Source organism: Amycolatopsis sp. WAC 01375 (assembly GCF_003947325.1).
Lineage (GTDB): Bacteria > Actinomycetota > Actinomycetes > Mycobacteriales > Pseudonocardiaceae > Amycolatopsis.
Window position 1 is genome coordinate 1 of record NZ_QHHW01000038.1, and the last position, 115343, is coordinate 115343.

The 115343-nt window shown below is 68.6% G+C and carries 67 protein-coding genes (1 of these 67 running past the window's edge); 29 read left to right on the plus strand and 38 right to left on the minus strand.

Annotated elements, in window-relative coordinates; all coding sequences use genetic code 11:
• Positions 1–425, minus strand: a 425-nt coding sequence (locus DL991_RS27300) for a transglycosylase family protein (protein ID WP_199754096.1), incomplete at its 3' end; no start/stop codon positions are given.
• A 270-nt stretch (positions 426–695) separates the two neighbouring features.
• Between DL991_RS27300 and DL991_RS27305 the strand changes: the two genes are divergently transcribed.
• The 3 genes from DL991_RS27305 (at position 696) to DL991_RS27315 (ending at position 3459) form a co-directional block, all read left to right on the plus strand.
• Complete coding sequence (locus DL991_RS27305; RefSeq protein WP_125787212.1) at positions 696–2096, plus strand: MFS transporter; 1401 nt, start codon at positions 696–698, stop codon at positions 2094–2096.
• Positions 2097–2126: 30 nt separating this feature from the next.
• On the plus strand, positions 2127–2885 hold the full coding sequence (locus DL991_RS27310; RefSeq protein ID WP_125787213.1) for a thymidine kinase: 759 nt from the start codon (positions 2127–2129) through the stop codon (positions 2883–2885).
• 226 nt (positions 2886–3111) lie between these two features.
• Complete coding sequence (locus DL991_RS27315) at positions 3112–3459, plus strand: RNA polymerase-binding protein RbpA (RefSeq protein WP_005151365.1); 348 nt, start codon at positions 3112–3114, stop codon at positions 3457–3459.
• Between the two features lie 124 nt (positions 3460–3583).
• Here DL991_RS27315 and dapA read toward each other — a convergent pair whose 3' ends face one another.
• The gene (gene dapA / locus DL991_RS27320; RefSeq protein ID WP_125787214.1) at positions 3584–4498 is read right to left on the minus strand and encodes a 4-hydroxy-tetrahydrodipicolinate synthase; all 915 of its coding nucleotides are present in this window, start codon (positions 4496–4498) and stop codon (positions 3584–3586) included.
• A 73-nt stretch (positions 4499–4571) separates the two neighbouring features.
• Between dapA and DL991_RS27325 the strand changes: the two genes are divergently transcribed.
• Positions 4572–5564 (plus strand): LysR family transcriptional regulator, encoded by a 993-nt coding sequence (locus DL991_RS27325; protein WP_125787215.1) that lies wholly within the window; start codon positions 4572–4574, stop codon positions 5562–5564.
• On the opposite strand, the gene DL991_RS27330 is transcribed toward DL991_RS27325, so the two are convergent.
• The 3 genes from DL991_RS27330 to DL991_RS27340 all read right to left on the minus strand — a co-directional run bounded on the left by DL991_RS27330 (position 5457) and on the right by DL991_RS27340 (position 7999).
• On the minus strand, positions 5457–6242 hold the full coding sequence (locus DL991_RS27330; RefSeq protein ID WP_125787216.1) for an SDR family NAD(P)-dependent oxidoreductase: 786 nt from the start codon (positions 6240–6242) through the stop codon (positions 5457–5459). The two genes, DL991_RS27325 and DL991_RS27330, sit on opposite strands and share 108 nt — an antisense overlap.
• Positions 6243–6311: 69 nt before the next feature.
• Positions 6312–7580, minus strand: coding sequence for an RNA polymerase subunit sigma-70 (locus tag DL991_RS27335; RefSeq protein WP_199754082.1), 1269 nt, complete (start codon positions 7578–7580; stop codon positions 6312–6314).
• 44 nt (positions 7581–7624) lie between these two features.
• Positions 7625–7999 (minus strand): DUF4406 domain-containing protein, encoded by a 375-nt coding sequence (locus DL991_RS27340; protein WP_233599020.1) that lies wholly within the window; start codon positions 7997–7999, stop codon positions 7625–7627.
• Positions 8000–8050: 51 nt separating this feature from the next.
• Here DL991_RS27340 and DL991_RS27345 point away from each other — a divergent pair, with 51 nt between their 5' ends.
• Positions 8051–8815, plus strand: a complete 765-nt coding sequence (locus tag DL991_RS27345; RefSeq protein WP_125787278.1) for a DeoR/GlpR family DNA-binding transcription regulator — start codon at positions 8051–8053, stop codon at positions 8813–8815.
• Here the strand turns inward: DL991_RS27345 and DL991_RS27350 are convergent.
• Genes DL991_RS27350 through DL991_RS27360 form a run of 3 tightly spaced genes read right to left on the minus strand, consistent with a single transcriptional unit; the run spans position 8802 to position 12808 of the window.
• Positions 8802–9569, minus strand: a complete 768-nt coding sequence (locus DL991_RS27350) for a polyprenol monophosphomannose synthase (RefSeq protein WP_125787217.1) — start codon at positions 9567–9569, stop codon at positions 8802–8804. The genes DL991_RS27345 and DL991_RS27350 overlap by 14 nt on opposite strands.
• Positions 9570–9595: 26 nt before the next feature.
• Positions 9596–11188, minus strand: coding sequence for an apolipoprotein N-acyltransferase (gene lnt, locus DL991_RS27355; protein ID WP_125787218.1), 1593 nt, complete (start codon positions 11186–11188; stop codon positions 9596–9598).
• Positions 11189–11197: 9 nt separating this feature from the next.
• A complete protein-coding gene (locus DL991_RS27360) occupies positions 11198–12808 on the minus strand; it encodes an amidohydrolase (RefSeq protein WP_125787219.1) in 1611 nt (536 codons plus the stop codon).
• A gap of 142 nt (positions 12809–12950) precedes the next feature.
• Between DL991_RS27360 and DL991_RS27365 the strand changes: the two genes are divergently transcribed.
• The 4 genes from DL991_RS27365 to DL991_RS27380 all read left to right on the plus strand — a co-directional run bounded on the left by DL991_RS27365 (position 12951) and on the right by DL991_RS27380 (position 19257).
• Positions 12951–14339: a KamA family radical SAM protein gene (locus tag DL991_RS27365; protein WP_125787220.1), complete on the plus strand. Its 1389-nt coding sequence runs from the start codon at positions 12951–12953 to the stop codon at positions 14337–14339.
• Positions 14340–15516: 1177 nt separating this feature from the next.
• Complete coding sequence (locus DL991_RS44035; protein ID WP_158634458.1) at positions 15517–16002, plus strand: transposase; 486 nt, start codon at positions 15517–15519, stop codon at positions 16000–16002.
• The gene (locus DL991_RS27375) at positions 15929–16432 is read left to right on the plus strand and encodes a transposase (protein ID WP_158634459.1); all 504 of its coding nucleotides are present in this window, start codon (positions 15929–15931) and stop codon (positions 16430–16432) included. The genes DL991_RS44035 and DL991_RS27375 overlap by 74 nt, the downstream gene beginning before the upstream one ends.
• 389 nt (positions 16433–16821) lie before the next feature.
• Positions 16822–19257 carry an NB-ARC domain-containing protein gene (locus DL991_RS27380; RefSeq protein ID WP_125787222.1) on the plus strand — a complete coding sequence of 812 codons (2436 nt, stop codon included), beginning with the start codon at positions 16822–16824 and terminating at the stop codon, positions 19255–19257.
• Between the two features lie 8 nt (positions 19258–19265).
• Here DL991_RS27380 and DL991_RS27385 read toward each other — a convergent pair whose 3' ends face one another.
• The 13 genes from DL991_RS27385 to eccD form a co-directional block, all read right to left on the minus strand.
• Positions 19266–19523: a hypothetical protein gene (locus DL991_RS27385; RefSeq protein WP_233599021.1), complete on the minus strand. Its 258-nt coding sequence runs from the start codon at positions 19521–19523 to the stop codon at positions 19266–19268.
• 123 nt (positions 19524–19646) lie between these two features.
• Positions 19647–20066: a hypothetical protein gene (locus DL991_RS27390; RefSeq protein ID WP_125787223.1), complete on the minus strand. Its 420-nt coding sequence runs from the start codon at positions 20064–20066 to the stop codon at positions 19647–19649.
• A gap of 94 nt (positions 20067–20160) precedes the next feature.
• Entirely contained in the window at positions 20161–54045 is a 33885-nt protein-coding gene (locus DL991_RS27395) for a hypothetical protein (RefSeq protein WP_125787224.1), read from the minus strand.
• A 488-nt stretch (positions 54046–54533) separates the two neighbouring features.
• The gene (locus DL991_RS27400; protein WP_125787225.1) at positions 54534–55637 is read right to left on the minus strand and encodes a hypothetical protein; all 1104 of its coding nucleotides are present in this window, start codon (positions 55635–55637) and stop codon (positions 54534–54536) included.
• 149 nt (positions 55638–55786) lie between these two features.
• Entirely contained in the window at positions 55787–56104 is a 318-nt protein-coding gene (locus DL991_RS27405; RefSeq protein WP_125787226.1) for a hypothetical protein, read from the minus strand.
• Positions 56105–56114: 10 nt separating this feature from the next.
• Positions 56115–58100, minus strand: coding sequence for a hypothetical protein (locus tag DL991_RS27410; protein ID WP_125787227.1), 1986 nt, complete (start codon positions 58098–58100; stop codon positions 56115–56117).
• A 6-nt stretch (positions 58101–58106) separates the two neighbouring features.
• A complete protein-coding gene (locus DL991_RS27415) occupies positions 58107–58481 on the minus strand; it encodes a YbaB/EbfC family nucleoid-associated protein (RefSeq protein WP_125787281.1) in 375 nt (124 codons plus the stop codon).
• Positions 58456–60579, minus strand: coding sequence for a hypothetical protein (locus DL991_RS42705; RefSeq protein WP_158632680.1), 2124 nt, complete (start codon positions 60577–60579; stop codon positions 58456–58458). Before DL991_RS42705 ends, DL991_RS27415 begins: the two co-directional genes overlap by 26 nt.
• Positions 60580–60584: 5 nt before the next feature.
• A complete protein-coding gene (locus DL991_RS27425) occupies positions 60585–61019 on the minus strand; it encodes a hypothetical protein (RefSeq protein ID WP_125787228.1) in 435 nt (144 codons plus the stop codon).
• Between the two features lie 33 nt (positions 61020–61052).
• Positions 61053–61352, minus strand: coding sequence for a WXG100 family type VII secretion target (locus tag DL991_RS27430; protein ID WP_125787229.1), 300 nt, complete (start codon positions 61350–61352; stop codon positions 61053–61055).
• A gap of 33 nt (positions 61353–61385) precedes the next feature.
• Positions 61386–61724, minus strand: a complete 339-nt coding sequence (locus DL991_RS27435; protein WP_125787230.1) for a WXG100 family type VII secretion target — start codon at positions 61722–61724, stop codon at positions 61386–61388.
• Between the two features lie 133 nt (positions 61725–61857).
• Positions 61858–63264 (minus strand): type VII secretion protein EccB, encoded by a 1407-nt coding sequence (gene eccB, locus DL991_RS27440; RefSeq protein WP_125787231.1) that lies wholly within the window; start codon positions 63262–63264, stop codon positions 61858–61860.
• Between the two features lie 5 nt (positions 63265–63269).
• A complete protein-coding gene (eccD, locus tag DL991_RS27445; protein WP_125787232.1) occupies positions 63270–64646 on the minus strand; it encodes a type VII secretion integral membrane protein EccD in 1377 nt (458 codons plus the stop codon).
• A gap of 122 nt (positions 64647–64768) precedes the next feature.
• On the opposite strand from eccD, the gene eccCa reads away from it, so the two are divergent.
• Entirely contained in the window at positions 64769–68743 is a 3975-nt protein-coding gene (gene eccCa / locus DL991_RS27450) for a type VII secretion protein EccCa (RefSeq protein ID WP_233599022.1), read from the plus strand.
• Positions 68744–68889: 146 nt separating this feature from the next.
• On the opposite strand, the gene DL991_RS27455 is transcribed toward eccCa, so the two are convergent.
• On the minus strand, positions 68890–69987 hold the full coding sequence (locus DL991_RS27455) for a S8 family serine peptidase (protein ID WP_233599023.1): 1098 nt from the start codon (positions 69985–69987) through the stop codon (positions 68890–68892).
• A 171-nt stretch (positions 69988–70158) separates the two neighbouring features.
• On the opposite strand from DL991_RS27455, the gene DL991_RS27460 reads away from it, so the two are divergent.
• Positions 70159–73455, plus strand: a complete 3297-nt coding sequence (locus tag DL991_RS27460) for a right-handed parallel beta-helix repeat-containing protein (protein WP_125787233.1) — start codon at positions 70159–70161, stop codon at positions 73453–73455.
• 152 nt (positions 73456–73607) lie between these two features.
• On the plus strand, positions 73608–76019 hold the full coding sequence (locus DL991_RS27465; protein WP_125787234.1) for an NB-ARC domain-containing protein: 2412 nt from the start codon (positions 73608–73610) through the stop codon (positions 76017–76019).
• Between the two features lie 11 nt (positions 76020–76030).
• On the opposite strand, the gene DL991_RS27470 is transcribed toward DL991_RS27465, so the two are convergent.
• Positions 76031–76606: a sigma-70 family RNA polymerase sigma factor gene (locus tag DL991_RS27470; RefSeq protein WP_233599024.1), complete on the minus strand. Its 576-nt coding sequence runs from the start codon at positions 76604–76606 to the stop codon at positions 76031–76033.
• Positions 76607–76716: 110 nt separating this feature from the next.
• On the minus strand, positions 76717–77217 hold the full coding sequence (locus tag DL991_RS44040) for a hypothetical protein (protein ID WP_370307841.1): 501 nt from the start codon (positions 77215–77217) through the stop codon (positions 76717–76719).
• A gap of 549 nt (positions 77218–77766) precedes the next feature.
• Here DL991_RS44040 and DL991_RS27485 point away from each other — a divergent pair.
• The 9 genes from DL991_RS27485 (at position 77767) to DL991_RS27525 (ending at position 87658) form a co-directional block, all read left to right on the plus strand.
• The gene (locus DL991_RS27485; RefSeq protein ID WP_125787235.1) at positions 77767–78345 is read left to right on the plus strand and encodes an Ltp family lipoprotein; all 579 of its coding nucleotides are present in this window, start codon (positions 77767–77769) and stop codon (positions 78343–78345) included.
• A gap of 295 nt (positions 78346–78640) precedes the next feature.
• A complete protein-coding gene (locus DL991_RS27490; protein ID WP_125787236.1) occupies positions 78641–78856 on the plus strand; it encodes a hypothetical protein in 216 nt (71 codons plus the stop codon).
• Between the two features lie 904 nt (positions 78857–79760).
• The gene (locus DL991_RS27495) at positions 79761–80159 is read left to right on the plus strand and encodes a hypothetical protein (RefSeq protein WP_125787237.1); all 399 of its coding nucleotides are present in this window, start codon (positions 79761–79763) and stop codon (positions 80157–80159) included.
• Between the two features lie 62 nt (positions 80160–80221).
• Positions 80222–81337, plus strand: coding sequence for an iron ABC transporter permease (locus DL991_RS27500; RefSeq protein WP_125787238.1), 1116 nt, complete (start codon positions 80222–80224; stop codon positions 81335–81337).
• Positions 81334–82146 (plus strand): ABC transporter ATP-binding protein, encoded by an 813-nt coding sequence (locus tag DL991_RS27505; protein ID WP_125787239.1) that lies wholly within the window; start codon positions 81334–81336, stop codon positions 82144–82146. Before DL991_RS27500 ends, DL991_RS27505 begins: the two co-directional genes overlap by 4 nt.
• Complete coding sequence (locus tag DL991_RS27510; RefSeq protein ID WP_125787240.1) at positions 82139–83137, plus strand: ABC transporter substrate-binding protein; 999 nt, start codon at positions 82139–82141, stop codon at positions 83135–83137. Before DL991_RS27505 ends, DL991_RS27510 begins: the two co-directional genes overlap by 8 nt.
• Positions 83134–84792 carry an ABC transporter ATP-binding protein/permease gene (locus DL991_RS27515; protein WP_125787241.1) on the plus strand — a complete coding sequence of 553 codons (1659 nt, stop codon included), beginning with the start codon at positions 83134–83136 and terminating at the stop codon, positions 84790–84792. The genes DL991_RS27510 and DL991_RS27515 overlap by 4 nt, the downstream gene beginning before the upstream one ends.
• On the plus strand, positions 84789–86444 hold the full coding sequence (locus tag DL991_RS27520; RefSeq protein WP_125787242.1) for an ABC transporter ATP-binding protein: 1656 nt from the start codon (positions 84789–84791) through the stop codon (positions 86442–86444). Before DL991_RS27515 ends, DL991_RS27520 begins: the two co-directional genes overlap by 4 nt.
• A gap of 740 nt (positions 86445–87184) precedes the next feature.
• On the plus strand, positions 87185–87658 hold the full coding sequence (locus DL991_RS27525) for a DUF1801 domain-containing protein (protein WP_125787243.1): 474 nt from the start codon (positions 87185–87187) through the stop codon (positions 87656–87658).
• Between the two features lie 113 nt (positions 87659–87771).
• Here the strand turns inward: DL991_RS27525 and DL991_RS27530 are convergent, their stop codons facing one another.
• From DL991_RS27530 to proB, 3 genes are read right to left on the minus strand one after another with little or no spacing between them, the layout of a single operon-like run.
• Positions 87772–88941: a pyridoxal phosphate-dependent aminotransferase gene (locus tag DL991_RS27530; protein WP_125787244.1), complete on the minus strand. Its 1170-nt coding sequence runs from the start codon at positions 88939–88941 to the stop codon at positions 87772–87774.
• Positions 88942–88954: 13 nt separating this feature from the next.
• Entirely contained in the window at positions 88955–90205 is a 1251-nt protein-coding gene (locus tag DL991_RS27535) for a glutamate-5-semialdehyde dehydrogenase (RefSeq protein ID WP_125787245.1), read from the minus strand.
• Positions 90196–91452, minus strand: coding sequence for a glutamate 5-kinase (proB, locus tag DL991_RS27540; protein ID WP_125787246.1), 1257 nt, complete (start codon positions 91450–91452; stop codon positions 90196–90198). The genes DL991_RS27535 and proB overlap by 10 nt, the downstream gene beginning before the upstream one ends.
• On the opposite strand from proB, the gene DL991_RS27545 reads away from it, so the two are divergent.
• Genes DL991_RS27545 through DL991_RS27555 form a run of 3 tightly spaced genes read left to right on the plus strand, consistent with a single transcriptional unit; the run spans position 91451 to position 96413 of the window.
• Positions 91451–94585: an amino acid adenylation domain-containing protein gene (locus DL991_RS27545; RefSeq protein ID WP_125787247.1), complete on the plus strand. Its 3135-nt coding sequence runs from the start codon at positions 91451–91453 to the stop codon at positions 94583–94585. The two genes, proB and DL991_RS27545, sit on opposite strands and share 2 nt — an antisense overlap.
• Positions 94582–95310: an alpha/beta fold hydrolase gene (locus DL991_RS27550; RefSeq protein WP_125787248.1), complete on the plus strand. Its 729-nt coding sequence runs from the start codon at positions 94582–94584 to the stop codon at positions 95308–95310. Before DL991_RS27545 ends, DL991_RS27550 begins: the two co-directional genes overlap by 4 nt.
• Positions 95307–96413 (plus strand): acyl carrier protein, encoded by a 1107-nt coding sequence (locus DL991_RS27555; RefSeq protein WP_199754084.1) that lies wholly within the window; start codon positions 95307–95309, stop codon positions 96411–96413. The genes DL991_RS27550 and DL991_RS27555 overlap by 4 nt, the downstream gene beginning before the upstream one ends.
• Positions 96414–96747: 334 nt before the next feature.
• Here the strand turns inward: DL991_RS27555 and DL991_RS27560 are convergent, their stop codons facing one another.
• The 9 genes from DL991_RS27560 to DL991_RS27600 form a co-directional block, all read right to left on the minus strand.
• Positions 96748–98286 carry an amino acid adenylation domain-containing protein gene (locus DL991_RS27560; protein ID WP_370307859.1) on the minus strand — a complete coding sequence of 513 codons (1539 nt, stop codon included), beginning with the start codon at positions 98284–98286 and terminating at the stop codon, positions 96748–96750.
• On the minus strand, positions 98283–99572 hold the full coding sequence (locus DL991_RS27565; RefSeq protein ID WP_199754086.1) for an MFS transporter: 1290 nt from the start codon (positions 99570–99572) through the stop codon (positions 98283–98285). The genes DL991_RS27560 and DL991_RS27565 overlap by 4 nt, the downstream gene beginning before the upstream one ends.
• A gap of 13 nt (positions 99573–99585) precedes the next feature.
• The gene (locus DL991_RS27570) at positions 99586–102003 is read right to left on the minus strand and encodes a condensation domain-containing protein (RefSeq protein WP_125787249.1); all 2418 of its coding nucleotides are present in this window, start codon (positions 102001–102003) and stop codon (positions 99586–99588) included.
• A 19-nt stretch (positions 102004–102022) separates the two neighbouring features.
• Complete coding sequence (locus tag DL991_RS27575; RefSeq protein WP_125787250.1) at positions 102023–103579, minus strand: amino acid adenylation domain-containing protein; 1557 nt, start codon at positions 103577–103579, stop codon at positions 102023–102025.
• A complete protein-coding gene (locus tag DL991_RS27580) occupies positions 103576–103824 on the minus strand; it encodes a phosphopantetheine-binding protein (RefSeq protein ID WP_125787251.1) in 249 nt (82 codons plus the stop codon). The genes DL991_RS27575 and DL991_RS27580 overlap by 4 nt, the downstream gene beginning before the upstream one ends.
• A 95-nt stretch (positions 103825–103919) precedes the next feature.
• On the minus strand, positions 103920–105146 hold the full coding sequence (locus DL991_RS27585; protein ID WP_125787252.1) for an amidohydrolase family protein: 1227 nt from the start codon (positions 105144–105146) through the stop codon (positions 103920–103922).
• 85 nt (positions 105147–105231) lie between these two features.
• On the minus strand, positions 105232–105678 hold the full coding sequence (locus tag DL991_RS27590) for a hypothetical protein (RefSeq protein WP_125787253.1): 447 nt from the start codon (positions 105676–105678) through the stop codon (positions 105232–105234).
• Between the two features lie 110 nt (positions 105679–105788).
• Entirely contained in the window at positions 105789–107015 is a 1227-nt protein-coding gene (locus tag DL991_RS27595) for a cytochrome P450 (protein WP_125787254.1), read from the minus strand.
• A gap of 54 nt (positions 107016–107069) precedes the next feature.
• Positions 107070–107306 (minus strand): ferredoxin, encoded by a 237-nt coding sequence (locus DL991_RS27600; RefSeq protein WP_125787255.1) that lies wholly within the window; start codon positions 107304–107306, stop codon positions 107070–107072.
• A gap of 224 nt (positions 107307–107530) precedes the next feature.
• Here DL991_RS27600 and DL991_RS27605 point away from each other — a divergent pair, with 224 nt between their 5' ends.
• Positions 107531–109861: an immune inhibitor A domain-containing protein gene (locus DL991_RS27605; RefSeq protein WP_233599025.1), complete on the plus strand. Its 2331-nt coding sequence runs from the start codon at positions 107531–107533 to the stop codon at positions 109859–109861.
• Positions 109862–110213: 352 nt separating this feature from the next.
• On the opposite strand, the gene DL991_RS44045 is transcribed toward DL991_RS27605, so the two are convergent.
• Complete coding sequence (locus DL991_RS44045) at positions 110214–110462, minus strand: DUF1272 domain-containing protein (protein ID WP_125787256.1); 249 nt, start codon at positions 110460–110462, stop codon at positions 110214–110216.
• A 114-nt stretch (positions 110463–110576) separates the two neighbouring features.
• Here DL991_RS44045 and DL991_RS27615 point away from each other — a divergent pair, with 114 nt between their 5' ends.
• From DL991_RS27615 to DL991_RS27630, 4 genes are read left to right on the plus strand one after another with little or no spacing between them, the layout of a single operon-like run.
• Positions 110577–111179 (plus strand): (2Fe-2S)-binding protein, encoded by a 603-nt coding sequence (locus tag DL991_RS27615; protein WP_125787257.1) that lies wholly within the window; start codon positions 110577–110579, stop codon positions 111177–111179.
• Positions 111179–112159, plus strand: coding sequence for a xanthine dehydrogenase family protein subunit M (locus DL991_RS27620; RefSeq protein ID WP_125787258.1), 981 nt, complete (start codon positions 111179–111181; stop codon positions 112157–112159). Before DL991_RS27615 ends, DL991_RS27620 begins: the two co-directional genes overlap by 1 nt.
• Positions 112156–114360, plus strand: coding sequence for a xanthine dehydrogenase family protein molybdopterin-binding subunit (locus DL991_RS27625; protein ID WP_125787259.1), 2205 nt, complete (start codon positions 112156–112158; stop codon positions 114358–114360). Before DL991_RS27620 ends, DL991_RS27625 begins: the two co-directional genes overlap by 4 nt.
• Before the next feature lie 27 nt (positions 114361–114387).
• Positions 114388–115083, plus strand: coding sequence for an NIPSNAP family protein (locus DL991_RS27630; protein WP_125787260.1), 696 nt, complete (start codon positions 114388–114390; stop codon positions 115081–115083).
• 3 nt (positions 115084–115086) lie between these two features.
• On the opposite strand, the gene DL991_RS27635 is transcribed toward DL991_RS27630, so the two are convergent.
• Positions 115087–115343 carry the end of an AfsR/SARP family transcriptional regulator gene (locus DL991_RS27635; RefSeq protein ID WP_125787261.1) on the minus strand. It continues 1738 nt past the right edge of the window, so only the last 257 of its 1995 coding nucleotides appear in the window; its start codon lies beyond the right edge, outside the window — the gene reads right to left on this strand; its stop codon occupies positions 115087–115089.

Sequence of the window (115343 nt, forward strand, 5' to 3'; positions counted from 1 at the left end):
GGCGGGGTCGGCTTCGGTTTGGGCGGAGGCGGCGGGGCGGGCTGTCCTCCCCCGCCGATGTAGGCGGAGTCGTCGTAGGACGGGACGCGTTTGCTGCGGCCGTCGCCGTCGTTGCGGAAGCCGAGTTTGCCGGCGCATTCCCAGGGTTGCCAGCCGCGCATGCGGTACAGGTAGAGGGCCCGGTAGTCCTGTTCGCGGGGGCTGGCCTGGTCGGGGCGTCCTTGGCCGCCGACGCTGCGCCAGGTGGGCAGGTCGAACTGGTAGGCGCCGTAGTAGCCGTTGCCGGTGTTGATGTTGTAGCGGCCGCTCGACTCACACATACGGAGCTTGGCCCAGTGGGAGCCGTGGGGGTCCGCTGCGGCGGATCCGGTGGTGGCGATCTGCAGACCCGTGACGGCGAGGGCGAGCAGGAGCGTTCTCGCCACTACGCGGTGTGCTGTGCGAAGGCGATTGGTCCTCATGAGCGGAACAGTAAGTACAGGACACATGCTTCACAAGAGTCACAGCTCGCACTCCAGCCTCACATGAAACACACAGGGATCGTGGCAGCGACACGCCGACGATGGTCGCGGAGGTTGCCGGGAAGGGTTCGTCTCGCGTCGAAACGAACACGGTCCCGCCTTGTGCCGGACAAGTGGGCTCGATGACCAGTAGTCTCCCGCTGACCTCGACGTTCTCGACTTCAGGAGCAGTGCATGACGGTGGCCGTGACCCGTGAACGCAAGCGGGTGTGGCGGGCTTGGTACCTCTACGACTGGGCCAATTCGCCGTTCTATTCGTCGGTCATCACCGTCTTCGGAGCGCTCTATTTGAGCGATATCGCGTCCGCGGATGCCAAGGCGAATTTCACCCTTAACGGGGACAGGGCGTGTACCGATTCGAGTGGTGCTTCGAGCACGCTGCAGAACTGCGACGTCTCGTTGTTCGGGCTGCACTTCCCGGCGGGCTCGCTGTGGGGCTATCTGCTGTCGATCGCGACGGTGACGCAGGTGCTGGTGCTGCCGATCGCCGGCGCGATCGCGGACCGGAGCAGGCACAAGCGGCGGATCCTCGGCGGGTTCGCGTTCCTGGGCGCGGTGGCGTCGGCGCTGATGTTCTTCATCTCGGGGACGAACTGGGAGGTCGGGGTCTGGACGTTCATCCTGGCCAACATCGGTTACGGCGGTGCGCTGGTCGTCTACTACTCGTTCCTGGTGGACATCGCGGAGCCTGATGAGCGGGACGCGGTGTCGTCGAAGGGGTGGGCGTTCGGGTATCTCGGCGGCGGCCTGGCGCTCGCGCTGCAACTGGGGTTCTTCATGGGGCACGGCTTCTTCGGGGTGAGCGAACATCTGGCGATCCAGATCTGTTTCCTGACGTCGGGGATCTGGTGGGCGGTGTTCACGGTCCCCGCGGTGCGCGCACTCCCCCGGACTCATGTGCCGAAGTCCGCGGAGCGGGGGCTGTCGGTGGTGACGGCCGGGTTCAAGGAGCTGAAGCAGACGATCAAGGAGGCGCGGGCGTATCCCCTGACGCTGGCGTTCCTCGGCAGTTACCTGGTCTTCACCGACGGGATCACGACGGTGGTTGCGGTGTCGGCGCAGTACGGCAAGGACGAGCTGAAGTACAGCACGCAGGTGCTGATCGTCACGATCCTGGTGATCCAGTTCCTCGCCTACGCCGGGGCGATGATCCACGGTGCGATCGCGGCGCGGATCGGGGCGAAGAAGACGATTCTGGGCAGTCTGGTGGCCTGGGTGGTCGTGTTGTGCTTCGCGTTCTTCATCGAGGCCGGTCAGCCGTTGCAGTTCTACGCGGTGGCGGTCGGGATCGGACTGGTGCTCGGTGGAACGAACGCGTTGTCGCGGTCGTTGTTCGGGCAGATGATCCCGGAGGGGAAGGACGCGCAGTACTTTTCGCTGTACGTGGTGGGTGAGCGCGGGACGTCGTGGCTCGGTCCCCTGTTGTTCGCCGCGGTCGGGCAGATCACCGGTTCGTTCCGGTGGGCGATCATCGCTTTGGTGATCTTCTTCGTGCTCGGTTTCGTGTTCGTGTGGCTGGTGCCGGTGCGCCGCGCGATCGAGGCGGCGGGCAACCGGCCACCGGCGGTGCTGTGACGGCGGAGCGTGCCGATAGGGTCGAGCGTCGTGACCGTACTGAAGGAGAGTGGCCCGGATCCCACGGACGCGTTGTCGTCGGTGCCGGTGGCGGGTTCACGGCGGGGTGTGCCGGTCGTCGGGAAGTTGAAGTTCTGTTACGGGCCGATGGACTGCGGGAAGTCGACGCTGGCGTTGCAGATCGACCACAACCACGCGCGGCAGGGTCGTCGCGGGATGGTGCTGGTGCGCCATGACCGGTCCGGTGAACCGCAGATCACCAGCCGGATCGGGTTGACGCGCAAGGCGATCGAGGTCGGGAACGAGACCGATCTGCGGTTGCTGGTGCGTGAGCAGTGGGCGGCAGGGCGGCATGTGGACTACTTGATCGTCGACGAGGCCCAGTTCTTGTCGCCCGATCAGGTGGATCAGCTGGCTGAACTGGCCGATGACGTCCAGATAGACGTGTACTGCTTCGGGATCGCGACCGATTTCCGGAGCATGTTGTTCCCGGGGGCCGCGCGGTTGTTCGAGCTGGCGGACGAGTTGCAGCCCGTTCAGGTCGAGGTGCTGTGCTGGTGCGGGCAGACGGGGCGGTTCAACGCGAGGGTGTCCGACGGCGAGGTGTTGCGGGCCGGGGACACCGTCGTGGTGGCGGATACCGAGCAGTTGGTCGTTGAATCTTCATCGACATCACCGTCTGAGGGCGAACCGAACACGGTCCGTTATCAGGTATTGTGCCGTCGACACTTTCGACTGGGCGACCTGGGGCCGACCTCGGCCCAACACGGTCAGTTACGGTTGACGTGACAGGCGTACTACTAGCCCATCTGGGGGATATCCGCACCAAGATGGCCGTATTGACGTCACGCCAGAGCGCGAAACCACTCCTACTAGGAGAAGCTGTTGCCACCGGGTGACACAGCTCATCGTGAGCAAGGACATGCTGTTCAGGGAATCCTCTGGCCCTCATTGTCGTTGCATAGGGTGAGCATCACCCTGGCTCCACCCGGAGCTGACTGAAAGGACCCCCATCATGGCCGACCGTGTTCTCCGTGGAAGCCGGCTGGGAGCGGTCAGCTACGAGACCGACCGCAACCACGATCTCGCGCCCCGCCGCACCGTGCGCTACGCCTGCCCCAAGAACCACGAGTTCGAGGTGCCCTTCTCCGACGACGCCGAGATCCCTTCGGTGTGGGAGTGCAGGCTGCACGGCAGCGAGTCCGAGATCGTGGACGGCGGGCAGCCGGAGCAGAAGAAGGTCAAGCCCCCGAGGACGCACTGGGACATGCTCCTGGAGCGGCGCTCGATCCCGGAGCTCGAAGATCTGCTCAACGAACGTCTCGCCGAGCTGAAGGGACGCAGGACCACCCGGTCCGCCTGACGCACGGCACAAGTAGCTAGCCCCACCACGAATCGGCGAAGCCCCCGCGACCTCCCTCCGCGGGGGCTTCGCCGCGTCTGAGGGATGTCAGCACCACGCCCTCCCAAGTACATGAAGGCCCCCTTCATGTACTCGAGAGCGGGCCCACGAGAACCCCGGTGCCGAGGGCTGTCAAGGCGTCGCGAAGCCGCCGCAGGTGCTCGGGCGGCGATTCGAGCAGCGGGAGCCGGACCGTCGCGTGCGGGATGACGCCGAGGTCGGCCAGCGCCGCCTTGGCCATGATCGCTCCCTGCGAGGTACGCATGATCGCGTCCGCCAGGGGAAGCAGCGCGTCGTTGAGCGCACGCGCGGTGTCTAGGTCTCCCCCGCGTACGGCGCCGATGAGTTCGGCGTTGCGGTCGGCGACTACGTTGCCCACGACGCTGACCAGCCCGGTGGCGCCGGCGGCGAGGTAGGGCAGGTTGAGTTCGTCGATGCCGCAGTAGTAGGCCAGCGGGCTGCGCGCCATGACCGACATCGCTTCGAACAGGTCGCCCTTGGCGTCCTTCACGGCCCGGATCCGGGGATGGCGGGCGAGTTCGATCAGGGTGGCCGCCTCCAGGGCGGTTCCGGTGCGGGCCGGGACGTCGTAGAGCATCACGGGCAGGTCGGTGGCGTCGGCCACCGCCCGGCAGTGCGCCACGATTCCGGCCTGCGTCGGTTTGGAGTAGTAGGGGCAGACGAGCAGGAGCGCGTCGGCTCCGGCCGCCTCGGCTTCCTTCGCGCGGCGGATGCAGGCGGTGGTGTCGTAGGTGCCGACGCCGGCGATCACGCGTGCCCGGTTCCCGGCGAGGGCCGCCACGGTGTGGACGAGCCGGGTCGCTTCGGTGTCGGTGAGGGTGGGTGCTTCGCCGGTGGTCCCGCCGACGACGATGCCGTCGCAGCCGGTGGCGAGCAAGTGGTCGACCAGGCCGGTGAGGCCGGGTTCGCTGAGCGCGCCGCCGGGTTCCATCGGGGTGACCATGGCGACGAGGTTGGAGCCGAAGAGCGATTCGGTCATGGAGCCGATCCTGTCGAGGCCGATATCTGCGGTCCAGCGATGCTTTTTGGCCGGTATTGCGTAGTCTGGCTTCATGATCGAGGTCGGGGCCCTGCGGGCGCTGCGGTCGGTGGCCGCTCTGGGGACGTTGGCGCGAGCGGCGGACGAACTGGGCTTCACCGCGTCGGCGGTGTCGCAGCAGATCAAGCGGCTGGAACGCCAGATCGGGATGCCCGTTCTCGCTCCGGCCGGACGCGGAGTCGTGCTCACACCGGCAGGGCAGGCTGTCGTCGACTCCTCCCTGGAGGTGTTCCAGGCGCTCGAACGCTGTGCCGAGGCCGCCCAGTCGGTGGCGGAGGGCGCGCCTCGCGGCGTCTTGCGGGTGGCCGCGTTCTCGACGGGTATCCGCGGCCTGCTCGCCCCCATCCATCCGCGGCTCTTGTCGCGGCATCCCGATCTCCGGCTGCACATCACCGAGCAGGATCCCGACCAGGCCCTGCACTCGGTCGAGGCCGGGACGGCTGATCTCGCGCTCCTCCACGACGCCGACGGCCTGCCCGTCCCCCTGTCCCCTGCCCTGTCCCGGCTGCTGGTGCACACCGACATCGGCGACGTCGTCATGGCCGAGACGCATCCGCTCGCGCGTGCCGAGCCGCCACTGGACAGCGCAGACCTGGCGGGGCACGCGTGGGTGACCAGCCCGCCCGGCACGGTCTGCCACCAGTGGTTCCGGCGCCTGTTCGCCGGTCTGGCCGAGGAGCCCGACGTGCGGCATCTGGTCGACGACTTCTCCACGCAGCAGTCGCTGGTGGCCTCGGGTGAGGTCGTCGCGCTGATCCCGCGTCTGGCGCGTCCGCCCTTGAGCGAAGGGCTCGTGGCCCGGCCGTTGCGGCGCCCGCCGACGCGCGAGGTGCACGCGGCGTGGCGCCGCAGCGCCGAGGCCAGCCCGGCGATCCGAGCTGTACTCGCGGAACTCCGGTCAGCTGGGGAACATGCTGGTCACGTTGACGAAGGTGCCGGTGATCCCCATCGCGCCGTCGGAGGCGAGGAATGCCAGGGTGGCGGCGACCTCGGCGAGAAGCGGTGATCGCTTGGTCATCCGGGCTTCGGTGAGGCCGTCGAGGACGTTCGCCATCATCTCCGGGCTCGCCGGCAGCTGGTTGTACACGGCGGAGAGCTTCTCGGGGGTGAAGGTCTCCGGGATACCCGCGACCCAGATGCCGAGCGCGCGGACGCCGTGCGGCCCGATCTCGACGGCGAGATTGCGGATGTAAGTGTCGAGCGCGGCGTCGATCGATCCGGTCGCTCCCATCATCGGGCTGCCTTGGGCGGAGCCGCTGTCGAGGGCGAGGATCACGCCGGAGCCCTGCGTGATCATGTGCCGGGCGGCCGCTCGGGCGGTGATGAAGTTGGTCGTGACGCCCGTGGTGATCGGGCGGACGAAGTCCTCGACCGACATCTCCACGAGCGGGATGCCCTGGACGTCACCGCGTGGGACGAGGTTGAGGGAGATGTCGAGACTGCCGGCCTCCGCCACGACGGACGCGGCGTGCGCGTCGACCGCGGTCTCGTCCATGGCATCGACGACGGCGACTTCGGCCACTCCCCCGGTCTCCTTGATCTCGTCGGCGACCTTCGTCAGCGCCGGTTCGTGGCGGCCGGTGAGGAAGACGCGGGCGCCGCGCGCGGCGAACTCCTTGGCGACACCGCCGCCGATCGATCCGCCGGCACCGTAGATGACCGCGTTCTTGTCCTGGAGGTTCATGAGGGTGTTCCTTCCGCTTGATCGGGTTCGACCGTTGAGACGCGGAAGGGGCGTGGATCTCATCGGTCCTCAGGTGATCGTCAGCGGCAACCCGAACGCGGGGAACAAATGCGGTTCGAAAGCGGTGATCTCCGCGACCTTCCCGTCTTCGATCCGCAGCACGTCGAGCACCTGTGCGCGGTAGATCCGGGTCCCCGGCCGCCGGACGTAGCCGGCCGCGGCGGGCAGGCTGTTGGCGACGGCCGGGAGGTGTTTCCATTCGCCGAAGTACGTCGGCGACGCGGGGTCGAGGGACTCGGCGACGAAGTCGAGAAAGACGTCGCGGCCGGAGAACCACAGCGGGTTCGGCGGCATCGTGACCAGCACGTCCTCCCTCAGCAGTTCGGCCATGACCCGGCTGTCGCCGCTGCCCGTGGCTGCGGCCATGTAGCGCCGCAGGATCGTTTGCTCCTCCTCGGTCGGCTGGACCGTTCGCGCCCAGTCGGTGCGGCGTTCCGGCAGGCGTTCGCGCAGGGTGGGACGGGCGCGCTGGAGTGCGCTGGTGACCGACGCGACAGTGGTTTCCAGCAGTTCGGCGGTCTCCGCGGCCTTCCAGCCGAGGATGTCGTTGAGGATCACCACGGCCCGCTGCTTCGGCGGGAGATGCTGGATGGCGGCGAGGAAGACCAGTTCCATCGTTTCCCTGGTCTCGGCGATCTCGGCCGAGTCGTCCGGGAACGGTTGCAACCAGGGTATGAACTGGGGCGGTTCGCCCTGCTGCTCGACGTCGGGCAGCGGATCGTACGGACGTGGGGCCCTTTTGTTGCGCCGCAGGAAATCCAGGCAGGTGTTGGTGGCGATGCGGTAGAGCCAGGCACGGAAACTCGACCGGCCTTCGAAGCCTTCGCGGCCGCGCCAGGCACGGAGGAAGGTTTCCTGGACCAGGTCTTCCGCGTCGTCGTAGGACCCGACCATGCGGTAGCAGTGCACGCGCAGTTCTCGTTGGTGCTGCTCGATTCTCCCGGCGAAGTCGACCTCGTCCACGGTTTCCGTCACCGGCGCCGGTGTGACGTTTTCTTCTTCGGTCCGGAGCGCCAGTTGCGCGATGCGCCGCAGCCTGCCCACGTCGGCGGTGAGCGAGGTGAGATCGGCGAGGAGGACTTCCGCCGGCCGGGGTGCCAGCCGGTTCGCGACGCGGCCGACCTCGGCGATGAGGGCTTCCACGTCGGGGGCGGGGTCGTGCCGTGACCGGTAGGCCCGCTGGCGGCACGCGGCCGAACAGTAGACGGCCGCGCGCCCGCGCGAACCCGCTTTCGATGGCAGCGGGCCTCCGCACATCCCGCAGACCTTCCCGGTCACGGCTCACCTTCCCCCAGAAACGTCACACGCGGTCGAGTTACGCATTATGCGGCTTGGTAGCCCGGGATGTCCTCGACACGGTGATACACCGCCAGACCGCGGGAGAGCGCGATGGCGACGTCCTGATCGGCGCCGGTGGATTCCCCCGGCAGGCGCAGGACGGCGTCGCAGTGGTGCAACAGCCTGTCGGCCGTCGGATACATGACCTCCTTGGCGATGGGGTCCGCGACGGTCCTCCCGCCCGCGCCGCGCAGCACCGGGAGCGCGACCCACTCGCCGATCATCGGCACGTGCCCGCTGCGGAAGATCGGCCACGCGGCCTCTTCGAGCCGAGCGAGGTTGCGGGCGAGGAGTTCGGGGTCGTCGCCGGTTCCGGAGCGGAACGGACCGGCGATGAGGATCATCAGAGGTTTGCTCATGAACCGGAGCCTAATGTGCAACAATCGGCAAGAACAAGGAGGAACGTGCACATGTTGGCTGCGCAACGTCGAGACCTGCTGCTTGAACGCTTGAAGACCGAAGGCCGGATCGTGGCCAAGGACCTCGCCGCAGAACTCGGCATATCAGAGGACAGTATCCGCCGTGACCTGCGGGAACTCGCCGACGCCGGGCTCTGCCAGCGGGTCTACGGCGGAGCCTTGCCGGTCTCCCCCGCCACCGCGGACTACGCGACGCGCATGGCGGTCAGCGTCGCAGGCAAGGAACGGATCGCGAAACGTGCAGCAGCGTTGATCCGACTGGGATCGACCGCCATCCTCGACGGCGGTACGACCGCGCTCGCGCTGGCGAAGGCGCTCCCCGTCGACCTCGAAGCGACGATCGTCACGCACAGTCCCACGGTCGCGGCCGCGCTCGTCACACATCCGAAGGTCGAGGTGTTCCTGATCGGCGGACGGCTCTTCAAACACTCGGCCGTCACCTGCGGAGCGACCGCGGCGGAAGCGGCGATGAACGTCAACGCCGATCTGTTCTTCCTCGGCGTCACCGGCGTGCACCCGGAGACCGGGCTCACCACCGGCGACTCGGACGAGGCCGCGATGAAACGCACCCTCGCCAAACGCGCCGCCGACACCTATGTGCTGGCCAGTTCGGAGAAGATCGGCGCGGCCTCGCCGTTCACCGTGCTTCCCCTTTCCGACGTCGCGGGCGTGATCACCGACGCGGCGCCGGACGAACCGACGGTGAAGGAGCTGGGAAAGCTCGGGGTGAGCGTGCTGGGGGTCAGCCCTTCTTGACCAGCCCGCGAACCTGCTGCCAGCGACGCTTGACCCCCCACAGGCCCACCAGGACGATCGCCTCGCGCACGACCGAACCGCTCATCTTCGACTGACCGACCTCACGTTCGGTGAAGGTGATCGGCACCTCGACCACCTCGAACCCGGCCAGCGCCGTGCGGAACGCCAGGTCGATCTGGAAGCAGTAGCCGCGCGAGGCGATCTCGTCGAGCGGGAGCTTCTCCAGCACCGTGCGGCGGTACGCGCGGAAGCCCGCGGTGATGTCGTTGATCTTCGTGCCGAGCGCGATCCTGGCGTAGAAGTTCGCCACCCAGGACAACGCCTTGCGCTGGAACGGCCAGTTCACCGTGCTGCCGCCGGGAACGTAGCGGGAGCCGATGGACAGGTCGGCGTCCTCGAGGGCCGCCAGCACCCGCGGCAGGTCCTCCGGCGCGTGCGAGCCGTCGGCGTCCATCTCGACGATGGTGGCGTAGTCGCGGGAAAGACCCCAGCGGAATCCGGCGACGTACGCGGCGCCGAGGCCGGCCTTCTCGGTCCGGTGCATGACCTGGATCCGCTCGTCGGCCTTCGCGAGCTCGTCGGCGACGTCGCCGGTCCCGTCCGGGCTGCCGTCGTCGACGACGAGGGCGTGCACGTCCGGGAGTGCTTCGAGCAGACGTTCCACGATCGGGCCGATGTTCTCCCGCTCGTTGTACGTCGGGATCACCACCAGCACCGGGTCGATTCCCTGGGCCCCCCGCGGCGCCTGCGCCATCCGCTTTTCCTCCGTGTTCCGGCGGGTCAGCCCGCCGCTTCCCTCGTTGCCTTGGCGGCGCTCGCGCGCCGGGTGCGGAAACGGAGCACGTACCCGCCGGTAACCCCGGCGATCGCCAGAGCCAGCAGCCCGTACTCCGTCGTCACACCGAGTCGATCCGACAGCGTAGTCTGCTGCCTCAACGGCACGCGCCCCACCAGGGAGTCTGCGGTGAACAGGCTGGTAGAGGCCATGATCGAACCGTCGGGAGCGACAATCGCGCTCACTCCGCTGGTGGCGGAAACGATCACCGCGCGCCCATGCTCGACCGCCCGCAGCCGCGACATCGCCAGCTGCTGGTAGCTCATCTCCCCCGGCCCGTACCAGGCGTTGTTGGTCGGCACGACAAGCAGCTCCGCGCCATCGGCGACCGACTCCCGGGCCGGGTAGTCGAACGCCGTCTCGTAACAGATGAAGACGCCGACCTTCGTGCCCGCGACGGACAGGGCGGCGTTGGCGCCGTCACCCGGTGCCATGTTCGCCACGCTGTCGACGAACGGTGTCACGAGCTTCGCGAGCTCACGGGCCGGGACGTACTCGCCGAACGGGACGAGTTGCTGTTTGGCGTAGCGCTGGCCCGGGCCGGTGGCCGGATCCCAGACGAGCGCGGAGTTCTGCGCGCTCCCGTCGGGCAGCCGGACCAGCGCGCCGATGATGGCCTGCGTGCCGTAGTCGCGGACCAGCTGATCGACGCCGGCGTCTCCGGTGCGCATGGCCATCGCGGTCTCCGGCCAGACCAGCAGATCGACCTTGGTGTTGGTCGCCTTGAGCTTTTCGAGCAGCCGGGCGCTCTCGGCGAGGTGGTTGTTCCGGAGTTCGTCGCGGCGGCCTTCCAGCGCCAAGCCGATGTCGGGGGCGTTGCCCTGCACCGTGGCGACGGTGAGTTCGCCGTCCTGCGCCTCGGTGCCGATCGTCGGCCACACCGCGAGACCCGCCACCACCGGCACCAAGGTCAGCGCCGACGTGGCCATCAGGGAACGTCGCGGATCCGCGCCCTTCAGCCGCAGGCACAGTGCCGCGAACCCGAAACCGGTCAGCACGACGGCGAGCCCGACCAGCGGGGCGCCGCCGATCGAGGCCAGCGAGACGAAAGCGCCCTCAGGCTGGCTGAACGCCACCCGGCCCCACGGGAACCCACCGAAGGGGAACCACGTCCGCGGTGTCTCCAGCGCGATGATCACCAGCGCCGCCCACAACGGCCCGAGCGGCAGCCGCCACACCACGGTGGCGAAAGCCCCGCCGAAGCCGAGATACACCGAAAGCGCCATCGCCAGCCCGAGCCACGGCCACGGCCCGAAGCCAGGACCGAGGAAATCCAGCAGCCACGTCAGCAACGGCAGGAAGAACGCCACCCCGAACACGAACGCGTAGCCGAACGCGCCCCGGAACCGACGTCCATGCACCACCAGGGCGAAACCGGTGAACGCCAGCGGCGCGAGCCACCACAGCGGACGCGGCGCGAAGCTCAGGTGCAAGGTGAAACCCGACGCCGCGGCGACGAGGAAACGCAGCAGCCAGGCGCGGGAGAACCGCTTCCGGGGCGCCGCTTCGGGGTCCGGATCGGTCACGGTCGTGGACACTCCTGAACCCTAGGCCGTCCGGGTGAACAGATCGTGGATGACCTGCCCGTCGCGGACCGTGCGCAGGCACCGGGGCAGTTTCGCGCCCTCCGCCAGGTTCGGCAACGGCGGTACACCCGCCCGCGGATCGGTCGACCAGCGCTGCACTCGCGAGTCCGGGGTCGCGACGACCAGGTCCTCGGCGTCCCAGATCGCGTAGTGCGCGGGAGCACCCGGGACCAGGCTGCCGGTGACGCCGTCATTGACCCCGGCTGCGCGGTGCCCCGCACGGGTGTGGGCGGTGAAGGACGCGCGAGCGGACAAGCCCGAGCCCGGTGTGCCGTGATAGGTGCCGGCACGGACCGTGGCCCACGGGTCGACCGGCGTGACGGGGGCATCGGAACCGAACGCGAGCAGGAGCCCTTCGGCGGCCATCGCTGCGAAGGGATTGAGCTTCTCGGCCCGTTCCGCGCCGAGACGGTCGGTGTACATGCCGTGGGTGCCGCCCCATTCGGCGTCGAACTGCGGCTGGACCGAGGCGACCACACCCCAGCCAGCGAGCGCCTTCGCCTGGTCGACGTCGATCATCTCGACGTGTTCGAGCCGGTGATGCCTGGCGGCCAGCGCTCGGCGGCCGACGGTCTTCTCCGCGAGCCGGAATCCTTCGACGACCTCTGCGACGGCGGCGTCGCCGATGACGTGGAAACCGGCCTGGAGTTCGGCTTCGGTGCAGGCGCTTATGTGTTCGGCAATGGCGGGGGCGTCGAGGTAGAGCGTCCCGGAGGTGCCGGGCGCGTCGGCGTACGGCTCGTGCAGGGCGGCGGTGCGGGAGCCGAGCGCGCCGTCGACGAACAGGTCGCCCGCGACGCCCCTGGCACCGAGTGCGCGGGCCGTGTCGACCCCGCCGCGTTCACCCCAGTAGCCGACGACCTCCGGCAGTCCCGGTCCGGAGGCGAGCGTAAGCAGGTCGGTGAGGTCTTCGGCGCCGGAGATGTCCGGGCCCGCGCATTCGTGGACGCTGACGACTCCCCGTGCGGCCGCTTCGGCGAGGAATGCGCGCTGGGCCTCACGGCGCTGCCGCGGCGTGATCGCCTCGCGCATCGCGGCACGCACGAGATGGTGGGCTTCACGGGTCAGCGGTCCGTCGGCCGACCAGCCCGGCACCTCGTGCACACCGGAGGCGAGCGCGACAAGGGCGCTGGAGACGAGCGCGGAGTGGACGTCGACCCGGCTGAGGTACACGGGAGTCCCGTTCGACGCTTCGTCGATCTCCGCGCGGCTGGGCAGCCTGCCGTCGGTCCAGCGGGATTCGTCCCACCCGTGCGCGACCAGGACCTGACCGGGCCGGACGGCGTCGCGGACCGCGGCCAGCAGTTCACCGGCACCACGGATCCCCACGAGGTCGAGCCCGGTGAGGTGCAGGCCGGTCGCGGTGGCGTGGACGTGCGCGTCGACGAAGGCCGGGGCGACGAAGGCGCCGTCGAGGTCGACCACCTCGGCGTCGGGATGCAGGGCCTTGGCCGGTCCGTCCTGTCCCACCCAGACGACGGTGCCGCCGGCGATCGCCATGGCCGTGGCGTCGGGAGCCGAAGGGCTGTAGATGCGCCCGCCGAGCAGGAGTGTGGTTCGCACGTTCGTCACCCTCCCGAGTTTGCAGCGTCCGGACGACCACGTGACCGGCGGGTCGACATGATTTCGACACACCACGCAGGACGGGAATATTTACGTCTTCCGAACGATGTGACAGGATAATTTCACGCGTTTCCGACGACGAGGAGTACAAGTGACTGCGATCCAGCAACCGACCTCGCCGGTGGCCGCCTACGATCAGCCCTACGACTACACCCGAGTCGAACTGATCGAACCCGACTGGCGCCGCTTCCCCGGCTGGCACGACGTGACCGAGGCAGAGTGGCGTGACGCGCAGTGGCAGCGGGTGCACTGCATCCGCAACGCCAAGCAACTGCGCGCCCTCATGGGAGACCTGCTCGAGGAGCGCTTCTACGAGGACATGCTCGCCGACCAGCGCGAGATGGCCACGATGTCGATGCTGCTGCCGCCGCAGATGATCAACACCATGGCGCCCAACGCGGGCACCGACCCGGCGAAGGTGACCGAGGCCTGGTACGCAGACCCGATCCGCCGCTACATGCTCCCGGTGCGCAGCGACCGCGACACCGAGTGGCCGAGCCACCCGCACTCCGAACGAGACTCACTGCACGAGGCGGAGATGTGGGTCGTGGAGGGGCTGACGCACCGTTACCCCACCAAGGTCCTCGCCGAGATGATCTCCACCTGCCCCCAGTACTGCGGGCACTGCACCCGGATGGACCTCGTCGGCAACTCCACCGAGCAGGTCGAGAAGCACAAGCTCTCGCTCAAACCGGTCGACCGCCAGGACGCGATGATCGACTACCTGAAGAAGACCCCCGGCGTGCGTGACGTCGTGGTCTCCGGCGGTGACGTCGCCAACGTCCCGTGGCCGCAGCTGGAGTCGTTCCTGATGCGGCTGATGGACATCGACACCGTCCGCGACATCCGGCTCGCCACCAAGGCACTCGCCGCCCTGCCACAGCACTGGATCCAGCCGAAGGTCGTCGAAGGCCTCGAGCGCGTCGCCGGCACCGCGCAGCGCCGCGGCGTCAACCTCGCGATCCACACCCACGTCAACCACGCCCAATCGGTGACCCCGCTGGTCACCGAAGCCGCCAGGACCGCGCTCGACGTCGGCGTCCGCGACGTGCGCAACCAGGGCGTGCTGATGAAGGGCGTCAACGCGACCCCGGCCGAACTGCTCGACCTGTGCTTCGCGCTCCAAGGCGAGGCGAACATCCTGCCGTACTACTTCTACATGTGCGACATGATCCCCAACGCCGAGCACTGGCGGGTCTCCGTGCACGAAGCACAGGAACTCCAGCACGCCATCATGGGCTACCTGCCCGGCTACGCCACCCCGCGCATCGTCTGCGACGTCCCGTACGTGGGCAAACGTTGGGTCCACCAGCTCGCCGAATATGACCGTGAGCTGGGCATTTCCTACTGGACCAAGAACTACCGGACCGGGATCGAGCACGAGGACCCCGAAGCCTTGCAGCGCCGCTACCCCTACTATGACCCGATCTCGACTCTGCCCGAAGCCGGCCAGCGCTGGTGGGCGGGCCAGCACGGCTGACTTTTACATGTAGGTAGATGAAACCGTTGGCCCCGAACGTCGTTCGGGGCCAACGGCAACGGCAAGCCGTAGACGAATCGGACAGTGCCTCGCATGGTGAAACACCGACCGGCTTTCAGCCGGAGACGCCCGGTCTGCACGTTGGCTGAGTACAACTGAGACGCATCTCATGCTGGACCATGAACTACCTGACCAGCGCAGACGTCGCCAGCATGGGTCGACATTTGACCTCCAACCTGACCCAGAGATCCTGCCTGGCCGTGCGCCGGTAGAGCCACTGAGAGACATCGGACACCTGCACCCAACTCCGGGTGGCCCGCGGGTCAGATCTTCAGTTGTGACCACCCAAGGCGGGCATGTGCCATTGCGACCGATCGTGAAACGGCCCCGGAACGGACGAGAGGATCCAGAGTGGACGCTCCAAGCCGAACGACGAAAAATTGTTTGCAGCGCGAATCGACACTTTGAAAGCCGTCCAAACTTCAATGCCTTTGTATCACTTAATCGGCGCATCCAGAACAAAGTCGTGTGCGCGAAAGTATTCAGTCTTTGCGGATCTTTCCCTGCGACCTCATGCTCCGTATACATCCTGTCTCATAATCAGGCAATACCTTGCCGCTGGTGAGCCTCATGTCATCCGCTGCGCGAAAGCACCACTGCAACAATCGCCACCTTGATCATCAGTGCGGTCGCCTGCGCGGTGTGAAGCTGCCAGTCGGCTCGAAGCCTTTCGGGCAGGTAGCTCCTCGCTCGACCTGCGGACCAGGAATCCGCGGCTCCGGCATGTCAACGCCAGTTTGCGCCGGAGCCGAGTGCTGCTGTGTGTCAGCCTGTACCGGGCTCTACGTCGGCAACAGAGCCCAATCGGAGACTACGTGCCCGGTCTATCAACCCTGGTCCAGCTCATGCTCAACAGCGGCAGGTTAACCTGCGTGCGTACAAGCCGACGGGCGACGCAGCCCCAGTGTGCGCGTTGCCCATCGTCACCTCACGCTCAGGAAGCCTGAGATATCGAAGTGTCATCTTCGCGCGGCTCCGGGTCCTTGCCGAACACTGATCGAAACTTCTCCGGCGTGTCCAGGGCCAACACGCATCTCCTGATATAGGCCGGCGTGTACAAGTAGTGGCGGTGCGGGGCACTGTAGATGCAGTATCTAGCGACGCCGGTGACGCGCATGTGCTGGCCGATTTGGTCCGCACCGACGCCCACCAGCTGCGTGAGGTCGCCGGCGACAGCGACCTCGCTGACGGGGTGCAGGGACTAACCCGCGCGCATCAAGCACTGATCTGGGACAAGACGAGGCATGTGCTGCGGTTGCAGGCCACGCTGCGGGACTATTTTCCCGCCGCGTTGGAGGCGTTCCTCGATCTGACCGGGCCCGAGGCACTGGAACTACTCAGCAAAGCTCCCGATCCCGAGCGCGCGGCCCGGCTATCCCGCAAGCAGATCAGCGCCGCGCTCACACGAGCCCGCAGACGCGATATCGACGGTAAAGCGCCGCGATCCAGGCTCCCTGCGTGCTCCGGCACTGGGCCGTGGCCTGGCCCTGACCGCGGCCGAGGCCGCGGTCACCCGCTCGCTGATCACCGTGATCCGCGCCCTCACCGGCGAGATCAGCACCCTGGAGATCGAGGTGAAAGCCTCTTTTGGCCAGCACCCTGACACCGAGATCTACCTGTCCCAACCCGGACTCGGACAGATCCTCGGCGCCAGGGTGCTCGCCGAACTCGGAGACGACCCCCACCGCTACACATCAGCGAGAGCCCGCAAAAACTATGCCGGAACCAGCCCGCTGACCATCGCCTCCGGCCGCAAAACCACCGTCCGGGCCCGGTACGTGCACAACGACCGGCTCCTCGACGCCCTCACCCGCCAAGCCCAATCAACACTGCGTGCCTCACCCGGAGCCCGCGCCTACTACGACACCCTCCGAGCCCGCGGCGTCGGTCACCAAGCCGCTCTACGCCAACTCACCAACCGGCTCGTCGGCCTCCTCCACGGATGCCTCAAAACCCGCACCCCCTACAACGAGACAACCGCCTGGGCCCACCACAACGCCGACCAAACCCCACAAAACCCCACCGCCGCTTGACAACCAAACCCAGGGATGTCTTCACGGACCTGCCAAACCGGCGACAACTTTGCCAACACTCTCACTAGGTGGTGCGAGCAAGCGACCCGCACCGTGATCCTCGTCGCAGTGGCCGGAATCGGCGACGGGCTGTCCTGTTCATCGGAGCGACCACCGCGGGGTCGAGCGGCTTCACCTCAACGGAAATCGCCGCCACGAACAGCCTGCCGAAGTCGTCGGGGCTTCTCGGACGCGCCGTCGGCAGCACCCTGAACTCGGCCGATACCACCGGCGGGCTGTCCGCGCCGCTTTGATCGCGGCGGCGGGTGACACGCCATAGTGCAACGAGCCGCGCTTCCCAGCACCAAGGTGAAGTTGAACCGGCCGGGTGGGTATGGATAATTCGGCGCATGAAGCACGCCGCCCGAGGCGAGACCGCCACGACTTTCAAGGCGCTGTTGAAGGGTTACCGCGTTCGCGCCGACCTCACGCAGGAGGAACTCGCCGAGGGGTCCGGCGTCAGCGTCCGGGCCATCAGCGACATGGAACGGGGGATCGCCAAAAGCCCCCAGCGCCGGACGATCGAATCACTCGCCGCCCCGCTGTCCTTGACCGATGAGGAGCTGACCGACCTGCAGAAGGTCGCGAAACAGAGCCGTACCCAGCCGATCGCCGCGCCGATCGCCGCACCGGCCAGGATCTACGAGTCGCCCATGATCGGCATCCTGCCGGCCGACGTCGACGACCTCACCGGACGCGAGCACGATCTCGAGGCGTTGCGCACTCTCGCGGCCGGCCTGCTCGGCGGCCGGCGCCGATCGGGCCGAATCGCCGTGCTGAGCGGACCTCCCGGCACCGGCAAAACGACTCTCGCGGTGCGAACGGCACACGACCTCGCGGCCGACTTCCCCGATGGCCGCCTTTTCTTGAAGCTCCGCGGGATGTCGTCCGAACCGAACGACCCGGCGGACGTACTGCACCTGATCCTGCGCTCGCTGGGTGTCGACGCCGTCCACATCCCGGCCGATCTGGAAGACCGGGTGAGCTTGTGCCGGTCCCTTCTGCAGGAACGCGCGACCTTGATCGTCCTCGACGACGCGGGCGACGAAGCCCAGGTCCGCCCGCTGCTGGTCGGCGGGCCCCGTTGTCTCACCCTGATCACCAGCCGTCAGATGCTGGTGGGGCTCGAAGGGGCCAGCAGGCTCAACCTCGACGTGCTCAGCGAGGACGACGCCGTCGCTCTGCTGTCGACCATCGTCGGTCCGGGGCGGGTCACGCGAGAGCGAACGGCGGCGATCGAACTGGCCGCGTTGTGCGGGCGGCTGCCACTCGCACTGCGCATCGCGGGCAACCGGCTGGCGAGCCGTCCCACGTGGCCGCTGGCGCGCCTGGTCGATCAACTCCAAGACCGCAGCAAGCGCCTGACCACACTCACCGCCGGCGACCTCAACGTGCGCAGCGTGTTCGAGTTGTCGTACCGCCAGCTCACGCCGACCGCCGCCAAGGTGTTCCGGCGGCTCGCCGTCGTCCCGGCCGCCGATTTCTCCGTGGGTGCCGCGATGACGCTCATCGAGGCGGAGGAGGACGACGCCGCCATCTTCCTGGAAGAACTCGCCGACGCGAGCCTGCTGCAGACGTCCCCGGAGAATGGCCGGTACCAGTTCCACGATCTGCTCCGGGTGTTCGCGACGGAACGGCTCACCCAGGAGGAAACCCCCGAAGCCGTCGAGGCGGCGGAAAACCGGCTCGCCGACTGGCTGGTGCGTACCGCGACGGCGGCGGCCCGGTACTTCCACCCGACCGACGGGGCGAGCCGTCCCCCGGTCGCGACGTCGTCGTTCGACGATCACTCCAGTGCGGGCCGGTGGCTCGAGGCCGAGATGAAGAACTGGCTCGCCGCGGTCAAAAGCGTCGCCGCTCGCGGCGACCACCAGCCGGTCCTCGACCTGGCCGAATCCATGCACTGGTACTCGGAGATCGGCGGGACCGCGAACACCTGGTACGAGATGTTCGAACTCGCCATGAACTCGGCCATCGCGATCGGCAGCAAACGGGACGAGGCCGTCCATCGGAACTATCTGGCCTGGGTGCAGGCCACGCTGTGCGACCAGTCGGATGAGGCCGCCAAGATGGCCCTGCGGGCCTGGGACGCGGCGGTGGAAGCGGGCGACCGCCGCGAACAGGGCTGGGCACGCGTGTACCTTTCGAGCGCCCAGCTCCGCGACGGCAACCTCGCGACGCCGCCCGAACTGTTCGACGAAGCCGTGCGCCTGTTCGAAGAGGCGGACTATCCGCCAGGGCTCCATGTGGCGCGGGCGATGCGGGCCACGTTCTGGTACCGGAGCGGCAGACTCGACGACGCCGCTGTCGAGTTCGACATCTGTGTCCGCTACTTCAAGCAGGGGCACGGCGGCTCACGCACTCCCGTGGACGACACCACCTACGCGTACCTGCTGCTGCGCTCGGCGCAGAACCTGGCCGCGCTCGACTCGGCCGAGCTGGCGCTCGCCCAATGCGAAACGGCGCTCGAACTGTTCCGCCGCCACGGTGCGGCCATGGGCCAGGGCCGTGCCCTGCAGGACACCGGAAGGTTCATGCGCCGTCAAGGCGATCACGCGAACGCTCGCCGCCGGCTGACCGAGGCCGTGGCGGTATTCGAACGCATCGGGCTGACACAGTCCCAAATCGACACGCTCTGTGACCGGGCGGCCCTGTCCGACGAGATGGGCGACCCGGTGTCGGCGCGCGACGACCGGGAACGGGCGCTGGCCCTCTGCGACCGGCTCGGCCGGACCGAAGGCACGAAGATCCGGGACAAACTGACCGAACACCTCAACGCCTCGTAATCCGCCGGTCAGGCGGAGGTACGGGTCAGGTCCTCCCAGGTGATGTGCCCGAGGAGGACGTCCTGGATGGTGTAGCGGGGGGTGGGCTCGAATTCGGCGATGGTCGTGGGCGCGTCCGTCCGCGACATCCCGGCGGCGGCGGCGATGCGGCCGCCGAGTTCACCCGCGTCCAGGTCGCGGATGTCGTTGCGGGAAACGTAGACGGCCACCATGTCCTCTTCGGACCGGGCGGCGCGGGAGTGGAGACCTTGGATTCGTAGCGACACGTCAACTCCTTGGTGTTGAGCGGTTCTGCGACTCTTGTTCCAGTAAACGCGACCCGTGTCCCGGTCACCATGAACAACCACCAGCAGAAGGACCGGAAGGAAAGTCCCGCCGGGGAACGTGGGTCAGCCCGCGCTCCACACCGGCGCGCGGTCCGCCACCGGCGGCTCCAGCACGAATTTGACCGCGCGCCCGACGACGTCCGCCGCCACCGGACCCGCCGTCCGCCCCCGGATGTGGCCGAGCAAGCCCGGTTCCGGCGCCAAACCGTGGTTCTCCAGGTAGTAGGTGACGGTGTCGGTCCAGATCCACACCCCATCGGTGACGAAGTTCGTCGGCACGACCGCGGTCCGGTCCGGATCGAGGACGTCGTCCAGCAGGGACGGGGTGACCAGGATCGGGGTGCCGCCGGCCAGATACGCGACGAGCGACCGCAGTTCCTCCGGATCCTCGACCCGGGGATGATCGGGCGCGAAACCCGGACCCGTTTCGGGGTCGACGACGTCGAACACCCTGGCCAGGATGAACTCTTCCGCTGTGGTCACCGGGGTACCTCCTGCTGACGGGCATGGATTCGCCGCCACAGCACACCGCGCCGCACCGCCGGGCACCAGGCAGAACGGGCGGCAGAACCGCCGCTTACCCCGGATCCCGGGCCAGCCAGGCGAGCCATTCCGCGAGAACCCGGTCCAGTCGCTCCGGGCGGTTTCCCCAGTCACGAAGATCGGCCTCGGCCTGCTCGGTCCTGGCCTCCGCCTCGGACAGCGAGGTCTTCGCCAGCGCCAGGTTCTCGCTGTCCCGGGAGTTCCCCACCCCTCTTTCGACACGAGCGGCCAACGACCGGCGAGCATCCAGGGCCTGGCTCAGGTCACGGCGTGCCCAGAGCAGGTTCGCCACCGCCTCCCGCCTCATCCAGGGAAGTCCGGGCCGTCCGGCACCCGGTACGAAACCGCCGGCGTCGTCCTCGAACATCCGCAGGAGCACGTCGACGTCTTCATGCCTCGCGAAGCGCGTCGTGACCAGTCCGTCCAGGTACTCCTCGAGCCTGTCGCCCTGGGGTGCCGATGGCTCCGGTTCGACCGCCGCGGGCACCAACGCCTCGAAGATGCTGGTGGAGTCCGACGTTTCGGCTTCCTCCTGTTCCATCCCGAGGTTCTGGGCGACGGTCTGCGACGAGTTCTTGATCTCGTTCCACGTCGCGTGCTGCTCGGCCACCACCGCGGTCAGTCTCTCCGCTTGCAGCCGCTCGTCCAGGAACGGAGCGGAGTTGATCTGGAACACCCGCCAGTCACGCCGCTCGTAGTCTTCGCGCTGCGCGGGATCCAGCAGGCTTCCGCCGAACAACTCCTCCTCCTGCTCGACCGGCACGCCCCCACTCCGATACTCGCCGAGTAACGAAACCAGCCGGTCGGCCAGCACCGCCCGAGGATAGGACCGATGGGCGGCGAAACTGTGCGCGAGGCTGTACCGCCCGAAATAACTCTGGTGAATGATCGCGCGGTCACCCCGTAGCTCCAGGTAGAACGCGTGCGTCGTCCGCGTCGTCACCAGTACACCGACGTCCTCGCCACCGTTGATCACCTCTGCCAGGTCGGACACGGTCGCCTTCACCGGATCGGTGGGCTCGTGCGCCATCCTGAACAGGAGGTTGGCCGTCTCACCGCACACCCCGGTGAGACCGCCGTCCGCGAACGAACGGTAAATGTCGGCGACCGGGGTGTTCGGATCCCGCTCGTAAGCCGAGAACAACACCCCGAGCGGATACATCGTCCGCATTTCGAGTTCGAACAGATTCACGCCGAGGTCGCGCGCCACTCCGTCGAAGACCCGAGCCGTCACCGAAGGGACGGCATCGGCTCCTTGTGCCACGACCGCCGTCCCGGCGAGCCGCTCGGGCTCGTCGGCGACAGCTTGCTCGAACACCTTGGCCAGTTCCAGATACATCTCTTCGTACGTCGGCTTCCGGCCGGCACGCTTCTCCTCTGAATAGGCGAACCGGTGCTCGCCGCCGACCAGCACGTGCTCACCGTTCACGACGGCCACCCCGGTCAGCTTGTCGTAGCCTTCCTGCACCTGCCCGTCGGTGTCGTTGACGAACTTCGCCTGCGCGCTGTAGGAGGAGAAATCCGCCTGGTAGTACTGGTGGAATTCACGGAACAGGTTCTGGACGTCGGTCGCGGTCGGCGCCTTGCCGTCGGGCCGTCCCATACGTACGGCGAGTCTGTGCACGAAGTCGTACACGCCCTGCGCGGTCATTCCTCCCATACCGCGGAAGTAGTAGCCGAACGGATCCGAATCGACAAAGGCGCGCGCCAGTTCGAAGTCACGCCGGCTGGCCCACAGACCTTCGTTGCGGTTCATGTACTCGATCGCACCGCGATGCTCGGGTTCCAGATCATGACTGACCTGGGCGTCGCCGTACTGGTGCTTGGAATTCACCTTGTCCATGTCGTGGAACAGGATCGCCTTGACGATCGCTTCACGGCGGACGAACCGGTCGGCGTCCTCATGGCCGGAGGTGAGCTTCAAGTACCGGTTGAGCACCATCTGGGCGTGCTCGCTGAAGGTGTTCGGCCGCAGCTCCCCCGGTGCGCGATCGGGCCGTCCCGGCTGGTCCTGCTGACCGGGCTGGGGTTTGATCGTCTCGTCGAATTTGCGGGCCAGCTTGGCGTGGTCGTCGGTGACACCCTCGTCCAGCCCCGCCAGCAGCTCGTCGAGGATCACCCGGCCGGACTGGACGTCCGGGTTCTCGAGCTGCGTGCTGATCGTCTCCGAAAGCTCACCACCGATCCGCCGGTGCTTGCGGAACACGGCCGGATCGTGCTTGCGTGTGTAGCCGAGAATGTAGTTGTCGCGCCAGGTCGCGTATTCGTTCTCATAGGGCGCGCCCTCGATCGCACCGTTGACGAGGATGCTCTTCCGGGTGTCGAAGTCGAGTTTGATCCGTCGCTCGTCGGTGGCGATGGCGGACCCGATCTCCGCCTGCGTGGCGTATTCCGGCAACTGTTTCATGAACGTGTCGGCGGTGCCGCGGCTCACCGGCGTGAAGGTCACCTTGTCCAGCAGTTTCTTGTCCTGCAGCAGGGTCGTGGCCCGCCCGGCGAGCCTGCGGCGCGAGTCGGGGCTCCCGAACCTCGCCGAGTTCTTGTTCGTCAGTTCCTTGGTCAGCGCGTCGGCCACCTCCTTCATTTTGGTGAGAAGGTGATCGCCGAGTTGCTTTTCCCCGAGGCCGACGAGGTCGCTCTTAACGACCGGCTCGATCGCTTTGGACAGGATCCGGGCCTTGAACTGCGCGGCGAAGGAATCGGGACCGATCGTCACGTTCGTCTCGCGCAGAAGCCTCTTGAAGGCTTCGTCCTTGACGAGGTCCGCGGCGATGGTCTGGGTGAACTCCTCGGCACGGAAACCGGTGAGGAAGTTCTTCGCGCGCTTCTCTTTGCCCTCGCCCTTGCCCTCCGCCTTCTTATCCGGCTTCGGCCCGTTCTTCTCTTCGTCTTTCTTCTTTTTCTCTTCTTCCTTCGTTCGTCCGTTCTTCTCGATCTCCGCGGCCCACGGGCCTGCCAGCCCCTGGAACCGGTCCTGGACGACACGCAGGACGACCTTCCGAAGTTCTCGTCCGAATTCCCCGCTTCGGGCCTCCTGCCCGAATCCCGCTTCCAGCGCGTCCAGTACGGCGTCGGCGACGACGCCCGCCGCCCTCGCCGGAATCTCCGGATCCGCTTTGATGGCCGCTTCGATGTTCTCGGCGGTGTCGACCTTGCGCGTTTCCGCTTGCCCGTTCGTCTTCGTCGCCTCGACGAGAACCGGATGCGGGACGTTCAAGGACCTGTTGAGCTGGCTCGTCACGGTGGCCCGGAGGTCCTCCGCGCTGACCTGGACACCGGCTCCGACCTGGTCGCGGACAGCGGAGTCGAGCGACGTCCAGAGCTTTTCGCCGAGCTGGACGACGATCTCCTTGCCGGGACCCTGCGTGTTGAGGAAGGTGTTCATCTCCTCACGCCGTCGCACCGGGGTGTTGGGCGCCGCCCCCTTGCCGGTTCCCTTGCCGGGCTCGGGAATGACGTCGGCGGGCGGGCTGAAGAAGGCCTCGGGTGAGCCCATCCAGGTGTGGTAGTGGTTGCTCAGCGTCCTCGCTAGGCTTCGCAAGGCTTTCGGGTCGTTGCGGAAGGACTTCTGACCGGCGGCGGACCAGGTGAACCACGGGTCGTTCTCCCTGCCGAGCGCCGCGGAGTCGAAGTTCGGGCGCAGGCCGAGCCGGACGTAGAGGTCGTCGAGTGCCTCCTGACGGCCCGCGACCTCCGGCATGACGGTGACCTGCCCGCCGATGGTGTAGGTGACGAGCGAACCGGGGAGCACCACTTGCTGCACGTCCGCGAAATGGGTACCCCGCAGACCGAACTGATTGGTGTCGCCGTTCTGGTCGACGTTCATCGAAAGCTCGTTGCCCGAGGCCGCGGCCTCGACCACGGACTGGCTCGTGACCTTCGAAAACGTGTCGAGCGGCACGAGGAACGACCGCAGCATCGGCTGCATATGCTCTTCACGGTTCGGGTCGGTCTCGTACTTCGCGGTCCATTGCACGGCCCGCAGGGGCCGCCCGCCGCCGACCCAGAAAACCTTCGGTCCGGTATCGGTCTTCCGCTGGCCGCTGAACGGCGTGACCACACCATCCTTCTTGTCCTGGTGCACGTCCTTGTTCACCGACTCGCGATCGGCCGGATTGAGGATCGCGGTGTAAAGCCGGACGTAGTGCTCGCCCCTGATCGTCTCGATCTCGAACTCGCCGCGGTGCAGCACCTTGCGGCCGTGTTCGGTCAGCAGCACCGTCGAACCGGGGTAGCGCACGTTCGGACGTCCGATGTGGACGTTTTCTCTCGTGCCGAGGTAGGTGTGGGCGTTCACGGCGTCGGCGCGCAGGATGTGCACCGGTCGCCCGGTCGCCGGGCCGTGACCGTCCCAGGTGCCGTCCTGCTTGATCACATGGACCCGCACCCCTGCGGCGTCGGCGATCTTGTCGAGGCTGACGTTGTCCGGGTTGGCCAGTGCGAATCCGTCGAGCTGCTTGATGATACGCGCGTTCTCTAGCAGCGCCCCGTGCGGCAAGCTGGCCACGAGCGCCTCACGGAACGCGTCGTGCGGCGTGCCCCCTTCCACCAGAACCGGTTCCAGGCCGTGCACGGTCAGCACTTCGCGCTGGCCGGAGTACACGACATTACGGTTCAGCACCTTGCCCGGATACGGATAGGTGATCTCGATGGAGTTGATGCTGATCGACGACTGCGAGGACAACTGCGACAGGTTTCGATTGACCGGAGCCGGCCTCAGCAGCGAAGCCGTCCCCACCCCAGCGGCATCCACAGTGGACGCTACCGGTTCGGGCTCTTCCTCGATTTCGTCCACTGTGGACAGGCGTTTCCAGGTGGTGGCGTCCATGGTGACGGTGATACTGCGTCGTCTGCGGGCCGTGCCGTCGTCGACCGTGAGGTCGAGCAGGCTCCGGCGACCGGAATCGGCCGCCCGCTCGGTCACGATCTCGAAATCGTCCGCTGAAAGCCGCGAATCCGGCTGCGCCGAGAGTCGGTCGGTGATCAGCTCGAGCAGTGCCGCCTCCACCGCCTCACCGCGTCGCCTGCCCATGACCACCGCACGGCTGAACGGGTTGTTCCCGTCACGGACCCCCACCCTCAGCACGGGCGGCGCGAACCCTTCGGCGGCTCGCCAGCGCGCGAGCGCGACGGTACGGTCGACGAGGGATTCGAGCTGTCCCCTCGCGGCGACCACATTGCCCGGCCGGTCGATCGCGTCCGCCCGGTCGTCGTCCTCATCCAGGCTGTTCAACAGCTTCGCGTAGTAGTCGGGATCTGTCAGCCGCGTCACGTCCACCGGCTCGCCATCGATCTCGATCGACCGGAGCACGTCGTTCCCGGTCGTCACCTCCCCCAGTACCGACGACTTCTGATCGAACTCGATCTCGAACCGGCCGGTCACCTCGTGTCCGGTCGCCACCATCGTCAGGGCGTCGCCGAAGAGCGCGTCGGCACCGGACGTGTAGGTCTCGTGGAAACTCTCGCCCTCACCGTCCCCGAGCAACCGCAGCCGCAGGACTCCTCGCCGGGTGGGGTCGACCTCCACGACCAGCCTGCCTCGACCGTCGGCGCTTTCCGCCACGACCGGACCGAAATACTGGTTGAGGTTGACCCCGGCCGGGGAGTTCCGGTCCCCGACCGGTGCCAGCACGTAGGTCTCGCCGACGCGCGCGACGGCGTGTTTGCCCACCCCCAGCCGTTTCGCCGCCTGGTCCATCCCCGCCGCGACAGCCGGAACGGCCAGTCCTTCGCCGTATTCGGCGAGCGGCTCGTCACTCGTCAGCTCGGCCTGGGTGATCCGGGCGGCGACCTTCGACGGCGAAAGCTCCTCGGCGCCGCCCTCCTTCGCCGCGGTCACCAGAACCTTCGCGAGCGCGCGGCTCCCGTCCACCCGTTCCGAGACATAGCCCGGCATCGTCGCGAAACCACCGTCGGCGCCACGCAACACCGTTTGCCGCGGCTGGCCCCCGATGACGGCCTTCGCGACGTCCGCGGGACCCACCACGCCCCGGGACAACGAGGTCTCGTCGGTGCGGACCACCCGGACCCGCTGCCGCTCGTCCGGTCCCACCGGGCCTGCCACCAGCTGGATGGCGCTGCCCACCAGCGCCAGCCGCGCGTTCGCCGCGGCCACCACCGCCGGAGACGCCAGGAACTCCAGTTCCCCGGCCGTCCCCGCACCGGTGTCCAGCACCAGCGACCCGTCCGAGGAGGAAGTCATGTCCGCCGTGACGGTCACCATCGGACCCGACACCAGGTCCTCGTCGTGAACGACCTCGTGAACGACCGGCGCCGCCTGGCCGGTCCGCGGCTCACGAGGGTCCAGGTCGAGCGTGATGACGGCGCGACGGCGGGCTTCCTCCGGGCTCGTCCTGTCGTCGAGCGGACCGATTTCACTGCCACCCGACTCGCTCACGATCTCGAGGTAGTCCGCGTCGACGACCGGGCTTCCGCCCTGCAGCTTGGCCAGCTGTTCCGCGAGGGCCTCGCGCAGTGCCTGCTTGGTGGAGTCCGCGCGTGCCTGGCCGGTCCTGATCGCCTGCTTGATGCCGAAGGTTGAACCGTTGCCGTAGCCGGTGATCGTGACGGCGGACATCGGCAGGCCGTTCTCGAAGCGCCAGATGGCCGTCTTGGCGATCCGCCTGGCGAGCGAGTTCAGCTTGAGCTTCTCGCCGTCCGGGAACACCTTGGAGCCCGCTGGGAAGGTGATGCTCTGCGGCCCGGCGTCGCCCTGCCCGCCCGCGACGACGAAAGCCAGGGGATTCGACATCGACCAGGTGACCTCCGGCGCGTAGTACCGGGCCTGCTGCTCGTGGAAAGTTTCACCGGGACGCTTCGAATACATCTTGAAGTGCCATTTGTCGGAGCTGCGCGGGATGGCCCCGGTGTGCACCCCGAGTTTGAGCATGGCGCCGCCCGCGGCCTGTTTGGCGGCCTCGACCTCGGGTGCCGCCGCTTCGTCGTTCGCGAGGTGCTCGGCCGCACGCAGTTTCGTGGCGAGGTCGAGGTGCATCCCGATGGTCGTCGCGGTGCCGTCGTTCGTGCTCCGCGCGTCCTCCAGCCTCGCGGACAGACTGGAAACGAGATCGTCGAACCGGCCGACGTACTGGGTGAGGTTCCGTTCGACCGCCAGCGCGATCTTGGGACCGAAATCCGGGCGGCGCGTGTAGTTCTCCAGCGTGATCTGTGTCGTGCCATCGGCACTCTCGGCGACGACGGCCGCGAAGTGATACCCCCATGCGCCACCACGGCCACCACCGACGGCGAAGTTGACTTCGAAGACCGGCTTTCCATCGGCTCCTTCCGAGGGAACCGAGACCCCGGTATAGCCTTCGCCCGGCTTGGCCCACGCGTGTTCGTTGATGCCCAGCCGCCGGGCCATCGCGTCGGCTTTGCTGCGTCTCGGCTCGTTGTCCGGAGCATGGTCGAGCAGCGAGCCGTAACGCTCACCCGGCATGACGGGGTTGAGACCGCCTGCCGTCCTGGTGTCCTTGGCGACCTGCTCCGCCGCCCACTCCGGGCCGAGTTCTCCCACGTCCTCGTTGCTCGCGACCCTGTTCGCGATGCTGTCGGCGAGGGCGTACGTGCCGGTGACCTCGGTGCCGTGGTCGGCGGAGATCTCACTCGTCGCGCTCGGGCCGAACGGGCTCTTGAAGATCGCGGTGTCGGGGTTCCCGCCGAGCACCATGTTGGCGACATCGCGGCAGACGTCACCGGGTTGCTCGACGAACGACGCGGTGACCTTGTACAAGGTCACCGGGGTCCCGTTCCGGTCGACGGTCAGCGCGGTGTCCGTCACGACCACCAGTTCGGCCTTGCTGCCCACCTTGCGCAGTGCTTCCCGGGCGTTCTCGATGATCTCCGTGGTCGCGTAGAACTCTTTCGACTCGGTCATGGGGGTGAGCGAGCTGAACGGGACCGAGCCGTTGATCGCGAGGGTGGCGTCACCGGACACGTGCAGCGGCGGGTGTTCGAAGGTTTCCTTCGACGCGGTCGCCATGAACGGGAACTCCTCGCCCGCCACGCTGTACACGGACTGGTACGCCTCGAACGGCCTCGCGGCGGCTCCCGCCGGGGTGGTCACCTCGTAGTCCGTCGTGATCAACGGGTCGGGCCGTGGCGCGGTGTCCGCTTCTTGACCGACGGACGCGCTCTGGGCGGAAACCCCGGCGTCGAAGTCGAAGTCGTGCTCGCCAACGGGATCCCAACCGATCACCGGTGTCTCCGGCGCAGCCCACGCTGGAGCGAGATCGACGGTGATCACGGCAAGCCGCCCGCTCACCTCCTCGGCTTGGACGGCCCGGATATTGCCCGCGGGCAGCACTCCCGGATCGGCTCGGAGTCTCCGCAGCTCACGATCGACGGCGGTGCGCAAGGCGGTCACCGTCGCTTCGGCTCGCGCGTTCCCCGACCGGACGGCTTGCCCGATCCCCAGCACGGCTCCGTTACCCGCCCCCGCGACGGTCACCACGGGAACCGGCAACCCGCGATCCCGCCGCCGCACCGCGGACTCCGCTATCTGTCCCGCGAGTTGTCTCACCTTTCGCAGAGCGCCCGAGGAAAGTGTCTTGCTCCCTTCCTCGAAGGAGATCTCCTCGCGAGTCCGGCCCTCTTCGGCGAGCCGCACCGCACCGTCCAAACCGGACACCGAAGCTCCGGTGGCGTAGCCGGGGGGAGCCTGTTCCGTGCGCCAGTCCGCCGTTTCCTCCACCACGATATGCGCGCCGATCGGGAGCGCCTCGCCCCGGGATCCGGTGAGATGCATCCAGTTCCCGTTCGGCGCGACGACCGGATGACCGGCCTCGTCCACCCCCACGTGCCCGGTCACCACGAGGTGACCGGCTCCGGCCGCGCCGGGTACGAAATACACCGGACCGTCCGGAGCGACGGCCTCCACGTCGATACCGTGTGCCCGCAACTCGGCCAGCACCCGGGCCGCGAACGACTTGCGGCCACCGCCACCGGCCGCGCACGACGCGAACATCAGTGGTTTCTCGCCGTCCCAGATCCCGTCGTCCTTGGCACGGAGCAACAACGTGGCCACCTCGGACGGGCTCAGCGGCGTGCTCCCGGTTCCGGAGCCGTCCCGCACCGGAGCACCGTTCGCGTCACCATGTGCGAGGAAAGTGAAGAACCGGTCGTCCGTCGGATAGCCGCCGACGACTCCGGCCAGCCTCGGGTCGTCCAGCCTGATCCCGCGGTTTCCGTCGAGCGGAACCGTGCTCGCGGGCGCCGGGCTCACCGTCGGCACCAGCGCGTCGAAAACGGAGCCGGCCACCGGTGTGTCCACTGTAGACCTACGCAGCGCATCGGCCGTCACGGGCCAGCCGGCCGTCTCGATATGGGCGAGCACTTCCGTGAGACCGCCGGACCAGCCGAGCCGGTCCGCGGTGAGGTCGAGGTGATCCACGGTGATCGTGGCCTGTTCGGACAACCGCAGATCGGCGCGCGTCACGGCAGTCAACGCGGCGATCGCGGCGAGCCGTATCCTGGTGAACTCGCCCCCTGCCTCGGCGAGCAACCCCGCGACCTGCCACGCCTCCATACCTGTCTCGGCTTCGAAGTTGCCGAGCGATCGGCCTTCACTGGGGTGCAGGCCGATCTCGACGCCCAGCCAGAACAGATCCGACGGGGTTTCCAGTGGGCCGTAGCCGAGCTCGGCCAAACGATCGAGCAGATGCGCTTCACCGGTGCTCGGCACCCCGGACTCCCAGAATCCGGTCGGCTGATCGTTCGTCTCCACCGCCGCGCCGGACTTGTGTTCAGGCCGCGCCGCGGCGGACAGCGGACTCGTCCGGCGCTTTCCGTTGTCCGCTGTCATCGCCGCGCGCACGTCCCGCCGGGCGATCCGGGCGTCCGGTACGCCAGGCGGCGTCGCGCGACCGTGCGAGATCGGCTCGACCGGGATGCGACCCGCCGTCAGCCGCTTTTCTCCCGCGGGCCACATCCGCTGTTTCTCGTCGAGCAGCCGTTTCAGCTCACGCTGGAAGAAGGCCTTGGCGAGCAGAGCACGCCGCATCCCCGTCCGCGTGCCGTGAAGCCGCGAGTTGCCATAGCCCTCGAGAGTGACCTCCGGCATCGGCAACCTGTTGCGGTGACGCCACAGCGCGGTTTTGACGACCTCTTTCGCCAGCAAGGTGAGACGTCCGGCGGCGATCGAATCCAGCTCCTGTGTGCCGTCGGCGATCAAGGCGGGTTCAAGGCCCCGCGCCTCCGCCACCGGAGCCTGATAAGCCGTGGCGGAGACTACCGAAGTAGCGACCATGACCAGTGGATTCGCGAGTACCAGACGTTGGTCGTGCCGATCGACCCGGCCCCAGGCGTCGAAGAACGTACGACCGCCACGGTCGTACTTACGAACCTGCCAGGTTCTTCCCAAGGCGGGTAGCCGATCATGGGCCAGCCCGGCAAGGGCCTGTCGCGCGACCGCCCTCGCGTCACGCCACTGCCTGTTCTCTTCTCGGCGATGAGGTTCGATTCCGGCCTCGATGTCACGCATCGTCTGCAAGGCGTCGCAATAGCGCCACTGCAACGTGCCGGGCTCATACCGCTCGATTTCGGTGTCCAGCTCCGCACCACGAGTGTTCAGGTTCGCCCGGACGGCCCGGTCGAGGAGGTCCGCGCGGGCCCTCGCTCCACGCGTGATCTCGATGTTGAGCTGCTCTTGGTCATCGTCGGAGTTGAGGACGACCGCGCTGAGATGGTAGCCCCAGGTCGTACTGTTCGACGTCGGCACCTGAGTCGAGTAGATCATGCTGTAGTCGGGCCCGTCCTTGCCGGGAACGGCGATCGACTGGGCGACATACGCCTCACCAGGAGCGGCCCACGCGTATTGGTTCACCCCCAGAACCGCGGCCGCCCGATCGAGACGGGCACGCGTGTCCGTGCCGGTCCGCAGGGCCTTTCCGTATTCCTTGCCCGGTTGCGGGCTGTTGATACCCGCGGACGTCATCGCCGCGGCGACCTGATGGGAGTCGATGACCGAATCGGCGCCGGGGTCTCCGGCGAATTTCGCCAGCGCGTCCGCGATCTCGTGAGTACCGTGATAGAGCAGCGCTCCACCATCACGCATCGGGCCGAGCACAGGCGGGCCCTCGGCAGGCCGTAGTACCGCTTGCCGGGGCGGCGCCCCCATGATCGCGCCGGCGAACTCACTGCACACCGCGGAGGGCGAGTCCCGGAAATAGGGTTTGACCATTACCAGTGTCCGCCCACCGGCTCGCACCTTGTTACCGGGATTGGTTTCGAGAGTGACCTTGCTACCGATCTCGGCGAGCCGCATATTGGCGGCATCGACTCGCTCCTGCGTCGCGTAGAACTCCATGAAATGCCCCCGATGCGACACTTCGGGCATCCCGAACGTGTTGTCCCCGGAGAATTCGATCAGCGGGTGCTCGACGACCTCACGGCGAATTTCCGGTACGACAAAGGGAAACTCCTCGATCTCCGTCACGCTGCCGTAATGCTCGAACCGGGTGAACGGCGGCTCGGATCCGTCCGACTCGATCTCGTACTCGAGCGTACTTCCCGTCGATACCGGGGCGGACGAGGCAACGGGCACCGCGGCGGCGGCCTCGGTGTCGCCGTTCTCCGCGCCGTCCTCCAGGATTTCTTGCAACGCGTCCCAGTACCCGTCCGAAGGCCGCTCCATGGCGAGTTCGCGCAGCTCGTCGAACCTCGTCTCCGGAGAGTCCACACGGGACACTTCGGGGTCATCGTCCTCAAAGGACACTGGTCGCGGCGGCGTCCCGGGCGCGAACCGGATCAGCGGTTCGCCCGCCTCGTCGACGTCGACACCGGCGGGAATACCGGCACGGCCCAGCGGTGTCGTGTGGACGGCGGAACCGAGCAGCGGCGCGTCCTGCTCGGTGTCGTCGGTCAGCATCGAGCTGTCGCCGTCCGGAAGGCGAATGTGCCGCGAGCCGGTTCCGATCAACGACACCCAGCCGTCCGGAGTCTTCGTCTGGACGACACCGCCGAAGACGCGGTGGCCTGCCGGGAGGGTGTCCGCTTGGCTGGTGTACTCCTCCCAGCGCTGATAGTAACGGCGAGTGACCCTGACTCGGACCTCGGGCGAAAGCTCGGCCAGGTTCGGGCGCTGCGGCGCGAACCTGGCGGCCAGGCCGATGGCCTCCGCCGGCATGCCGAGGTGGACGTCCCAGGTGGTGACCGTCCTGGCGGCCAGCCCGGCGGGCGCGGGCCGGGCGCCCTGGAGCGCGTGACGGAGCGCGTCCGGGTTCACCGGCCGTACGTCGAACGTAGTTCCGGCGGAATCCGCCGTCTTCTGGAAACGGCGCTGCGACGCCGTGTCGAGTCCGTAGTCCCGCTCGATCTCCGTCGGGGTCGGCATCCGTTCGGCACCGATCTCCACGCTGAACGAGACTTCGCCCCACTCAACCGTGCTCAACGTGTCGCCGAACAGCGAGTGCTCCAACCCTGCGTCGGGCCGTCCCCGCCGTCGCTGTTCCAGCACGATGGACAACCGCTCGGCGAACTCGGCCCTCGGCAGGCGCACCGGCTCACCCTCGCCCCGGCGCACGGTGACCTGATCACCGATGTCCAGCCGCCAGGCCCGCTCCGGGCCGGTACTGATCCGGAGGGTCCGGTTCCCTGGTGCGGCAACGTGTTCGAGAAGTTCGTCGGAGGTGACCCCGGCCGGTTCGCCGAACGTCGTGCCGTCACCGGAGTCCGCCGCCGGAATGATCGTGGACACGAGGACGCCGGGCTCCGTGCCGGAGGCGATCACCCGCAGCCGGACATCGTTCCCGGAGAAGAACGACCGCAGCTTCCTGACGATCGCCGCCAGTCGCGAATCCCCGCGCCTGCCCCGCACCTCCACCGGCGGCGGCGACGGCCGCGCGGTGATCAGCCGGGCGAACTCGCCGAGCTTCGCCTGCACGGTTTCCGGCAGGCCGACGCCGTTCTCCCGCCCCGTCCCGAACGGTATCGAATCGGGGATGGAGAGGTCGACCAGATGGCCCTCGGCCGTCGGGACGACGTCGAAACCACCGGGCGCCTTCCGGAACAGCGGCGGATCGTCGTCCCCGACGACGAGATAGGAATCGTGCTCGGTCACCTCGATCTCGGTACGCCCGCCCTCGGCGAACCGGAACCGCAGCCACCGGCCGTCGCCGACGACGGCGGGCAAACCGTTCTCCTGGAAACCGATCCGGCTCGCCACCACCAGTTCGTTCCCGTCCCGGCCGGGAGTGGACCAGACGGCCGTATCCCCCGCGTACGCGTCCGCGACGATGCCCTTGTCCGCGAGACCGTGCAGCACGGTGGACACATAGCCTTCGATGTCCGGTGAACCCAGTCCGCACGCGACGAACCGCAAGGGCTTGCCGGCCCAGACCCGCTCGCGGGAAAGACGCGCCAGTAGCTCGACCATCACCTCCGGTGTGATCGGCTGTCCCTGGAATTCCGGCATCCCGCTGGGACCGGTATGCGCGACCACCGTGTAGAACCGCTCGTCCTCGCGGAGGCTTTCGACCGCCCTCCGCTGCTGTTCGCGTGCGGCCGGATCGGTCGCCGGGTCATCGAGCCAGATCCCGGTGTCGTCGCCGAACCGGGTCGCGCCGTCCAGTACGGCGTCGGCCGACAGCGTGACCGGATCGGCGGGAGCGGGCTCGGGCTCGGGCTCGGGCTCATTGATCACCGCCTCCACCGGACCGGACGGGCTGGGCACCGTGACGGCACGGTCCTCCTGCACGTCCTTTCCGGCCATGAGGCCGTTGTGCTTCGCGAACCGGACGAACTGGTCGATGGTCAGGTAGTCGAACTGGGCTTTCTTCGGGTCACTGACCACGAACATCCGCTCGCCGCGGTCGTCGACGGCTTTGAGGACCATTTCGTGCCCGGTCGTGAAGATCCGGACACCGGTGCCCGACCGGATCCGGTCCCAGAATGTCTCGGCGGACGTCGCGAGGTAGGGCGACACCGGCTCCGGGGGCTCCGTCCACTGCTGGCCGCGATAACGCTCTCGCGGCGTGGACGCGACGGGCTGGAACGCGGTCTCGCGGAACGGGACGTCCTCCAACCCGGCCGTGCGCCGGTCCGGCCGGTCCAAGGCGACCGGCAGCAACAAGGGAACGCTCAGCTCCCACGCGCCGGGCACGATCTTCCTGGTCAGTACCGGAACGGAGGAACCATCGCCGCGGTTGAGCCAGATCACCGCGGCGAGCTTCTGCATGGTGCGGCTCCACTTCGAGGTGAAGTCCGCCCATTCCGCGCGCTGAGCGGGGCCGCTGGTCTCCTGCGCCGCCAGCTGTTTCGCACGGTTCTCGATGGCCTCGAAACGGGTGACGGCCTCGGCGACACGTTTGCGCGCCAGGTCACCGATCGACCTGCCCAGCGGGCGATCGCGGCGGGCCAGTCGTTCCGGCGACGTCACGTCCAGCTGGTTCCGGACCCGTTCGACGACGCCACGGCCGACCATCAGCAGCCCCGCGATGGTCGGGACCACGGTGCGCACGTCGGTGTTCGTGGCCGCGGCACCGCAGGTGTTCATGAAGTGCTGTTCGTCGTGCCCGGTGGCCGCGAACAGGCTTTCCGTCAACGCGACGGGATTCTCCAGCAGTACCTGGAACAGCGAGTCTTCCTGGAGGGTGGTGCGGCCTTCGAAGGTGAGGTTCGTCAGTCCCAGCCGTGCCAACCGCTGCGGCAGCCCTTCATCCGGCCGGTAGTCGATCCCCTGCACGGTCGACCTGTCGGTGGTGAACGGATCGCGGCCGGCCTCGACGTTCACGGCGATGTCGCCGAGCACCTGCTGGAGCCGGTCGATCGACAGCGGCTGCAGGACGCGGCGGTCGCGCACGGTCGACAGGCGGAACCGGGAATTGTCCGGGACGTCCTGCTCCCGCGACGGCACCAGCGACGCCGCCAGGACCGCGTCGTTCACCAGCGACCGCACCTTCGCCCGGGTGCCCGCGTCGGCGAGATTCTCCAGGTTCTGGTCGATCCGGCTCAACGCGGCCGAAATCCCGTCCGACTCCAGTACCGCGTCGGTGTAGTTCTCCAGACGGCCGCCCTCGGCCAGCCGGGACAGCTGGTCCAAGCGGGCACCGAGGTCGTCGGTCGCGAGATTCGGCAACCCGTCGAAGACGGTGTCGTACCGGTCCTCGAAATCGTCCGCGCCGGGAAGTCGGGTGAGCGAACCGAACGGCAAGGCTCCGGGCATCAGCCTGTCGATCGACTGGCTGTCGTCCACGATCCCGTAGCCAGGGAGGTCCGGCGTGGTCAGCCTGCCGTCCGGCCCGGCCACCAGATGAGCGCCATGCTCGACGGGGAAGACCTCACCGTCCTCGTCGAGGACGTATTGCACCCAAAGTCCGTCATCGGTGAAGACCGGCCTGCCCGAAGCGTCGAACCCGACCTGGCCCGCGACCACGAGATCGTAGGCGTTGCCGCCCTGGCCGCTCAGGTTCGGCACCCCCCACACCCTGGTGGTCGCCGCGTAGGCCGAGGTCACCTCCACTTCGAGGTCGCGCAGCACGGCGGGGACGTACTCCCGCGATTCCGCGCCGAGGCCGCAGGAAACGAAGCGCAGTTCACGGTCCGAGGACCACACGTTCCCGGCGTGCAGGTGACTCAGCAGATCGGCCATGACGTCCGGGGTGATGGGCGTGCCGAGGAATTCCGGCATCCCGGAGGGGCCGACATGCGCGACCACGGTGAAGAAATGGTCGTCGGCGGGCAGGCCTTGGACGATCTTTTCCTGCAGCTCCAACGTGGTCACGTCGGTGGCGGGGTCGGCGAGCCAGATCCCCGAATTCCCGGGAAGCCGGACCGAGACCTCCAGGATCGACGAGATCAGCGCGCGTTTCTGCTCGGCGGACAGTTCTTGTTCTCCGGTAACGGTTTCTTCCGCAACCGGGGAATCGGACGGGTCGAGGGAATCCTGTACCGCGGCGTATCCGCGCGCTGTCCGCTCGATCTTCCAGAGATCGCGCGGCGGGACGACGACGCCGGGCTCGTCCTCCTGCTCGGCGTAGAGACCGCGGTCGTCCTTGACCTGGTTGAGCAGGGCGACGGTTTCCCGCACTTTGGCTTGCCCTTGCTCCGCCGGGCGTACCACCGTGTGGGGCCGGGTCGCGGAATCCCGATCCTGGTGGGCATAAGCGTCTGTTTCGTGGACCATCCGGTACTGGTCCACCATCCCCAGGAAGTGACCGACCTCGTGGGCGAGAATGTGCAGCTCGTTGTCCGCCGACCAGTGGGTCTGACCCGCCCGGCCCGACGCCGCCACCTTGACGACGGCATGAGCGTCCGAGGCCGTGTCGCGGAATTCCAGCCGCACGTGCAACTGATCCCCGCTGGGCAGCCGGTACCGGTTGTTGAACAGGGCGGCCACCCCGAGGCGGACCCGATGCTCGAGCGCGGCGAGCGCTTCGTCGTCGACCGACTCGCTCGCCAGGTGCAGCCGGATCGTGTACTCCTGCACCCAGTCACCGTCGACCTTGAACCGGCGAAGGTCATAGGCGATCAGGCCGTCGACAGGCTGAGGGGGTCCGCCGGGATCGGAGTGGTCCTGGACGCGCGTGATCGGGACGGCGTCCACCTGCTCCACCGTCACGAAATGCGCGTTGGCGCGCAGGTTCTGCCATTGCCACGGCCGCGCCGGCGTGGTCAGCCTCGTCCACTCGGCTTCCTCGTCCGCATGCGTGGCCGAGCTGTGCGCCCAGGTCCGCTCGTCGTCCAGCACTCGCACGCGGTCGTCGTGCGCGAGTGTCGCCGGGGCCTCCTCGTGGTTCTCGTCCGGGCGGCCGGGCGGGGTCCGCTCGATCGGTGCCGCCGGACCGTCCGGTGCCCAGTCGACGAAGAACCGGACTTGGCCGTCCGAGGGGACGTCCGTGGCGGCGGGTTCGGCGAAGGTCAGCGGCGCGGTGATGCCGGTGTCCGCCAGCTTTCGTCGCACCTCCGTCAGCAGCAGTTCCCGCAGGGCGTCGCGATCGCCGTCCATCACGAGCGTGACGACGGGCATCGCCCGGTTCTTCCCGTGCCGCCACCGCGCGTGGTGTGCCAGCTCCGCCGCGAGTCCGGCGAGTGCTTGTTCACCGGTGTCCCGCGCCGGGTCGAGCACGAGTTCGGGCCGGGGCTCGGTGCGGCGCGGTCCCCCGGAGAAGAACGCCGGCGACACGGACTTCACCGGTGCGTTCAGCACACCGTCGAGCTGATCACACAGTCCGGCGTCGAGCCGAGCGACCGTCTCGTCCGCTGTCACCCCGAGCAGGCCGAGCAGTCGTCCGGCGATCTCCTGGTCCGTCGCTTCGGTGGTGAGGTGCCGGTCCGCCTCCCACTCGGTCACGACATCGCCGACGGTGAAGGTGAACTCCGGGGACTCGTTCTCGACGACCCGGATGCGGAACTGCGACCGGTTCCGCAGCAGGTAACCGGCGTTGAGGAGGATCTGGGCGTCGCGGAGCCTGGCCCGGAGCGTGTCGACCTCGGTCTTCGACGCGGTGGGCAGCGGCACCAGTCCGATCCCGACGGTCACCTCGGTGATCCACTGCCTGCCGACCTGCACCCGCTGCTGAAGCCCGTCGTCACCGGTGACCCACTGGGTGAGCGGCGCGCGCATCCGCCGCACGTCGGCCTTCGGGCCCAGGACGTCGACGCGTCCGGCCGTTGCCTCCGTCATCGTGCGCCGGTGGACTTCGGTGGCGTGGCGGGACGCGTCGTCGTGCGAGAATCCCTGTGCGGTCAGTTCGTCATAGGTGGCCTGCCAGCGCTTGGCCGCCAGCGATCGAGGCGAGTCCAGCCCGACGGCCACGTGCACGGTCTCCACCCGCGCGACGGCCCGGAGCCGGGGATCCGGGACGGCGGGCGCCATCCCGGGTCTGGTGCGCGAAAGCGGCTCGTGCCAGGTGTCCGAGCCGTCCTTCGCGCGGCCGAGTACCTCCGAGAGTTCGGCCCGCAGGGCGTCGAGCCTGCCGCTCAGCCGCACGAACTCGGCGGCCAGTTCCCCGTCCTCTGCCGACCCGATCGCCGGTGTCACGTCGTCGATCCCCGCGCTGGCCGGGGGCCGGTACACCTGTTCCAACGCCGCCGCGGCGGCCCGGCGAGCGTCGGCTTCGAGCGCGGCCGACGTCGTCCGCAGCTCGATCCGGCGGCGGATCAGGACATCGAGTTCCGTCTCCAGTTCGGCGACGTCTTCGGCCACCTCGGCGTGTTCGCGGACGGCGTTCTCGCGGTCTTCTTCGCTCGTCTCCCGGAATCGGGCCGGGGTGTCTTCGTCGATCCGCTCGGCCTCGACGGCCGCGAGTTCGGTGTGTTCGGCCCGGACCATGGCGCGTTTGAGGACGGCCAGCTCGGCGTTACGGGAGTCGAGATACGCCCGGTGATCAGTGATTTCTTCGGTGACCTGGGCGATCTCGTCGGCATGGGCACGGCTCGGCCGGGACGACGCCTGCGTGTCCGGGATCGAGAACACCCGGCCGGTCAGCCTCCGCGTCACCCGGTCCAGCCGTGCCGCGGTGTCGGTGACGGCCACCTTCAGGTCGGCCTCGGTCAGGTGCCGGCCGTCGCCACCGGACACCGCCGCCGCGCGGAACGACGTCGCGACCGGCTCTTCAGCCTGCTCGTCTTCGAGTTCGGTTTCGGCCTGACCGCCGCCGTCCGTGTCGCCGAGCCCGTGGTTCCGGGGACCGTCGACAGCGCCACCGAGCAACCGGGGCCGCTCCTTGAGCGAAACCTCGCGCCACTCCTGATAGGCCCGGTCCAGCCGGTGAGGATCGTTGCCCCAGGCACGGAGATCGGCCGTCGCCAGGCCGAGCCGGTCCCGCGCCACGTCGAGTGCGGCTTCGGAGTCCGAGACGCGCTCGGCGTCCCGGGAACCTCCCGCGCCACCCGGCGCGAGACGGGCCGACAGTTCCGCGTGCGCCGCTTCCACCCGGCTCAACGCTTGGCGCGCACCGAGCAGGTTCGCCCACGCCTCGCCCCGCGTGGCCGGGAATCCATCCGTGTCCCTTCGCGCGGGATCCGGTGCGGCCTGACCGTTCGCGTCCTCGTCGAGGAGCTCGCTCCAGCGCACGGCGTCCCGCTGCCAGGCTTCGGTGATGAGGGCGCCCGCCGTCGGAGGCGGCACGATCCGGACGGGTTCGGTGATCTCGTCACCGGACTGCTCCAGCGAGTCGCCCGGCACCGCCAGCAGATCCCATACCGAGTCCGGCAAGGTGACCGACCGGACGGCGCCGCCTTCCCGCCGCTGGTAGGTGATCGTCCGGACCCGCTGCGCGAGATCCGGATCGCCGACGACGGCCTTCAGCGCCGCGTGCCATACCCGGCCGGGATCCGGGTGCTGCTCGACGAGGGCTTCGACGGCGGTCAGGTGGAGGTCGCCGTCCCGTTCGCGCAAGCCGCGGCGGAGGACGTCGACGACCTTCCCTGCCTGCTCGTCCACGGTCCGGACCCGCGCGACCGGACTTGGCTGATCGACCACCTCGACCGGGTCGAGGTGACGCAGGTGGATCACCGTCGGCTTGTCCCATTCGGCAGCCCTGGAGACCTCGACGACCTCGAACGCCGACCCCGGCGGCAGGATGCTGCCGTCCTCCCGCGGCACGGCACGGGCGTCGTCGATGACGAACGTGACGTTGCCCGGCCCGTCCCCGGCGATCAGCACGGTCGGTTCGGTGACGAACCGGCCCTTCCGGAACGCGTCCAGCTCGGCGGCCGAGCGCCACGTGGTCACCTTGATCCGGCTGGGCGGCCCGGCCTCGCGCAGGGCCCGCCGCCGGGCACGCACGATCTTGTCGCGGTGCGCCCGGGTGTCGCGGCTCGCCAGATCCGGCGCCAGCTCGTCCGCCTCGCTGACCACCTTGCCCAAGGCGAGCCGGTCCTCGATGCCGTTCGCGGCCGGGCCGTCGCCAGGGGAACCGGTGAACGGCGTGCCGATCCGGGTGGGCGTGGCTTCGCTCTGCCGCACCTTCACGTGCAGCTCGTCGCCGACCTCCGCGACCTTGAGGACGTCGAATTCGGTCCCCGGCGGAAGCAGGACCTCGCGTTCGCTGGGCCGGTTGGACGCCGAGGCGATGCAGGCGCCGTCGTGGACCAGGGCGGTGACGATCACCTTTTTGCCCTGGTACAACCGGCCCTCGCCCCGCATGCCGCGGAAGAAGCCGTGGTCGGTGTACCGCCCGTTCTCGACGAACAGTTCCTTGGCGGCCGCTATCGGCAAACCCATGACCCGGGTCACGACTCCGGTGTGACGGGCCGGGAAACGGGTCACCGCCGAGGCCAGCAGCCGGGTCAGTGGCGCCGCGTGGTCCGGGCTTTCCTTCCCCGCCAGGTAATTGTCGATGACCCCGGACTGCGTATGCGTGTACGCGCGGATGGCGGCCAGTTCCGCCGCACCCGTCGACGCCAGATGCGGGCTGTCCTTCAGCACCTGGGTGACCTGCTTCAGGTAGCCGGCCATCTTCTCCTGAGCGAGGAACTCCTGCGCTTCCTCCTCGGTGGCGAGGAAGCCGGGCTCCCGTTCGCCGCGCCGAAGTTGCCGTACCGGTTGAGGATCGTCTCCGACGAGCGCGCGGGCCCGGTCCGAGATCAGCTGGAGGTTGCGTGGTTCGAGGACGACGTCGCCGGTGATGGCGGCCGCGGTCATCAGGCCCGGCCCGGTGGCGACCCGGCCCGCGCCCACGGCGTGCTGGAAGACCGGAACCTCGGCGACCACGCGTTCGTCGAGGAAGTACTCGTCGTACAGGCCGAGGTAATGCCCGACCTCGTGCGCGAACTGGACCCCGGTCCCGTCCGATGGCCAGTGCCGTTGGTCGACCGGTGTGCCGGGGCCGGTCACGAAGACCGTGCCGTGCGCGTCCTCGCGATCGGTGAACTCGACCTCGGCGAGCAGCTGCTCGCCGTCGGGCAGCCGGTAGCCCCGGTTGTACTGGTCGTTCACCGCCGCTTCGACCCGGGTCTTGAAGTTCGTGGTGTCCACTTCGGACTGTCCGCTGACGTCCAGCCGAAGACGGACCGTGTGCAGCCGGACCCGCACGGGTTCGTGGCCGTCGCGTTCGACCTCGAACCGGCGCAGGTCGTAGCCGATCGTCGCCCGCCAAGGTCGTCCCGACCGGTTCAACCCGCCGTCCTCGGACCGGACGGTCACCGCGGGCGTCTCCCGGTGCGAAGCGCCGATGTCCTGGCGAGTCACCGGATTCGCGATCCGGTGGTCGACGGACACCGCCGGATCCGCCGACTGCCACCACTGCCTCGTCGCGTCTTCACGCGTCCACGGCTTGCCAGCCTGACGGGTCACCGAACGCGGCGTCCCGCCGACCACGAGGCGCACCTCCGGATCGGCGGGTACCGGCGCGGCGAACAGCACCGCGACGGCGTTCAGGCCGTTCTCGAAGCCGTTGAGCGCCGTCAGGTCTTCGATCAGCTCGGACGGCACGTTCCGTCGGAGCTGATCGCGCACCCGGTCCAGGGTGACCGACGGCGGGACCCCATCCTGGTCCAGCTCGGCGGCCGCGAACGCCGACTCGAAACCGCCGGAAGCGGCGAACAGCGCGTCGGCCAGCGCCTCCGGATTCCGCATCAGGTCTTGGAACAGCGGGTCTTCACGCAGGGTTTGGACCACGACCGGCGGCGTGTCCACCAGTATGAGTTCGGCCAGCCTGCGCGGCAGCGGCGCGGTCCGGTCGTAGTCGAGGCCGCGCCACGGCGAGTCCTCGGCGGCGAACGGGTCCTGTCCACTGTGGATGATCGTCGCGACTTCGGCCAGCATGCTCCGCACCCGCTGCTGCGCAAGAAGTTCCAGGACCGTGTCGCGGGTCGGCGCCAAGGCGGACAGCAGCAGGGCGTCGTTGGCCAGCGCCCGCACCTGCCGGGAAAGCAGCCGGAGCCGTGACTGCTCCTCGGGGATTGTCGCGGCCTCCGCCCGCTCTTCCAGCTCTCCGAGCGCGTTGTCCAACTGCTCCAGGGGAAGGTCGAGATCGGGCCCCTGCCGGAGATCGCCGGTGCCCGCCAGCCGGGAGAACTCGGCGAGAGCGATGTCGAAATCCTTGTCGGACAAGCGGAAATGCGGCAGATCCGCAGTGATCTCGCGATAGCCCGCCACGATGTCCGCGGCAAGAGCCGGTTCGGCGCGACGCGGCGGGGCGGCCGGGACGGGACCCGTCGGGAAGGCCGCGTCGGACGGCCGGACCGTGATGTGGGACGCGCCGCGCCGGAGCGTGCGCTCGAGGTCGGTCGGCCCCTGGACCCAGCGGCCCGCGCCGGGGGCGGGTGCCCCCCGGACCGCCGAATACACGTCCTGCACGAAGGTCGTGCAGTTGTGGCTCGTCAACCGGTACGGCCGTCCCGAGAGGGCGAGCACCCGCCCCAGCCCCCGGATGACGTCGTTCGCGCTCACCAGGTATTCCGCGCTGTAGGTGGTGGGCTTGTCCCTCACCGGCAGCACGGAGACCGTGCCCGGCACGGTCGCCCACTGCGGTGAAGGAGGATCCTCCGGCGCGAAGTCGATGAGCGTCCCGTTGCCGAAGGGGTCGTGGATCTCGACCCAGGCATGGCCGGTGTACTGGGCGGCCACGTCCCGGTGCCGGGTCTTCACCTGGAACCGGAACACCGGCCGGTCCGCGTTCAAGACCCGTATCCGGTCGAGGGCGTCCGGGAGCCCGGAGCGCATGAGGTACTGAGCGACCGTGCGTTGCTGGACCACCTGGGTAGCCACGACCTGCTCGTTCAGCCAGTTCTGGACCGACTGCCCCGGCGGGATGCCGTCACCCGGCTCCGTCCGGGCATAACCGATCGTCGCCGACTCGGCCTTCGTGTCGTCCTGCAGGTAGGTGACCCGGATCGGTAGGTGGTCGAGCGCGAGGCCGTGGTCGACCGCGGCGGATTCCAGGGCGGTGCGCAGCGCGGCTTCCAGGTTCGTCCCCCGCTGGACCGCCAGATCGCCGTCCTGCCCACGCTTCACGACCATCGCGATCAGCCGTCCGGCGGGCGGCCGCGTCCGCAGTTCCTCCGCCAGGGAACGGACGAACCTCGACAGAGCGCTGAGGGCGACCGGGTCGACGACGTCCGAGCCGGGCCGGAAGAGCGCGTCCACGTTCGGGTCGAGCAGGTCGGCGTCGGCCTGCTCTTCGACGCCTCCGATCATCTCCCGCAGCCGACGGTCGAGATCTTCGGGCCCGGTCGTCAGCCAACCCGCCGACGGAGCGGGCGTACCGGTGGCGCGTTCGAACAACCCGCTCGCGAACCGCAGGGAGTTGAACGACAGCGCCTGATACGGGGTTCGCAGGTGCCGCAGCGAATGATCCAGGGCGCGCAACGCGTCTTCGGGCGAGACCCACACCTCGTAGCTCGCGGACGCGGTGTGCCCGGTGTCGCCGAGCCGCACCGCCGGGTTTTCGCCGTCGGGCCGGTAAAACCCGATCGATTCCTTGGCGCCGCTCGGCAGCACGAACTCCGCCCACGCGTGACCACGGGCGCCGACGAGCTGGGACAGCCGCGGCGCGGGGCCACCGGGATCGACCGACAACCGCATCATGATCGTCTTGACGTTCGACGTGTCCAGCGGCAGGTGCTGGTCGAGATAGGCGACCAGCGGCGAGGTGGCCCAGAGTCGCGGATCCTCACCGAGCCGCGTCGCCGTACGGGACAACCAGGACGTCACCGTCTCCTCCGGCAGGAGACCGAGTTCCGAGCGGAGGTCGCCGTCGGTTCGGACGAGCGCCAGTGTCACCGAGCGCCGCCGTTCCGCGGGGTCGGCCGAAGTCAGCGGCGGCAGGCTGTTCCGGTTCGCGGCCGCCGGCCTGATCGCCAAGGGCGCCTTGCCCTCCGGCGGAGCGGGCAGCAGTGGCCGCAAGGCCGCCGCCACCGCGTTCGCCCTGGCGAGCGCGGTTTCCGTCCGGCCGATCGTCGCGTTGCCGTAGCCCGTGACCTGGATCCATGGCGGCGGCTGCGAAGGATCGCTTGTCATCGCGTCGGCCGCCGCCGGTACCCACGCGGCGAAGCGACCTGCCGTGGCGAGGGAATCCTCGTTCAGGACACGCGAACCCTTGGCGAAGGTAACCACCGTGTCGACAGTCTCCGTGACCGCTTCGACCACCTCGTCGGGGTGCTCGGCGATCTCGACGAATTCGCCTTCCTTGTCCACGTTGACACCGGCGAGCACCTGGACGAGGTTGATCGTCTCGGTCGGCGCGTAGACCGTCCTGCCGTGGCCGCGTGTCTTCAGCTCCCGGCGGAAGTCGTAACCGCCGCCACCCGGCTCGTTGAGCTTGCCGGATTCGCAGGCAAGCAACACGATCGGTGCGTCCGGGCGCGACGCGAGTGCCTGCTGGAACCCCACGTCGTCGAGGACGAACGCGGCGAATTCGGCACCGGTGACTCGCTTCGGGAGGAAACGCCCGACCACCTTGATCCGGAACATGTTCGGGCCGGAATGGAGGAAAAGGAAGATCGGCTGTTTGGCGGCATCCGGGGAAACCCAAGGGGCGGGCCGTTTCACCGACGGAGCCGCCGTCGGCTGCGTCGAAGCCAGCTGTTCTTCCGTCTTCGGCAGCAGGACGTTGTATTCGACGACCGGCCGCCGGGCACTCATCGTCGCCCAGGTGGTGGCGATCTGGTCGTCGTTCTTCTTGGTGGGGAACGCGGTTCCGACGACCCTGTCGCCGGCGCCGACCATGGCCGCGGTGACGACCTGGACGGCGGAGGTGCTTTCGGTTGCCGGGGCGGGTCTGGACGGCGTCCTCGCGTCGAGGTCGCGGGTCGCCAGGAACTCCCCGTCCGCCGTCCGGACGATCCGGACCGGCCGCCGCCCGGCGGGACCGTATCCGAGGTCGTCCCCGTCCTCGGTCACCACGTGCAGCCGGACCCCGAAGGCCTCGGCGATCTTCGCCGCCGTCGTGTCCCGCAGCGTCGCACCCAGCTCCCGCAGTTCCGCCTGCCGTGCCGACGATCCGGGCGCGACCGCGGCGGCGAGCGCGTCCACCAGCTTCCCGGTCACCGGCTTTCCGTCGACCGGCACCACCGTCTTGCCCAGCCTGGACAGGGTCGCCCGCTGCGCGACGGTGAGGCCCGGACGCGCCTCCACCGGCCCGGCGGCCGCGGCGGGCGGTGTACCCGGCAGCTCGTCTTGGCCCGGGTCGGTCAGGCGGTAGCCCGGTCCCAGCTGGCTCTGCAGTACCTGCTGGATCATCCAGGTGTGGCGGGGCAGCAGCCGCGGCGTCACGCCGGGTTCCACCACGCCCTTGCCCATGATGCTTTCGTCGCCGGTGACGACACCGGTCGTGCCGTCGTCCTCGCGACTGAGGAACACCCGGTCCTTGTCGTGCTCTTCGTCGCCCGCGCCGAGGTAGTGGAGCAGCTCGTGGGCCAGTTCCTCCGGGGTGGCATCCGTTCGCCAGGTGGTCTGGGTGGTGCGTTCGCCGTCACCGGCGACGACGTCGTACGCGCGGTACCGGGGGTCGCCGTCCCGGTCGGTCAGCCGGTCGCCGGTGAACTCGACGCGGACGTGCAGCTGGTCGCCGTTCGGGAGGCCGTGACGGTTGTTGATCAGCTTCTCGATACCGGCGGCGGCCCGCTCACGCAGCTGCGCGAGCTGTTCGTCGGAGACACCGTGGCCGGGGACGAGATTGATCGGCACGGTGAACTCCGTGACCCCGCGCCCGTCGACCTCGAACCGGCTGACGCCGTACCGGATCACGCCGTCGTATCGTTTGTCCTTTTCGGACAGCAGCGTGGTCAGCACGTCGGCGGTCTCGGTGGCCACCGCCCGCCTCGGCGTGGTCGCCCGCAGCGGCTCCCACTGAGCCGGGTCGAGCGGGTTCGCCACCGAGAACCAGGGCGCGTCGGTGGCCCGGCTGTGCCGCCACTTCTCGTCGTCGGGAGAACCCGGAGCCTCGGTGAGCCGGGTGAATTCGGCGTCGAGCGCGCCTTTCGCCAGCCACCAGGAATCTTGTTTGGTGTCCACGAAATCCAGCCATGCGGCCTGCAGCGAGGCCTGGGTGCGGACCAGCTGACCGGTCGCGGCGATGCGCTGTTCCCGCGCCTCCTCGGCCTCGGTATGGGCGACGGCCAGCGCCTCCCACTGTTCGTCCAGCACCTCACGGAACAGGTTGCGGCGAAGCTTTGCTTCAGCCCGTTCCTGAGTCAGCCGCCGCACGTCGTCCGGCGCCTGCGCGTTGGCCAGTTCGGAGGAAAGGTTCCGGAAGGTCAGCGCGGCTTCCGCGGCTCCGTCGGCAAGATCGTCGAGGTCGCCGGTCTCGCCCGCCAAAGCGGCCAGCCGCGTCTCGGCGACGTCGGCGGCCGAGGACACCCGGCCGAACTCGAGTCGCGCGGCGACGGCGACGGTTTCCGCCTCCCGCAAGGCTTTCTCGGTCTCGCGGGCGAACTGGTGGTGCCGCTCTTCCAGCGTGCCGGGGCGTCGTACTCGTGCCGCGTCGACGGTGGCACTCCAGTCGACGCCGACACCGAGCTTCTCGACCAGCTGCTCGGCCCGGCGGCGATGGCCCTCCGCCCCGACCTCGGCGTCGCGCCACGCCTTGGCGGTCCGCGCGACCCTTCCCTGACGTGCCTTCAGAACACGCGGCACCTTCTGGCCGGTGACGTCCGACAGCTTGTCGATCGGCATCCGCACGTCCGCCGACGCGGGCAGCGAAACGTCCACGACCTCCGTCCGGCCGTCGACCTTGACCACGATCCGGTAGTCCACGTCGAACCGCACCAGCGCGGTCCGCCCGACCGGTTTGAGATTCGCGACGGCGGACACCGTCGTACCGTCGACCGTGGCGTCCGCGGGCTCACTGGTCCAGCGCGCGTCGACGCCGGTGATCAGCCCGCCGATATTGCCCGACTCGTCGACCGGTGTGACCGTCGGCCCGGTGACGCCCATTTCCCCGACCTCGACGACCTTCCGCTCCGCCGAGCGGGCCACCGTCGAATTCGTCGGGTTCTCCAGGTTGACGCCGTCGCTCAGCGCGACCGTCCGCGGCGCGGCGAGCCGGGCGTGCACCTCGACGTCCGCCTTCTTGCCCCGTAGGACCGCCGCCTCGCGCAAGGTCGGCACGGGCAGGCTTCCCGTCGTCATGGCGGGCAGGAACGCCTGCAGCAGCTGAGGACTCAGACTCGACCAGAGCGCGTTGATCGAACCCGTGCCGTAGCCGGTGATCCCACCGTCCGCCCCGGCCTCGGTGAGCGCCTCCCGCACGACCTTCCGCAGCCGCGCGGCGGCACGCACGGATTCGACCGACGCCATTTCCGGCAACCGGGTGACGGTGCCCTTCCGCCACCGCTCCAGCGCGGCGGGGGTGGCGTCCTCCGGCGACAACCCGACCGGCTCGGAATCCTCGCCGGTGGCCGGCCGTTTCCCGTTGTCAACGGTCAGGTTGTCGGCCAGCAGCCGGATTCCGAGCATCCGCTCGCCGGTGGCGGCGGCGGCGACGGTCTCACCGTCACGGCGCACTTCGAGGACGAACTCGACCGGGACGTCGAACAGCGCGGCCGGGCCGGTTCCGGTCCGCAGCTGCGTTTCCTGTTCGGTGAGGACCTCGGTAGTGGTGGTCGTCTTGACGGCGCCGATGCCCTTGGTGGCCGCGCCCCCGACCGACGTCGTCGTGTCACCGTCCTGGTATTTCTTCTGGCCGCCCGCTCGCAGCGCGGCCGACCACGACGTGGCCGTGCCCTCGGCCCGGATGGTCCGGACCGCACGGACGGTGCTGTGCTCGACGGTCCGGCCGTCGTTGACCACCTTCCGGAAAGCCGGGTCACCCACCGTTTTCGCGGTCAGCAGGAGCTGGTATCCGCTGTCGGTGAACAGTTTCGGCAGATGCGTGTGCAGCGGGATGCCGCCGTCGAGCGCGCTGTCCACCAGCCCCTGCACGCTGTCCGGCGAGACGAGGTCGGTCAGCCTCGCCCAGTTGTTCATCGCGTCGTCCAAGGACACGCCCGGCAGCAACGGCACGTTCGCGTCGGCCAGCTTCGCGGACAGTTTCGGCACGAGATCGGACAGGTCGGGCAGCTGCTCGACGGCACCCAGCCCCAGCGCTCCCGGTTTCTCCGTCGGCAGCGTCACGGGTGCCGCGAGCCGCTCGTCCCGCTCACGCGGACCCGCCGGTTTGGCCGGCAGGAGACCGTATTCGCGAGCCTGGTCTTCGGTGAGCCACACCAGTGCCGCGCCAGGAAGGTCGACGAACCGGGCGGCTCCCCGCGCGTCCGGGCGCAGCAAAGCGGTCTGCTGCCGCGCTTCGGCGAGCACGGTGAAGGCGATGTCGAACCGGGCCAGCACCCGCTGCGTGCCTGCCGCCGTGGTGACGTTGCGGTCGACGGTCGCGGAGATGTCGAGAGCGTCGGCCTTGGTGGTCGCCTTCGCCCAGGGTTTGGCGGTCAGGCCGCCGGTGGCGGAAGCGGCAGGATCGCCGGTGACCGAGCCGGTCACCGCCACACCGACGGTGATCGCGGGCCCCTTGGTCTTGCTCTTGCCGCCGTCGAACCGGTAGCCACCCGAAGTGGACCGTTCCGCGGCCGCGTCGTCGGCCGTCTGGACGAAGGTCGGGTTGGCCAGCCGGGCGACGACACCGATCCGGCCGACCCGGTCGGCGAGGCGACGGCTGTGGACGAGGTCGGTGCTCACCACACCGTGGGTGAACGACCGCAGTGCCGCCTTGATGTTGTCGGTGCTCAGCATCGCCTGGACGCTGGTCCACGCGTCACCGCCGGGCAGCGCGAGCGCGCGGTCGCCGTCCGATGCTTCGACCAGCGCGTCCAGCGCCGCCGAACTGACATTTCCGGTGTGGGCGATGCTCTCCACGCCGACCCAATCACCGACGGTGGGCGGCGCGAGCGCCTCGAAATGGCCGGTGATCGACCGCGGCGGGTCGAGCTCGCGTACCCGGGGAGCACCCAGCGCGAACTTCGCCGGATCGGCGGGCAGCGTCAGGCTGTCCGACATCCACACCGTGAAGTTCGCCGGGAGCAGGACGGGACCGTCGCCCGATTCCTCGGGCGTCGCCCAGATCTGCCGGACGGCAGGCACCTGCGTCCCCGGCAGCCCGGGCAGCGTCTGCCGGACCATCGCGTGCGAACGCGAGAAACCGGTGATGGAGACGACGAACCGGCCCTCGTGCGCGAAACCTTCCGAATCGGCGCTGCCGATGGTGAGATACGTCGATTCGGCGACCGGTCCCGCGCCGGTCCGGGTGCCGCTACTACTGCCGTACTTCCCCGAAGCCGTCACCGTGGCCCCGAAGGTCACCTTGCCCTCGGGCCCGGCCGTCCAGCCCTTGTTCGTCGCCGACGACGCGCCCAGCGCCGGACCGGTGGTCGTGGCGTTGCGGACCACGCGTCCCGTCGCCCGCCCGACATGCTCGACGCGCTTCGACTCCAGCCGGACCGTGATGGTGACGTGGTCCTGCCGGAAAGCACCCTCGCGCTTGAGGGTCACCGACACCCCGGCACCCAGCAACGCGTCCATGCGGTTGCGCAGGGCCAGCGGGGAAAGCGCCGTCTGCAACCGGTGCTCGTTGGCGAGCATCTCCAGCGTCCGCGCCGCGCCTTTGGCCTTGGCGCCCTCTTTCCGGTCCCAACCGGGCAGCAGATCGCTGTACCGGCCGCTCTCCCGGAACTTGCCGCGGATCTCCGTAAGCACGGCCTCGGCGCCGTCGAACTCGCCGACCCGCACATTGCCCGCCGCGAGCCCCGCGGCCAGATGCACGGACGGGAACTTCTTCGTCGTCGCCGGTGTCAGGCCGTCGCCGGTACCGTCCGGGACCGGCAGTCCCTGTGCCGCGGCTTCGGCCATCCCCACCCTGGCGAACACCGTCGCCGTACTGGTGGTTTCCTTGCCGTCGAGTGCCTGCACCACGATCGTGGCTTCGAACCGGTAGAGGCCGATGTCTCCCTTGAGCTGGAGACCCGATTTCGCCGTCGAAGTCCGGCCGGACACGGCAGTGTCCACCGTCCGCGCGGAGTAGCCGACGCCGACTCCGGCCGCGACACGCACGCCCTTGACACCACCTCCGCCACCGAACGCGAGGGAGGCGTCGAACCCGCGCTTCGTGAAAGCCGAAACGGTGGAACTGGTGGTCGCGGACTCGTGCAACCGCAGCTGCGTCTCTTTCGTCGGGCCGACCAGTTCGGCCTTGGTCAGCACGGCCTTCATCCGCACCGCCGCCACCTTGCCGCCGTCCGCGCTGAGCAGGGCGGGCGAGCTGACCCAGTCTTGCAGCATGGCGCCCAGGTTCTCCCGGATACCGGCGTTCCCGAGGAACGCGCGCAACGCGTCCCGGCCGGGGGCGCCGAACGCGGTGACCGACCGGTGCAGCAGCCCGGCCGTTCCGGTGAACACCTCGCCAAGGTCGGTGACCGCCTCGGGCACCGGGTTCTGGAGCTTGCGCCCGACTTCGGCGGTCAGATCCTTCGCGGCCAGCCCGGCCGGCGAAGTGAGCCGGAGCAGGTCGTCGGGGACGCGCAGGGTGACCTGTCCGGGCACCGCATCGCCCCGCGCGACCGCGTTGCCGGTGTGATCGTGGACGCTGACGGTGAACTCGACGTTCAGGCCCACCCGCCGGGATCCTTCACCGGAACGGATCGCCCGTTGGTCCGAAGTGGACACCGACACGGTCTGCGTCGCGCCGGGCGCCGCCAGCGCGGCCTTGCCGCCGACGGTGAGATACGGTCCGGTCGGCGCCTGGACGGTCACCGCCGCCCCGATGTCACCGGCACGGAGGACGGCGAGGTTCTCCGAGTTCGAAGTACCGCCCTGGACGGTGAGATCCGCCTTGGTCTTCTCCCTCGGCTCACTCACCACGTCGCCGCCGACGGTGGCCCGGATCCGGACCTCCCGCCAGCCCCTGTCCGTGCGGAGCGGGAAATACAGACCGCTGAGCGCGGATTCGAAATCGTCGTCGACGGCTTTCCCGATCGCGTCGAGCTGAGCAGGTTTGGCACCAGGCAGCAAACGGGCCAGTTCGTCGCGGAGGGCGTCGATCCCTTCGACGGACAGGACCGGCGCCGAGCCGAGAGCCTGACCGGCGGCGAGGAACGGCGGCAGATCCGCGAGCGTCAGGTCCTGCTCGTCCTTGCCGGGCTTAGTGGTTTCGGTGGTCTCGGTGATTTCGACGGTGGTCTGGACGTGCGCCGGCAGCGGGTCAGCGAAAACGAGCCGAGGCGGCTGGCCGGGATCGAAGCGGATCAACGGTTCCGCGTCCTGCGCGCCTTCCTGATGGCGCTCGACGATGTCGTTGAAGATCTTTTCCTGGAACTCACCTTGGGGCGACCAGTACATATGCGCGCCGTGCTGTACGCCCATATTCCGTTTGGTCAGCAGCTCGACGACGTCGTTGTAATCGGACGTCGTCAACGACGCACCGTCGTCGACGCACCGGATGTGGTAGACGTCGTGATCGCCGGTGATCGGGCGGAATTCACCGCTTTCGGTCTTGGCCTGGACGATTTTGTCCACCACCAGATAGCGGCCCTGCTCCGCCAGCTGGTCCATCTCCTCCGCGAGCGCGGTGAATTCCGTACTCCGGTTGGCGAACCTGGCCTTGATCTTCTTCTGCGTGTCCGGCGGCAGGTCGGACAGATCATCCGGCAACCGCGGCTCGAAATAGCCGACCAGGCCGATGGCATCCGGCGAAGCACCCAACAGCGTGTCGAGTTCGCTGACCGTCTTGGCCTTGATGTCCTTCGGCTTCGGCACCGCGCCCTGTTCGAGCCAGCGCACCGAATCCGGATTCGTCGGCCGGACGTCGAACACCACGTTCGACCAGTTCGCCAGCCACTGGAACCGCTGCTGATTCACCAGCGGGAAACCGAACTCGTCGATCAGCCGCGTCGGAGTCAACGGCTCGCCACCGTCCGGATGCGGCGACGTCCACTCCTGTTCCCGCAGCGCCATCGGCCGCGGCGCGGGAGTCAGGTTCAGCTCCAAGCCGTCGAAAAGGTCCTCCACGAACGGCTTGCCGAGATCAAGCTCGATCGCGGGCGCCGGTTCTTCCCGGTCCTCGGTCTCCTCGACGACCTCGACGGATCCGGTGTCGGCGTCTTCGGTCACGGTCGGCTCGGTCACAGGCGGCTCGGCCTGAACGGGCGCCGCGGCCGCGGCCGAAGTCGAGCCACCGTCCTGCTCTTCCGAAGTGGTGCGCAGCGGGGAGGGACGGGTCTGCGGCCGCTCCTCGTCCTCTGGCTGTTCCTCGTACGTTGACACTTCTTCGTACACCGGCGACGAGTCCTGGACCGCCCCGCCGTCGGACGAGGTCCGCACGGCGGTGGGTGCGGACCCCGCCTCCGAACTCGTCTTGACGTCCGAAGCGGACTTGGTCGCCGGTGCGGACTTGCCGTCCGAGACGGTCTTCGTATCCGAAGCGGACTTGGCAGCCGGAGTCGCCTTGGCATCCGAGGTCTTGGTGTCAGAAGGCGTATTCGTCTTGCTGTCAGCCGGAGCACGGGTGTCCGAAGTGGACTTCACGTCGGAGGCGGATGTCGTGCTCGGCGCCGCGGAACCGGCGCTCGTGGTGTTCGGCACGAACACCGGGCCTGAGCCCGTCGCGTCCGATCCACTTTTGCCGTCAAGCGGCAGACCCGCCGAGAGGCCACCGGTCAGGCCGCTGAACTGCTCCTTGATCGACGTGACCGCCGAGTCGAGGGCCCGCTCCCCGATCCCTTCGAGTTTGTGGCTGACGGCGCCGCCGACCACGCCGCCGGCGAAACCCATCCCGTACTCGGCCGCGGACACCGATTCGCCGTTGATGGCGGCCATCGCCGCCTGGCCCATCACCCCGGAGACGCCCTCGAAGAGGAAGATCGTGCTGAACTCGGTGGCCCTGGCCACCATGTTTCCGCCGAGCCGGTCGGTCGCGTTCCGGGACAGCACGTCCGGCACCTTATCGGTGAGCAGATCGACGGAGTCCTTGCCGATTTTGTCGGAATGCGGTGCGAGCACGTTGCGCAGGCTGTCGTTGAAGGCCCCGCTGCCGTCCAGGCCGTGCTTGCTCCAGTTGTCCACGAAGCTGTTCGCGTAGTCCCGGCCGAGCTTCCGGGCCGCGTCGTCACCGAGGGTTTTACCGAAGGCGGTGACGAACCGGTCGCCGACCTCGTCGCCGAAGCCCTCGACCGCCCGTTTGGTGAACGCGGTGGCCGGGCCGGTGAGTTGTTTGCCCGCCCGGTCGGTCAGTGTCCGGCCGATGTCGCGCACCCAGTTGTCGGCGAGTTCGCCGCCACCCGGCAGCTTGAGATCCTTGACCAGCTTCAGCAGATCATCGGTGGCGATCTTGCTGAAGTCCTTGCCGAGCAGGCCGCCGATCTTGCGGCCCAGCTTCTCCCCGAGTTCGCCGACGGCGCCGCCGAGCACGCCGCCGACCGCACCCCCGATCGCCGTCTGCTTGGTGGAATCGCTGTCCCATTCGGTTCGTTCATGCTGCAGCCGTTGCACGGCGACATCGATGAGCAGCCCGCCGGTGACACCGATGAACACCTCGAACACGATCGCCCGTACGAGCATTTTGAACAGGGCGGTCAGGTAGCCGCGGGTGAGGGCGTAATGCCAGGTGATGTTCGCGAGAGACGCGCCCGCGGTGACGGAGGCGAGAGCGTACTCCATCGCGATCTCGTAGGCGAGCAGGAAAAGCTGGCCGATCGCGGAAAACTTGGTGTACTCGACGTCCAGCGCGACCTTGCGGCAGCCGTCGGCGATCCCCTTCGTACCGGTGGCCAGTTCGTCCAGCAAGTTCGGCGCCCCGTTGGTGAGCGGGGCCATACTCTTGTCGAACGCGTCACCCGCCTCGGGCATCGACAGCTTCTCGTCGATCGCCCGTTTGACCCTGGCGATATCGTCCGGAAGCTCTTTCAGCAGTTCCGTGACCGTGTCGTATTCCTGGGCCGCCCGCCGGAACTTGTGCTGGTTGGCGGCAGGCCAGGAGACACCGAGGACCTCGAGAAGCGTCCGCGCCCACTCCGGCACATCGCCGAAGTCGCTGCGATCGACCTTGATGGGCACGAACTACCTCCTGACCGGTTCACCTGAGACAACGCGGCCCGATAGCCGAACGGTTCACCAGCACGCGGTGGGTGTCGTGTCGGGCGGGCAGTCCGTGAAGGCCTCCTTGGGGCACCGCATTTGCTTACCCACTACTCGGGGCTCGCGCTCTGAGATCCCCTTGGTCGTCGTGTGGCCTTAGGCGTGACACGCGTGATTGGACGCGTAACTCGCGTGATTGGAAGCGGAACTCACGGCGGACCCGGTCACGGGCGAGATCGGCCTCCAATCACGCGAGTTCCGCCTCCAAACACGCGAGTTCCGGCTTCAATCACGCGCGACGTCCATCGACCTGGTGGTGACATCACCTCACGACCCACCCACCAACCCGCAGGTCAGACGTAGGCACACAAATGAAGGCCTCCTTGAGGGACCCAGAGTCCCTCAAGGAGGCCTTCACGGACTTGAGAACACGAGCGAACCGACTCGCGGCCGAGGGTAGGACGCCCTCAGGCCAGGCACTTGGCCTTGATCATCGCCGCGGCGTGGTGTGCGTAGGTTTTGCTGGAACCCGACCAGTCGCGGCCCCGGTTGAGCAGCTGCACGGCCAGTTTCGCGCCGTTGATCCGGAACGTGCCGACGCTGACCCACCGGCCGTGGTTGGCGTTCTGGTTGATCTGGAAAGACCCCACCGGTGTGCCCTTGTCCACTGCGAACCGGTCGAACACGCGGTACACCGACGGGCTCCCGCCTGCCACGGTCGCGTCGCCGTTCGGGACGAAGACCGAGACCGCGCACGAACCGGCGGTCACCGGGCCGGTGTTGAACGTCCACAGCCCGTAGGCGCTGGGGTCGTCCTTGTTCGCGTCGCCGGACATGGGGATGGACACGAACGCCGAGCCGCAGCCGCCACCGCCGTGATTCACCCAGCCCGCTTTGCCGTCGCTGTAGGCGCCGACGCCGGTGAAACCGGTGCCGCCACCGCATCCCTTGCCCGCCATGCCGTCGTAGGAGACCGTCTTGGCGGCCGGGGCGGGCGGCCCCTGCCGCTGCTGCTGGGGCGGCGGGGCCTGGTGCTGAGGCGCCGGAGCCGGGCCTCCTCCCGGGGGCGGAGGCGGCCCACCGGGGAGACCGGCGGTTCCGGGATCGGCGGCCGCGCCCGCCTGGCCTGCCGGAACGCCGTCGGCCACCTGGCCAGGCAAGGCGGCACCGGGCGGACCGACGGGCATGCCGCCGAGGTCGGTGGGCGGAGCGGCCAGCCCCGGCACGAACCCGCCGTCCGGCGGGAGATCCTTCGCGTAGCCCGCCGCGTTGGGCCCCTCACCGGACTGGTCGCCGGTGAGCAGTCCGCTGAGTGCCAGTGGAAGGGCGACCAGCACGACACCGGCGACGGCCGCCGCCACGATCACCGGTTTGGACATCCGGCCCGCCGGTGGCGAGGACGAGACGTCGGTGCCCGTGTCCACGACCGGTGGTACGGCACCGGCCGCGGCGGTCCCGGCTTCCGAAGACGACGTGGTTTCCCTGTCCGCCTTCACTTCTGGGACGGCGGGCGCCGCCGCCTCCGCCGTGGCGACCGCGACGCCGGTGGACTCTTCTGCGACCGAGGGCATGGTGTTCCCGCTTCCTTTACTGGCTCAGGTTGGCCGACGGCATCCACACGACCGCCGGGAGATCATCAAGGCTTCGCGTACGGGGTCGTGAGTGGCGATTCGGGTTCTAACCCGAATCGCCACTCACGACCCCGCGACCCGATACGCCACTAGCGTTTGAGCCCACCGTGGACGTTCGCGATGTTTTCGTTCTCCGCCAAGGTGAGCTTCGCCGCCATCCCGTTGGTCACGTTGGTCTGGTTCTCGACGACTTCGCCGATCGAGAGGAAGGCGTCTTCGATCTTCGTCACCGGGTCGCCGAGATTGGACTTGATCTCCTCGCCCATTTCGTCGTCTCCACTGGCTTCGAAGACCAAGTCCCTCCGGTCCGTGCCGAGTTCACTGATCTTGCGCATCTTGGCCGAGATATCCCGATACGCCTCGGAAAGGGTTTGCATGGCCTTCGGGTCCGCCCGGAAATCAGTCATGGTCTCGTCCTCATCCCGTGGTATTGCCGGTGCCTTGACCGGTGGCGGAGTTGCCGTCACCGAGTCCGAGCGTGTAGTCGTGTTGCGGATTCGAACTCAGCTGAGTACTACCCGGGCCGCGGGTCCGGCGCCTACGCCTGCCGAGCACGCCCGGCGCGACCGTCGGGTCGGTGCCCCAGGTCTTTTCGTCCTCGGCGATCCAGGTATCCCGGTCGCGTTCGCCCTTGCCCCCTCCGGCGCCGCCCGCCCCGCCCGCCGAAGGCGGATAGAACGGCACCCCGCTCCCGCTGCCGGTTCCCGCCGCCCCTTTGGGACCACCGAGCGTCGGCGGCCCCGTGGCAGGCGTACTCGCCGGCTTCCCGCCCTGCGTTGGGGCGAGCGAAGACACGTCCGACGACACCCCGATCCGGCCGCCACCGAGCGAGCCCGGTCCACTGTGGAAGTTGGCCTGCGGATCGAACTTCGACATGGTCATGGGCATCGTGTCGGGCGCACGCAGCGGTGGAAGCGGCGGCGGGGTACGCCGCAACGACTTGAGGTACCGCTCCATCGGCGAATCCCCGGCGTTGCTGGAAACGGTCGTACCCGGCGGCGGGTATGCCTTGCGCAGCCGGTCTTTCTGCTCGAGGTTTCCGGTGCCCCTCGGTCCGACGATCTCGCCGTTCCCGTTCACCCGGGAGCCCGGCGGGACGATGATCGGCCTGCCATCGGACCCCAGAACGGGTTTGCCGTCAGGGCCGATGACGACGCCGTCCCTGCCGACATAGGAACCGGTGGGCACTTTCAGGAACGTGTTCCCCCCGCCGACCTGCGTGATCGGCGGGGGGAACTTGGCGCCGGGGCCGCCGACCTGGGTGAACGGCGGCGGCGGTGGCGGACCCGAGGACGTGGTGGTGGTGACCGGGCCCTTGTCCTCGGTCGAACCGTCTCCCCCGCCAGGACCGGGGCCGTCGCCTCCGGGGCCGGCCCCACCCTCGTCGGGACCGCCGGTGCCTCCCGAAAGGTTGAGATGAACCGGGGTCCGGATCGACGGCAGGTACGGGAGGGTCTGCCGGTAGGTCAAGTCGAGGAACCAAGCCACGGAGGCCCCGTGGGCGTCCACGACCTTCAGGTGTTCCTTCCAGACGTGTTGCGCCGCCTCCTCCAGCTTTTCGCGCGGAGCACCATTGCTTTCGTCCAGTGTTCCGCCGAGATAGGTGCTCGTCGGCCAGCCGTCCTTCTCCCTGGTGTATTTGGGGGGAAAGTGACTCGCGAAATCCGCGACCAGTTCGGGTGCCTGCCAGATCGCGCGCACCACGCCTTGCGGGGTGGACAACTCCGATCCTGGCGCGGTGACCGAGAACCCCAGGCCGGTGTCGTACTTGAAGACTTCGCCGCCCTGCCACCGCGCGCGTCCCTCATCGAGCACTTCGCCGGTGCGCTTCAGCAAGCCGCCGACCAGCCGGAGCGCCTCCCAGGACGTGCGGTCCTTGGTCATCTGGGCGACGAGGTCATCGCATTTGTTGGCGAGTTCGTCCAGCACGTTCCAGAACGCACCCGCACCGGTGCCCTGGAAGTCGTCGCCGCGGTGGCCGGTCTTGTTCCGCCAGGTTTCCAGCGGGGTGACCTGCGCGGTCAGCCAGTTCGCCATCCCGCCCAAGGTGGTCGCCGCCAGCTCGAAGGTGGAATGCCTGGCGACGTCGTTCACATCCTCCAGCAGGGAGTCGACGACCTTGTTGCCATTGGCGAAGTAGGTCGCCGCCGCCCCTTCCAATTCCGTGCTCGCGTCGGCGACGGCGTACCAGGACGTGAAGAACGTCATGCCTTCCGCGTGGATCATATTCGTCGGCACCTTGTTGCTGGGGCCGCGAAGGTGGGTATAGACGCGCCACGTCAACCAGGGCACGCCAAGGACGGTCGAACGCTGCGGCACAACGGGGAAGGTGGGGTCGAGGGTGAAGATGTTGAGCGCCTCTTCCCACACCCATTTCGTCGTGTCCGGTCCACCCAGCGCCACGGAAGATCAGTCCTTTCCCCTGCCGAAGACGTCCGAAGGCGCCTCTTTCCACAGAGCCGAGAACGCCTTGTCGACCTCGGTGTTGCCCGTCATGGCCGCACGGAGGTCGTCGCGCTGATCCATGAGCGGACCGAAGACCTCGACAGCGTTGTCCGCCATCTCCTGGCGGGCGCGTTCGAGCACGTCGAGCAGTGTCCGAGCCAGTTGCTCCGGCGGCATGGACCGGTACTTCGTGGTGTTGAACTTGATGCCCACCACGGAGTTCTGCGAATCCATGGTCACCGTGACCATCCGGTCGGCCGAGGTCGCCGAAGACGTCCGGGAAGCGAGATCGGCCTTCGCCGCCTCGATCCGGTCACGCTGATCCCTCAGCGTGGCCATGGTTTGGTGAAGTTGCTCCTCCAGCCAGTCGGCCATCGTTTCCTCCCTGTCCGTAGTTGCGTGGACCGCCGGCACCTCGTCCCGCTGCCCGGTTTCCGCGCCTGCGGCCACCCAGTACCGAAGGCGGCAGCTTCGGATCGGTGCCCCAGGTCTCCGCGTCCTCGGTCAGCCAGGTGGTCCGGTCGCGTTCACCCTTGTTCTGGTCTCCGCCCGCACCGCCACCCATGCCGCCCGCGGTCGGTGGGTAGAACGGGACGCCGCCCATTCCGTTCTGCTGATTCCCGTTCCCCTGCTGGTTCTTGATCAGCGACGGGCCGCCCTCGGTCGTCACCGGTTTTTCCGGCGGCGCGGGCGCCTCAAGCCCGCCGGTCGAACCGGTCGAACCGAGGCCGCCCGGCGAACCGATGGACCCCAACGACGAATTCGAGACCGAAGATCCCTTGTAAAGGCCCGGGGATTCGCTGGACGACAACGACACCGAAGGCGAATGCGACCCGAGTAACGTCGGCATCGACGGGGTGCCGTCTCCGCGCAAGGACTTCAGGTACTTGTCCAGCTCCGACTGCTGCGACTCGTCCTTCTTGACCGGCTCCGGCCGGGCCAACCGGTCCTTCTCCGCGAGCTTGTCGCCCTTCGGGCCGATGATGTTGCCGTCGGGACCGATCCGGGATCCGGGCGGCACGACGATCTGGCGCCCGAGCTGGTCGAGCAGGGGCTTCTTGTCGGGGCCGAGCACGACACCGCCCGGGCCGATGGTCGAGCCGGTCGGCACCTTCAGTTTGTCGTCCGGCTTCGGCGGGGCGGGCGGCGGCTTGGGCCCCGGCGGAGGAGTCGGTGGAGGCGGCCCGCCGTTGAGCCCCTTGTCCTTGTTGTCCTTGTCGTCTTTGGAATCCTTGGAGTTCTTGTTGTCCTTGGTGAGATCCGGGACCTTCGGCGGCCCGTCCTTGGGCCCGGGCGGCTTGGGTCCGCCCTTCCCCGGCCCCGGCGGAGGAGGCGGCGGGGCCGGCCCCTGCGAGCCTGGCGGAGGCGGCGGGGGCGCCTTGTGGAGATTGAGCCGATGTGGCTCCCTGATCTGCGGCAGGAGCGACCTGGCGATGTCATAGCCCTTGGGGAGTTCCGCGAGCACGGCCTTGGCCGCGACATCGAGGGTGGCCTCGAGATGGTCGGTCCACAGATCCCGCGCCGCGGACATGATCCCTTCCCAGAACGCGGGGTTTCTGGCGTCCGCACCGATCAGTTTACTTGTCGGGTAGGCCTCGGTCACGCGACCGTTGTGCCAGTCGCTTTTGTTCGACTCGAGATCGTTTTTGAACGCATCGCTGTTCCAGATCGCCTGCAACGCGCCGCCAGGCCAAGCCAGTTTGCAATCCGTATTCTTGATCGTGCCGAAGAGCTTGGTGGGGTATTCGGCACCCGCCTTGGTCATCCATTCGTTATAGCCCGACTGGAGCTTGTTGAAGGCCCACCGAAGACCGGTCTCGGCTTCGTTGATGTCTTTTGTATTCACATCATCAGTGGTGGTTTGGGCGACCTTCAGCCCACTGGAACGCGTTCCCAGCTGCCGTACGAGGTCATTACACCGGAACATGAGATCGTCCAGTACCTCCCGGAACGCCCCGGCGCCGGTCCCCTGGAAGTCGTCACCCTTCTTCCCGACCTTGTCCCGCCAGCCCTTCAAATCCCCGGCGTGGCGTTCGAGCAGGGTTTTGGTCCCGTTCAACGCGTCGAACGCCCTCGTGAACGTCCATGGTTGCCCCAGCGGATTATAGTTGGGATCACCTTGCATGGAGGCGAGAGTTTCTCTCATATTGCCGTAGAACGTATTCATCGCGGGGTCGAACTTCTCATAGTTGGCGCTGGCGACGCCCCAATACTGCATGGAGAACGTCGAACTGCGTGCGACGAAATCCCACCCCTTAGGATTCTTCGAGCCATGCGTGGAGCCCCACACGTCCCATTTGAGCCACGGGAAACCCAGGATGGTCTCCCGGCTGGGCATCTTTTTGGAACCCAGTGAATCGCTTGTGCTGTCGAAGATGTTGAGAACATCTTCCCACGGCGTCTGCGAACTGTTCTTGCCGATGGGGTTGTCGGGCATCGCGATCAGACTCCCGTGCCGCCGTTGCCACCGTTACCGGTAGGAGGCGGCGAGTCGACCCCGAGGATCTCGCCGAGCTGGCTCATGTTGAGTTCGGTGGACAGCTTGATGTTCTCGTTCTCGCCGTTCTCCGCGACCCGCAGCACATCGGAGATGCTTTCGCTCAGCCGGACAAGCCGTTTCTGGATCACGTCGACCTGCGCCCACAACGTGGGCGCGGTACCGGCCTTCCCCTCGTACTTCTCCATCAGCAGCTTGGCGGGCTCCCATGCTTCGGCGCCTGCCAGCAGCCGTCGTTTTCCGGTGGGGTTGTTCGCGGCCAACTGTAGTTCCGCGAGGTACTTGTTCTCCTCCAGTTCGGTGACCATTTTCTCCAGCACGCCGGACTGGAAGTCCTTCAGAAAACTGACCGTGATCTTGATGTCGCCGCTGTCAGCCACGCCCCTGCTCCCTTTCCTGAAAGCAACCCGGAATCAGATCTGGAACTTCGCCCCGATGTTCGCGTCGGTGCGCTGGTAGTTCTCGAAGGACATGGACAGCGTCTGGTGCCCCTTGGTGAACCGGCTTTCCATGGCCTTCGTCGTGGCGTGCCACCGGCGCTGCAGATCCGTGTAGGACGTGGCGCCCTGGCCGATCCAGCTATCGGTCATCGGCTTGATGGACTGCTCCAGGTCGAGCAGTGCGGAGTCGATCTGCTTGCTCAACGCGACCATCCGCTCGGCAAGGTGCGGAACATTGCCGCTGACCGCGAAACCGTCATAGGAAGTACTCATGATCGTTTCCTTTCTGAATCGGGAATTAAGTGGTCAGGACAGTTCTTTGAAGATGCGGTTGCCCTCGTTGCCGCCGAACGCCGTCATCGCGGTCAGGTTGATGTCGTCTTCGGAGACGTTCATGGTCTTGTCACTTTCGTTGACCAGGTCCTTGATCTCCGTGAGCATCTTGAGCACCTGGAGGTAATCCGTCTCCCACAGCTCCAGCTGGTTGAGGAAGGTCTGGGAAGCCGCGCCCTGCCAGCCGGACCTCAGGTCGCTGCGGACCGAGGTCACTCCCGAGTGGATGACCTTGCACGTGGATTCGCATTCTTCGATGGCCGCGAGGCCACCCTTCATCCCGCTGTCGGACTTCTGGAAATTCGTGCTCATCGGTCGCTCGCCCTTCCTCGCGGTGTCGCGGACTTCACCATCCGCCATGACGCTCCATGGCAAGGACACCAAGCCCTGGACCCGCAGACCATGCGGAACCACCGGCAGAAGTTGCCGGCCCCGGTTCCTCCGGTCAGGAACCGCAGGTGGCGGCCTCGGGCAGCACCGTTCCCCCGTCGCGCAGGATCGCCGGATCCAGCGCGGCGCCGGTCGGCACCAGGTTCAACAGGGTGGTGGGCAACCCGTTCGAGGCGGCCGACTCGAAACCGAGTGCCTTCACGCCCGCTGGGGGAACCGGATATTTCACCCCGGTGTCGGTCACCAGGAAGAGGGCGTCACCGGCCCGTCCCGACGCGGCCGAGGCCCTGACGAGAGCACCTCCCCCGGGTCGCACCGCGATCCGGTCGACCCGGGAACAGGGCGCCGCGATACCGGGCTGACTCGCCGGCACCTGTCCCTGCCGGGTGAACCTGTCGGCCACCGCCACCTGCGTACGCGGCGTGTCGCCGTCCGGGGTGACGAGGGCACAGAGTCCTTGTCCACTGTGGAGTGTCGTCGCCTTCGGCGGATTCGCGGGCGGCGGCTGCTCGACCGAGGCCAGCCGCTCGCTGACCACCCGTCCCGGCAGCGGGGTCACCGTGATCTCCCCGCCGCCGTACGCGGCCCGGCGGATCTCCGGATCGGCGGTCAGCAACCGGTTGTCCAATTCGGACAGCGGCGTGAGGCCGGCCTTCGTGAGCACGTAATGCCGCGCGGGTTCCCCCGAAACGGTGTACAGCCTGCCGATCCGCGATTCCGCTCCGCCGAGGGTGGGTCCGGCGTCGCCGAGTCCCTCGATCGCGGGCGGCCCGAAATCCGGGCCCGCGGGCAACGCGTCCAGCAACGCGGTCGGCACCTTGACCGACTGGAGCACCCCGTCCACCGCGTCGAGCGCGCCGCGATCGGTCACCGCCCGATGCCGTTTTCCCTTCCACAGCAGGAAGGTCGTCCCGTCCGGGGTGACCGCGACGACCGCGGCGTCGTCCCCGAGGGGGTTCGCTGTCGCGCCGCCGACACGCAAGGCCGTCGGACCGGCCTGATCGCGATCCACAGCGGTGCACACCTCCCACGGATCGTTGGCGAGTGCGGGGAGCGCGTCCGGCGCGCCGATGATCCCCAGTGGCTCACCGCGCGGCACCTCTTTCAGCGAGGCCTCGGAGACGTGTTTGACCGCGAGCTGGTTCCCGGCGACCAGTTTGGCCGAGGCATAGTTCAGTACCGGCAGCAGTTTGCCGCCCGCGTAGAGGAACCGCGCCCCCGAAGAGTCGGCGACGACCAGCGCGCCCTCCACCCGCCAGGATTTGTTCCCGCCCGGTGAGACGAGGCCGAACACCAGCATGCCGAGGCAGGCGAGGACGGCGATCAGCACGCCGATGACACTGCCCCGGTACGTCCGGTTCAGCGGGCTTTCCGGCGCGTCCGGATCGACACGCAGCAAAGCCGACGACAGCCTGCCCAGCATGAACTTGTGTGCCTGTACCTGATCGGTTTTGGCGTTCACCTCCCTCAGCCCCCGAATCCGCGCATGAACGCGAACACGCCGAGCAGCCACAACGCGAGCGGCAGCAGCGAAACCGCGGCGAGGGTCTCCGCGATGTCCGCGAGCCTGCCCCACTGCGGCAGCAGCCTGCGACCTGGCAGCGTCCAGCGCGCCACCAGCACCACGGCGGTCAGCGCGAACACCCCCGCCACCATCGGCAACGGGGTGGCCGAATCCAGCTGTGAAGCCAGCAACAGCCGCAGTACGCCGTACACCCCCGGCACGATCACCGAGAGCCGCTGCCACACACTTCCCAGCGCGCGGCCGTGCACCAGCAGCAACGCGCTCAGCATGGCGGCGAAGGTGACGGCCTGCCACGACGGGTCGCGGACCACGAATTCGAGTGTGACCAGGCAGGCCATCCCGATCGCGGCGAACAACGCGGTCACGAAGGCGTCCGCGATCAGGCCCTTGCCGACGACCTCGTCACCGGGATGCGGATCGAGTTCCTCCTGCAGTTCCTGGGCGGTGGTGGGCAACCCCGGCAGCCGCAGCCCGGACAGCCGGAAGGCGATCCTCGGCACGAAGGCGCCGAGCAGGACGGCGATCACCGCGATGATCGTCGCCGAGGCGGACGCGCCGCCGTCGCCACCGAGCATCATCACCAGACCACCGGTCGCGCACAGCAGCCCGAACGTGGCGACCGAGATGAACACCGGCGCGAAACCCGCCACCGCCGCCATCCCGAGTGCGGCGGCTCCCGCACCCGCGACGCAGGCGGCCAGCAGCCGTGCGCCGGTCAGTACCGGACCTTCGGGTCCGTGAGGGATGAGCGAACCGGCCAGTCCGACGAACGGGACCGCGGCCAGCGCCAGTGACAGCGCCGCTGCGCTGTCACCGAGCGCGCGGGCGGCCGTGGCGGCGCACACCAGCAGGAAGAAGGCCGCCACCCCGGCGGACAACAAGGTCGGCCACGCGGCGGGCGCGGTCACCAGCAGCCAGAACCCGAGCGCCGCGGCGGCCAGCACACTGCCGAGCATCGTCCACCGGGTGGCCCCCGGGCTCCAGGAGTCCGGCCGGGCGCGGGCCTCGGTGGACAGGCCGTCGATGATGTCGTCGAAATGGACGGCGGGCAGCTGTTCACGACGCTGCCGCAGGTGCAGGGTCTCGCCGTCACGCAGTTTGAGTACGTCGACCGTGGACTCCTGGTCCAGCGGTGGGTCGCCGAGCCGTTGCAGGATCCAGCCGTCGTGGTCCACCCCCTCTTCGGCCAGATCCTGACCCGCGTGGCCGAGGATCGTCGGCATCAGGTCGATCAACGGGATATCCACCGGGACGGCCAGTGCGAAACTGGCCGCCGGGGCACGGACACGGAGCTTGCACAGCCCTGAAGTGGTCGCCATGGCACACGCCTTCGATCGGGCGACCGACGCGCGGCATCGTGAGTGAACCGTCGCGTGGTCGGATTTCGTCACCTCTAGTGGAGCCGCCACCACAGCGCGTCCGAGAGGGAAGGAACCCGGCCTTGAGTGTAATCACATTCCGCAAGGGGACGCGACGGCCAGGACCGGAAATGCCCGAGGGCGAGCTGAGCATCCAGGAACCGCCCACGCTGCCCGAAGTCCAGCGCAGCGCCGGCGCGGTCATGATGTACCTGCCGATGGCGTTGTCGTCGACGGCGACCGTGCTGCTGTTCGTCCGCCCCGGTGAGAACGGCGCGTTCAGCTATCTGGCCGCCGGGCTGATGACGGTGTCCTCGATGGCCATGCTGGTCGGCCAACTGGGCCGCAGCGCTGGGGAACGCAAACAGAAACTCAACGACGCCCGGCGCGACTACCTCCGCTACCTCGCCCAGTCCCGCCGCAAGGTCAGGGAGGTGGTGACCAGCCAACGGGAAGCACTGGCCTGGCGGCATCCCGACCCGACCTCGCTGTGGTCGCTGCCCGGTACGACGCGGATGTGGGAACGGGACGCCCAAGACGACGACTTCGGCGAGATCCGCGTCGCGCGGGGACCGCAGCGGCTCGCGTGGCGGCTGAACCCGTTGTCCACCAAGCCTGTCGACGACCTGGAACCGCTGTCCGCGCACGCGCTCCGCCGGTTCATCCACGCTTACGGCACCGTGACCGACCAGCCGGTCGCGGTGTTCTTGCCGTCGTTCGCCAGGATCCTGGTGCAGGCCACCGCCGAAGAGGGCGAGCGGATCCGGGCGCTCGCCCGGTCGATGATCGCGCATATCGCGGTCTTCCACTCCCCCGCGGAACTGCGGATCGTCGTGCTCGCCGCGCCGGAACGCCGGGCGTCCTGGGAATGGGTGAAATGGCTGCCGCACAACCTCCACCCCAGCGAAACGGACGGCGCGGGGGAAGCCCGGCTGGTGGTGGAGTCCATCGCGGAACTGGAAACCGCGATGGGCGACGAATTCGCCACCCGGCCCGGATTCGATCCGGATGCCCTGCCCGACCTCCACGAGCCTTGCGTGATGCTGTTCGTGGACGGGGTCACCGTGCCGCCCACGAACCGGCTCGCCGGTGACGGTTACCGCAACACGACGGTCGTGGACCTCTCTTCGGCACTGTCCGTTCAGGACGACCCGCTGACCCTGCGACTCCGGCTCGGGGACGGGATGCTGAAGCTGATCACGGTCGATCAGCACAACAAGGAGGTCGCCGGCGACCTCGGCCGTCCGGACGGGATCGGCCTCAACACGGCGACGGCGCTGGCGATGCGGCTGGCGCCCTACCGGGTCGGCGCGCGGCAGAAGTCGGCCGAACCGATGGCCGCGAACTTCGATCTGACGGCCATGCTGGGCATCACCGACATCCAGACCTACGACGTGGCGGCGGGCTGGGCGGCGAAACGTCCCGGCGGCAGGCTCCGGGTGCCACTCGGCGTCGGCCCGACCGGCACCACCGTCGATCTCGACATCAAGGAATCCGCCCAGTCCGGGATGGGCCCGCACGGTATGCTGATCGGTGCGACCGGTTCCGGGAAGTCGGAGCTGCTGCGCACCCTCGTACTGGCGCTCGCCCTCACGCATTCGTCGGAGGTCCTGAACTTCGTACTGGTGGACTTCAAGGGTGGCGCGACATTTCTCGGCTTGGACGGGCTGCCGCATACCTCGGCGGTGATCACGAACCTCGCCGACGAGGCCGCGCTGGTCGGCCGGATGCGCGAGGCGCTCAACGGGGAACTGGTGCGGCGCCAGGAACTTCTGCGCAAGGCGGGCAACTACAGCTCCGCGCTGGACTACGAACGGGCGCGGGCGAACGGGACTCCGCTCGATCCGCTGCCCACCCTCTTCCTAGTGGTGGACGAGTTCAGCGAGCTGCTGTCGGCGCACCGCGACTTCATGGACCTGTTCATCATGATCGGGCGGCTCGGGCGGTCGCTGGGCGTCCACCTGCTGCTCGCCTCGCAGCGGCTCGACGAAAGCCGGATCCACCAGCTGGAATCGCATCTGTCGTACCGGATCGGCCTGCGCACCTTCTCGGCGATGGAAAGCCGTGGCGTGCTCGGGGTACCGGACGCCTATCAGCTGCCCTCCGATCCGGGGAACGGTTTCCTCAAAAGCGGTACCGCGGCGCTCGACCGGTTCAAGGCGGCCTACGTCTCCGGCCCACACCGCGTGGTGCGCCGGAATGTCGAGCAGGCGGTGGTGGCGCAGCAGATCGTCCCGTTCACCTCGAAGTTCGCCGCCCGCACCGAACCGATGCCCGAACCCGAACCGGTGGTGGCCGAACCCGAGCCCGAAGGTTCGGTGCCGAGCCTGCTGGAACTGGCCGTCGACCGGCTCCGCGACGCCGGCCCGCCCGCGCACGAGGTCTGGCTGCCGCCGCTGGACGCGCCCAGTTCCCTCGACGAATTGCTGCCGCCGCTGGTGGAGACCCGTGAACACGGGCTCACCGCGCAGGAATGGTACGGCCGCGGCGAGCTGACCGTCCCGATCGGACTGATCGACCGGCCGTTCGAGCAGTCAAGGGATCCGCTGCTCGTCAACCTGGCGGGCAGCGACGGGCATGTCGCGATCGTCGGCGGACCGCAGAGCGGCAAGAGCACCGCCCTGCGCACCCTCATCACCGCGCTGGCGCTCACCCACACCCCGGCCGAGATCCAGTTCTACTGCCTCGACTTCGGTGGTGGAACGCTGACCAGTTTGCGAAAACTCCCTCATGTCGGAGGTGTTACCGGCCGTCTGGACGTCGAACGGATCCAGCGCACCATCGGCGAAGTCACCACCCTGCTGACGCGCCGGGAGCGGTTCTTCACCGACAACGACATCGATTCGATGGCCACCTACCGGCGCAAGCGGGCCGCGGGGGAATACGCCGACCAGCGGCACGGTGACGTCTTCCTCGTGGTGGACGGCTGGTCCACGATCCGGCAGGACTTCATGGACCTGCTGCCGACGTTCGTCGAACTGGCCTCACGTGGCCTCAACTACGGCATCCACCTGATGATGGCGTCGAGCCGGTGGAGCGAGATCGTCAGCGCCGTCCGCGACCTCGTCGGCACGCAACTCGAACTCCGGCTCGGTGACGCGGTCGATTCGGTGATCAACATGCGCGCGGCGGCGACCGTGCCGAAGATCCCCGGCCGTGGCCTCACCGACAAGGAACTGCATTTTCTCACCGCGCTACCGTCCATCGACGGAGTGGAACGCGACGTCGCCGAACACGTCGAGGCACTGGTGGACCGGATCGCCTCGGCGTGGTCCGGCCCGTCCGCTCCCCCGGTCCGGATGCTGCCGCCGGTACTGGACCGGACCGAACTCCCCGAGCCGGACGCGGATATGCGCCTCGCACTCGGCATGGACGATCAGCGTCTCGAGCCGCTGTGGCACGACTTCGAGGACAACCCGCATCTGATGGTCATCGGCGACGTGGAATCGGGGAAGACGAACCTGCTGCGGCTGGTGATCGACGGCATCACCAAGCGGTACACCCCGCAGGAGGCCCGGATTATCACGGTGGACTATCGCCGCGGTCTGTACGACGCGGTGCCGCAGGAGTACCAGCTGGGCTACGCGGTGTCCGGGGATTCGGTGCACGACATGATCGACGGTGTCGCGCGGGCGGTCCAGACCCGGACGCCCGGCCCGGACATCACCCCGGCGCGCCTGCGGTTGCGTGACTGGTGGACCGGGCCTCAGGTATTCGTGGTGATCGACGACTACGACATGGTGGCGTCGTCGTCGAATTCCCTGTTCCAGCAACTGTTCGACCCGCTGGCCCAGGGCAACGCGCTGGGTCTGCACCTGGTCGTCGCCCGCGGCGCCAACGGGATCGGGCGCGGCGCCAACGATCCGCTGCTCCGGCGGCTCGTCGAGGTCAACACCCCGATGATGCTGCTCTCGTGCCCGCTTTCGGAAGGCATCGTGTTCGGTGAGGTGCGGCCGCGCGTCCTGATCCCCGGGCGGGCGCAGTACGCCACGCGGCGCGGAACGACCATCGTGCAGACGGCCCTCTCGGCCCACGAGGCGGCGCTAGTCACGAAATGACCGGACCCGCCCTTCCGTCGCCGCCCCCCCATCAGCGCCGGAAGGGTTTCCCCGGCGGCTTGCCCGGCGGGTCCGTGAAGGCCTCCTTGAGGGACTCAGAATCCCTTAAGGAGGCCTTCACGGACTCCGGAGAACCCGAACCGGCGCTAACGACCGGCGCGCCATCCCCGTCGCCGTCCTCGCGGAATCACGAAAGCGGCCGCGCCCAGCAGAGCGACGGCCACCACGACGACGGCCACCACCAGCCAGGCCGCCTGCCTGGCGCTCGCGAGGTCCGACGCCGGCATCACCACCAAAGGCTCACGTCGGGCGGCGGCCGGGCCACCGGCCGTCGCGACCGACGTCAACGCCGCGAGCGGGTCGAGCACGGTCACCCCTGCCTGCGGGTAGGCGGTTTCCCGCAACCGCCGGGTGATGTCGGCCGCCGTCGACTCGGGCCGGTACGACCGGATCAGCGCCGCCGCGGCCGCCACGTGTGCGGCGGCGAACGCGGGTCCGGCACCGACGAACGGGCCACCGCCGGGTCCCTTGCCCACCACGAGATTTCCCGGTGCGGCAAGAGATCCGGGGACGGGTGCGGCCTTGGCGGCCGGTTTCCCGTCCGGGCCGATGGCGGTCACCGCGAGTACGCCGGGGAACGCCGCCGGGTAGTACGGGCCCGGTGGGACGTCGCGCGCGGTGGTCACGTCGCGGCCCGCCGCCGCCACGATCAGCGCGCCCGCCGCGACGGCCCGGTCGACAGCCTGCCGTAGCGCCGGATCCGCCTCGGTGACGGCCGTCGCGACGCAGATGATCCGCGCACCGGCCGCGACCGCACCGTCGAGGGCGCCCGCGATACTGGCCGCGGTCGCCGCGCCTGCCTTGTCCGTACCGCGCACCGCGAGCACCCGCGCCTCGGGTGCGAGCCCGGAAACCTTGGCACCGTCCGCCAGAGGCAAGGCGATCAGGCTCGCGACGACAGTGCCGTGCCCGACACAGTCGGTACCGGCGTCACCGACCGGCTGGATCGGCAGGACCGACCCGTCGACCCCGGTGTCCACCACCGCGACAGTCACGCCTTCACCGGTCGACAGCGCCCAAAGCCGGTCCGCGCCGAGATAAGGCAGCTGCCACGGCACCGAGGGGACCTTCTTGCCCGACGGGGCGGTGCACGGCTGCCCGGCCTTCAACGCCTGCGGGATCTGCGGCAGCTCGGTGTCCTGCGCGGCCGCCAAACCACCGTTCGCCAGAAGGGTGAGTGTCACGCACGCCACGGCCAGAGGTCGCCTCATCGTCCCAGTCCAGCACGCACCGCCGGGGAACGAACAGGAAGAAGGACCGGCAGATTCCCCCATCAGTGAACCCAATCGGGCATCCACTGCGTTGTCCATGGTGGAGCCGAAGGTTCCGCCCGCAGAACGACGAGGGGAGCGCTCGTGTCACGGCACGTGCTCACAGTGGACCGCGATCAGGGGTATCGCACCATTTCGGCAGCGCTGCAGGACGCGCGCAACGGAACGGTGATCTCCGTGCTTCCCGGCCGCTATGACGAATCGCTGGTGGTGACGAAGGTCGTCACCATCGCGGCGAGCGACGCACGCGGCAGTGTCGAGATCGTTTCGCGGCAGGGCAGCGCGCTGCAACTGGCCGCCGAGGCGGTGAAACTCACCGGGCTGGTGCTGCGCGGTCAGCATGAGGAACTGCCCGCGGTCGACATCTCGCGCGGCCAGGCCGCGGTGGAGGACTGCGAGATCATCGGCGCCGCCTGGACCGCCGTGCTGGCCCGCAATTCGGGTTCGCTGGCGATGCGCGGCTGCCGGGTGACCAACCCCGGCGGCGCGGGGATCGTGGTCACCTCGCCCGCTCCCAGCATGATCGAAGACTGCGTCGTCGAACACGTGCAGACCTCCGCCGTGGTGATCGCCGAACGCGGCAACCCGACGGTGCGGGACTGCACCCTTCGGCACGCCAAGGGCAACGGCGTCTGCGCGAACGGCCAGGCCCAGGGCACCATCCAGCATTGCGACATCTCCGCGACCGGACGGCCGGGGATCGCGCTCGAAGAGGACAGCGCGACGAAGGTGCTCGACACCACCGTCCGGGACAGCGCGAGCGGCGTCTTCGTCAGCACCCACTCCTCACCGGTGCTCGAGGAATGCCGGATCACCAACACCACCGGCGACGGGATCACCGTGGCCGACGGCGCCGATCCCGTGCTGCGCCGTTGCCGCACGGCCAAGACCGGCGGTGTCGGCGTGCGGGTCACCGGACGGTCCCGCGGGTCCTTCGAGGACTGCGAGGTGGCCGACGCGACCGGCGCGGATATCCATATCGACGAGGCGAGCGGCCCGTCGTTCAGCCGCACGGTGGTCCGCGGTGGTTCGTCGGTGGGGCTGCTGGTCACCGACGGCGCGACGGCCGAGTTCGACAGGCTGGAGATCCATGACGTCGCGGGCAACGGCGTCCTGGTGGAGGCGGCGGCCAACCCGCTCCTTCGCCGGGCGACGCTGAACGGCTGCCGGGGCAACGGCATCGAGGTCACCGGCAACGGCCGCGGCCGGCTGGAGGACTGCGAGGTCCGCGACGCCGGTCAGGCCGGGCTCAGCATCTCCGAAGGCGGAAGTCCTTATGTCAGCACACTTCGGGTGTTCCAGCCGGGACAGTCCGGGGTGCTGATCGGGCCGGGCGGCGTCGGCTCGCTCCGGGACTGCGAGATCGTCGAGGCCGGTGAGAACGGCGTGACAGTACGCGACGGCGGAGAGCTGATGCTGTCCCGATCCACGGTCCGGCGCTCCCGGGGCCACGGCGTCCAGGTGGACGCCGGCGCGCGGGCGAAGCTGACGGCCGACGACGTCAGCGGCAATCGCCGGGACGGCGTGCGGATCGAGTCGGCCGACGCGGTGAGCGTCGTGGACTGCACCGCGTCCGACAACACCGGCGGCGGCCTGCGCGTCACCGTGCCCAGCGCCCGGCTGTCGGTGGAAAACCTGACCAGCAACGCCAACGGCACCCCGGATATCGACGGCAGCACCGCGAGCACGGCCGAGGTCGCCGAGACCGACGTGGACGGCACCGCACCGCACCAGGCCGAAGACGACGGCGCGCCGCTCGCGAAACTGGAGGCGCTGGTCGGTCTCAGCGGCGTCAAACATCAGGTGAAGACGCTGGTGAACCTGAACAAGATGGCGCGCAGACGCGAGCAGGCGGGTATGGTCGCGCCGCCGACCAGCAGGCATCTGATCTTCGCCGGGCCGCCCGGTACCGGAAAGACGACCGTCGCCCGGCTCTACGGCAGCATCCTCGCCGAACTGGGAGTGCTGCGCGAAGGCCATCTCGTCGAGGTGGCCAGGGCCGATCTGGTCGCCCAGATCGTCGGCGGCACGGCGATCAAGACCACCGAGACCTTCACCAAGGCACTGGGTGGCGTGCTGTTCATCGACGAGGCGTACACCTTGACGGCGCAGGGTAAGGGCAGCGGACCGGATTTCGGCCGGGAGGCCGTCGACACCCTGGTCAAACTGATGGAAGACCACCGCGACGACCTCGTGGTGGTCGCCGCCGGCTATTCGCAGGAGATGACCGCGTTCCTGCAGTCCAACCCGGGGCTCGCGTCGCGCTTCACGCGGACCATCGAGTTCGAGAACTACGCCAACGACGAACTGGTGACGATCGTCGAGCGGATGTGCACCGCGCACCAGTACCAGGTGCCCGAGGACACCAGGAACGCCCTGTCCGTCCATTTCGGACAGATGGAACGCGGCGACGACTTCGGCAACGGGCGGACCGCGCGCAAGGTGTTCGAGGAGATGGTGGACCAGCAGGCGTTCCGCCTCGCGAGCGAACCGGAGGCGGACGACCAGAGCCTTTCGCTCCTGCTCCCCGCCGACGTACCAGGCGGGGTGGCGGCCGGCGCCCAGCAGGGCGACGACGACGCGCTGACCACGTTGCGGACACGGCTGGATTCGATGATCGGCCTGGCCGGGGTGAAGGATGCGATCAACGACCTGGTGAACCTGATCTCCACCGCCCGGCAACGACGGCAGGCGGGCCTGCCGGTCCCCGCGATCAGCAATCACCTGGTGTTCGCCGGCGCGCCCGGTACCGGCAAGACCACCGTGGCCAGGCTCTACGGCGAACTACTCGCCGCGCTGGGCGTGCTGCGCAAAGGCCATCTGGTCGAGGTCGCGCGCGCCGACCTGGTCGGCCGCTACGTCGGGCACACCGCGCATCTGACCAGGGAGGCGTTCGAAACCGCGCGCGGCGGCGTGCTGTTCATCGACGAGGCCTACGCCCTCACGCCGCAGGGTGCCACGGGCGGCGACTTCGGGCAGGAGGCCGTCGACACCCTGGTCAAACTGATGGAAGACCACCGCGACGACACGGTGGTGATCGTCGCCGGCTACTCGGCGGAGATGCGGATGTTCCTCTCCTCCAACACCGGTCTCGCCTCCCGGTTCTCCCGGCATATCGAGTTCGAGAACTACACGACCGACGATCTCGTCACCATCGTGCACCGGATGGCGACGACGAACGGCTACGAGTGCGCGCCGGAGACCGTCATCGCGCTGCGGAAGCATTTTGCGGCCGTGGAACGCGGCGTATCGTTCGGCAACGCGCGCTACGCCCGGCAGGTGATGGAGATCATGATGACCCGCCAAGCCGGACGGCTCAGCACGACGGGCGCGCCCACCGTCGCCGACCTCCGCCTGCTGTCCCCTGCCGACCTGCCCTGATCCGGTTTCGGCCCCCGGCCCCGGCCCCGTCTCCCGACGCGGGGCCGGGGCCGTTGTCGTTTCGGGTGCCCATTCGGCTCGAAACCAGGACACCGGGCCATGGCAGGATCACCGGTGTTCGGCACGCCCGTCGCTGAGAGGAGTTTGGCCGCGTGGGTACGACCGCGTTCGGTGACTTCCTGCGTTTCTACCGGTTGCGCATCCCGATGACCCAGGAAGAGCTGGCCGAGCGGACCGGGATCAGCGTGCGCAGTATCAGCGACATGGAACGCGGACGGGTCCGCAACCCGCAGCGGCGCACCGCGGAACTGCTGGTCGACGGCCTCGGCCTGACCGGCGAGGAAGCCGCCGACTTCGCCGATCTCGCCCGCTCCGGGCGCCGGGCGGCGCCGGAGCGCGAGGACGAACCCGCTCCGCCCGAAACTCCGCAGGCTGCCATCGTCGCCGCCCTGCCGCCCAACCTCACCGAACTGACCGGCCGGGAAGCCGAACAGCGGATCCTCGACGACGTCGCGCGGGCCGCCGAGTCGTCATCCCGGCTGCAGGTCGCGGTGATCCACGGCCTGCCGGGCTCGGGCAAGACCGCGCTCGCCATGGACGCCGGGCACCGGCTCACCCGGCATTTCGGTGACGGCTGCCTGTTCCTCGACCTGCGCGGCATGGATCTCGAACCGCTCACCCCGGAACGCGCGGTCCACCGGCTTTTGCGCGGGTTCGGGGTGGACGAACGCCGGCTCCCCAACGATCCCGAAGACCGCCTCGCCCTCTACCGCTCCCTGCTGCACGACCGCGACGTGCTGCTGATCCTCGACAACGCCGCCAACGAGGCCCAGGTGCGGCCGCTGCTGGCCACCAGTCCCGGATCGATGGTGCTGGTGACGAGCCGGAACACCATGGCGGGCCTCGACGCGCGGCACCGGATCTCGCTCGGCTCGCTGTCGGAAGACGAGTCGGTGGAACTGCTCCGCGTGATCGCCGGAACGCGCCGCCTGAACACCGAACCGGACGCGGCGCGGCGGGTGGCGCAGCTCTGCGGCGGGGTGCCGCTCGCGTTGCTCATCGCGGGCAACCGGCTGGCCAGCCGGGCACAGTGGACGATCGCGCATCTGGCCGACCAGCTGGAGAACGAACGGCGGAGGCTGTCCGTACTCACCGCGGGCGACCTCCAGGTGCGCGCCGCCTTCGAACTTTCCTACCACCACTTGACTCCCGCCGTCGCCCTGGTGTTCCGACGGCTGGCGCTGGTGCCCGGTCCGGACACCTCCGTCGAACTCGCCGCGGTGGCTTCCGGGCACTCGGCGGACGAAGCGGAGTCTGCGCTGGAAAAACTCGCCGAAGCCAGCCTTCTCGGCTTCAGCGGCACGCCTGGCCGGTACACCAGCCACGACCTGCTGCGCGTCTACGCCATGGAGCGGCTCGAAACCGCGGAGCGGACCGAGGATGTGCACGCCGCCGGAGAACGTGTGCGGAACTGGCTGCTCACGGTCGCGACGAAGGCCGCGCAGTTCTTCGACCACGACCGGCCGGAGGTGACGATCGCGGTCGACGGGCCCGATCCGGTGCGCGACCGGGATTCCGCGGCACGGTGGCTGGCGCGGGAGCAGACCCACTGGCGTGGCGCGCTGCGTGCGGCCGTGGCTCGGGGTGAGCACCGCCGGATCCTCGAGCTGGCCGAGGCGATGCACTGGTACTCGGATCTGCGTGGCACCGGCGTTCTGTGGCGCGAGGTGTTCCGGGCGGGCGCGGCGGCGGCGCAGGCCCTCGGTGACGTCAAATCCGCCGCCGAGCAACTGAACTACGTGTCATGGGCGCTCTACGCGCTTTGTGGCGAGCCGCGTGAGGCACTGGCGGCGCATAAGCTCGCGGTGGCGGCGGCAGGCGAAGCGGGCGACGTCGTGACGGAGGCGTGGTCGCTGTACTACGGGTCGGCCATCACCCGGCGGCTCGGTTCGCCCCGCGAGGCCGCGCGAATCGGCAGGCGCGCGGTGGAACTGTTCGAGCAGGCCGGCTATCCGAACGGTCGTTCTCTGGCGCTGTCCTTGCTGGGCAGCATGCTGCACACCCTCGGCGAGTTCGACGAAGCCGTGGCCGTGCAACGGCAGAGCGAGGCCCACTACCGGGGTTCGGCCATCGCGGCCGGCAACGACGAACTGCTGTCCATGGTGCTGACCAGGCTCGCCGACAGCCTGGCGGCGAGCGGGGACGTCACGGGCGCGCTGGGCCTGCTCGACGAGGCCGAGGCGTTGTTCCGCAGGCACGACGCGACGTTCGGGGTGGCGCGGGTGCAGACACTTCGCGGGCGGGTGCTGTCGAGGGCCGGACGTCTGGAGGAGGCCGAAGAACAGCTGCTGTCCGCTCTTGCCGAAGAGCGCCAGCCCGAAACGAAGATCGAGATCATGGCCGAACTCGCCGAACTCGCCGACGCCGGTGCCCGGCCGGAGGAAGCCCACCGGCACCGAGTGCGCGCCCTCGCCGAATGCTCCCGGTACGAAACTCCTCATGCCCGGAGCCTGGCCCGGAAACTGGCCACCACCCTCGGCGTCGAGGTCCGGGAATCGACCTGAGCCCGTCCGGGTCACCACCCGGCGGCCGTGACTCCGTTGCAGGCCAGCACCTCCGTCATCGCGATCCGCGCGTGGTGCACCCGTGATTTGACCGTGCCGACCGGCACACCGATGCTCACCGCCGCCCGTTGCCGGGTGCGGTCGTACCGGTAGACCTGTTCGAGGGCTTCGCGCTGCATCGGCGTCAGCTGGGCCAGCCCTTCTTCGACGACGCACCGCTCGACGACCTCGTCGGCGAAGTCGGTGCCGCCCGGCAGCAGATCGAAGTCGTCGTCACCGAACACCACCGGACGGGCGGTGTCGCGGCGGGCCCAGTCGACGATGAGGTTGCGAGCGACCGTGAACAGCCAGGCGCGGACCGAACCGCCCTTTTCCGCGAGCGTCTCCCTGTTCCGCCAGGCGCGGAACAGGCATTCCTGCACGACGTCCTCGGCCCGGTGCGGGTCGGTGGGCAGCAGGCGGCGGGTGAACCGCAGCAGATGATCCCGGTGCTCGGCGTGCAGCGACGCAAGAAAGGCGTTGCCGACGGCCGACGACGGTGCCCGGCCTGCCAGCGCGGTCACCTCGGTGATGCGGTGGCGTGCCACGCTGACCTCCTTGCGGTTGACGGCTTCGATGGCTCAATTCCACCCTCGGGACCGTGCGGCGACCATGCGGAAGGACCGGCAGAAGTGGCAGGCGGGCTGTTCTTCCGGTCTCACCCGGCGTAGGCCGGCAGGTCGATGGCGTCCGAGGGCGGATTGGTGAAGCGGGCGGCGATACGGCCGACCCAGGGTCGCGCGGCGACACCGGCGAGAGTGGCCAGCAGCCGGATCCCGGCGCGGGTTCTCGGAGCGGCCAGCCGGGGCGCGATCAAGGGAACGTTCTGGGCCTGTGCGACGTAGGGCCGCAGATCGCCTCGTAGGAACGGAACGCCTCGCCATGATCGGACTGACGGTGCAGGAACTCGTGCCGTGCGGGGATTTTCCGCTGCTCCAGCCCGGCTTGCTATCGGACGGCGTCCGTAGCGGTCACCGTGCCGTCCGCCGAGCACGAGGCCCGCGCCGAGGGTCAGGGCGTAGCCACCGATCACCCACTGCAGCCCGACCGGGCTCGTGCCCAGGGACCGTTCCAGCGACGGGCCCGCCACAGTGACGATGGTCGAGTCGAGCAGGTCCATGAGTTCGATGACGAGCACGGTGGCCAGCAGCCACCACACCGCCCGTCATCGCCGACACTGGTCTTAGCCAGTGTGACTTCGCGGTCTCACTCGGATACGACAAGTCTTTGATGGGCAAGATCCTCCATGGCCAGATGCAAGTCAGTGTTGAGCTGGCGGCAGCCGTCGAGCGGCACTACGGAATCGACCCTCTTGACTCGCTCGTCCGCCAAGCGCGCCGACGACTGGACGGGCCGCCGCATCAAGACGGCAGGACTGAACCGCCGACGCAATTAGCGAGCAACCAGGCCTGTCACTTGACCAGTTGCAGACCTCGGCTTCTCACCCGGCCCCCAGGACAGAGGGCCAGCTACTCCTCGTCCACCCCGGCACGACCGTCGCCTGGCCGAGCACTACCGCGACGTAGCGGGTTTGGATCATGACGCCTGACCCCGCCCAGATCCTCGCCGCCGGCGACCCGATCTTGGTCCATCCCCTGGCTTACACGGTTGGCATGACAAGGCCCGCGTCTCGAGGACAGACATGACCGGAGTAACGCACAGAACACCACACACGACTACAAATCACCTCGTGCCAAGGAGCATCCTCATGATCAAGGGCGTCACCCTCTTCGCCGCAGCGGCCGCGGCAGCGGTCACCCTCACCGCCTGTTCCGGTCGTGACACCGGCGATCTCGGTGTCGGCGGCTTGACTCCCGCCCCTGCTTCGACACCCAGCTACACGCCGCAAGCGTCGTGCCCTCCACTGCAGACCGGACAGTCATGCATCAACGGGCAACTGCTCAAGTCCAGCCCGACCAGCGAAGCTCCGCAGCCCCAGGTCAAGCCCAGTCCAGCCAGCGAGGCTCCGCAGTACCCGCCCCAGGTCGAGCAGGCCCGCGGGTCCGCGGAGTCGTATCTCGGCTACAGCGCTTTCTCGCGAAACGGCTTGATCGATCAGCTGTCCTCGAAGTACGGCGACAGCTACCCGAAGAACGTCGCCACCCAGGCGGTGGACAGCCTGAGTGTCGACTGGAACGCGCAGGCAGCCAAATCGGCACAGTCCTACCTGGACTACACCTCGTTCTCGTGCACCGGCCTGATCCAGCAGCTGTCATCGAGGTACGGCGGGCAATTCACCAACCCCCAGGCCAAGTTCGGCGCACACCAGACGAAGGCTTGCAAATGAGGCCCCACCTGTGAACATCGCCGAACACTCCGCTCCCCTCGCGCCGCACCTGTCGCCGGAAAGATCGGCCGAATCCACGTAGCCGTCCGGCGACTCATCCCAGCAAGCAGCTGCATGTGATGCAACAGCCTCATCAACCCGACCGCACTGGCGTCGGACATGCTCCCAGGCAAGGTCCAAGAGGAAGCTCGCTACCTCGACGAGGTCCCAGCACCCGGCGTGATCGCCCTCAATAGCCTCGCCGCTGGCGAAGCCGTGAATCACTTCATGCTCGCCGTCACCAACCTCCACACCGATGACGACGAACACTCCTTCCTCCACTTCCCTCGCAGCGGACAGCGCGCCTACCAGCAAGCCCGTCGCGACCCAGGCTGCCTACTGGACCAAGAACTACCGCACCGGGATCGAGCACGAAGACCCCGAGGCCTTGCAGCGCAAGTACCCGTACTACGACCCGATCTCCACCCTTCCCGAAGCCGGCCAGAAGTGGTGGGCCGGCCAGCGCGGCTGACTTCTACATGTACGAAGGTGAACCGGTGGCCCCAAACGCCGTTTGGGGCCACCGGTTCACAGCTAGCCGTAGCCGAATCGAGCAGCATCTCGAACGCTGAAAGATTGACAGGCCGCAGAGGAGGCCCGGTGCAAGTTGGTCGAGTGGTACGACTTGAGCAGCGTCTCATACTGGGCCAAGAACGCCTGGCCAGCCGAGACGTCGCCAGCATGTGCCGACATTTGCGCCCAACCGGTCCCTGCGCACTATCGGGCCAGATACCGGAGGCTGCCGTGGGACATCAGGCTCATGTCCCTGCAGCGGACGTTTCCCACTGACAGATCTTTCAGCGTCGACCACCCAGAACAGGGAGACGCCTGGTAGCGACCGATCGCGAAACGGCCCAGGAACCCTCTGAGCAGTTCCATAGTGGACCGTCTTCCCTCTCGGCGAGCCTCGGCGTCAACCGCTCGTTGACCATCGCTGCACAGGCGGAGCGGGCGATGGCGTTGTGGCCGAACCCCGGCGACACCGACGCCCTGCCGCTGCGGAAGCACCGTACGAACGGACCACCACTGCGCCTCCCCGGCACCCGGCGGTGCCGGCTGCCGCGCCAGCCGCTCTCCACCGAACGGACGTCCACGGTTCGCGATGAGGGCCGCCGACACATCCTTCCAACCGCAGATCAGCGTTCCACTCCGTCGAGAGGTCTGTGCCCAGCGGAGTCTTCAGCTTGCACCAGCTCACCCAGGCCCACAACGCCGAAGTCATGGGTGACATGAATGGCGACGGTTCACCCGACGTCGTCCGTACGTCGAATTCCTGACGAGAACGTTTCAGAGTTCACGTGATTTCACAACGCGCACGTAGCACTCTCGAACAAACCACCAACGGAGTGACTGTGAAACGGTTTACTGATCAAGTCGTGGTGGTGACGGGCGGAGCCGGCCGTTCCGCCGAAGAATTCCGCAAGAACGGTGGCACCGCCGCCCCTTTCCTGGTCGACGTCACCGACCCGGAAGCTGTCGAGACATCGGCCGGCCGGATCGTTTCGACGTTTGGCGAGATCGGCGTTGAGGATCTTGCCCCGCCGGGTCTCCAGTGGCGCGCCGCGATCAGTTCAGCCCTCAGGATCTCCTCGGGGACGTCCACGCGGGACTTGAGGACGACCAGCCCGTGCGGGCTCCGACGTCCGGGACTTACCGTCCCCCGAGGTAAGGCGGGAGCCATCCTCGACCCCGCGCTCGGCGGGATGCTGCACGACGTGGCAACCAGGTCTTGGATCGGGCGCGCGCTCGGCATGGTCCGGATCGAAGGCAGTTGATAACGATTATCGAGTGCAGCTAGGCTGTGGTTCCCCACCACCCAGATCGATCGGCGTCCCCCATGGTTGTTCGTTCGCGCCTGTCCGTGTCGTCCTCGGACGTCGGCGGCAGGCAGGCGACACTTTCCCGGTCACGGCTTCCGCACCGCGTGACGGTCGCGATCCTTGCCCTCGCGATCCTCGTGATGCTGGTGGTTTCCGGCTCGGTGGGGACGGTCGAGGTCGGGCTCGCGGACGCGGCGCGGATCGTGATCGGGCATCTCGTGCCGGACGTGGCGTGGATGTCGGACGGCAGCCTGACCGTGCTGCAGGACCAGGCGGTGTGGCAGTTCCGGCTTCCCCGCGCGCTGCTGGCGGGGCTCGCTGGAGCGGGACTGGCGCTGGCCGGGGCGATCATGCAGGTGATCGTGCGCAACCCGCTCGCCGAGCCCTACCTGCTCGGCGTGTCGTCCGGCGCGGGTGTCGGCGCGGTCCTCGTGATCACGTTCGGCACGGCCGCCGTGGGCGGGCTCCCGCTGGGCGCGGCGGCCTTCGCCGGCGCTCTGGTGGCCAGTGTGTGCGTCGCCCTGGTCGCCCGGCATCGCGGCATCCTGTCGCCGACCAGGATGATCCTTTCCGGTGTCGCCCTCGGTTCCCTGTTCAGCGCGATCACGAGCTATCTGACGCTGACCACCGAGGCACAGAACGTCTTCAGCGTCCTGTTCTTCTTGCTCGGCAGCGTTTCCGCCGCCTCGATGACTTCCTTGGCCGTGCCCGCGGTGGCATTCGCGGCCGCCTGTGTCGTCGTCGGACTGCGGACCAGGGCCATGAACGCGCTGCTGAGCGGCGACGAGTCCGCGACCGCGCTGGGAGTCGACGTGAACCGGCTCCGTGCCGTGCTCCTCGTGACCGCCGCCCTCCTGACCGGGTCGATCGTGTCGGTCAGTGGAGGCATCGGCTTCGTCGGCCTCGTGATCCCGCACGTGGCCCGGATCCTCGTCGGCTCGGACCATCGCCGGATGCTGCCGGTGGCGGTACTCGGCGGCGCCGTGTTCCTCATGATCGCCGACCTCCTCTCGCGCACGGTCGCGGCGCCTGGGGAAATACCGATCGGAATCCTCACCGCGGTCGTGGGCGCGCCGTTCTTCCTGTGGCTGATGCGCCGGGACACGGCTATGCGGGCGGGGTTCGGCCGGTGAAGGTCCAATTCGACGACGTCAGCGTGACGCTGGGCGGCAACCAGGTGCTACGGGAGGTGGACTTCGAGGTCCACTCCGGCCGTTTTCTCGGGCTCGTCGGCCCGAACGGCAGCGGCAAGTCGACCTTGCTACGCACGCTCTACCGCGCCGTCGCGCCGTCCTCGGGCCGGGTGCTGCTTGGCGAGCACGACGTCTGGCGCACCGGCAGGCGGACGGTCGCGAAGGCAGTGGCGGTGATGACTCAGGAGACCTCGTCCGAGTTCGACCTGACGGTCCTCGACGTCGTACTCCTGGGCCGGGTGCCCTTCCAACGCGGATTCGGCCGAGACACCGAAGCCGACCTCGACCTCGCGTGGACCGCACTCGAGCGGGTCGGCGCGACCGACATCGCCGACCGGCCCATCGGACGGCTCTCGGGCGGACAGCGGCAACGGGTGATGCTGGCCCGCGCGCTGGCGGCGGACTCCCCCGTCCTCGTCCTCGACGAACCGACCAACCACCTCGACATCTCCTTCCAGCTGGAGCTCATGCGGATCGCGGCCGGACTCGATCGCACCATCGTCGCCGCACTGCACGACCTCAACCTCGCCGCCACCTACTGCGACGACATCGCGGTGCTCGACGCCGGCCGCGTCGTCGCCACCGGGACACCGGCCGAAGCCCTCGCCCCACACGTCGTGGAAGACGTGTTCGGAGTCGCCGTCGACCAGCTCATCCATCCACGCGACGGTCGGCCGGTGCTGGTCTTCGGCAGTCGTGCGGATGCCCGTTCACCGCTCAGCACACCCGGAAATGAGAACCATGCGTAGAACCCTGTCCCTTGCCGCGTTCGGTATCGGCATGTCGCTGATCGCGGGTTGCGGCTCTTCGGTCACGCCGGCCGCGCCGTCGAACAACGCGAGCACGACCGTCACCGTCTCCAACTGTGGCCGGGATGTCACCGTCGGGGCCGTTCCCCACGCCGCGGTCGGACTCAGCCCGTCGCAGACGGAACTGTTGCTGCGGCTGGGGCTCGTGGGCTCGCTCGTCGGCCAGGCACAGACCGCCACCGCACCGCTCCCGGAAGACGTGGCCGGACAGGCCGCCACCATCCCGGTGCTGAGCGAGTCCGGACCGCCGAGCCGGGAGAAGCTCCTTTCCGCGAAGCCGGACTTCGTCTTCTCCCCCACCACCTACGAATTCACCGCCGAGAAGGGTTTCGCCAGCCTGGAGCAACTGAGGCAAAGCGGCGTCGCCGCCTATGTCGCCGCGGGCGGCTGCGCCGAACGCCGCATGAACGGCACGGTCGAGGATCTCTTCACCGACCTGGAAAATCTCGGCCGGATCTTCGCCGTGCCGGACAAGGCGAAGGCACTGATCGATCAAGGCCGAGCGGATCTGGCCACCGTGGACAAGGCCATCGCGGGCCGCCCCAAGCCCACCGTCGCCCAGGTGTTCCTGGAAGGCACCACCGTCACCGCGATCGGCGCCGGCATCGAGTATGACATCATCCGCAGGGCTGGCGGGGACAACGTGTTCTCACCGAAGGACCCGCAGTTCGCCAAGTTCTTCGCCGCACAGATCACCCCCGAGGCGCTCGCCGCGAAGAATCCCGACGCGATCGTGTTCGCCGTCAACGGGGCCGCGCAGAAACAGGCGAGCATCGACTACCTCACCCGCACCTTCCCCGCCATGACCGCCGTCCGCGAACAGCGCTTGATCGCGATCGACGCCGCCGACACCTATCCCGGCACGCTCGGGAACATCTCGGTGGTGCGGGAAATCGCGCAACGGCTCCACGCGGACGCGTTCACCCGGTGATCCATCGCAGGCTCCTGCAGCTGGCGGGTGTCGTCATCGCTCCAGTCCTGCTGCTCGCGGTGCTGTCGATGCTCGTGTCGGCCTGCTATGTCGGCGGAGCCGTCCTGACGGCGGCCGTCCTCACCGATCTCACCCGCGGCGCAGACTTCACCACCGTGACACCCGCGATCGCGGCATTGACCGGCGTCGTCGGCGTGCGCGCGGTCCTGTTGTGGGCGCGGGAGGTCACCGCGGCCCGGTTCGGCATCGCCATCCGCACCAGGCTGCGCGGCGAACTTCTGCGCCGCATCACCCTGCTGGGACCGGCCTGGACGCGGGGAGAGCGCACGGGGGCGATCACGCACACGGTCGTCGACGGGGTCGAAGCCCTCGACGCCTACTACAGCCGCTACCTGCCACAACTGCTCGTGACCTGTCTGGTTCCGGCCGCCGTCGCCGGATGGCTGTTCACCGTGTCCGTCCCCGCGGCCGCGATCCTCGCGACGGCGGTCCTGTGCGCCGTGGCCGTCCCCCGCTTCTGGGACGCCCGGCTGCTCCGCACGGGACGAACCCGTTGGAGCGCCTACGAAAAGCTCGCGGCCGACTATCTGGAGGCGACCCAGTCGATCGGTGTCCTCCGGCTCTTCGGCGCCGGCCGCCGGGCGGGCGAGGCACTCGCCCATCGCGGCGATCGCCTGCACCGGGTCACGATGGCCCAGTTGCGCGTGTCGCTGGTGGAAGCGGGAGTCAGTGCCTTGGCACTGCACCTCGGCCTCGCGGCCACGGTCCTCGTCGCGTGCGCGGAGGTCGTCGGCGGTCAGGCGCCCGCGGCGTCGGTGTTCCTGTTCCTGTTGTGCGCAAGGGAATGCTTCCGTCCAGTACTCGACCTGTCCGCCCACTGGCACCTCGGCTACCAAGGGCTGGGCGCGGTCGAGGGAATCGACGAGATCATGAGGGCTCGGCCGGAGGTCACCGACACCGGCACCCGCACCGAACCCGCTCGACGCGGGGCGCGACTGCGGCTGTGGCAGGTCGGGTATCGATACCCGAACGGCGCCGGTGTTTCCGGCATCAGCTTCGAATGCGCGCCGGGGGCCACGACGGGGATCGTAGGCCCGTCAGGCGCCGGGAAGAGCACGATCGCCCGGCTTCTGGTCCGGGAGGCCGATCCGCAACAGGGGACGATCGAGCTCGACGGAACCCCGGTCGCCGAGTACACCCTCGCCGCGCTGCGTGCGAGCATCGGCGTCGTCGGCCAGCACACCTATCTTTTCCATGGCACCGTCGAAGAAAACCTCCGCCTCGCCCGGCCCGCCGCCACGCCCGACGAGATCCGCGCCGCCGCCCACGTCGCGGACGCGATCGAGTTCGTCGAGGCACTCCCTCAGGGCTTCGCCACGGTGCTCACGGAGAACGGCGTTCAGCTGTCCGGCGGCCAGCGGCAACGTCTGGCCATCGCCAGGGCCGTCCTCGCCGCGCCCCCTGTGCTGCTGCTCGACGAAGCCACCTCCGCCCTGGACGTCGACACCGAGAAGCGCGTCCTCACCCGGCTCGCGGAGTACCACGGCGACACCACCAGGATCGTGATCGCCCATCGGGAGACCGCGTTGCGTGATGCCAGCACGGTCGTCACGATCGAGTCCGGCCGCGTCACCGGGCAGGTGGTCCACTCGTGAGCGGATCCCTCCGGCGGCTGCTGCCGGTCATCGCCGAGCAACGGGCGATCTTCGCCTGGACCGTCGTGAGCAACGCCGCCGCCCAGCTCGGCACGCTCGCGACGACCGTGCTCGGTACATGGCTGGCCGGTCGGGCCGCGGCGACCGGCAGCGCGCCGCCGGTCATCGTCGCCACCGTCCTGTGCGGACTTGCCGTCGTGACCGCAGCGATGACCTGGCGCGAGTCCTGGGTCTCGCACGATCTGGCCTACCGGCTGATCGGCACCTTGCGTGCCCGGGTGTTCGACCGGCTCCGCGTGAGCCTGCCCGACCGACGGCGTCCGCGCAGGAGCGGTGACCTCGCGTCCGTGGCCTTCGCCGACATCGACCGACTCGAATGGCTCTACGCCCACACCGCGGCCCAAGCACTCACCTCGGCCGTGATGATCGCCGCCACCGCGACCCTGTCGCTCCTGGTCACGCCATGGCTGCTGCTGGCGTGGATCCCGTTCGTCGTCGTGACCGCGGCCTTGCCCTGGGTGTCCGGCCGGGCGGGGGCGCGGCAGGGAGCCGAACTCACCGAGGCCGCCGCGACGCTCAACGCCGAACTCGTGGACACCGTCCGCGGACTCGGAGAACTCAGCCGCGCGGGAGCTCTGCACCGTCGCACCGCCGCGCTCGAGAAGCGGACGAGCGCGCTGACCTCGGCGCAGGCGAAGATCGGCTCCCGGGTCGGCTTGGAACGCGCTGCCATGGACGCGGCTCTGGCACTCAGCGCGATCGGCGCGCTCGCGGTCTGCGCGACGCACCTCGACACGATCGACCGCGCGCTCGCACCGGTCGCCATGGTGCTGGCCATCGCGGCACTCGGCCCGATCGCGCAGATCTCGGATCTGCTGCGCAACGTCGGCACGCTGCGCGCCGCCGGTACCCGGATCACCGCTGTCCTCGACCGGACACCAGCAGTCCACGAGGCCCGCATGCCCCGGCCCCTGCGGTCCCGTGACCGCGCGACCGGACTCGTCTTCGATCGCGTGACCTTCGGCTACCGCGACGACGGTCCGCCGGTCCTGCGCGCCGTTTCGTTCACCGTCCACCCAGGGGAACGGGTCGCCCTCACCGGACCGTCCGGTGCGGGCAAGACCACGTGCGCGCTGCTCGCGACCCGAATGTGGGACCCCGACGCCGGCACCATCACCCTCGACGGCGTCGACCTCGCCGAGCTGGCCGACGACGACCTCCGCCGCGCGATCAGCTCCGTTCCCCAGGAACCCGGCCTCCTCACCGGGACGATCGCCACCAACATCCGGCTCGGGAACCCTGAAGCCGAGGACACCGAAGTAGAAGAGGCCGCGCGACGGGCTGGGATCCTCGACCCTGGAGCCGGACTGCCCGCCGGGCTCGCCACCGTCGTCGGCGAAACCGGCGACGGACTGTCCGGAGGCCAGCGAGCACGAGTCGCCGTCGCCAGGGCCCTGCTGGTGAACCCGCGCATTCTCATTCTCGACGAAGCCACCGCCAACCTCGACCCCGAGGCCGACGAAGCCATCGCCGCGGCACTCGCCTCCGCCGGAAACGACATCGGTGTCCTCGTCATCGCCCACCGCCCCGCCACCTTGGCCCGCTGCGACCGCGTGATCGAGCTGCGAGAAGGTCGGTGCGTCGGATCGTGAGCCGCTGGCGGGCACCAGCCGAATTCGGCCAGTTCGGCCCCTGCCGTTACGCGAGGGCCAGGATCTATTAAAAAGGTCAACGGGTCCGTGCCTGTGACCGAGGCCTGCGGTGGATCAATAGCTCCTCGCTTGGCAGATTTGACGCGTATATCCCAGGTGCTTCGGGCGCATGGAGCTCCGGGCAGAAAAGCGCGTTGTGGTCGCGGGCTGATCCGGCAAATGCGCGTATCTGCGGGGTTACGTTGGCGGTTCGCCAGATGAAGGCCCATTGGGCTGGTGGGGCGTCGCGGACCGGTAGGTAGTCGCCGCCGGGCTGTGTGCCCCTCGAGACCCCGAAACAGGCCTATGTGCTGGCCGTGGCCTGCGATCGCCGTGTTCCCGGACCGGACAACCACGTCCGAGTCGATGAGCCGGCAGACCGGCTCTCGAAACGGACGTGGCAGAAACTCTCCGCCGGGTCTTGATGCGCCTGAACCGGCTGACCGGCGAGACCGCCTTCTATCGCTGCTTTAGCCCGCGCCCGGCCTCACAGGCTGAATTCGCCCGGATCGCGGGGCGCCGCAGGACCATCGAGGGGCGAAGTGGTACCAAGATCGCAGTACTCGACCGTCGACGATGCGAAATCCGCAAATCCTTCTGGTTCACGGCAGGGCCGAGCAAACCGCGATATTCCCTCCAAGGAGGTACTTGTGCGTGATTCCTCACTCGGCCGGTCGATATCGCGAGTACGCTTGGTCGCCATGTTCACAGTGGCAGCGTCCAATCTCAAGGAATACTTCGCCGCGGATCCCGCCAGGGAAGCAGACCTTCGAGCGGTGGACCGCCTTGTCCGGAACGTGGCGCCGGAGTTGAAACGGGAGTTCTTCGGCGGAACCGGCGCGGGAAAGCCCGGTATGGGAATGAGCTTGATCGGCTACGGGAAGTTCCAATATCAAGTCAAGTCCTCGGCCGAACCCGTCGACTGGCCGGTCATCGGACTGGCACTGCAGAAGAACTACCTCAGCCTCTACGTCTCCGCCATACGGAACGACCGATACCTCGTGCAGGACTACGCGGGCGAACTCGGCAAGGTCAGTCTCGGCCAGAACTGTGTCCGCTTCAAGAAGGCCGACGATCTTGACGACTCGGGCCTCGGCACACTCCTCCACCACGTCCAGGACGGTCTCGCCACCGGCGAACTGGAACTACGCTACGGCCGCGTCAACGCGTCCTGACCCGCGACGGCGAGGTGGAAGGCGCTGCGGAAGAACACCAGGCCGGGTAGGCGCCCGCCCGAAGCCGATCCGCCAACGCGCGCGCCCGAGTTCGTCATTCTGTCATGCGCTGGTCAGCTCGTGGCGTCGATCAGGTTCCGGATCTCGGCGATGCCCCTTGCCACCCGGTACGGCGACTCCGTGCCCACGGAGATGCGGATGTGCCGGTCGCACGACTCACCGTAGGCGATGCCGGCCACCACGCTGACCGCGCTTTCCCGCAACAGCCTGGTGGCGAACTCCATCGAGTCCAAAGTGGACCTGCCGAGGGAGGCGAAGAGGTAGAACGTCGCCGAGCCGGGCAGGGTCTCGATGCCGATGTCCGCGAGCTGGCCCGCGACCTCGCGGCGCAGGTCCACGACGCGGCGGATCTGCGGGCGGGTGATGTCCAGGATGTCGTCGAAGTGTTCGGCGAGATACCAGGACAGGATCGTCGGCGCGCAGGTGATCAGGTGCTGGTTGATCTTCAGTACCTGATCGATCAGCGTGCGATGCGCGATGACGTAGCCGACACGCCAGCCGGAAACCCCGTAGTTCTTGGACATCGAGTTGACCGTGACGGTGTGCCGCAGCTCCGGATCGAACGAGCCGCAAGCCCGGAACGGGGTCTCCGCCGGCACGAACTCGTGGTACGCCTCGTCGGCGATCACCACCAGGCCACGCGCGTCCGCCAGATCGTGCACGAACTCCAGCTCGGCGTCGGTGTGCACCCGGCCGGACGGGTTGTTCGGATTGTTGATCACGATGGCCCTGGTGCGCGGTGTGACGTAACGGCCGAAGTCGAACACGCTCACGTCGTGCGGCACCAGCACCGGAACGCCGCGGCAGAGCCGTACCTGCTCGGGGTAGCTCAGCCAGAACGGCTCCGGGACGATCACCTCGTCCCCCGGCTCGAGCAGCGCCAGCAACACCATGTAGATCGCCACCTTCGAGCCCGCGGTGACGACGATCTCGGTGTCCGGATCGACGGGGAGGTCGAAGTCGGCCCAGTACCCGGCCAGCCGCTGCCGTAGCTCCGGCAGCCCACGGGAGTGCGAGTAGTGATGCAGGCCGTGCCCGGACAGGTCGTCGAACCGGGGCAGCGGCAGGTCGAAGAACGCCTCGCCGAGCGAGAGCGTGATGATGTCCTGCCCGGCCGCGCTCAGCTCGTAGACCAGGTTGTTGTACTTGATGGACAGCGCCTGCGCCGCGTTGTCCACAAGGGACGACGGACGGATCGGCGACGCGGTTCGGACAGTGGACACTGGACTCGCTCCCCTACACGATCCTCGTCTGTCCGGTACCCCAGACGACGTTCTTCACGGTGGTCAGCGCGGTCAGCCCGATCGGACCGCGGATATGCAGTTTCTGCGTGGACACGCCGATCTCGACGCCGTAGCCGAACTCGCCGCCGTCGGAGTAACGGGTCGAGGTGTTGACGAACACGCTGCCGGAGTCCACCTCGCGGGCGAACCGGCGGGCCACGTCGATGTCCCGTGCGACGATCGCCTCGGCGTTGGACGTGCCCCACCGGTCGATATGCGCGATCGCCGCACCCACGTCCGGCACCACCCGCACGGCCAGCACCAGGTCGAGGTACTCGGTGCCCCAGTCCTCCTCGCGCGCGGCCACCGCCTTGGGCCAGACCTCGCGGACCGTCACGTCACCGCGGATCTCCACACCCGCGGCCGACAGCTCGTCGAGTACGTCGGGCAGCCAGTCCCGCGCGAGTTCCTCGTGCACCAGCAGGGTTTCCATGGCGTTGCACACGCTGGGCCGGGAGGTCTTGGCATTGACCGTGACCGCCGTGGCCATCTCCAGATCCGCCGAATGGTCGATGTAGACATGGCAGTTGCCCGCGCCGTCGATCACCGTGGGCACGGTGGCGTTGCGCTCGACGGACTCGATCAGTTCCGGCCCGCCGCGCGGCACCAGCAGGTCGACGAACTCCTTGGCGCGCATCAGTTCCCGAGCGGCGTCATGAGACGGGTCAGTGAGCAGCTGGACCGCACCGGCGGGCACCTCCTCGTGCCGGTCGATCGCGCTGTCCAGTGCGGCCATGATCGCCGTGTTCGTCGCCATGGCCATCGAGGAGCCGCGCAGTACGGCGCAGTTGCCCGACTTCAGGCAGAGCGCGGCGACCTCGGCGGTGACGTTGGGCCGCGCCTCGTAGATCACCGCGACCACCCCGATCGGCTCGCGGACCCGCTCGATCAGCAGGCCGTTGGGCCTTGTCCAGCCCTCGACCACCTGGCCGACCGGATCGGGCAGGTCGGCGATGGTCCGGATGGCCGAGACCAGACCCGCCATCCGCCGCTCGGTCAGGGTCAACCGATCGACCAGCGTTGCCGAGACACCGTTGTCGCGGGCGGCGGCGACGTCCGTCTCGTTGGCCGTGACGATCCGGTCCCGGTGCTCCTCGATCGCGACGGCCATGTCCAGCAGCAGCGCGTTCTTGCGCGCGGTGGTCAGCCCTTTGATCTCGGTCCACGCCTCGGCCGCGGCGCGGCAGACGTCGGTCACTGACATGGCAGATCCTCCATGATCGGTACGTAGTCGCCACCGTCGACAACGGGTGCGGTCGGCGGGCGGCCTGGCTCGACGGCGCGGCTCAGCGGGCCACGGGCGAGCGGCCGCCCGTGCTGGTCACAGATGTCGACCACGTCACCTGGCGCGACGGTGCCGTGGACGGCGGCGATGTGGTGGTGGCACACGGTTTCCCCGCGGACGACGACGTCGGTGCCCGCCGGGGTGCAGTGCAGCGCCCCGACCGGCGGGGTCCGGAACGCGCGCCAGAGCGTTCCGATACCGGGAGTCGCGCCGGTGACCGCGCGCGGGTGGAACACCGTGCCCGCGGGGCGGCCACAGTGCGCGGCGACCAGCACGTCGGGGTCCGCGCTCTCCGCGATGACCGTGCGTACGCCGCTGTACGTGGCGATCCAGCACGCGCCGAGCTTCATCAGCATGCCGCCGGTGCCGCCGTCTCCGATCGCGCCGCCCGCCTGCCGTTCGGTCTCGGCCGTCAGCACCGGCACCTCCTCGATGTGCCGGGCGCCGGGGGCCAGCTTCGGGTTGCTGTCGTAGAAACCGGGCACGTTGGTCAGCAACAGCAGCAGCTCGGCCTGGAGGTAGCCGCCGAGCAGCGCGGCGAGCACGTCGTTGTTGCGCACGCCGAGCGCGTCGTTCTCGTTGACCACCGGCACCATGCCCAGCGCCAGCATGGTGTGCAAGGTGTGCCCGACGCCTCCGCCCCGCTCGTCCTCGACCAGGTCGGGCGGGGTGAGCAGCAGCTGCCCGGTCTGCACGCCGCGTTCGGCGAACGCGGCCTCGACGGCCGAGTACAGCCGAGACTGACCGAGCGCTGCGGACACCTGTAACGCCGCCGGATCGTCCACGGCCAGCGCGGGATGCCTACCGCGGCCGATCGCGATGGCCCCGGAAGCGAGCAGCACCGGGTGCAGGCCCGCGACGAGTCCTCTGTGGACGATCTCGCACAGCCTGTCGAGTTTGACCGCGTCCAGCCTGCCGTTCGTGAGCAGCGAGGACGTGCCTATCTTGAGCACCACCCGGCCCCCCTGCGGCGCCAGGTCCTCGGTCGGCGGCGCGGTGACGGGCAAGCTGTTGGTCGACATGCGGCAGATGCTCACCGCCGTCGATGTACTGCCGATGTGCTCGCGATACGCCGCCGGTGTTCCGCCGGGCCGTGCGACGCGCCACAGCACGGTTGCATCGCCGGAACATCGGCGGTACATCGGATCCGGCGACTCTCTCGGCATGACAGCAGAACTCCAGCTGGCCGACACGGCGACACTCCACCTCACCGAGTCCCAGAAGGGACTGCTGGTGGTGGACAGCCTGGTGCCGACGAAGCAGATCTACAACCAGGTCATCCAGTTCGACCTCGATCCGGCCAAATGCGCCGGCCCGCTGGCCGAGACGGTGACCAGAGCGCTGGTCGCCCTGGTCACCGTTCAGCCGGCGCTGCGCCAGGTGTTCCGGCTGCATCCGGAAATGCACGCAGTGCTGCGGCCTCCGCCCACCGCGGACGAGCTGCCACTGGAGTCGATCTCCGTGCCGCCCGCCGAATACGCCGCCACACTCGCCGCGCTGGGCAGGGACATCGGCCGCGCGCCGTTCGATCTGACGACCGGACCGGTGCACCGGTTCGGTTTCGTGCGCGCCACCGACGACAGTGCCGCGGCGATCCTGATCTGCGGCCACCATCTCGTCGGCGACGGGGTTTCCATGGGCCCGATCGTGCGCGACCTCGACCGCGCCCTGGCGGGCCCGATGGACGTGGAAACGCTGAGGGTGAGCCGGGAAGCCGCGCTGGTGAAGGAACTCAACGCCCAGAACCGGGCCGCGGGTTCGGCGCGGACGGCCGAACAGGTCACCACCTGGGCCGAACGGCTGCGCGAGGTCCCGCCGCTCGTGCTGTACCCGCGACCCGACCGTCCACACCGGACGGAGTTCGCCGGACAGCGGATCTCGTGGACCCTCGGCGAAACCGAGTCGGAGCGGTTCCAGGCCACCTGTAAACGGCTCGGGGTCAGCCCGTTCGTGGTGTTCTCCGCGGTGTACGGCACGGTGCTGGCGCGGCACGGCGGCGTGACGCGGGTGCTGATCGGCAGCCCGTTCACCGCGCGGCGCACGATCGGCTCGTACGACCTGTGCGGGTTCTTCGTCAACACGTTGCCGGTCACCGTCGACGTGGACTGGACACGCACCGTCGACGAACACCTCGACAAGACCGTCCGCGCCGCGGTGGACCACTGCCGCTCCGCGGTGGACGTCCCGTTCAACCAGCTGGTGGCGCAGGTGCAGCCGGACCGGCCGAGCGACCGCAACCCCCTGTTCTCCTGCATGCTCGCCATGCAGGACACGTTCGACCCGGCGACCGGGACCGGTGCGGTGGTCGGCGCGTACGAGCCGGGTAACGGCACCGCCAAGTTCGACCTGTGGCTGGGTGCCACCCTGGTCGGCGGCCGGTGGCTGCTGGAACTGGAGTACGACAGCGAGCTGATCCCGCCCGCCGTCGCCGACGGCCTGCTGAACTCGATGCGGACCGCCCTGCGCCGGACGGTGGCCGACGGCACGCTCACCCTCGCCGAACTGTTCGACGACGCCTCGGCCGTGCGAAGCCGTCGCCATGACGGGTATCCGGCGCAGGTGCCGTCGCCGACCCTGTACGAGTGGTTCGCCGAGACCGCACGCCGGACTCCGGACGCCGTCGCGGTCACCGAACCCGGCCGCACGCTCACCTACGCCGAACTATCCCGTACCGCCGAGCGCATCGCCTCAGGGCTCGCCGGCCGCGGGGTCGGCCAGGGAGACGTCGTCGGGCTGCGGCTGGACTCCCTCAGCGAGACCGTCACGTCGATACTGGCGATCCTGCGGCGTGGCGCGACCTACCTGCCACTGGAGTCGAGCCTGCCCGCCGACCGGTTGTCGTACATGGTGCGGCAGTCCCGCTGCCGGGTGGTGATCGGGTCCGGCGTCACCCTGCACGGGGTCGAGGTCGCACCGGCCGCCGCATTCGAGTCCGATGTGGAAACCGCGGCCGTCGCGACGGCGGACTCTCCGGTCTACGTGATGTTCACGTCCGGCTCGACCGGGCTGCCGAAGGGCGTGCTCATGGGCCACCGGCCGCTGCTCAATCTCGCCGCCTGGCAGATCTCCGCGCTGGACATGACCGCGGACAGCCGGTTCCTGCAGTACGCGCCCGCCGGGTTCGACGTGTCGTTCCAGGAGATCCTGCCCACGCTGCTGGCCGGGGCGACCGTGGTGTCGCGGGAGCCGGCCGACCGGCGCGACTTCCCCGAGCTGGTGCGCCGGGTCGCCGACACCGAGGTGACCCATCTCTACCTTCCGGTGGCGGCGCTGCGCCCGTTCGTGCAGTCCGTGCGGACGCACCTGCCGTCGCTGCGATATCTGTGCGTGTCGGGCGAGCAGTTGCTGGTGGACGAGGAGATCCGCGCGTTCTTCACCGACCATCCACAGTGCACACTGGTCAACCATTACGGGCCGACCGAGACCAACGCCGCGACCACCTGGCGGCTGACCGCGGCCGACCCGCCGTGGTCACGCCACGTCCCGATCGGCTTGCCGCTGCCGAACGTGACCGCGTACGTGGTCGACGAGACCGGTCATCTCGCGCCGGCTGGGGTCCCCGGCGAGCTGCTGCTCGGTGGTCACTCGCCCGCGGTGGGCTACGTCAACGACCCGGAGCGCACCGCGGAACGGTTCCTGCCCGACGGTTTCACGCCGGGCGAAACGGCCTACCACACCGGCGATCACGTGGTGCGCGATGAAAACGGTGCGCTGATCTTCCTCGGCAGGAACGACACCCAGGTGAAGATCCGCGGTTATCGGGTGGAACTCGGCGAGCTGGAAGCCGTGGCGACCGGATTGCCCGACGTGCGCCAGGCGGTGGCCGCGGTGCGCGGTGACGGGATCGATCGACGGCCGTTGCTCTTCCTGCTGCCCGAGCCCGGCTCCGCGCCGGACCACGAGCGGGTCCGGGCCGCGCTCACCGAGCGGCTGCCGTCGTACATGGCACCGGCGGAGATCGTCGACATCGAGTCCGTGCCGACTTCCCGCAGCGGCAAGACCGACCGGGCCGCGCTGGTGGTGCTGGCCGAACGGCTGAGCGCGCAGCGAGCGGCGACACCCGCACCCACCGCCGAGTACGCCGACGACCTCGAACGGGAGCTGGCAGGCATCTGGGCCGAGGTGCTCGGCGTGCCCCAGGTCGAGCGGGACCGCCCGGTGCTGGAGTACGGCGCGCACTCGCTGAACATCTTCACCGTCGTGGGCCAGGTGCAGGAGCGGTACGGAGTGGCCGTGCAGCTGGTCGAGTTCTTCCGCTCGCCGACCGTGGCGACGCTGGCAGCGCTGGTCCGGCAATGAACGAGCCCGTACGCGAAGAGCCGCCGAGCAGGCTGGTCACCCTGGTACGCCGTAAGGATCGGCCGGTTTGCGTGATGTTGCCCGGCGCGGGCGGCGGGCTGAACCCGTACTTGCGACTGGCTTCCCACCTCGGCCGTCACTACAGCGTCTACGCCGTGCGCGCGGCCGGGCTGGTGCCCGGGGAACCGCCGGAGGACAGCATCGCGGCGATGGCCGAGTCCGCCCTGTCGGCGCTCGGCGACCGCTCCCCGGCGCTGGTGTTCGGCTGGTCGCTGGGCGGCACCGTCGGCTGGGAGATGTGCGTGCGGCTGGCCGACCGGGGGTCGCGGCCGGATCTGGTGATCGTGGACAGTTCGCCGCTGCCCCGCCACGCCTCGGCCGAGGACGACGAACGGATCAGGAAGCTCATCGTGGGGGGCCTCGGCCCCCGGCCGGACGAACACACCGTCGCCAGGGTGGAGCGCACCTTCCGGGCACAGGCGCACGCGCTCGCCGGGTATGCCGCCGAACGCGAGTATCCCGGGCGGGCGCTGCTGCTGATGTGCAGGGACGCCGACGACGGCATCTCCGGCCGGACCGTCGCGCTGCGACGGTGGTGCGAGCTCGCGCCGGATCTGCGGACCGCGACCCTGGACGCGGGCCACTACGACGTGTTCGAACCGCGGCACCTGGACCGGCTCACCGGTGAGGTCGACGCGTTCCTCGGCCTGGAGCGGGAATCGTGACCTCCTTGGCCGAGACGTACGACCGGCTCTGGTCGCCGCTGCTGGAGACGATACGGGCGGACGCGCTGGACTGCCTGCAGGCCAACCTCGCCGTGCTGGCCGACCGGCACGGCGAGGCGGGCGCGCACCTGTCACTCGGTGCCCCGCTGCGGTTCGATCTCGAGCCGGGGCCGAGAGTGGCCGCCTCCCTGCCCTACCGGCTGGCCGCCGCGCACGAGACGCTGGGCCTGCGAGTGGCGCGACGCTGGGACGGGATCGACGGCGCCCGGCTGCGGGCGCTGGCCGACGAAGCCGGCCCGCTGTACGTGATCGCCGACGCGCACGGCCTGACGTGGACGCCGTACGCCGGCCGTCGCCACACCGAGCACACGTTCCTTCTGTCCACATCGGACACGGTGGTCGACGCCTACCACGACGAGACCCCGTGGGGTCCGTGCCGTCCGGGCGTGTGGCGGCTCTCCCCGAGCGAACTGGACGCCATGCTGCCCACGGCCACCGCCTTGCGGTTCACCGCCGAACCGATCGCCGAGCAGTCCGACGTCCTCGCGGTCAACGCCAAGGCGATGGCCGACGCCGTCCCCGCCATCGACGCCTATCTCGCCGCGGACCACGGCGACGGTCTGGTGCTGGACATCTGGCTGCTGGGCCGCTCGCGCCTGCTGCACGGTGCCTGGCTCGCCCGGTACGACCGGCCGAGCCCCGAGGTCGACGAACACGCCAAGGCTTGGCTCACCCTCGCCTCGAAAAGCTATGTGGCCTCGCGCCGATCCCGTACCGGCGCCCCTGGCACCGCCGTGCTCGACGACCTCGGCCGCTTGCTCCACGAAGACGTCGCCATCGCCGCCCGGCTCGCCGCCCGGCACACCACCCGCGCCGCGGTGCTCGCCGTGATCCAGGACGTGCTGCGGATCGACGAACCCACCGTGCGCGCCGCCACCACCCTGCGCGAGCTCCCCAACTACAACTCCTTCGGACTGGTCGACATCATCGAACGGGTCGAGACGCGGCTGGCGGTGGTACTCGACGACGAAGACCTGACTCCTCAGGCGTTGCAGGACATCGACTCGTTGTGCGCGATCTTCGCGCGGCGGGTGGAGGGGTGACTGAGCCGGGCATCCCGCCGCAACCAGGTGCCGAAACGCCAGGCCGAGCGTCCCCGTAACTCGCGTGATCAGAAGCGTAACTCGCGTGATCAGAGACGGACCGCCTCCAATCACGCGAGTTACGCCTCCAATCACGCGAGTTACGTCCTCAATCACGCGAGTTACGTCCCCAAGCACCATGGCAAAGGTCGTCAAGGGGTCACTCATAGCACTCACCGCGCTGAAGGCCTCCTTACCTACCCTGAAGGTAGTGAAGGAGGCCTTCACGGACTTCCGAGCGGGGCTAGGAGCAGGCAAGGAACGCAATCAGGTGCCGAAACGCGAAAGGGTGCCGTCACCGCGCGGCATCGGTCACGTCCGCGGCGAGGCGGCGACGGTCGATCTTGCCGCTCGCGTTGACGGGCAGGACGTCGACGTGGTGCACCACGGCCGGGACCATGTATTCGGGGAGGCGGCGGGCGACGGCGGCGGTCAGTTCACCCGCGTCGACCGGGTCGCCGGTGTGCAGGGCATGCAGCACGGTCTGCCCGCGCGCCGGCACGGCGATCACCACGGCGTCCCGCACTCCCGGATGCTTCCGCAGCACGGCCTCGATCTCGCCCAGTTCGATGCGGTAGCCGCGGATCTTGACCTGATCGTCCAACCGTCCGATGTGGACGAGTTCGCCGTGTTCCCGCCGGACCCGGTCTCCGGTGCGGTACCAATCGCCGTCCCGCGGCGCGCCGTCGGCCACGACGAACGACGTTTCGCCGCGGAAGAACCGGCCGTGGTCGTCGGTGGGGTCGAGGTAGCCGTCGAAGCGCTGGCCGCCGCGAACGCACAATTCGCCGTCCTCACCCGCGCGACCGTCCTCGGTGACCAGCACCGCGTCGAGCGCGTCGTGCACCCGGCCGATCGGCACGGTGCCGTTCGAGGTGTCCGGCCACGCCCCGGGATCGGCGGGCAGCCGGTACGCGGTGACCGTGACGGTGAGCTCGGTGGGACCGTAGGCGTTCTCCAGCACGCTGTTCGGTGCCGCGGTGGCCCAGGCCCTTGCCTGCTCCACGGTCAGCTGCTCGCCGGCGAAAACGCTCCAGCGCAGCTCCGGCATCGCGCCGGGGCGCAGCCCGCGCAGCCGACCGGCGAGCGAGACCACGGACGGCACCGAGTACCAGTGGGTGATCCGCTTGCCGGTGACGAACCGGGCCGGGGTGAGCACCTCCGCGTCGGAGGGAACCACCAGGGTCGCGCCGGTGCTCCACGCGACGAACAGGTCGAACACCGAGGGGTCGAAGGTCAGGTCGAAGGTCTGGGAGAGCCGGCAACCGGGCGCGACCGCGTAACGCTCCACGCAGTGCGCCAGGTAGCCTGCCACGTTGCGGTGCCGGATCGGCACGCCCTTGGGCGTTCCGGTCGAGCCGGAGGTGAACAGCAGATACGCCACGGCGTCGGGATCGCCGTCGTATGGCGGGTTCCACGGCTCGGGCAGCCGCTCGGGCCAATCGCCGAGCAGGGGCAGCGCGACAGCGCCCGTGCCGTCCACCACCTCCGCCGCGCCCGCCTCGTCGACCACGACCACGTCCACCCCGGCCGCCGCGCAGATCGTCCGGTTGCGGTCGGCCGGGAACTTCGGGTTGAGCGGGACGACGACCGAACCGAGCCGTAGCGCCGCGAGATAACCGGCGTAGGTGGCGAGGCTGCGGGCGGCCAGCAGCCCGACCGCGTGCGGGCGCCTGCCCGCCGCCCGCACCAGCCTGGCCGCCAGCCTGTCCGTGAGCAGCCGGAGCTCGCTGTAGCTCAGCGTGTCCTCACGGACCTCGATGGCCGTCGCATCAGGGCATCTCCGGACGGTGTCGAGGAACCAGCCGTACATCGTCCCTTGTGGATCGATCACTTGCCGCCGCTTTCCGCGGCCGGGGTGTCGACCTCGGCGATCGCGGCGGCCGTGATCACCCGCAGGAAGGGGTAGATCATCAGCAGGCAGACGACCGCGAAGACCCCGAACGCGACCTGAAAGCCGAACAGCTCCGCCAGACCGCCCGCGATCGCCGCCGACACCGGGAGCATGCCCCAGGACAGCAGCCTGCTCGCCGCGCTGAACCGGCCCAGCAGCTCGTTGGGCACCAGAGACTGGCTGATCACCCGGGAGTTCACCGTCCACATCGTCCCGCCGACGCCCGCGAAGAACGCGGCGACACCGACCGGCCAGACACTGGCCGGCGCGCCCGGCACCACCGCGGGCACCCCGACCATCAGCACCGTGCCGATGATGTCGACGAACATCGCCCAGCGTCTGCCGATCAACCGGTTGACCGGGCCGACCAGGACCGTGCCGAGCACTCCACCGGCGCCGAGGCTGGTCAGCAGGAATCCGTACTGCGCGGGCGTGAGACCGAGCGGCCCGCCGACCGCGTACGCCGGGATGAGCGCGTACCACGCGGCCCAGCAGCCCGCCATGCCCGTGATCAGCGCGGCCATCGTCCGCAGCAACCGGTGCCGCCACAGGAACGACAGACCTTCGCGGATCTCCACTCTTGCCGGACGGCGCTCTTTGGCCTGCTTCACCGCGAAGTCGCCGGCCAGCATGGTCAGCAGCACCGCTCCGAACAGGTACACCGCGCCGCTCGCGCCCAGCGCGACCGCGAATCCGGCGGCGACGAGGAATCCGCCGATCGGCGCGCCAAGGAAACTGAACGTGACGTATTCGGTCGCGGTGAGCCGCGCGTTCAGCGACTGCCATCGGCTCTTCGGCGTCACCGTCGGGATGATCGACATCGCGGACAGCTGCGCGACCACCTCGGCGACACCCAGTACCAGTGCCACGGCGAGGATCAACGGCAGGTTGACGAAGCCCGCCGCGACCGCGGTGAGCATCACCGCCATCGCGGCCATCCTGGCGAATTCGGCCCCCACCATCAGCGAGCGCCGGTTCTTGCGGTCCACCAGCACACCGATGTGCAGTGCGGTGATCAGCCACGGCAGGGTCAGCATGATCGCCACCGCGGCGATCAGCGCCGGTGAATCGGTGACCGTGGTCGCCAGCAACGGAAGCGCCACCCGCATCACGGCGTCCGCGGTGTTGGTCGTCCCGGTGAACGAGATCAGCAGCCACTCGTTGCGCCGCTGCGACGGCCGGGGCTCGGTCGCGACGGCGGGAACGGTCGAGGGTCGCTCGGACACAGCTCCTCCAAGTTCACACTGATTGTGTTGCGGTGTCACGGAGTCGCACGATCTCGCCGGCGATCTCCGCGATCACCGGGGCTCGGAGGACGCCGTAGTGGTCGGCCTCGACCCGGATCAGGCGCGGCGGTGCGGTGAACTGCGTGGTCCACTGAACCACCTGGTGCTCGGCCAGGTCCGCCCGGACGAGCAGTGCGGGAACCGCGAGCGGCCGTTCGTTGAGGTACGAGCCGACGGCGTCGGTGTGCCGGTTGAACGTCGTCCAGCGCTCGAGAAGCATCGGCACCGACACCGGCTGCCCGCTCGCGGTGGCCAGCCGGGCGGCCAGCACCCGCATCGCCAGCTCGGGATCCCCCGGTGTGGTCCGGGCAGGCGTGCCGTCGAGGGTCGCGCCGAACGTCGCTGCCATGTTCTCGGAGAAGACCTCGTACACCACGGCGTCCCGCACCTCGGGGGCGATGTCGTGCCGGACCGGTGGTGTCGAGTCGAGCAGCACCACCGGCGGCGGGGCGCCCCGGCCGGTCGCCGCCATCTCGAACGCGATCTGGCCGCCCATCGACCAGCCACCGAGCACATCGGGACGCAGGTCCTCGGCATCGAGATCGGCGCGGAACCTCGCCGCCATCGCCGGTATCGAGTCCAGCGGCGTGCGTTCCTGCGATGCCGTGACCAGCCAGTCCGGCGGAAGTTCGGCCACGAGTTCGTGGTAGTCCCGCACGCTGCCGCCCGCGCCGGGCAGCAGATGCAGATGCGGGCCACCGCCTTCCCGCAGGACGACAAGAGTGCTGCCGTCGTCGGCGCCGGAGCCGCCGTCGAGTTGCTCGGCCGCCCGCCGCGGGGTCGGCTCGGTGAGCCACCCGGTGATGTCCAGCGTCACGCCGCTTTCGGACTCGATGGCCGACGCGAACTGCACGACCTTGAGCGACCGGCCTCCGGTGGCGAAGAAGTCTTCGTCCGCTCCGGCCGGCGGAGTGCCGAGCACCTCGGTCCAGACCCTGCGGACCTGGTCGAGCGCCGCGGATCGCGGCATCTCCGTGGTGTCCGGTTCGGCCGCCGGGATGGTGTGTTCCAGATAGGCGGGCGCGGTCCTGGAGCCGACCTCGATGGTGCCCACCGGCAGCTCCGGATCGAGGCCGCCCTCCGCGAGGACCCGGTCGATGTCCTGGAACAGGCGCCGCGCCGTCGAGTGGTCGAACCGGCCGACGTTGTACTCGGACTCGACGACGTACTCGCCGTCGACGTCGAACACCCCGAACCCGAGGTCGGTGCGGGCCGCGCGGTTCGGCGCGCGTTGCAGCTTCAGCGAGACGTCGCCGAGGCGCAGCCCGACGCCGATCGATCCGTACCAGGTGACCAGGAGCGGGATGGCGTCCCGAAGCCGGGCCTGCGCCGATTCGGTGAGTGCGCCGTACACCAGGGAGAACGGCACGGTCTGATGGGCGAGGCTGTCCCACATGCCGTCACGGACCCGCTCGACCACCGTGCCGAACGAGTCGCCGTCCTCGATGACGGTCCTGGTCACCAGGACGTTGGCCAGATACCCGACCAGTGCCTGGTCCTGGGGCGTCATGCGGTTGGCGCTGACCAGGCCCGTGCACACCTCCGGTCCGGCGCCGCCACGGGCGAGCACCGTCTGCAACGCGGCGAACAGCACGCTGAACGGTGTGGTGAAGTACCGCTTCGCGAGTTCGCCGATGCCGTCGACGGCCTCCTTGCTGAAGACGAACCGCACCATCCCGCCCTTGTTGCCGGTGCCGGTGTAGGTGTGCCGGTCCGCGACCAGGGTCGTGGTCACCGCGCCGTCGAGCTTCTCGCGCCAGTACTTCAGGCTCGCGTCCCAGCGGCCGTCGGCGCGGGCCGCGTTCGAGGCGAGGATGTGCTCCCGGAACGACACCGGGGGCTCGGCACCGAAGTCCGGCTCCTCACCCGCGACAGCCGCCGCGTACGCCTTGGCGAAGTCGTCCATCAGCAGCTGCATCCCCCATCCGTCGACGAAGGCGTGGTGGACGGTGACCAGCAACTCGTGCTGATCTCCGACGGTCACCGCCACCAGCCGTGCCGCCGGCGCGACGTCCAGCGCGAGCGGCCGCTCCTGGATCTCCCCCGCGATCGACCTGAGCAGGGGCTCGACCGGCACGGAGCCGGGATCCTCGATCGCGATCCACTGCGGTTCGACGTCGACGTGGTCCACAATGGACACCATGATCGCGCCGTCACGATGGTGCAGACTCGCACGCATCGCCTCGTATCGGTCCACCACGGCCTGCCAGGCGACCCGCAGGGCGTCGAAGTCCAGCGGCCGGTCGGCCTTCAGCGGCCAGGTCTGGTTGTAGACGGACTTGTTCCTGGCCCTCTGATGGATCCACCACAGCATCTCCATGAGGGCACTGGCCGGGAACATGCCGGTGTCCGTCGCGACGGGAGCGTTCAACGGAATTCCTTTCCGGTGTTCAGCGGACGATCGGCAGGATCTCTTCGGTCAACCCTTTGCGATCGACCTTCCCGTTGGCGGCCAACGGGATGCTGTCGCGCTGGTGGTAACCCCTCGGGCGCATGTAGACCGGGAGGTCCTCAAGCAGGCGGACGAACTCCTTCTCGTCCACGGGATCGCCCGCGTAGACGGCGTGCAGGTCCACCTCGCCGTCGGCGGCGGTGAGCGCCACCACGACCACCTCGGCGATCGACGGATGCCGTCGCAGCGCCGACTCGATCTCGCCCAGTTCGACCCGGTTGCCCCGGACCTTGATCTGGTCGTCGACGCGGCCGAGATGGACCAGCTCACCGCTCTCGCGGCGCACTCGATCACCGGTGCGGTACCAGTGCCCGGGGGTCAGCGGCTCGGTACCGTCGTAGACCGTGCCCTGCTCGCCGTCGAAGGCAAGGAAGCGCCCGGCGTTGTCGTCGGGGTCCAGGTAGCCGGGGAAGCGCTGCGGGCCGCGCACGCACAGCTCGCCGTCCTCGCACTCCCGGAATTCCTCGTCGAGCAGTACATAGTCCAGATGCGGGAAGAGCTCACCGATCGGCATGGAACGGTTCGAGGTGACCGGCCAGTCGGCGGGTGCGGCGGGCACCTCGTATCCGGTGCAGATGACGGTCAGTTCCGTCGGCCCGTAACAGTTGTGGATGGTCGCGTTGGGTGCGGCGGCCCGCCACACCTCGACCTGTTCGAGGTTCAGCGGTTCGCCGCCGAACATCCCCCGGCGCAGGTTGGGCATACTGCCCGGGGCGAGGGCCCGCAGCCTGCGTGCGAAGGAGATGATCGACGGCACCGAAAGCCAGTGCGTGAGCCGCTTCTCGTTGACGAAGCGCACCGGCGCGAACACTTCGCTGTGCTGCGGGACGCACAACGTCGCGCCGGTCCCCCAGGTGGCGAAGAGCTCGACGATCGATCCGTCGAAGAAGAGCTCGAAGGTCTGTGAAACCCGGCAGTCGTCGGTGAAGCCGAACCGGCGGATGTTGTCCTCCAGCAACGAGGACACACATTCGTGCGTCACCGGCACGCCTTTCGGGCTCCCCGTCGAGCCGGAGGTGTAGATGATGTAGGCGACGTCCCCGTCGCCGGAACCGATCTCGGGCAGAGGCTCGCCGCCGTCCAGCAGGCCACGCCACCGGTCACCGGTCAGGTCGACGATCGGGATACCCGACTGCCGCGGGTACTCCGGCAACTGCTTGGCGGACGTGTCGTCGACGATCGTCACGTCCAGGCCCGCGTCCTTGGTGATCGCCAGGTTCCTCGCGACCGGCGCGCCCTGGTTGAGCGGCACCACGGCCGCGCCGACCCGCTGGATCGCCAGGTAGCCCACGTAGCTCGCGAGACTGCGCGAGGTCAGCAGGCCGACCCTGTCCGGTCGTCTGCCCGCGGCCGACACCAAGCGCACCGCCATCCGCTCGACGGCGGCCCGCAGTTCGTCGTAGGTCAGCGTGAGCCCGGCGACCTCGATCGCCGTCGAGGAACCGTGAACCGCCACCGAATCGTCGAACCAGTCGAAGAGTCTGCGGGTCGTCATCGCGCGCCCCCGTCCTGACCGGCGGCGGCCAGATCGGCCAGCCAGCGCTTCAGATCGGCGACCGTGTGCAGATCGACCAGCCGGGTGGCGTCGATCTCGGCGTCGTCGTCACCCGCCACGTCGACCGCGAGACGCAGCAAGGCCAGCGATTCCAGCCCCGCGTCGAGCAGGGGCGTCGAGTCGTCGAAGGTGAACGTCGCATACCGCGTGATGATGGCGTCGAAATCGACAATCGTGTCACTCATGGGCATTTCTCCATGGAGCCGGGGCTTCGTCACCGAGACCATCGCCGCCGCGAGTGTTCTCTCGATGTACTCGGGTTCTACGGCCGTTGTTGCCTTCACTTCACCCGACGGCCGGACTTCCAGACATCGGTCACGTGCGCCGGATCGGCGAGGACGTCGATGTCCAGCACCGGGTCCGCGTCCAGCAGGAGCACGTCCGCGTCGTAGCCGGCCAGCAGCTGTCCGGAGCGCGGAGCCTGCGGTCCGAGGGTGGCGGGTGCGGTGGCCGTGGCCATTTCGATCGCCTCCAGCGGGGTGGCACCGCTCTTCACCATCAGCGAAAGCTCGATGCCGCCCTTCCCCCATTGGGTGGGCCGGTCGGGGCCGGTCATGGCGAGGTCGGTGCCCAGCGCGATGGTGACACCCGCCTCGCGGGCCAAGGCGATCGCGTCGAGATGCCGCCCGGCCACCTCTTCCAGTTTTCGCTTGGCGTAGGCGGGAAGCAGATCGCTGGTGAGCAGCAGGTGCATGATCGCGCGGGTGGGCACCAGGATCGCGCCGGTCTCACGCATCGCCGCGGCGGCTTCCTCGTCGAGATAGGTGCCGTGCTCGATGGTGTGCACACCCGCCTTCAGCGCGGCCATGATGCCCGCCTTGCCGTGGCAGTGCGCCGCGACCACCCGCTCGGCCTGTCCCGCCACCTCGACGATCGCGGCCAGTTCGGCGTCGGTGAACTGCTGATGATGCGGATGGTCCACTTCGGACAGAACTCCGCCGGAGGCGAACACTTTGATCAGCTTCGCGTTGTTGCGCAGCTGTTCACGGGCGGCCCGCGCGCACTCGGCGGGTCCGTCGGCAAGCCGCAGTTCCCCGCCGAGGTGGCCGAAGTCGTTGATCCACGGAACAGGGAAGCCGTGCACGTCGCCGTGTCCACCGGTGGTCGACAAGGCCGTGCCCGCGCTGTAGATCGTCGGTCCCTCGATGGTGCCCTCGGCGACCGCGCGGACCAAGTGGATACCGAGACCGCCGACCTCGCGGATGGAAGTGAAGCCCGAGTCGAGGCAGGCCCGCAGGTCCGATACGCACCGAGCCGACCGCAAGGCGATCGGCTCGTGCATCAGATCGTGCAGGTCCGCACTACGCAGGCCCATGAAATGCCCGTGACAGTCCCACATTCCGGGCATCACGGTATGCCCACGGGTGACGTCGGCGCCGGGTGTGGCCGGCGCCCCGTCGCGTGGACCGGCGTAGCGGATCCTGTCGCCTTCGACGATCACGACAGCGTCCATGGTCGGCGTGCCGCGTCCGGGAATCAGTTGGGAGGCTTCGATGCGTTGCTGCATGCGGGCCAGAGAAGCAGACCGCGGCCGGTTCGGTCACGCGGTGACGATTGCGCACCGCGGATCGCCGCTCGCGGAAATATGATCGTCAGGCACGGTTGAAGGTCATGATCCAGTTGACCTCCCAGCTCTCACCGTTGTCGATCGAGAAGGCCTGTTCCCAGCGGGCCGAATTCTCGGTGACGTCCGACCAGATGAACCGGACCCGTACGGGCGTATCACCCTCGGCGTCCTCGCCGTAGAAGACGCCGCGTCCATCGGTGAACTCGCCGATGACAGGCGGGAAGAGCCGCCCGGTGTCACTGCTGGACCAGTTCAACGACCACTTCCGGGCCACTGGATCGAACAACCGCAGGGTCAGTCCCCGCACTCCGTCGGGAAAGACGATTTCGTCGACGTTCGCCTTTCCTTCGAAAAGGCTCCAACTCTTCGCGGGTGCCGTGAATTCGACCCAATCGTCGCTACCGGCAAGCCGCTTTGTCAGACGGCGGTTGAGGACATTCCACGAGCCTACGAGGAAATCGAATTCGCCCATTCCGCAACGGTATCACGCGGTCAGGGGGCATCGGCGCCCGAAGACGCCGATGCCCCGCGGCGAAGGCTTGTCGGGCCTTTCGCGGCGGGGCGGGTCTTGCAGGACAGCGCCTAGCCGTGCAGGGAGACCGGCAGCGAGACGAGGCCGTGCATGATCGTGCTGGTCTTCCACCGGAGCTGCTCCGGTTCCGCCGCCAGCGCGAGGTCCGGGAACCGTTCCAGCAACCCGCCGATGCCGATCTCCACTTGCAGACGGCCCAGCGGCGCGCCCGCGCAGTAGTGGATGCCATGGCCGAAGGCGAGGTGACCGCCGAGCCCGCGGGTGATGTCCAGGCTGTCCGCGTGCTCGAACTTCTCCGCGTCGCGGTTCGCCGAGCCCAGCGCCACCACCACGATCTCGCCGGCGGGAATCGTCACGCCGTCCAGTGCGATGTCCTCGGTGGTGAACCGGAACGTCGCCAGACTGACCGAACCCTCGTACCGCAGCAGTTCCTCGACCGCGGCGGGAAGCAACGCCGGGTCCGCCCGTAGCCTGGCGAGCTGGTCCGGATGGCGGAGCAAGGTGTACACCCCGTTGCCGAGCATGCTCAACGTGGTGTCGTGCCCGGCCACCACGAGCAGGAAGACCATCGCCACCAGCTCGTCCTTGCTGAGCCTGTCCCCCTTCTCGGTGGCCAGTACCAGCGCGCTGAACATGTCGTCGCCGGGATCGGCGAGTTTCGCGTCGATCAGGTCCTCGGTGAACCTGGCCACCGCCGCCGAAGCCGTGGCGACCTCTTCCGGCGTGTGGTCCGCCCCGACGAGCGTGTTCGTCCAGGCACGGAAGACCTCGCGATTCTCGGGCGGCACGCCGAGCAGTTCGGCGAGGACCGTGATGGTCAGCGGGGCGGCCAGATCCTCGATCAGTTCCGCCTCCCGCGCGCCGGCCATCCGGTCGAGCAGTTCCTCGGTGATCTCCTCGATCCGCGGCCGCAGGAGTTTCACCCGGCGTTCGGTGAAGGCCTTGCCGACCAGTCTTCGCAATCTGACATGGTTCGGCGGATCGCTGTTGAGCATGTGCGCGGCCAGCTCGTCGTCGACCGCCGCGGGGGTCTTGTCCGGCGACTCGGCGTGCCGGGCGAACAGCTCGTTGACCCGCCGTCCGTCCTTGCTGATCCGCGGATCCGACAGCAGGGCGCGGGCGTCACGGTAGCGGGTCACCATCCACACCTTGATACCGTGTGGCATCAGCACTTCCCGGGGCGGGCCCGCTTCCCGCAACCGCGCGTACAACGTGTAGGAATCCTGGACGAAGTCGGCCGAGAGTCTTTCGACCTTCGTCGTTCGACGGCTTTGCATCAACATCCTCCACGTGTCCGGCGGGCCGGACACGGTATCTTGGTCGAGCCACGGTCATTCGAGGGGTGCCAGTACCTCACCGGTCGCCACGTCCACGACGCGGATCGCTTCCCGTGGACAGGAATCGGCCGCGGCGAGCACCTCGTCGTCGGCACCGATCTCGACGTCGACCGGCTGTGACCTGTCGTCGACGATCCGGAACCGGTGCGGAAGGTCTCCCACGCACACCCCGGAACCTATGCAGCGGTCCTGGTCCACGAGGATCCGCCAGCGGCGACCGCTCTCGGTCATGTCAGTCTCCTTGGAATCGAACGGCGCCTTGGAGCGCTCAACTGCCGCTCCGGAACCAGTTGAACGAAGGAGGCGATCGTTCACGGGAACGTCTTGTGGCGCAAGGTGTTCTCTCGCTTGAGCGGTTATGGCTCCAGAGGACGGTTGGTCGGGGTGGTCGTGAGTGGTAGTCAGGGTCAGCACACGAATCGCCACTCACGAGTCAGTTCGAGAGGGGATCTCCTTTGTTACGAAGACTTTGTGCCGCCCTGTGCGTCTCCACCCTGGTCGCCGGTTCGACGACGGGCGCTCCGGCCGCGATCGCGGCGCCCGCCACCGCCACCGCCGCCGCCGAAGCCCGCGGCGGGGATGATCTGCCCGGCCCCGACGACGTGAAACGCCGGAAGCTGCGGCAGCAAGGGATCGCGGATGTACTGAAGGGCAAGGAAGTCGCCGAGCGACGGGGCGCGAGCACCGTGGTCAGGACGGGCGGCCCCGTCGACGAGTACGTCGAGCTGGCCAGGGAATCGACCGACCGGATCTTCGTGGTACTCGCCGAGTTCGGCGACCAGCGGCATCCGTCCTACCCCGACGTCGACACCGATCCGGCCATCCCGGGCCCGGTACGTTTCGACGGTCCGCGGCACAATCAGATCCCCGAGCCCGACCGGCGAACGAACAACACCACCATCTGGCAACCGGACTACGACCGCCGCCATTACCAGGATCTGTATTTCTCCACCGCCCCCGGCGCCGACTCGCTAGCCGCCTATTACCGAAAGCAGTCCTCAGGCAGATACTCGGTCGAGGGTATGGTCACCGATTGGACCACTGTGCCGTTCAACGAGGCCCGCTACGGGCGGTCGAACGGTTTCCCGTGCGCCGGCGTCGTCTGCGCCAACTCCTTCGACCTGGTGACCGACGCCGTCAACGCCTGGTACGGCGGGCAACTCGCCGCCGGCCGGACACCGGCGCAGATCCGTGCGCAGCTTGCCACGTTCGACGTCTGGGATCGCGACGACTTCGACCGCGACGGCGACTTCAACGAACCGGACGGCTACCTCGACCACTTCCAGATCGTGCACTCCGGCGCCGACCAGGCCGACGCGGATCCCCTCCACGGCGAGGACGCGATCTACAGCCACAGCGCCTACGCGTTCGCCAACACCACCACTGGACCGGACGGCAACCCGCGAGGCGGCACCCAGATCGGTGACAGCGGTATCTGGGTCGGCAACTACACCGTCCAGCCGGAGAACGGCGGTATCAGCGTGTTCTGCCGCGAGTTCGCGCACGACCTCGGCCTGCCCGACCTGTACGACACCAACGGTGGCGCGAACAACGTGAGCTGGTGGTCGCCGATGGCGCAGCAGCGCGTGTCCGGACCCGGCGAGGTCATCGGCACCCGCATCAACGACCTGGACGCGTGGTCCAAGCTGCAGCTCGGCTGGCTGGACTACGAGGTCGTGGTGGCAGGTCAGACCCGCACCGTCGACCTCGGCCCGCACGAATACAACTCGGCGAAGGCCCAGGCCGTCGTGGTCGTGCTGCCGGACAAGCCGAAGACGTTCCACCATGGACAGCCGTTCACCGGTCCGAACCAGTGGTGGAGCACCAAGGGCAACAACCTGTCCACCACGATGACCCGTCCGCTCGACCTGACCGGCAAGACCTCGGCGTCACTGACGCTCAAGGCCCGCTACGACATCCAGCCGGACTTCGACTTCCTCTACACGCAGGTATCGACCGACGGCGGCGTCACGTGGACCGCGGTGGACGGCCTCGCCGCCGGCGCACCGTTCCAGCGGGATTTCAGTGGGCTGCCGGCACTGTCGAGCACCACGGGAGGGAACTGGGTCGACATCGACGTGCCGCTCGACTCGATCGCGGGCAGGAAGGCCCTGCTCCGATTCCAGTATCGGACCGACGGCGCTTTGGCACGAAGCGGGTTCTTCGCCGACGACATCACCATCACCGCGGACGGCGCGCCGTTGCTGACCGACGGAGCGGAGAACGGCGCGAATGGCTGGGCCCTCGACGGTTTCCGGACGGCGGCCGCCACCGAGACCCGGCTGTTCGACAACTTCTACCTCGCGTCGAACCGCACCTACGAGTCCTACGGCCGATATCTGCGCACGGGCCCCTACAACTTCGGGTTCCCGGACCGGCCCGCTTTCGTCGAGCATTTCCCGTATCAGACCGGCTTGGTGGTGTCCTATTGGGACACGTCCGAAATGGACAACAACACCAGTGAACACCTCGGCTCCGGGCTGATCCTCCCGATCGACGCGCACCCCGAGCCGATCTACAACATCGAAGGCGCGCCTTGGCGGTCCAGGATCGCCGGTTACGACATGCCGTTCTCGCTACGCAAGGCGGATTCGTTCACCCTGCACGTCAACGGAAAGCCCAGCTACGTCCGCGGGCGGAACGCCGTACCGCTGTTCGACGACACCGGGACGTTCCTGTTCCCCGACCAGCCGAACGCCGGAGTGGCCCTCCCGGCCACCGGGACCACGATCCGGGTGCTGTCGCAGAGCGGTACGTCGATGCGGGTGCGTGTCGGACACAAGTAGGGCGGCCGGCGTCGCGGGTCGCGAAAGTGACTTTCACGGTATGGCCACGGCTACCATCATGAGAGTTTGAGTCGCTAGGGCCAAACGCGTTTTACTTGAGAGGTAAGGCAAAGGTGGCGTATCGCGAAAGCCACTTTCGCAACGTTGAAGGTTGCGAAAGTGGCTTTCGCAACGTCGGCGGGGGTGTGTGGCCGGTCGAGTGAGGGTCAATCTTGACGTGAGGCCCGGCGCTGCCGGGATGTTGTCGCGAAAGCCACTTTCGCGACGCGAGCATGGACCAGGCTGCGAGGAAACGTGCACCGCAACAGCGCCGTGAAGGGGTCCTCCACGTACAAACTCACCGATCGTGAAACTACCCCGCCGGCGAACAGGCCGCGTGCGGGTTGACCACTCGCAGCGGCGAGGGCGGGTGGCGTTCGAGCAGGGCCTCTGGCCGGACGGGCCGGCGCACGAGCTCACCACCGCAGTTGGGGCAGACGCCGCCGAAGCGCCCTTCGGTGCACGCAGGGCAGAAGGTGCACTCAAAGGTGCAGATGCGGGCGTCCGCCGAGGGCGGCAGGTCTCGATCGCAGCATTCGCAATTGGGCCTGAGCTCGAGCATGGCGCGAACTCTACCCGAGACCGCTGTTCAGCTGAGCGATATCGAAACCGGACGAGATCCACGAGACTCGGCCGCCGAGAGGTTACTGGAGGTTCAGTGCAGACCGATCAGAGCATGGACGATTCGAATGAGGGCAGAATCTCCCGTCGCGGCTTTCTGGGGCGGACCGCGACGGCGTCGGCGGTGCTGGCGGTCGGCGGGCAGCTCGCCGATACGGAGGCGGCGGGCGCGGAGCCGGACGCCGGGGGAAGCGGCCTCGTCGACGTGGAGTTACGGGTCAACGAGCGTATGGAGCGGCTGCGGCTGGATCCACGGGTGACGTTGCTCGACGCCGTGCGCGACGAATTGCGGCTGACCGGCACGAAGAAGGGTTGTGACCGCGGTCAGTGCGGAGCGTGCACGGTGCACGTCGATGGACGGCGGGTGCTGTCCTGTCTGACCTTGGCGGGCTCCGTGACCGGAAGGCGAGTCACCACCATCGAGGGGTTGGCGCGCGGCGGCGAACTGCATCCGGTGCAGCAGGCGTTCCTCGATCACGACGGTTTCCAGTGTGGTTTCTGCACTTCCGGCCAGATCATGTCGGCGGTCGCCGTGCTCCGGGAAGGGTGTCCTCGCTCGGCCGAGCAGGTCCGGGAGCTCATGTCCGGCAACATCTGTCGCTGCGGCGCGTACGACGGGATCGTCGACGCGGTCCGGGCCGCGGGAGCGGCGGACTGATGCGGCCGTACGACTTCGCGATCACGCACAGCGTGGCCGAGGCACTCGACCGCGCCGGCGCGCCGGGCTCGGCCTACCTGGCGGGCGGCACGACGCTGGTGGACCTGATGAAGCTCGAAGTGCTGACGCCTGGCCGGGTGGTGGACATCAGCCGCTTGCCGCTGACCGGTGTGTGGACGGATCGGCATCGCCTGCACATCGCGGCCTTGGAACGGATGAGCGACGTGGCCGTGCATCCGGTGGTGACTTCGCGGTATCCGATGCTCTCCGAGGCGCTGCTCGCCGGTGCGTCGCCGCAGCTGCGGAATATGGCCAGCATCGGCGGGAATCTGTTGCAACGCAGCAGATGCGGCTACTTCCGGGACACTTCGACGCCGTGCAACAAGCGGACGCCCGGCACCGGTTGCCCGGCGATCAAGGGCGCCAACCGAGCGCACGCCGTCCTGGGGACCAGTGACTCCTGCGTTTCCACCCATCCGAGCGATCTCGCTGTGGCCCTCGTGGCGCTGGACTCCTCGGTGCGGCTGACCGGCCGGGACGGCTCCCGAGACGTCCGGCTCGCCGAGTTCTACCGGCTGCCGGGCACCACCCCGCACCTCGAGAACGACCTACGGCCGGGCGAGCTCGTGACCGAGGTGACGGTGCCCCTGCTCGGCTGGGCGAACCGGTCGACCTACGTGAAAGTGCGGGACAGGTCCTCCTATGAGTTCGCGCTCGCCTCGGCAGCGGCGGCGGTACTGGTACGCGGCGGTGTCGTGCGTGACGTGCGGCTCGCGGTGGGCGGGGTCGGCACCCGGCCATGGCGCTTGGCCGCGGTGGAGGACGCCTTGCGCGGCAAGCCACTGCGGCTCGACGTCGTCGAGAAGGCCGCGGCGCTGGCTGCCGAAGGAGCCCGGCCGTTGGCTCACAACGGGTTCAAGGTGCCGCTACTGCGACGCACCATCACCCGTGCCCTGATGAAGCTGGCGGACCGGACATGACCTCACTCACCCGCGTCGAAGGACGACTCAAGGTCACCGGGGCAGCCCGGTACTCCGCCGATTACCCGGTCGATGGCCTCGCCAACGGCTACCTGCTGCTCAGCACGGTGGGGCGCGGCACGATCCGCGCCGTCGACGCGACCGCCGCGCGCCGCTCCCCCGGTGTGCTCGCCGTCTACAGTCACGCGAACCCGCTCCCCCTGTTCGGCGGCGCCGAATCCGGCATCGGCTACAACTGGCTTCCGTTGCAGGACGACCAGGTTCGCCACCACGGGCAGATCGTCGGGCTGGTGGTCGCCGAAACCTTCGAGCAAGCCCGCGACGCCGCCGCCCTGGTCCGCGTCGACTACGCCGCCGTCCCGGCACGGACGTCGTTGCGAGACGGGATGCCCGGCGCCACCCTGCCGGACGACGTCAACGGCGAGCCGTCACAGCTCGACCTGCTCGCCGACGGCGTCGCGTCCATCGACGAAGCCCTCGGCGCGAGCCCGGTGGTCGTCACAGCCACCTACACGCAGCCGATCGAGTACCACAGCGCCATGGAGCCGCACGCCGCCATCGCGGTGTGGCGCGACGGCTACCTCACCCTTTACAGCGGAGCACAGGCTCCGCAGCTGTTCGCCGGGACGATCGCGGCCACGATCGGCGTGGATCCCTCCCGGGTACACCTGCTCAGCCCGCACGTCGGCGGCGGATTCGGCAACAAGATCCTCACCTGGGGGCACCCCGTGCTCGCCGCGGCCGCGGCCAAGGCACTCGGCCGACCGGTCCGGATCGTGCTCACCAGGGAGCAGACCTTCGGCGTCACCGGTCACCGCTCGGCGATGTCCCAGACGGTGTCCCTCGGTGCCGACCGCGGCGGGCGCCTCGCCGCCGTCAAGCACGACGCCTACGCCAGTCTGTCGGGCGGCGGCGACGGCTTCCTTTACGAGGCGGCGCCGCACACCACTTCGCGGTACTTCTACGCCTCCCCCAACATCCATGTCGGACAACGCCTGGTGACGCTGGACGTCCCGCCCCAGACGCCGATGCGGGCACCCGGGCCGGAAGCCGGTTCGTTCGCGCTGGAAACCGCCATGGACGAACTGGCGGTACGGCTCGGCCTCGACCCGGTCGAGTTACGCATGCGCAACTACGCCACCACCTACCCGGGACGCGGCGTGCCTTGGTCCGGCAAGCATCTCGACGAGTGCTACCGCGTCGGCGCCGAGGCGTTCGGCTGGTCACGGCGTGCCGCGGTGCCCAGGTCGGTCGTCGACGGCGAATGGCTGATCGGCACCGGGATGGCGACCGCGGCCTATCCGGCCTCGCGGTACCGCACCACGGGAAAGGTCCGGCTCCAGGCCGACGGCACCGCGGCGGTGTCCACCGCGACGTCGGATCTGGGCACCGGGATGTGGACGGTGCTGGCGATGGTCGGTGCCGACGCGCTCGGTATCCCGGTGGGCCGCGTCCGCTCCGCTCTCGGCGATTCCGCGCTGGCCGACAACCCCGGCGCGTTCGCCTCCGCGGGTACGGCGAGCTCCGCGCCGGCCGTCCACGCGGCGGCCCTGTCCGCGACGCGCGCGCTTCTCGAACTCGCCGTGACACACGAACGCTCCCCCTTCCACGGGCTGAACCGGGACCAGGTCCGCTACGAACGCGGTGACGTCGTCGGGCCACGGCGGCGAATCGCGTTCGGCACCCTGCTCGGCGTCGTCAATCTCGCCGGGATCGACGCGACGGAGACCACGGCGCTGGGGCCTGAGCGCGAGCGGTTCGCCTTCACCTCGTTCGGCGCGCACTTCTGCGAAATCGCGGTCAACCGATGGACCGGAGAACCCCGCCTGCGACGCGTGACAACGGTCATCGACGCCGGTGCGATCGTCAATGAGAAGACCGCGCGCGGCCAGATCACCGGTGGCGTGATCTTCGGCGTCGGCCAGGCCCTCCTGGAGAACACGCACGTCGAACCGGACACCGGCCGCATCGCCAACGCGAACCTCGCCGACTACGTCCTTCCGGTCGGCACCGACGTCCCACCGATCGACGTTCGCTTCCTCAGCCACCCCGATACCGTCTTCAACCCACTCGGCGTCCGCGGGATCGGCGAGCTGGGCACCGTCGGTATCGCCGCCGCCATCGGCAACGCCGTCCACCACGCCACCGGCCGCCGTGTCCGCGACCTCCCCATCACCCTCGACAAACTGATGGAGACTTGACCTGTCGGATGCCTTAGGGTTCTTCGCGTGACGGATGTTGTCGAGTTACGGCAGTACACGCTTCACCCGGGACAGCGCGAGGTTCTGATCGAGCTGTTCGACCGGGAGTTCGTCGAGACCCAGGAAGCCACCGGGATGCGCGTCCTGGGGCAGTTCCGGGATCTCGACCGCCCGGATCATTTCGTGTGGCTGCGAAGCTTCCCCGACATGCCGGCCAGGCTTCAGGCCCTGACGAGCTTCTACACGGGGCCGGCGTGGAAGGCGAACGCGGCGGCGGCCAACGCCACCATGATCGACTCGGACGACGTCCTGCTGCTGCGGCCGGTCCGGCAGGGAGCGCTGGCCGGCCTCGACCCCGCGACGCGGGACACGCCCGCCTCGTCGTTGGTCACGGCCACGATCTACCATCTGCCGTCGCCGCCGGAGGAGCATGACGTCCGGTTCTTCGGCGAAACCGTCCTTCCGCTGATGGAGAAAGCCGGAGCGACTCCGCTCGCCTTGCTGCGGACCGAATACGCGGAGAACGACTTCAAGGGGCTGCCGGTCCGCACAGGCGAGCACGTACTCGTCGTGCTCGCCTCGTTCCCCGGGCAGGACGCCTACGCCGAGCACACCGAGCGGCTCGCCGGACTCCCCGAGTGGCGTGACGACGTGCGGCCCCGCCTGCCGGACTCCGTCGACCGGCTGCTGCTGACCCCCACCGACCGGTCGATGCTGCGCTGATCGTCACCGCAACGCGGACGACAGCCGATTGACCAGCCTCGGCAGCTCGGTGCCCGGCGCCCGGGCGGCGAGCGCGCGCAACGTCAGGCATTCCTCGCGATACCACGCGAGCCCGGCGCCGCGGTTCGCCGCGAGCCGGGAAAGCTGGTCACGCACCGCGCCCTCGTAGTACCCGACGATGCGGTGCGTCGACGTGCGCTCCTCGTCGGCCGTGACGTACTCGTCGGTGGCGAACAGCCGCACCAGCCCCGGAACCCGGT

What these genes read in the sequence shown, in the direction of transcription:
- DL991_RS27525 (WP_125787243.1), top strand. Translation starts at nt 87,185, where the DNA reads ATGTTCACAGTGGCAGCGTCCAATCTCAAGGAATACTTCGCCGCGGAT.
- DL991_RS27430 (WP_125787229.1), bottom strand. Translation starts at nt 61,352, where the DNA reads ATGAGTACTTCCTATGACGGTTTCGCGGTCAGCGGCAATGTTCCGCAC.
- DL991_RS27400 (WP_125787225.1), bottom strand. Translation starts at nt 55,637, where the DNA reads ATGCCCTCGGTCGCAGAAGAGTCCACCGGCGTCGCGGTCGCCACGGCG.
- DL991_RS27315 (WP_005151365.1), top strand. Translation starts at nt 3,112, where the DNA reads ATGGCCGACCGTGTTCTCCGTGGAAGCCGGCTGGGAGCGGTCAGCTAC.
- DL991_RS27510 (WP_125787240.1), top strand. Translation starts at nt 82,139, where the DNA reads ATGCGTAGAACCCTGTCCCTTGCCGCGTTCGGTATCGGCATGTCGCTG.
- DL991_RS27615 (WP_125787257.1), top strand. Translation starts at nt 110,577, where the DNA reads ATGGACGATTCGAATGAGGGCAGAATCTCCCGTCGCGGCTTTCTGGGG.
- DL991_RS27590 (WP_125787253.1), bottom strand. Translation starts at nt 105,678, where the DNA reads ATGGGCGAATTCGATTTCCTCGTAGGCTCGTGGAATGTCCTCAACCGC.
- DL991_RS27600 (WP_125787255.1), bottom strand. Translation starts at nt 107,306, where the DNA reads ATGACCGAGAGCGGTCGCCGCTGGCGGATCCTCGTGGACCAGGACCGC.
- DL991_RS27490 (WP_125787236.1), top strand. Translation starts at nt 78,641, where the DNA reads ATGACGACGAACACTCCTTCCTCCACTTCCCTCGCAGCGGACAGCGCG.
- DL991_RS27345 (WP_125787278.1), top strand. Translation starts at nt 8,051, where the DNA reads ATGTTGGCTGCGCAACGTCGAGACCTGCTGCTTGAACGCTTGAAGACC.
- DL991_RS27580 (WP_125787251.1), bottom strand. Translation starts at nt 103,824, where the DNA reads ATGAGTGACACGATTGTCGATTTCGACGCCATCATCACGCGGTATGCG.
- DL991_RS27535 (WP_125787245.1), bottom strand. Translation starts at nt 90,205, where the DNA reads ATGTCAGTGACCGACGTCTGCCGCGCCGCGGCCGAGGCGTGGACCGAG.
- eccD (WP_125787232.1), bottom strand. Translation starts at nt 64,646, where the DNA reads ATGGCGACCACTTCAGGGCTGTGCAAGCTCCGTGTCCGTGCCCCGGCG.
- DL991_RS42705 (WP_158632680.1), bottom strand. Translation starts at nt 60,579, where the DNA reads ATGCCCGACAACCCCATCGGCAAGAACAGTTCGCAGACGCCGTGGGAA.
- DL991_RS27575 (WP_125787250.1), bottom strand. Translation starts at nt 103,579, where the DNA reads ATGACGACCCGCAGACTCTTCGACTGGTTCGACGATTCGGTGGCGGTT.
- DL991_RS27435 (WP_125787230.1), bottom strand. Translation starts at nt 61,724, where the DNA reads ATGAGCACGAATTTCCAGAAGTCCGACAGCGGGATGAAGGGTGGCCTC.
- DL991_RS27485 (WP_125787235.1), top strand. Translation starts at nt 77,767, where the DNA reads ATGATCAAGGGCGTCACCCTCTTCGCCGCAGCGGCCGCGGCAGCGGTC.
- DL991_RS27620 (WP_125787258.1), top strand. Translation starts at nt 111,179, where the DNA reads ATGCGGCCGTACGACTTCGCGATCACGCACAGCGTGGCCGAGGCACTC.
- DL991_RS27305 (WP_125787212.1), top strand. Translation starts at nt 696, where the DNA reads ATGACGGTGGCCGTGACCCGTGAACGCAAGCGGGTGTGGCGGGCTTGG.
- DL991_RS27405 (WP_125787226.1), bottom strand. Translation starts at nt 56,104, where the DNA reads ATGACTGATTTCCGGGCGGACCCGAAGGCCATGCAAACCCTTTCCGAG.
- DL991_RS27500 (WP_125787238.1), top strand. Translation starts at nt 80,222, where the DNA reads ATGGTTGTTCGTTCGCGCCTGTCCGTGTCGTCCTCGGACGTCGGCGGC.
- DL991_RS27325 (WP_125787215.1), top strand. Translation starts at nt 4,572, where the DNA reads ATGATCGAGGTCGGGGCCCTGCGGGCGCTGCGGTCGGTGGCCGCTCTG.
- DL991_RS27350 (WP_125787217.1), bottom strand. Translation starts at nt 9,569, where the DNA reads ATGGCGCAGGCGCCGCGGGGGGCCCAGGGAATCGACCCGGTGCTGGTG.
- DL991_RS27380 (WP_125787222.1), top strand. Translation starts at nt 16,822, where the DNA reads ATGAAGCACGCCGCCCGAGGCGAGACCGCCACGACTTTCAAGGCGCTG.
- DL991_RS27625 (WP_125787259.1), top strand. Translation starts at nt 112,156, where the DNA reads ATGACCTCACTCACCCGCGTCGAAGGACGACTCAAGGTCACCGGGGCA.
- DL991_RS27585 (WP_125787252.1), bottom strand. Translation starts at nt 105,146, where the DNA reads ATGCAGCAACGCATCGAAGCCTCCCAACTGATTCCCGGACGCGGCACG.
- DL991_RS27415 (WP_125787281.1), bottom strand. Translation starts at nt 58,481, where the DNA reads ATGGCCACGCTGAGGGATCAGCGTGACCGGATCGAGGCGGCGAAGGCC.
- DL991_RS27340 (WP_233599020.1), bottom strand. Translation starts at nt 7,999, where the DNA reads ATGAGCAAACCTCTGATGATCCTCATCGCCGGTCCGTTCCGCTCCGGA.
- DL991_RS27550 (WP_125787248.1), top strand. Translation starts at nt 94,582, where the DNA reads ATGAACGAGCCCGTACGCGAAGAGCCGCCGAGCAGGCTGGTCACCCTG.
- DL991_RS27545 (WP_125787247.1), top strand. Translation starts at nt 91,451, where the DNA reads ATGACAGCAGAACTCCAGCTGGCCGACACGGCGACACTCCACCTCACC.
- DL991_RS44045 (WP_125787256.1), bottom strand. Translation starts at nt 110,462, where the DNA reads ATGCTCGAGCTCAGGCCCAATTGCGAATGCTGCGATCGAGACCTGCCG.
- DL991_RS27330 (WP_125787216.1), bottom strand. Translation starts at nt 6,242, where the DNA reads ATGAACCTCCAGGACAAGAACGCGGTCATCTACGGTGCCGGCGGATCG.
- proB (WP_125787246.1), bottom strand. Translation starts at nt 91,452, where the DNA reads ATGCCGAGAGAGTCGCCGGATCCGATGTACCGCCGATGTTCCGGCGAT.
- dapA (WP_125787214.1), bottom strand. Translation starts at nt 4,498, where the DNA reads ATGACCGAATCGCTCTTCGGCTCCAACCTCGTCGCCATGGTCACCCCG.
- DL991_RS27595 (WP_125787254.1), bottom strand. Translation starts at nt 107,015, where the DNA reads ATGCAAAGCCGTCGAACGACGAAGGTCGAAAGACTCTCGGCCGACTTC.